Source organism: Bradyrhizobium sp. WSM3983 (genome assembly GCF_000473045.1).
Taxonomy (GTDB): Bacteria; Pseudomonadota; Alphaproteobacteria; order Rhizobiales; family Xanthobacteraceae; genus Bradyrhizobium.
This window is the reverse complement of the sequence record NZ_AXAY01000022.1, coordinates 55,485-161,904: the sequence shown is the minus strand read 5'-3', so window position 1 is coordinate 161,904 and position 106,420 is coordinate 55,485. Positions and strand designations below refer to the sequence as shown.

The 106,420-nt window shown below is 64.0% G+C and carries 89 protein-coding genes, 1 tRNA gene and 2 pseudogenes; 52 read left to right on the top strand and 40 right to left on the bottom strand.

The features are described from left to right. The 5 genes from YUA_RS0126910 to YUA_RS0126890 all read left to right on the top strand — a co-directional run. Positions 1-455, top strand: a 455-nt coding sequence (locus YUA_RS0126910; protein WP_063627818.1) for a chemotaxis protein CheW, incomplete at its 5' end; no start/stop codon positions are given. A gap of 36 nt (positions 456-491) precedes the next feature. Continuing rightward, positions 492-881 (top strand): PleD family two-component system response regulator, encoded by a 390-nt coding sequence (locus YUA_RS0126905; protein WP_027533508.1) that lies wholly within the window; start codon positions 492-494, stop codon positions 879-881. Between the two features lie 34 nt (positions 882-915). Next, positions 916-1,797 (top strand): protein-glutamate O-methyltransferase CheR, encoded by an 882-nt coding sequence (locus YUA_RS0126900; RefSeq protein WP_027533507.1) that lies wholly within the window; start codon positions 916-918, stop codon positions 1,795-1,797. Between the two features lie 2 nt (positions 1,798-1,799). Next, positions 1,800-2,117 (top strand): hypothetical protein, encoded by a 318-nt coding sequence (locus tag YUA_RS0126895; protein WP_027533506.1) that lies wholly within the window; start codon positions 1,800-1,802, stop codon positions 2,115-2,117. Between the two features lie 141 nt (positions 2,118-2,258). Next, positions 2,259-2,762: a response regulator gene (locus YUA_RS0126890; protein ID WP_027533505.1), complete on the top strand. Its 504-nt coding sequence runs from the start codon at positions 2,259-2,261 to the stop codon at positions 2,760-2,762. A 54-nt stretch (positions 2,763-2,816) separates the two neighbouring features. Here the strand turns inward: YUA_RS0126890 and YUA_RS0126885 are convergent, their stop codons facing one another. Continuing rightward, positions 2,817-3,113, bottom strand: coding sequence for a hypothetical protein (locus tag YUA_RS0126885; protein ID WP_027533504.1), 297 nt, complete (start codon positions 3,111-3,113; stop codon positions 2,817-2,819). Positions 3,114-3,304: 191 nt separating this feature from the next. Between YUA_RS0126885 and YUA_RS0126880 the strand changes: the two genes are divergently transcribed. Continuing rightward, positions 3,305-3,940 (top strand): response regulator transcription factor, encoded by a 636-nt coding sequence (locus YUA_RS0126880; RefSeq protein ID WP_027533503.1) that lies wholly within the window; start codon positions 3,305-3,307, stop codon positions 3,938-3,940. A gap of 59 nt (positions 3,941-3,999) precedes the next feature. Here YUA_RS0126880 and YUA_RS0126875 read toward each other — a convergent pair whose 3' ends face one another. From YUA_RS0126875 to YUA_RS0126865, 3 genes and pseudogenes are all read right to left on the bottom strand, one after another. After that, complete coding sequence (locus YUA_RS0126875) at positions 4,000-7,506, bottom strand: PAS domain S-box protein (protein ID WP_027533502.1); 3,507 nt, start codon at positions 7,504-7,506, stop codon at positions 4,000-4,002. A 96-nt stretch (positions 7,507-7,602) separates the two neighbouring features. After that, positions 7,603-7,716: pseudogene (locus tag YUA_RS48710) on the bottom strand (response regulator); the annotation flags it as partial. Between the two features lie 193 nt (positions 7,717-7,909). Next, entirely contained in the window at positions 7,910-8,626 is a 717-nt protein-coding gene (locus tag YUA_RS0126865; RefSeq protein WP_027533500.1) for a GntR family transcriptional regulator, read from the bottom strand. A gap of 94 nt (positions 8,627-8,720) precedes the next feature. On the opposite strand from YUA_RS0126865, the gene YUA_RS0126860 reads away from it, so the two are divergent. The 6 genes from YUA_RS0126860 (at position 8,721) to YUA_RS0126835 (ending at position 15,118) form a co-directional block, all read left to right on the top strand. Further along, positions 8,721-9,740 (top strand): ABC transporter substrate-binding protein, encoded by a 1,020-nt coding sequence (locus tag YUA_RS0126860; RefSeq protein ID WP_027533499.1) that lies wholly within the window; start codon positions 8,721-8,723, stop codon positions 9,738-9,740. Further along, complete coding sequence (locus YUA_RS0126855; RefSeq protein ID WP_027533498.1) at positions 9,740-10,501, top strand: ABC transporter ATP-binding protein; 762 nt, start codon at positions 9,740-9,742, stop codon at positions 10,499-10,501. Before YUA_RS0126860 ends, YUA_RS0126855 begins: the two co-directional genes overlap by 1 nt. A gap of 11 nt (positions 10,502-10,512) precedes the next feature. Beyond that, positions 10,513-11,376 (top strand): ABC transporter permease, encoded by an 864-nt coding sequence (locus tag YUA_RS0126850; RefSeq protein WP_027533497.1) that lies wholly within the window; start codon positions 10,513-10,515, stop codon positions 11,374-11,376. After that, on the top strand, positions 11,373-13,109 hold the full coding sequence (araD, locus tag YUA_RS0126845) for an L-arabinonate dehydratase (protein ID WP_027533496.1): 1,737 nt from the start codon (positions 11,373-11,375) through the stop codon (positions 13,107-13,109). The genes YUA_RS0126850 and araD overlap by 4 nt, the downstream gene beginning before the upstream one ends. Positions 13,110-13,231: 122 nt before the next feature. Continuing rightward, a complete protein-coding gene (locus tag YUA_RS0126840; RefSeq protein ID WP_027533495.1) occupies positions 13,232-13,951 on the top strand; it encodes a ribonuclease activity regulator RraA in 720 nt (239 codons plus the stop codon). A 75-nt stretch (positions 13,952-14,026) separates the two neighbouring features. After that, positions 14,027-15,118 (top strand): SMP-30/gluconolactonase/LRE family protein, encoded by a 1,092-nt coding sequence (locus YUA_RS0126835; RefSeq protein ID WP_027533494.1) that lies wholly within the window; start codon positions 14,027-14,029, stop codon positions 15,116-15,118. A 54-nt stretch (positions 15,119-15,172) separates the two neighbouring features. On the opposite strand, the gene YUA_RS0126830 is transcribed toward YUA_RS0126835, so the two are convergent. Next, positions 15,173-17,272 (bottom strand): S9 family peptidase, encoded by a 2,100-nt coding sequence (locus tag YUA_RS0126830; protein ID WP_027533493.1) that lies wholly within the window; start codon positions 17,270-17,272, stop codon positions 15,173-15,175. Between the two features lie 254 nt (positions 17,273-17,526). Here YUA_RS0126830 and YUA_RS0126825 point away from each other — a divergent pair, with 254 nt between their 5' ends. Next, complete coding sequence (locus YUA_RS0126825) at positions 17,527-18,963, top strand: MBOAT family protein (RefSeq protein WP_027533492.1); 1,437 nt, start codon at positions 17,527-17,529, stop codon at positions 18,961-18,963. Then, positions 18,963-20,066: a hypothetical protein gene (locus YUA_RS0126820; protein WP_027533491.1), complete on the top strand. Its 1,104-nt coding sequence runs from the start codon at positions 18,963-18,965 to the stop codon at positions 20,064-20,066. The genes YUA_RS0126825 and YUA_RS0126820 overlap by 1 nt, the downstream gene beginning before the upstream one ends. Positions 20,067-20,151: 85 nt before the next feature. Here YUA_RS0126820 and YUA_RS0126815 read toward each other — a convergent pair whose 3' ends face one another. From YUA_RS0126815 to YUA_RS0126805, 3 genes are all read right to left on the bottom strand, one after another. Next, on the bottom strand, positions 20,152-21,339 hold the full coding sequence (locus tag YUA_RS0126815) for an alanine--glyoxylate aminotransferase family protein (RefSeq protein WP_027533490.1): 1,188 nt from the start codon (positions 21,337-21,339) through the stop codon (positions 20,152-20,154). 106 nt (positions 21,340-21,445) lie between these two features. Continuing rightward, the gene (locus YUA_RS0126810; protein ID WP_027533489.1) at positions 21,446-22,186 is read right to left on the bottom strand and encodes a thermonuclease family protein; all 741 of its coding nucleotides are present in this window, start codon (positions 22,184-22,186) and stop codon (positions 21,446-21,448) included. Positions 22,187-22,481: 295 nt separating this feature from the next. Beyond that, positions 22,482-24,209 (bottom strand): hypothetical protein, encoded by a 1,728-nt coding sequence (locus tag YUA_RS0126805; protein ID WP_027533488.1) that lies wholly within the window; start codon positions 24,207-24,209, stop codon positions 22,482-22,484. 411 nt (positions 24,210-24,620) lie between these two features. Here YUA_RS0126805 and YUA_RS0126800 point away from each other — a divergent pair, with 411 nt between their 5' ends. Beyond that, entirely contained in the window at positions 24,621-25,472 is an 852-nt protein-coding gene (locus YUA_RS0126800; protein ID WP_027533487.1) for a caspase family protein, read from the top strand. Between the two features lie 56 nt (positions 25,473-25,528). Here the strand turns inward: YUA_RS0126800 and YUA_RS0126795 are convergent, their stop codons facing one another. The 3 genes from YUA_RS0126795 to YUA_RS50255 form a co-directional block, all read right to left on the bottom strand. After that, positions 25,529-26,416, bottom strand: a complete 888-nt coding sequence (locus tag YUA_RS0126795; protein WP_027533486.1) for an efflux RND transporter periplasmic adaptor subunit — start codon at positions 26,414-26,416, stop codon at positions 25,529-25,531. 335 nt (positions 26,417-26,751) lie between these two features. Beyond that, positions 26,752-27,882, bottom strand: coding sequence for a beta-propeller fold lactonase family protein (locus YUA_RS0126785; protein ID WP_027533485.1), 1,131 nt, complete (start codon positions 27,880-27,882; stop codon positions 26,752-26,754). 172 nt (positions 27,883-28,054) lie between these two features. Further along, a complete protein-coding gene (locus tag YUA_RS50255) occupies positions 28,055-28,225 on the bottom strand; it encodes a hypothetical protein (protein WP_156947240.1) in 171 nt (56 codons plus the stop codon). A 258-nt stretch (positions 28,226-28,483) separates the two neighbouring features. On the opposite strand from YUA_RS50255, the gene YUA_RS52365 reads away from it, so the two are divergent. Both YUA_RS52365 and YUA_RS0126770 read left to right on the top strand, forming a co-directional pair. Further along, positions 28,484-28,606, top strand: a complete 123-nt coding sequence (locus YUA_RS52365; RefSeq protein ID WP_256375386.1) for a hypothetical protein — start codon at positions 28,484-28,486, stop codon at positions 28,604-28,606. Between the two features lie 145 nt (positions 28,607-28,751). Beyond that, positions 28,752-30,851 carry a methyl-accepting chemotaxis protein gene (locus tag YUA_RS0126770; protein ID WP_027533484.1) on the top strand — a complete coding sequence of 700 codons (2,100 nt, stop codon included), beginning with the start codon at positions 28,752-28,754 and terminating at the stop codon, positions 30,849-30,851. Positions 30,852-31,140: 289 nt separating this feature from the next. On the opposite strand, the gene YUA_RS0126765 is transcribed toward YUA_RS0126770, so the two are convergent. Continuing rightward, positions 31,141-32,019 carry an SDR family oxidoreductase gene (locus tag YUA_RS0126765; RefSeq protein WP_027533483.1) on the bottom strand — a complete coding sequence of 293 codons (879 nt, stop codon included), beginning with the start codon at positions 32,017-32,019 and terminating at the stop codon, positions 31,141-31,143. A gap of 105 nt (positions 32,020-32,124) precedes the next feature. On the opposite strand from YUA_RS0126765, the gene YUA_RS0126760 reads away from it, so the two are divergent. Then, positions 32,125-33,015: a LysR family transcriptional regulator gene (locus YUA_RS0126760; protein ID WP_027533482.1), complete on the top strand. Its 891-nt coding sequence runs from the start codon at positions 32,125-32,127 to the stop codon at positions 33,013-33,015. A 19-nt stretch (positions 33,016-33,034) separates the two neighbouring features. Here YUA_RS0126760 and YUA_RS0126755 read toward each other — a convergent pair whose 3' ends face one another. The 3 genes from YUA_RS0126755 to YUA_RS0126745 all read right to left on the bottom strand — a co-directional run bounded on the left by YUA_RS0126755 (position 33,035) and on the right by YUA_RS0126745 (position 36,952). After that, a complete protein-coding gene (locus tag YUA_RS0126755) occupies positions 33,035-33,295 on the bottom strand; it encodes a hypothetical protein (protein WP_035971930.1) in 261 nt (86 codons plus the stop codon). Between the two features lie 145 nt (positions 33,296-33,440). Continuing rightward, a complete protein-coding gene (locus tag YUA_RS0126750) occupies positions 33,441-36,104 on the bottom strand; it encodes an EAL domain-containing protein (RefSeq protein WP_027533480.1) in 2,664 nt (887 codons plus the stop codon). 146 nt (positions 36,105-36,250) lie between these two features. Next, positions 36,251-36,952: a hypothetical protein gene (locus YUA_RS0126745; protein WP_027533479.1), complete on the bottom strand. Its 702-nt coding sequence runs from the start codon at positions 36,950-36,952 to the stop codon at positions 36,251-36,253. 151 nt (positions 36,953-37,103) lie between these two features. On the opposite strand from YUA_RS0126745, the gene YUA_RS0126740 reads away from it, so the two are divergent. The 4 genes from YUA_RS0126740 to YUA_RS50250 all read left to right on the top strand — a co-directional run bounded on the left by YUA_RS0126740 (position 37,104) and on the right by YUA_RS50250 (position 40,498). Continuing rightward, positions 37,104-38,135, top strand: coding sequence for a LysM peptidoglycan-binding domain-containing protein (locus YUA_RS0126740; protein WP_027533478.1), 1,032 nt, complete (start codon positions 37,104-37,106; stop codon positions 38,133-38,135). A 364-nt stretch (positions 38,136-38,499) separates the two neighbouring features. Continuing rightward, positions 38,500-39,771 (top strand): Spy/CpxP family protein refolding chaperone, encoded by a 1,272-nt coding sequence (locus tag YUA_RS0126735; protein ID WP_027533477.1) that lies wholly within the window; start codon positions 38,500-38,502, stop codon positions 39,769-39,771. Between the two features lie 223 nt (positions 39,772-39,994). After that, the gene (locus YUA_RS45040; RefSeq protein ID WP_035971927.1) at positions 39,995-40,192 is read left to right on the top strand and encodes a hypothetical protein; all 198 of its coding nucleotides are present in this window, start codon (positions 39,995-39,997) and stop codon (positions 40,190-40,192) included. A gap of 114 nt (positions 40,193-40,306) precedes the next feature. Next, a complete protein-coding gene (locus tag YUA_RS50250) occupies positions 40,307-40,498 on the top strand; it encodes an AbrB/MazE/SpoVT family DNA-binding domain-containing protein (RefSeq protein ID WP_156947236.1) in 192 nt (63 codons plus the stop codon). 133 nt (positions 40,499-40,631) lie between these two features. Here YUA_RS50250 and YUA_RS0126720 read toward each other — a convergent pair whose 3' ends face one another. Next, positions 40,632-43,079: an adenylate/guanylate cyclase domain-containing protein gene (locus tag YUA_RS0126720; RefSeq protein WP_027533476.1), complete on the bottom strand. Its 2,448-nt coding sequence runs from the start codon at positions 43,077-43,079 to the stop codon at positions 40,632-40,634. 257 nt (positions 43,080-43,336) lie between these two features. Further along, the gene (locus YUA_RS0126715; protein ID WP_027533475.1) at positions 43,337-45,388 is read right to left on the bottom strand and encodes an AsmA family protein; all 2,052 of its coding nucleotides are present in this window, start codon (positions 45,386-45,388) and stop codon (positions 43,337-43,339) included. Between the two features lie 235 nt (positions 45,389-45,623). Between YUA_RS0126715 and YUA_RS0126710 the strand changes: the two genes are divergently transcribed. Then, positions 45,624-46,298 (top strand): Crp/Fnr family transcriptional regulator, encoded by a 675-nt coding sequence (locus YUA_RS0126710; protein WP_027533474.1) that lies wholly within the window; start codon positions 45,624-45,626, stop codon positions 46,296-46,298. 2 nt (positions 46,299-46,300) lie between these two features. Here the strand turns inward: YUA_RS0126710 and YUA_RS0126705 are convergent, their stop codons facing one another. The 6 genes from YUA_RS0126705 to YUA_RS0126680 form a co-directional block, all read right to left on the bottom strand. After that, positions 46,301-46,666 carry a DUF5615 family PIN-like protein gene (locus YUA_RS0126705; RefSeq protein WP_027533473.1) on the bottom strand — a complete coding sequence of 122 codons (366 nt, stop codon included), beginning with the start codon at positions 46,664-46,666 and terminating at the stop codon, positions 46,301-46,303. Then, positions 46,663-46,902 (bottom strand): DUF433 domain-containing protein, encoded by a 240-nt coding sequence (locus YUA_RS0126700; RefSeq protein ID WP_027533472.1) that lies wholly within the window; start codon positions 46,900-46,902, stop codon positions 46,663-46,665. Before YUA_RS0126700 ends, YUA_RS0126705 begins: the two co-directional genes overlap by 4 nt. 64 nt (positions 46,903-46,966) lie before the next feature. Continuing rightward, entirely contained in the window at positions 46,967-50,116 is a 3,150-nt protein-coding gene (locus tag YUA_RS0126695; protein WP_027533471.1) for an efflux RND transporter permease subunit, read from the bottom strand. Beyond that, positions 50,116-51,045 carry an efflux RND transporter periplasmic adaptor subunit gene (locus tag YUA_RS0126690; protein ID WP_027533470.1) on the bottom strand — a complete coding sequence of 310 codons (930 nt, stop codon included), beginning with the start codon at positions 51,043-51,045 and terminating at the stop codon, positions 50,116-50,118. The genes YUA_RS0126695 and YUA_RS0126690 overlap by 1 nt, the downstream gene beginning before the upstream one ends. 143 nt (positions 51,046-51,188) lie before the next feature. Continuing rightward, complete coding sequence (locus YUA_RS0126685; protein ID WP_027533469.1) at positions 51,189-51,860, bottom strand: OmpA family protein; 672 nt, start codon at positions 51,858-51,860, stop codon at positions 51,189-51,191. Between the two features lie 144 nt (positions 51,861-52,004). After that, a complete protein-coding gene (locus tag YUA_RS0126680; RefSeq protein WP_027533468.1) occupies positions 52,005-53,525 on the bottom strand; it encodes a caspase family protein in 1,521 nt (506 codons plus the stop codon). A 369-nt stretch (positions 53,526-53,894) separates the two neighbouring features. On the opposite strand from YUA_RS0126680, the gene YUA_RS0126675 reads away from it, so the two are divergent. Beyond that, positions 53,895-54,701: an N-acyl homoserine lactonase family protein gene (locus YUA_RS0126675; RefSeq protein WP_027533467.1), complete on the top strand. Its 807-nt coding sequence runs from the start codon at positions 53,895-53,897 to the stop codon at positions 54,699-54,701. A 120-nt stretch (positions 54,702-54,821) separates the two neighbouring features. Here the strand turns inward: YUA_RS0126675 and YUA_RS0126670 are convergent, their stop codons facing one another. Further along, positions 54,822-55,364, bottom strand: a complete 543-nt coding sequence (locus YUA_RS0126670; protein ID WP_027533466.1) for a MarR family winged helix-turn-helix transcriptional regulator — start codon at positions 55,362-55,364, stop codon at positions 54,822-54,824. A 110-nt stretch (positions 55,365-55,474) separates the two neighbouring features. Between YUA_RS0126670 and YUA_RS0126665 the strand changes: the two genes are divergently transcribed. The 5 genes from YUA_RS0126665 (at position 55,475) to fahA (ending at position 61,157) form a co-directional block, all read left to right on the top strand. Continuing rightward, complete coding sequence (locus tag YUA_RS0126665) at positions 55,475-57,103, top strand: FAD-dependent oxidoreductase (RefSeq protein ID WP_027533465.1); 1,629 nt, start codon at positions 55,475-55,477, stop codon at positions 57,101-57,103. 8 nt (positions 57,104-57,111) lie between these two features. Then, on the top strand, positions 57,112-57,336 hold the full coding sequence (locus tag YUA_RS0126660) for a DUF2783 domain-containing protein (RefSeq protein ID WP_027533464.1): 225 nt from the start codon (positions 57,112-57,114) through the stop codon (positions 57,334-57,336). A 37-nt stretch (positions 57,337-57,373) separates the two neighbouring features. Next, positions 57,374-58,330, top strand: a complete 957-nt coding sequence (locus YUA_RS0126655) for an MBL fold metallo-hydrolase (RefSeq protein WP_027533463.1) — start codon at positions 57,374-57,376, stop codon at positions 58,328-58,330. 2 nt (positions 58,331-58,332) lie between these two features. Beyond that, positions 58,333-59,679 carry a homogentisate 1,2-dioxygenase gene (gene hmgA / locus YUA_RS0126650; protein ID WP_027533462.1) on the top strand — a complete coding sequence of 449 codons (1,347 nt, stop codon included), beginning with the start codon at positions 58,333-58,335 and terminating at the stop codon, positions 59,677-59,679. Positions 59,680-59,891: 212 nt separating this feature from the next. Then, positions 59,892-61,157 (top strand): fumarylacetoacetase, encoded by a 1,266-nt coding sequence (gene fahA, locus YUA_RS0126645; protein WP_027533461.1) that lies wholly within the window; start codon positions 59,892-59,894, stop codon positions 61,155-61,157. A gap of 36 nt (positions 61,158-61,193) precedes the next feature. On the opposite strand, the gene YUA_RS0126640 is transcribed toward fahA, so the two are convergent. Both YUA_RS0126640 and YUA_RS0126635 read right to left on the bottom strand, forming a co-directional pair. Continuing rightward, positions 61,194-61,505: a DUF1272 domain-containing protein gene (locus tag YUA_RS0126640; protein ID WP_027533460.1), complete on the bottom strand. Its 312-nt coding sequence runs from the start codon at positions 61,503-61,505 to the stop codon at positions 61,194-61,196. A gap of 74 nt (positions 61,506-61,579) precedes the next feature. After that, positions 61,580-62,059, bottom strand: coding sequence for an Lrp/AsnC family transcriptional regulator (locus YUA_RS0126635; protein ID WP_027533459.1), 480 nt, complete (start codon positions 62,057-62,059; stop codon positions 61,580-61,582). A 121-nt stretch (positions 62,060-62,180) separates the two neighbouring features. Between YUA_RS0126635 and hppD the strand changes: the two genes are divergently transcribed. After that, positions 62,181-63,299 carry a 4-hydroxyphenylpyruvate dioxygenase gene (gene hppD, locus YUA_RS0126630; protein ID WP_027533458.1) on the top strand — a complete coding sequence of 373 codons (1,119 nt, stop codon included), beginning with the start codon at positions 62,181-62,183 and terminating at the stop codon, positions 63,297-63,299. A 192-nt stretch (positions 63,300-63,491) separates the two neighbouring features. Here hppD and YUA_RS0126625 read toward each other — a convergent pair whose 3' ends face one another. From YUA_RS0126625 to YUA_RS0126610, 4 genes are all read right to left on the bottom strand, one after another. Continuing rightward, the gene (locus YUA_RS0126625) at positions 63,492-64,601 is read right to left on the bottom strand and encodes a CaiB/BaiF CoA-transferase family protein (protein ID WP_027533457.1); all 1,110 of its coding nucleotides are present in this window, start codon (positions 64,599-64,601) and stop codon (positions 63,492-63,494) included. Between the two features lie 206 nt (positions 64,602-64,807). Beyond that, the gene (locus tag YUA_RS0126620) at positions 64,808-65,608 is read right to left on the bottom strand and encodes a xanthine dehydrogenase family protein subunit M (RefSeq protein WP_027533456.1); all 801 of its coding nucleotides are present in this window, start codon (positions 65,606-65,608) and stop codon (positions 64,808-64,810) included. A 12-nt stretch (positions 65,609-65,620) separates the two neighbouring features. Continuing rightward, positions 65,621-67,963 (bottom strand): xanthine dehydrogenase family protein molybdopterin-binding subunit, encoded by a 2,343-nt coding sequence (locus YUA_RS0126615; protein ID WP_027533455.1) that lies wholly within the window; start codon positions 67,961-67,963, stop codon positions 65,621-65,623. An 84-nt stretch (positions 67,964-68,047) separates the two neighbouring features. Beyond that, positions 68,048-68,533 (bottom strand): (2Fe-2S)-binding protein, encoded by a 486-nt coding sequence (locus YUA_RS0126610; RefSeq protein ID WP_027533454.1) that lies wholly within the window; start codon positions 68,531-68,533, stop codon positions 68,048-68,050. Between the two features lie 243 nt (positions 68,534-68,776). Between YUA_RS0126610 and YUA_RS0126605 the strand changes: the two genes are divergently transcribed. Next, positions 68,777-70,816, top strand: a complete 2,040-nt coding sequence (locus tag YUA_RS0126605; protein WP_027533453.1) for a methyl-accepting chemotaxis protein — start codon at positions 68,777-68,779, stop codon at positions 70,814-70,816. A 197-nt stretch (positions 70,817-71,013) separates the two neighbouring features. Further along, the gene (locus YUA_RS0126600) at positions 71,014-73,047 is read left to right on the top strand and encodes a methyl-accepting chemotaxis protein (RefSeq protein WP_027533452.1); all 2,034 of its coding nucleotides are present in this window, start codon (positions 71,014-71,016) and stop codon (positions 73,045-73,047) included. 187 nt (positions 73,048-73,234) lie between these two features. Here YUA_RS0126600 and YUA_RS45035 read toward each other — a convergent pair whose 3' ends face one another. Beyond that, positions 73,235-73,606 (bottom strand): DUF3175 domain-containing protein, encoded by a 372-nt coding sequence (locus YUA_RS45035; RefSeq protein WP_027533451.1) that lies wholly within the window; start codon positions 73,604-73,606, stop codon positions 73,235-73,237. Between the two features lie 128 nt (positions 73,607-73,734). On the opposite strand from YUA_RS45035, the gene YUA_RS0126590 reads away from it, so the two are divergent. The 3 genes from YUA_RS0126590 to YUA_RS0126580 all read left to right on the top strand — a co-directional run bounded on the left by YUA_RS0126590 (position 73,735) and on the right by YUA_RS0126580 (position 77,747). Further along, on the top strand, positions 73,735-75,222 hold the full coding sequence (locus YUA_RS0126590; RefSeq protein WP_027533450.1) for an MFS transporter: 1,488 nt from the start codon (positions 73,735-73,737) through the stop codon (positions 75,220-75,222). Between the two features lie 3 nt (positions 75,223-75,225). Continuing rightward, positions 75,226-76,047 (top strand): trehalose-phosphatase, encoded by an 822-nt coding sequence (gene otsB / locus YUA_RS0126585; protein ID WP_027533449.1) that lies wholly within the window; start codon positions 75,226-75,228, stop codon positions 76,045-76,047. A gap of 236 nt (positions 76,048-76,283) precedes the next feature. Then, entirely contained in the window at positions 76,284-77,747 is a 1,464-nt protein-coding gene (locus YUA_RS0126580; protein WP_027533448.1) for a trehalose-6-phosphate synthase, read from the top strand. A gap of 34 nt (positions 77,748-77,781) precedes the next feature. On the opposite strand, the gene YUA_RS0126575 is transcribed toward YUA_RS0126580, so the two are convergent. Continuing rightward, the gene (locus YUA_RS0126575; RefSeq protein WP_027533447.1) at positions 77,782-78,123 is read right to left on the bottom strand and encodes a hypothetical protein; all 342 of its coding nucleotides are present in this window, start codon (positions 78,121-78,123) and stop codon (positions 77,782-77,784) included. Between the two features lie 195 nt (positions 78,124-78,318). Between YUA_RS0126575 and YUA_RS0126570 the strand changes: the two genes are divergently transcribed. From YUA_RS0126570 to YUA_RS0126560, 3 genes are all read left to right on the top strand, one after another. Then, positions 78,319-78,408 (top strand) — tRNA-Ser (locus tag YUA_RS0126570). Positions 78,409-78,956: 548 nt separating this feature from the next. After that, on the top strand, positions 78,957-80,396 hold the full coding sequence (locus YUA_RS0126565) for an FAD-binding oxidoreductase (RefSeq protein ID WP_027533446.1): 1,440 nt from the start codon (positions 78,957-78,959) through the stop codon (positions 80,394-80,396). Positions 80,397-80,442: 46 nt separating this feature from the next. Then, positions 80,443-83,778, top strand: a complete 3,336-nt coding sequence (locus tag YUA_RS0126560; protein ID WP_027533445.1) for an AAA family ATPase — start codon at positions 80,443-80,445, stop codon at positions 83,776-83,778. Positions 83,779-84,098: 320 nt separating this feature from the next. Here YUA_RS0126560 and YUA_RS0126555 read toward each other — a convergent pair whose 3' ends face one another. Both YUA_RS0126555 and YUA_RS0126550 read right to left on the bottom strand, forming a co-directional pair. Continuing rightward, positions 84,099-85,154 carry an SMI1/KNR4 family protein gene (locus YUA_RS0126555; RefSeq protein ID WP_027533444.1) on the bottom strand — a complete coding sequence of 352 codons (1,056 nt, stop codon included), beginning with the start codon at positions 85,152-85,154 and terminating at the stop codon, positions 84,099-84,101. 132 nt (positions 85,155-85,286) lie between these two features. Continuing rightward, on the bottom strand, positions 85,287-86,240 hold the full coding sequence (locus YUA_RS0126550) for a LysR family transcriptional regulator (RefSeq protein WP_027533443.1): 954 nt from the start codon (positions 86,238-86,240) through the stop codon (positions 85,287-85,289). Positions 86,241-86,338: 98 nt separating this feature from the next. Between YUA_RS0126550 and YUA_RS0126545 the strand changes: the two genes are divergently transcribed. The 7 genes from YUA_RS0126545 to recQ all read left to right on the top strand — a co-directional run bounded on the left by YUA_RS0126545 (position 86,339) and on the right by recQ (position 95,693). Beyond that, a complete protein-coding gene (locus YUA_RS0126545; RefSeq protein WP_027533442.1) occupies positions 86,339-87,520 on the top strand; it encodes an MFS transporter in 1,182 nt (393 codons plus the stop codon). Between the two features lie 11 nt (positions 87,521-87,531). Then, on the top strand, positions 87,532-88,566 hold the full coding sequence (locus tag YUA_RS0126540; RefSeq protein ID WP_027533441.1) for an aldo/keto reductase: 1,035 nt from the start codon (positions 87,532-87,534) through the stop codon (positions 88,564-88,566). A gap of 123 nt (positions 88,567-88,689) precedes the next feature. Further along, positions 88,690-90,252 carry an amidase family protein gene (locus tag YUA_RS0126535; protein WP_027533440.1) on the top strand — a complete coding sequence of 521 codons (1,563 nt, stop codon included), beginning with the start codon at positions 88,690-88,692 and terminating at the stop codon, positions 90,250-90,252. 308 nt (positions 90,253-90,560) lie between these two features. After that, on the top strand, positions 90,561-91,862 hold the full coding sequence (locus YUA_RS0126530) for an O-acetylhomoserine aminocarboxypropyltransferase/cysteine synthase family protein (protein ID WP_027533439.1): 1,302 nt from the start codon (positions 90,561-90,563) through the stop codon (positions 91,860-91,862). A gap of 11 nt (positions 91,863-91,873) precedes the next feature. Continuing rightward, the gene (locus YUA_RS0126525) at positions 91,874-92,875 is read left to right on the top strand and encodes a homoserine O-succinyltransferase (RefSeq protein ID WP_027533438.1); all 1,002 of its coding nucleotides are present in this window, start codon (positions 91,874-91,876) and stop codon (positions 92,873-92,875) included. Between the two features lie 106 nt (positions 92,876-92,981). Further along, positions 92,982-93,725, top strand: a complete 744-nt coding sequence (locus YUA_RS0126520; RefSeq protein ID WP_027533437.1) for a polysaccharide deacetylase family protein — start codon at positions 92,982-92,984, stop codon at positions 93,723-93,725. 102 nt (positions 93,726-93,827) lie between these two features. Next, positions 93,828-95,693, top strand: coding sequence for a DNA helicase RecQ (recQ, locus tag YUA_RS0126515; protein WP_027533436.1), 1,866 nt, complete (start codon positions 93,828-93,830; stop codon positions 95,691-95,693). A 68-nt stretch (positions 95,694-95,761) separates the two neighbouring features. On the opposite strand, the gene YUA_RS0126510 is transcribed toward recQ, so the two are convergent. Then, complete coding sequence (locus YUA_RS0126510) at positions 95,762-96,778, bottom strand: 1-aminocyclopropane-1-carboxylate deaminase (protein ID WP_027533435.1); 1,017 nt, start codon at positions 96,776-96,778, stop codon at positions 95,762-95,764. Positions 96,779-96,938: 160 nt separating this feature from the next. On the opposite strand from YUA_RS0126510, the gene YUA_RS0126505 reads away from it, so the two are divergent. Further along, positions 96,939-97,403 (top strand): Lrp/AsnC family transcriptional regulator, encoded by a 465-nt coding sequence (locus tag YUA_RS0126505; RefSeq protein WP_027533434.1) that lies wholly within the window; start codon positions 96,939-96,941, stop codon positions 97,401-97,403. A gap of 16 nt (positions 97,404-97,419) precedes the next feature. On the opposite strand, the gene YUA_RS0126500 is transcribed toward YUA_RS0126505, so the two are convergent. Beyond that, complete coding sequence (locus YUA_RS0126500) at positions 97,420-97,620, bottom strand: hypothetical protein (RefSeq protein WP_156947232.1); 201 nt, start codon at positions 97,618-97,620, stop codon at positions 97,420-97,422. A 162-nt stretch (positions 97,621-97,782) separates the two neighbouring features. On the opposite strand from YUA_RS0126500, the gene YUA_RS0126495 reads away from it, so the two are divergent. Further along, on the top strand, positions 97,783-98,343 hold the full coding sequence (locus tag YUA_RS0126495; protein ID WP_027533432.1) for a carboxymuconolactone decarboxylase family protein: 561 nt from the start codon (positions 97,783-97,785) through the stop codon (positions 98,341-98,343). A gap of 7 nt (positions 98,344-98,350) precedes the next feature. Here the strand turns inward: YUA_RS0126495 and YUA_RS0126490 are convergent, their stop codons facing one another. Then, complete coding sequence (locus YUA_RS0126490; RefSeq protein WP_027533431.1) at positions 98,351-99,223, bottom strand: hypothetical protein; 873 nt, start codon at positions 99,221-99,223, stop codon at positions 98,351-98,353. Positions 99,224-99,438: 215 nt separating this feature from the next. Between YUA_RS0126490 and YUA_RS52725 the strand changes: the two genes are divergently transcribed. Continuing rightward, positions 99,439-99,684 (top strand): hypothetical protein, encoded by a 246-nt coding sequence (locus YUA_RS52725; RefSeq protein ID WP_027533430.1) that lies wholly within the window; start codon positions 99,439-99,441, stop codon positions 99,682-99,684. A gap of 9 nt (positions 99,685-99,693) precedes the next feature. Here the strand turns inward: YUA_RS52725 and YUA_RS0126480 are convergent, their stop codons facing one another. Next, positions 99,694-100,629, bottom strand: a complete 936-nt coding sequence (locus YUA_RS0126480; RefSeq protein ID WP_027533429.1) for an alpha/beta hydrolase — start codon at positions 100,627-100,629, stop codon at positions 99,694-99,696. A gap of 150 nt (positions 100,630-100,779) precedes the next feature. Here YUA_RS0126480 and YUA_RS45030 point away from each other — a divergent pair. Beyond that, positions 100,780-101,428, top strand: a pseudogene (locus YUA_RS45030) (aminotransferase class IV). A gap of 163 nt (positions 101,429-101,591) precedes the next feature. On the opposite strand, the gene YUA_RS0126470 reads toward YUA_RS45030, so the two are convergent. Next, positions 101,592-102,212 (bottom strand): trans-aconitate 2-methyltransferase, encoded by a 621-nt coding sequence (locus YUA_RS0126470; protein ID WP_027533427.1) that lies wholly within the window; start codon positions 102,210-102,212, stop codon positions 101,592-101,594. A gap of 104 nt (positions 102,213-102,316) precedes the next feature. Further along, the gene (gene phaR / locus YUA_RS0126465; protein ID WP_027533426.1) at positions 102,317-102,910 is read right to left on the bottom strand and encodes a polyhydroxyalkanoate synthesis repressor PhaR; all 594 of its coding nucleotides are present in this window, start codon (positions 102,908-102,910) and stop codon (positions 102,317-102,319) included. Positions 102,911-103,212: 302 nt separating this feature from the next. Between phaR and YUA_RS0126460 the strand changes: the two genes are divergently transcribed. From YUA_RS0126460 to YUA_RS0126450, 3 genes are all read left to right on the top strand, one after another. Further along, on the top strand, positions 103,213-104,391 hold the full coding sequence (locus YUA_RS0126460; protein ID WP_027533425.1) for an acetyl-CoA C-acetyltransferase: 1,179 nt from the start codon (positions 103,213-103,215) through the stop codon (positions 104,389-104,391). Between the two features lie 241 nt (positions 104,392-104,632). After that, positions 104,633-105,358, top strand: a complete 726-nt coding sequence (gene phbB, locus YUA_RS0126455) for an acetoacetyl-CoA reductase (RefSeq protein WP_027533424.1) — start codon at positions 104,633-104,635, stop codon at positions 105,356-105,358. A gap of 115 nt (positions 105,359-105,473) precedes the next feature. Beyond that, positions 105,474-106,343, top strand: a complete 870-nt coding sequence (locus YUA_RS0126450; protein ID WP_027533423.1) for a DMT family transporter — start codon at positions 105,474-105,476, stop codon at positions 106,341-106,343. Positions 106,344-106,420 lie beyond the last annotated feature (77 nt).

The window sequence follows — 106,420 nt, the reverse complement described above, 5'->3', positions numbered from 1 at the left end:
CTGGCGAAGGCGCCATGGTCGAATACGTCACCGCGATGATCGGTGGCCAGCTGTTCGGCCTGCCGATCTCCCGCGTCCAGGACGTGTTCATGCCCGAGCGCGTCACCCGCGTTCCCTTGTCCTCGCGCGAGATCGCGGGCGTGTTGAACCTGCGCGGCCGCATNGTCACCGTGGTCGANATGCGCGCCCGTCTCGGCCTGCCCAAGCCCGAGGACGGCAAGACGGCGATGGCGGTCGGCGTCGACCTGCGCGGTGAATCCTATGGCCTCTTGATCGACCAGATCGGCGAAGTGCTGCGCCTGTCCGAGGACGGCAAGGAAGACAACCCCGTCAACCTCGACCCTCGCATGGCCAAGCTTGCCGGCGGCGTCCACCGTCTCGACGGCCAGCTCATGGTCGTCCTCGACGTCGATCGCGTCCTCGAGCTCAAGACCGAAGTGCAAATGGCTGCCTGAACTTTCACGAAAGATATTTAAAGCCGGAGAACCAAGATGAAGACCTGTTTGGTGGTTGATGATTCCAGCATCGTTCGCAAGGTCGCCCGTCGCATCGTCGAATCGCTGGGCTTCCAGGTTATTGAAGCGGAAGACGGCGTCGAAGCGCTAGTCCATTGCAAGAAGGCCATGCCGGAAGCGATCCTGCTCGACTGGAACATGCCCGTCATGGACGGCTTCCAGTTCCTGGGAACGCTGCGCCGCATGCCTGGCGGCGAAGAGCCCAGGGTGGTGTTCTGCACCACCGAGACCGGCATCGACCACATCACGAAGGCGATGGGGGGCGGTGCCAACGAGTACATCATGAAGCCGTTCGACAAGGACATCGTGATGGCGAAGTTCCAGGAAGTCGGGCTGATCGAGCGCGAAGAACAGACAGCTGCCTGAAAATACACCTGCCAGTAGCGTCAAGAGGTATCCTGTGAACTCGCCCGACTACGAGTATCTGCGTAAGTTGCTGAAAGAGCGCTCCGGTCTCGACCTGTCCTCCGACAAGCAATATCTGATCGAAAGCCGCCTGCTGCCGCTGGCGCGCAAGGCCGGCCTCTCCGGTATCCCCGAACTCGTGCAGAAGCTGCAAGGCGGCTCGAGCGCGCTGATCACCAGCGTGGTCGAAGCCATGACCACGAACGAGACCTTCTTCTTCCGCGACAAGGTCCCGTTCGACCATTTCCGCGACACCATCATGCCGGAAGTCCTCAAGGCCCGCGCCGGCCGCCGCAGCGTGCGGATCTGGTGCGCCGCAGGCTCGACCGGGCAGGAGCCCTATTCGCTTGCGATGACCCTGAAGGAGATGGGCGCGGCCCTGACCGGCTGGCGCGTCGAGATCATCGCGACCGACCTCTCGCAGGAAGTGCTCGAGAAGGCCAAGGCTGGCGTCTACAGCCAGTTCGAGGTGCAGCGCGGCCTGCCGATTCAGCATCTGGTGAAATACTTCAAGCCGAACGGTGAAACCTGGCAGATCAACCCCGAACTGCGGGCGATGATCCAGCACCGGCAGCTCAATCTGCTGCAGGACTTCTCCCATCTCGGTACGTTCGACGTCATCTTCTGCCGCAACGTGCTGATCTATTTCGACCAGGACACCAAGATCAACATCTTCAACCGCCTTGCCCGCCAGATCGAGCTCGACGGCTTCCTGGTGCTCGGCGCGGCGGAAACCGTGGTCGGACTGACCGATACGTTCAGGCCGATTGCGGATCGCCGCGGCCTCTACAAGCCGAACGATCCGCGTGCCGCGGCAGCCAAGCTGGCCGCTCAAGGTGCCGCGCCGCCGCGCATGGCAGCGATGGCAGGACAATAAGCATGGCCGAGGATGGCAAGGGCGCAGAGCGCGTCACGTTCAGTCGGGGCTATGATGTCTGCATCATGGCCATCGACGGCACGTGGCGGCGCGACTGCACGCTCAATGCGATTTCCGACACCGACGCCATCCTCACGGTGGAGGGCTCGATCCAGGGGTTGAACCTCAAGGAGTTCTTCCTGCTGCTGTCGTCCACCGGCCTTGCCTATCGCCGCTGCGAGCTGGTGCGCGTCAACGGCGCCGAGATGGACATCCAGTTCCTGCGCGGCAAGAACCGCAAGAAGCGCGGCGCGGCCAGCGGCCATGACGCGGTGGTTTGATCGCCACGCCCACGCCGCTGCCTTTTGCTGACGCGTTGCTTCACATTTTCTGAAAACATCCGAACGAATTCGCAGACCCGGCTTTACGTGGCAGAAGCGCGCGCCGTGTATCAATGACCGGTCGCAATTTCAGGGTCCTCCATGCCAAGAAGCTCTCTCTCTCCCATCCCGTCAAACCTGCCCGACGTCGCCGAGCGGCGCGCGCTTCAGCTCCTGGTGGTCGATGACGACGCCACGCAGCGCAGCCTGATCACGGTCGCCGCCAAGCAGGCCGGCCACGAAGTCGCGGTTGCGCCGTCGGTTGCGGAAGCCATCGACAAGCTGCGCGCCGCGCGGTTCGACTGCGTGACGCTCGATCTCGTGCTGGAGGACGGCGACGGCATCGACGTGCTGCGCGAGATGGCGGCGGCGAAATTCACGGGCTCCGTGATCGTGATCAGCGGCATGGACGGCAAGCGCCGCAGCGCCGCCCGCAGCTTCGCCCGCTCCGTCGGGATCGAGCTTCAGAGCCTGCCGAAGCCGCTGGATCTCGCGGCGCTGCGCATCAGCCTCGCCAATCTCGGCAAGACGGCGATGGGGCTGCCGACGATCCATACCTGGGGCGGCGTCGCGACCGACGCGATCGTGGAGCGGCACCGTGCCTGAGGCGCGGAGCTGCCATGCAATCGGCTGCGGCAAATCAGCCGCGCTGATTGCGGCTTACGTGCCAGATTCCGACAGCTCTTGAAGGGCGTGGCCGAGCTCCGCCCGGCAGGCATTGAGGGCGGCGCTCGCCGTGGCATAACGGGGCGTGACGTCGTCGAGCACGACAATCTCGGTGGAACCCAAGACGGCGCTCAAGATAGCGCTATCGTCGTCCGGCTCCATCGCAGCGTCGATCAGACGCAAGCTGATCTCGATGCGCGCGATCAGGGAGCGAAGTTCGGCCGCGATCAACTGACGGCTGTCCGTTTCAGCCATCGCGGCGAGCGGGGGTGTGCCAGCGTAATTTAGCATGGATATTCTCCGTCCCCCGCAATAAGGCACCTCAGCGCTACTTGTGCGTTAAGTTCATGTCCCGTACAAATGCGGGTGGGCTGAATCTGCGCCGAAAGCCATAACGTTAGGCGCGGACGCGAGTCCTTGAATGCCGAATGGACTTGGCGATCGACTTGGCGATCGATCGACCTGGCGAATGGACATGGCACATGGTCGAACAAACCTCCCGTGGTGAGATCTTCGTGGTCGATGACGACCCTGCTGTTCGCGACACCTTGTCGATGGTGTTGAAGGCGGCGGGTTATGAGGTGATCTGTTTTGCGGACGGCGCAGCGCTGCTCTCCGTCGCGCGAAGCCGCACGCCGGCTGCGGTCCTGCTCGACGTGCACATTCCGGGAAAATCGGGCCTCGACATCCTGAAGGAGCTGCACGGCGAGGACTATCCGGCCCCGATCTTCATGATTTCCGGCCAGGGTGACATCGCGATGGCGGTGGGCGCCATCAAGAGCGGCGCGCTCGACTTCATCGAGAAGCCGTTCCGCGGCAGCGAGATCGTCGGCCGGCTGGACGAGGCGATCGGCGCTTACGCACGCAGGCAGTCAGAGAACGCATCGCCGAAATTCGGCTCGCTGCATTTCCCCGGACGCGAGCCGCTGACCCGCCGGGAGCGCGAGGTGCTCGAGCAGTTCGCTGCAGGCGCTTCCAACAAGGAAGCCGGCCGCACCCTCGGCATCAGCCCGCGCACCATCGAGGATCACCGCGCCAACATCATGAAGAAGCTCGGCGCCCGCAATGCCGCCGATCTGATCCGTATCGTGATGACCGCGGCCCAGCGCGCGTCGTAAGGCGGCTGGCGATCCACTCTCGTGCCCCGGGCGCGGCGCGTCCGGAACAAGATTATAGGCTATGCCTGCAGCGCCTTGCGGATGATCCGCGCCAGATCGGATTTGCGATAGGGCTTCGCCAGCAGCAGCACGCCTGAATCCAGCCGGCCGTGGTGGATGATCGCGTTCTCGGTATAGCCTGATGTGTAGACCACCCTGAGGTCGGGGCGCGTCTTCAACACCTCGTCGGCGAGCTGCCGCCCGTTCATCTTGCCGGGCATGATCACGTCGGTGAACAGCAGGTCGAACGGCTTGCCGCTCGCGACGATGGTGAGCGCCTCCGCGGCATTGGCGGCCTGCAGGGTGACGTAGCCGAGTGAATGCAGCTGGGCCAGCACGTAGTCGCGCACCAGCCGGTCGTCCTCGACCACGAGGATGGTCTCGTGCCCACCCTCGATCGAGGCCGGCATCACGCCATCGGCGACGGCCGTCGGCGTCTTGCCCGGCGGCAGGTACATCTTGATCGTCGTGCCGTGGCCTTCCTCGCTGTAGATCTTGATGTGGCCCGCGGACTGCTTGATGAAGCCGTAGACCATCGAGAGCCCGAGCCCGGTTCCTTTGCCCGGACCCTTCGAGGTGAAGAAAGGATCGAACACGCGCGGCAGCATGCCGGCAGGAATGCCGGTGCCGGTGTCGCTCACGGCGATCAGCACATAGTGTCCGGGCGGGACATCGTTGGCGCTGGCATAGACCTCGTCGAGATAGGCGGCGCCGGTCTCCACGATCAGCTTGCCGCCGCCGGGCGTCGCGTCGCGCGCGTTGAGCGCGAGGTTGAGGATGGCCGTGGTGAGCTGGTTCGGATCGACAATCGCGACGCAGCTCTCGTCCTCGAACACGGATTCGATCTGGATCTGCTCGCCCAGCGTCGGTCGCAGCAGCTTTGCCGTGTCGATGACCAGCGAGTTGATGTCGATTTCGCGCGGTTGGAGCGGCTGCTTGCGTGCGAAGGCGAGCAGGTGCTGGGTCAGCTCGGCGCCGCGGCCCGCAGCCTCGTCGATCATCTTCGTGATCGCGGCAAGCCCCGGATCCTTGGCGACGGCCTCGGCGAGGATCTCGATCGTCCCGGTGATGACGGTGAGGATGTTGTTGAAATCGTGCGCCACGCCGCCGGTGAGCTGGCCCACCGCCTCCATCTTCTCGGCGTGGCGGATGCGCTCCTCGGAGGCGATCTTGTCGGTGAGGTCGCGGTAGAACACGTTGAACAGGACGCCCTCGCGGCGCCTCAGCGCCGTGACGCTCAGCTCGGCCTTGAACTCCTTGCCGTCGCGGCGGCGGACCATGAGCTCGCGGCGGCGGTTGAGGGTCTGGCCGTCCGCGGATTCGAGGAAGCGGGCAAGGCCGGCCTTGACCCTGTCGCGCTCGCTTTTCGCAACGATCAGGTCGACCGCGTTCTTGCCCAGCGCCTCGTCGCGCCGCCAGCCGAACAGCTCCTCGGCCCGCGAGCTCCAGTTCAGGATGGTGCTGCGATCGTCGGTCTGGACGAAGGCGTCGAGCGCGGTCTCGACGATGTTGCGCGCGAGCTGCTCGCTGTCCCGCAAGGATTCCGCGGCGTGCCTCGCCTCGGTCATGTCGCGCCCGACGAAGAAGAAACGCCTGGCCTGATCCGACCAGTTGCCGACCCACGAGAGCCAGACTTCGCGGCCGTCCTTGTGGAAGCAGCGGGTGTCGGCGAGCTTGGGATGCTCGCCGCGCCGAAGCTCGCGCATCTCCTCGCGGGATCGATCGAGATGGGCGGGGTGAATGAAATCGACGCCGGTGCAGCCGATCATCTCGTCCGGTCTGTAGCCAAGAATGGTCTCGGTGCTCGGGCTGATCTGCACGATCTCGCCGTGCAAGTTCATGATCATGATCAGATCCTGCGAGGTGTCAAAGAGCTGCCGCCGCTCTTCCAATTGCTGCTGGAGCGCCCGCTCGGCGCGTCGCGCTTCGGTCAAACTGCGCGCGGATCCGGAGGCGCCGATGATCTCGCCCGAGGGCCCCCTGATCGGCGACAGGCTGAGCGAGATTTCGACCGGCGTGCCGTCCTTGCGCAACCGCACCGTCTCGAAGCGTTCGATCGGCTCGCTCCGGGCGATCCTCTTCAAATAGTCCTTGCCCTGCTCGCGGCGGTCGGGCGGGACAATGATCGAGGTGGATTTCCCGATCGCTTCATTCGCCGAATAGCCATAGAGGCGTTCGGCGGCCGGATTCCAGCCCGTGATGATGGCGTCGAGGGACTGCATCACGATCGCATCGTCGGACGATTCGACGGCGGCGCTGAACAAGAGCTCGCGCGCCGCATGATGGCTTCGTGCGGCCTCGGTGCGACGATGCTCCTGGACCTCGCGTTCGAGAGCGGCTGTTTTCGCCCGCGTCTCTTCGACCATCCGGGCAAAAGCCCGCGCCAGTACGCCGGTCTCGCCGCTTGCATCGATGGGAATGTCCGCCGACCGTCCACTGCCGATGGCCTCCACCGCCGCGGTCAGGCGCCCGATCGGGCGAGTCAGTGAGCGCGCCAGCAGCACCGCGAGTGAAGCCGCGGCGAGCACGGCAAGCACGCCGACCAGCAAGGACGTTTTTTGAATGGCGGCGGGCACGCGGCCGAAGACGGCCGGGGGAATGGTCACGATGATTGCGACCCATTCCTTGCCCGCAAGCAGCGCCGGCGCCATCGCCGCGCCGCTCGGGCGGCCCGCCCCATCGGTCATCAGCTGCGTGGATACGTCCGGGGTGCCAGCCAGCGCTGAAAAAAATGGAAAATCATTGCGCCAGTTGGTGGGGTGGCCACGCCATGAGCCGAATTCTCGCGCGCGATCGGGATTGACGAGATAATCGCCCCGCGGGGTCACGACGTAAATCTCTCCTCCCGAGCTCGCAGTCGAGCGGACGCGGTCGAGTGCCGGACGCATGTCGATATTGGCGATGATGATACCGAACGGCTTGCCGTCCGGCGTGAACAGTGGCGTCGCGACCCGCAGCGTCGGAATGCGTAAGTCCTTGGCCCCGCCCTGGCCGGTCGCCAGGTCGATTGGCGAAACATAAATCTCGCCCGGCGCCAGTCGGATCGTTTCCTGGAAGTAGGTTCGTTCGCTCTCGCGCTCCAGTTCGCTGTTGGGGGCGATCCGTGCTGCTCCATTCGGGCCGGAGCGATCGACGCGGACCAACTCGCGCCGATCGTCGTCAAGGCCGATGATGCGAAACTGTCCGTAGTTGGGTTTGGCCTCGATTTCGGCCGCGAGCCGCGTCGCGATGCGATCGCGCCAGGTTTGCTCGGACACGCCGTCAAGAGTGTCAATTCCGCCACCGATGTGAGCCCGGATCAGACCATTGATGGCCGCGGCGGAGCGGTAGCCGATCAAATCGCCGCGCACTCCGGCAACGTAGGATTCAAGATTGTTGGCCAGCAGGCGTGCCTGGGCTTCGACCCGCTCCAGGACCCGCGGAATGACGGCTTGCGTGATGTTGCGATAGCTCAGCCACCCGACCGCGGAGACCGCAATCGCGACCAGCAGAATCATCGCGATGGCCAGCCGGGTTGCGAGCGTCATGTCGCCCTTCGCGTCGCGTCGAGAATGGACCCGAATGTTCTATGCGACATCGATGGTCCCGTCATCGGCTGCCGGTGCCGGCATCGAGTTGCGGCGGAGCCCCTTACGGCCGTCGCCAGCGGCCGTCACGTGATGACCGGCCCGCTCCAACAGCAGGCGGATTGTCAACTGAACGGCCGGGTCGTCATCCACGATCAGGATGTTGGCCACGTCAAAACCTCCCGGCCGGGCGCGGACGTTCCCGGCGACCCCAAATCCAAGCATCAAATGCGAAATTGTTGCGCGGATTGTGCCCGCCCTGCAAGCACTTCCGGCCGAAGCATGATCTAGCCGTCGCCGTTCAGGCGTGGTTCCCTGTATGCACACTCATGTGCACATGACGGCGTTTGTCACCGGGTCTTGCCTAGTCGGTGAGGTATTCCGGATGGTGGCTCCGGATCGTGTCCAGCTCGCTCAGTGTGCCTGACAGATGCTTGCGCAGATGCTGTTGTGCCGCGTCGGCATCGCCGGCCTCGATCGCGCGCGTGATCAGCTTGTGGTGGCGCACGATGTTTTGGGCCTTGCCCGGTGAGGGCAGATGCAGCCGGCGCAGCCGGTCGATATGCCCGCTGCGGCTGCGCACCAGCATCCAGAGGTCCTGCTTTCCGGCGGCCGCATAGAGCTGGGCATGGAAATCATTGTCGGCAGCCATGAAGGCCTCGAACCCGCCGGCCTTCGCGAATTGCTGTTGCAGCGCAATGGCGTGGTCCAGCCGAATGATCAGGGCAGGATCGGGATTGTCGGCAAGGAGCCGTACGATCTCCAACTCCAGCGCCTGGCGCAGGAAATGCGCCTGTTGCGCGCGGTCGACGTCGATCTGGCTGACCACGGTCGCATGCTGCGGAAACACATCGACCAGGCCCTCTTCCTCGAGCCGCATCAGCGCGTCGCGCACCGGCGTCGAGCTGACGCCGAATTGCCCAGCCAGCTCGGCCCGCGACAGCGGCGCGCCGGGCGGCAATTCCAGGGCGATGATCGCGTTGCGCAGCCGCTCGAACACCTGCGGCGCGGCCTGTCGCGCGCGGTCAAGCCGCGCGCCGGAGCGGGCGGCCGCGCGCGGCGCAGGATGGGCTGGTTCCATGGCGGCGGCTCCGGCGGACTTGCCTTTGATGCACTAATGCATTAGTGCATTAGCTAGGCCGCGCGTCAATGCCGGCTGGAGGAAACGAACAACAATGATCAAGCCATTCCAGCGTGGCTGTGCAGCCATCGCCCTGATCGCCGCGGCAGTCCTGTCGACTTCGCTCGCACAGGCGCAGCAGAAGTCCGAGATCTCCCTGTCGCGGCAGCCCGGCATTTTCTACATGCCGAGCCACATCATGGAGAAGCAGAAACTGATCGAGAAGCACGCGGCTGCGCTCGGTGTATCGGGCGTCACCACCAAATGGGTGACCTTTTCGGGCGGCGGCGCACAGACCGACGCACTGCTCGCAGGCGGCGTCGACATTCTCAACACCGGCACCGGCAATCTTCTGTTGCTGTGGGATCGCACTCGCGGCGGCGTGAAGGGCATCGTCGCGACCTCGGCGCAGCCGATGACGCTGATCAGTCGCGACGCCAACATCAAGTCGATCAGGGATTTTGGCCCGACCGACAAGATCGCGGTGCCGACGGTGAAAGTCTCGACGCAGGCGATCGTGCTGCAGATCGCGGCTGCTGAGGCTTTCGGCGCTGACCAATGGTCGAAGCTCGATGGCAACACCGTGCAGCTTGGTCATCCCGACGCCTATGCGGCGCTGTCCAATCCCAAGCACGAAGTGCACACCCATTTCTCGATCCCGCCTTTCACGTTCCTCGAGCTGAAGAACGTGCCGGGCGCGCATGTCGTGCTGAACTCACCTGACGTGATGGGCGGCCCGCTGAGCCAGGCGCAGTTCTTCACCACCACCAAATTCGCCGACGCCAATCCAAAAATCATCCAGGCCGTGCGCGACGCGACCAAGGAAGCGCAGGACCTGATCCGCAGCGACACAAAGCAGGCGGTCGAGATCTACAAGGAGATCACCGGCGACAAGACCTCGGTCGAGGAGCTGCTCGATCTCCTGAAGCAGCCCGGCATGATGGAATGGAATCTCGAGCCGCAGGGCACGATGAAATTTGCCGCGCATCTCTACAGGACCGGCACGCTGAAGACCCAACCCAAGGCCTGGACCGATTACTATCTCCCCGTCGCGCACGACCTGAAGGGCAACTGATGGCGCTGCTCGACGTCAGTGGGGTGACGCTGCGGTACAAGACCTCCAGCGCCGTCGTCACCGCCACCGAGAGGGTGAGTTTTACGGTCGACAAGTCCGACCGCTTCGTGCTGCTCGGACCGTCCGGCTGCGGCAAGTCGACCTTGCTCAAGGCCGTTGGCGGCTACATGTCACCGAGCGAAGGCCGCATGACCATCGGCGATCGCGAGATCCGCGGTCCCGGCGCCGACCGCATGATGATCTTCCAGGAGTTCGACCAGCTGCTGCCCTGGAAGAGCGTGCTCGCCAACGTGATGTTTCCGCTGCTGACGGCACGAAAGCTGTCGCGCAAGGATGCCGAGACACGGGCAAGAGCCTATATCGAGAAAGTCGGCCTCACCCGCGTCGTCGACGCCTATCCCCACACGCTCTCCGGCGGCATGAAGCAACGCGTCGCGATCGCGCGCGGCATGGCGATGGAGCCCGACATCCTGCTGATGGACGAGCCGTTCGCCGCGCTCGACGCGCTGACGCGCCGGACCTGCCAGGACGAGCTGCTCCAGCTCTGGAGCGAGACCAAATTCACCGTGCTGTTCGTCACCCATTCGATTGCGGAAGCGATCCGTATCGGCAACCGCATCCTGCTGCTGTCGCCGCATCCCGGCCGCGTCAAGGCCGAGGTGGTCGACGTCGACAAGGTCGGCAATGACGACGGCAGCGCCGGCCGGCTGGAAAAGGAGATCCACGATCTCCTTTTCGCCGGCGAAGCCACGGCGCATTAGGGGAGCCGCTCATGGGCGAAGCGAGAATCCTGTTGCGTGACGCGCCGGTCGCTGCTGCCAGCGGCGCCGGTGAGGTCGAACGCAAGCTGACGGTGGTCGAGCTGCTGTGGAACGACGGCTTTGTTCGCAAGACCGTCATCATCCTGTTTTTGGCGGCGATCTGGGAAGCCTACGGCCTCTACCTCGACAATCCGTTGCTGTTTCCGACGCTGCACGACACGCTCCTCACGATGTACGATCGCGTCAAGGACGGCACGATTCCGATGCGGGCCTGGACCTCGCTGAAAGTGCTGTTCATGGGCTATTCGGCCGGCATTGCTCTCGCCGCGATCTTCACCGTGCTCGCCATCTCCACCCGCATCGGCACAGACTTCCTGGAAACGGTGACGGCGATGTTCAACCCGCTGCCGGCGATCGCGTTGCTGCCGTTGGCGCTGATCTGGTTTGGCCTCGGCAATGGCAGCCTCGTCTTCGTGCTGATCCATTCGGTGCTGTGGCCGGTCGCGCTCAACACCCATTCCGGCTTCAAGAGCGTGTCCAACACGCTGCGCATGGTCGGCCGCAATTATGGCCTGCGCGGATTGCCCTACGTCGCAAAAATACTGATCCCGGCCGCCTTCGGCTCGATCCTCACCGGCCTGAAGATCGGCTGGGCCTTTGCATGGCGCACGCTGATCGCGGCCGAGCTGGTGTTCGGCGTGTCCTCAGGGCAGGGCGGGCTCGGCTGGTTCATCTTCGAGAACCGTAACCTGCTCGACATACCCGCAGTGTTCGCGGGCCTCTTGACGGTGATTATCATCGGGCTCTTTGTCGAGAACCTGATTTTCCGCGCCATCGAGCGGAACACCGTCCAGAAATGGGGCACCCAATCATGACCAAGAAGAAAACACCCGACCAGCTCCGCAGCGCGCGCTGGTTCGCGCCCGACGATCTCCGCTCGTTCGGCCACCGCTCCCGCGCCATGCAGATGGGCTACGCTCCGGAAGAGTGGGAGGATCGGCCCTGCATCGCGATCATCAACACCTGGTCGGAGGCGCAGCCCTGCCACATGCACTTCAAGTCGCGCGTCGACGACGTCAAGCGGGGCATCCTGATGGCCGGTGGCCTGCCGGTTGAACTGCCGGCACTGTCGCTGTCGGAATCGCTGCTGAAGCCGACCACGATGCTCTATCGCAATCTCCTGGCGATGGAAGCCGAGGAGCTGTTACGCAGCCACCCCGTTGACGGCGCGGTGCTGATGGGCGGGTGCGACAAGACCACGCCGGCGCTGCTGCTCGGCGCGACCTCGATGAACATCCCGGCGATCTATCTGCCGGCGGGCCCGATGCTGCGCGGCAATTGGAAGGGCAAGACGCTCGGCTCCGGCTCCGACGGCTGGAAATATTGGGACGAGCGCCGCGCCGGAAAAATCTCCGACAAGGACTGGCTCGACATCGAAGCCGGCATCGCGCGCAGCTACGGCACCTGCATGACCATGGGTACGGCCTCGACCATGACCGCGATCGCGGAAGCGATCGGTATGACGCTGCCGGGCGCCTCCTCGATTCCCGCAGCCGACGCCAACCATATCCGCATGGCCAGTGAATGCGGCCGCCGCATCGTCGAGATGGTGTGGGAGGATCTCACGCCGAAGACGATCCAGACGCGCAAGGCATTCGAGAACGCCATTGCAGTGGCGATGGCGATGGGCTGCTCGACCAACGCGATCATCCATGTGATCGCGCAGGCCCGCCGCGCCGGCCAGGACATCGGCCTCGACGATTTCGAGATCGCGAGCCGCAAGGTGCCCGTGATCGCCAATGTCCGTCCGAGCGGCGATGCCTATCTCATGGAAGACTTCTTCTATGCCGGCGGCCTGCCGGCGCTGATGGGCCAGATCAAGGATCATCTGCACCTCGACTGCATCACGGTGAGCGGCAAGACCCTCGGCGAGAACATCGACGGCGCCGAGGTTCACAATGCCGATGTCATCCGCGGCGTCGACAATCCCATCTACAAGGAGGGCGCGCTCGCCGTGCTCAAGGGCAATCTCGCGCCCGACGGCTGCGTCATCAAGCCGTCGGCCTGCGCGCCGCGCTTCCTCAAGCACACTGGACCCGCGCTGGTGTTCGACGACTATCCGTCGATGAAGAAGGCGGTCGACGATCCCGATCTGGACGTCAGCGAGGATCACATTCTCATCCTGCGTAATGCGGGCCCGCAGGGCGGTCCGGGCATGCCGGAATGGGGCATGCTGCCGATCCCGACCAAGCTCGTGAAGCAGGGCGTGCGCGACATGGTGCGCATCTCGGACGCGCGCATGAGCGGCACCAGCTACGGCGCCTGCATCCTGCACGTCTCGCCCGAATCCTACATCGGCGGCCCGCTGGCGCTGGTGCAGAATGGCGATCGCATCGCGCTCGACGTCGCCGCGCGCACCATCAATCTCGATGTCCCCGAAGCGGAGCTCGCAAAGCGCCGCGCCGCCTGGAAGCAGCCCGAGCGCCGCTTTGAGCGCGGCTACGGCTGGATGTTCACCAAGCATATCAAGCAGGCCAATGACGGCTGCGACTTCGACTTCCTCGAGACCGATTTTGGCGCGCCGATCGGCGAGCCGTCGATTTACTGATCCGTCGTTCCGGGGCGCGCGAAGCGCGAACCCGGAACCCATTTCACCACAGCGTTTGCGGCCCGATGGTTTCCGGGTTCGCGCTACGCGCGCCCCGGAATGACAAGAAAGTGAGTACACCCATGTCAAAACTCAGCGAAGCCACCCGCAACAAGCTCAAATCCGTGTCCACTGCCACCGTCGCCACCGCATTGTTCAAGCGCGGCCTGCGCATCCAGATGATCCAGGATGTGCACCCTCTCGGCGCCGATCAGCCGACCATGGTCGGCGAGGCCTTCACGCTGCGCTACATGCCGGCGCGCGAGGATCTCAATACGATCGACGTCTTTAGGGATCACAGCCATCCGCAGCGCAAGGCGGTCGAGGATTGTCCGGCAGGCAGCGTGCTGGTGATGGACAGCCGCAAGGACGCGCGCGCGGCCTCCGCGGGCGCGATCCTGGTGACGCGCTTGATGAAGCGCGGTGTCGCCGGTGTCGTCACCGACGGCGGCTTTCGCGACTCTGCCGAGATCGCAAAGCTCGGCATTCCCGCCTATCACCATCGCCCGAGCGCGCCGACCAATTTGACTCTGCATCAGGCGATCGAGATCAACGTTCCCATCGGTTGCGGCGACGCCCCGGTGTTTCCGGGCGACGTCATTCTGGGGGATGCCGACGGCGTCATCGTGATCCCCGCGCATCTCGCGGATGAGATCGCGAACGAGACCTTCGAGATGACCGCCTTCGAGGATTTCGTCACCGAGGAAGTAGGCAAAGGCCGTAGTATCTTCGGTCTCTATCCCGCGACCGATCCGCAGACGCTCACCGACTTCGCGGAATGGCGGAAGAAGAACGGCCGGTAAGGTTACGCATCACGACCACTTCAAGCAGGCCGGCCACATCAAGTGCCGGCCTTTTATCAAGCAGGGAGGACTCTTATGACTTTCACGCGACGCAATCTCTTGTCCGGCGCTGGCGCGGCGGCGGCTTCGACGCTTCTCACCCGCGTTGCCGGCGCCCAGTCGTTTCCGTTCACGCCGGCTCAGCGCTATCCGGACCCGGCCGTCCAGATCCTCGATCCGAGCTTTGCGAAATACCGGCTCTATTCCTCGACCCTCGAGCAGGTCGCAACCGGCCTGCGTTGGGCCGAAGGTCCGGTCTATTTCCCGGAAGGGAGCTATCTGCTGTTCTCCGACATCCCCAACAACCGGATCATGAGGTTCGACGAGAAGACCGGGCAGACCAGCGTGTTCCGCGCCAACGCCAATTACGCCAACGGCAATGCGCGCGACCGTCAGGGCCGCCTCGTCACCTGCGAGCACTCCGTCACGCGCCGTATCACCCGCACCGAGAAGGACGGCACGATCACCGTGCTCGCCGACAAGTTCGAGGGCAAGCGGCTGAACGCGCCGAACGACATCGTGGTGAAGTCCGACGACAGCATCTGGTTCACCGATCCCACCTTCGGCATCGGCGGCGAGTGGGAGGGCAAGAAGGAGAAGCCGGAGCAGGCCACCACCAACGTCTACCGCATCGCCAAGGACGGCAAGCTCACCGCCGTGCTCACCGACCTCGTCAATCCGAATGGCATCGCCTTCTCGCCGGACGAGAAGAAGCTCTATGTCGTCGAGTGGAAGGGCACGCCCAACCGCAGCATCTGGAGCTACAATGTCGGCGACGACGGTAGCCTGAACGGCAAGACCAAGTTGATCGATGCCGCCGACCAGGGCTCGCTCGACGGCTTTCGCGTGGACCGCGACGGCAATCTCTGGTGCGGCTGGGGCTCGAACGGCGCATTGCAGTCCGAGCCGAGCGATGTCGGCGGCCGCAAGGTCTACCAGCTCAAGGGCAAGTCGGAAGATCTCGACGGCGTCATGGTGTTCAACCCTGAAGGCAAGCCGCTCGCCTTCATCAAGCTGCCCGAACGCTGCGAAAATCTCTGCTTCGGTGGGCCGAAGAATAACCGCCTCTATATGGCGAGCTGCCATTCCATCTACGCGCTCTATGTGGAGGCGCACGGGGCGGTGTGAGTCTTTGCCTATCCCTCTCCCCGCAAGCGGCCGCAAGCGGGGAGAGGGAGAAGATCACGCCTGCGCCATCCCCGTCGCCCACAGCGCAAACGCATACACGATCGCGACTTCGTCGAGCCGGTCAAAGCGTCCCGAGGCGCCGCCGTGGCCGGCGCCCATGTTGGTGCGCAACAGCACCGGACCGCCGCCCGTCATCGTCGCGCGCAGGCGGGCGATCCATTTGGCGGGCTCCCAATAGGTGACGCGCGGATCGGTCAATCCGCCCATCGCCAGGATTGCCGGGTAGTCCTTCGCCGCGACATTGTCGTAGGGCGAGTAGGACAGGATTGTGCGAAAATCCTGATCGCTCTCGATCGGGTTGCCCCATTCCGGCCATTCCGGCGGCGTCAGCGGCAGCGTGTCGTCGAGCATGGTGTTGAGCACGTCGACGAACGGCACTTCGGCGACGATGCCGGCGAACAATTCGCCGGCACGGTTGGCGACCGCGCCCATCAGCATGCCGCCGGCCGAGCCGCCATGGCCGACGATACGCTTGCGGCTCGTGTATTCCGCATCGATCAGCGCGCGGGCGCTGGCGGCAAAATCGTCGAATGAATTCGTCTTCTTCTCGCGCTTGCCGTCGAGATACCAGCCCCAGCCTTTGTCGGCGCCGCCGCGAATATGGGCGATAGCGTAGACGAAGCCACGATCGACCAGCGACAGGCGGTTGGCGTTGAACGAAGCCGGCATCGCCATGCCGTAGGAGCCGTAACCGTAGAGCAGCAGCGGCGCCGCGCCGTCGAGTTTTAGGCCGCGGCGATAGAGGATCGAAACCGGCACCTCCGCGCCATCTTGTGTCTTCGCCATGATCCGGGTGGTGACATAATCGGCGGCGTTGTGACCGGACGGAATCTCCTGGCGCTTGCGAAGGATGCGCGTCCGCTTCGCCATGTCGTAGTCGTAGACTTCCGACGGCGTCGTCATCGACGAATAGGCGAAGCGCAAATTCGTCGTGTCGAATTCGTAGGAGCCCATCGTGTCGAGCGAATAGGCGGCTTCGTCGAAGGCGATGGCGTGCTCCTCCTTGGTCGTGATGTCGCGGATCACGATCGCCGGCAGCGCATTGGCCCGCTCAAGCCGCACCAGATGGCCGGAATAGAGATCGAGGTCGATGATGTAGATGCCGGGACGATAGGGGATCAGGTCGCGCCAGTTCTCGCGTTCGGGGTGACTCAGCGGCGCGGTGACGATCTTGAAGTCAATGGCATCACCGGCGTTGGTGAGGATGAACAGCTCGTCGCCGCGATCGGCGAGCGAATATTGCACGCCCTCTTCACGCGCTGCGACCAGGCGCGGCGGGGCTTCGGGATGGGCGAGATCGATCAGCCGCTGCTCGCTGGTCTCGTGGTCGCCGCCGGCGATCACGCAGAAGCGGCCGCTGGTACTCTCATGCAGATGGGTGAACCAGCCGGAATCCTGCTCTTCATAGACCAGCTCGTCGTCGGCCTGTTTGGTGCCGAGCATGTGCCGCCACACCTGCATCGGCCGGTGATTGTCGTCGAGCTTCACATAGAAGAAGGACTTCGCATCCTTGCTCCAGACGACGCCGCCATCGGTCTCCTCGACGACGTCGTCGAGGTCCGTGGCCGTAGCCCAGTCGCGGACGCGGATCGTGAAATATTCCGAACCCTTGGTGTCGGCGCTCCAGGCCTGCAGCTTGTGATCGTCCGAATGGCGGCTGCCGCCGAACTTGAAATATTTGTGGTCTTTCGCGAGCGCATCGCCGTCGAGCACGATCTGGACCTCGCCGCCCTCTCGCGGCATGCGGCCGAACAGCTCGTGCTGGCCGCCCGCGCGGAATTTGCGGAAATAGGCGAACGGTCCGTCCGGCGACGGCACACTGGAATCGTCCTCCTTGATGCGCCCGCGCATTTCGCGCACCAGCGTCTTCTGCAGGCTTGCTGTGTGGCCCAGCAGGCTCTCGGTGTAGCCGTTTTCCTCATCCAGATATTTGCGGATGTCGGGATCGAGCACCGCTGGCTCGCGCAGCACCTCCTGCCATTTCGCGTCCTTCAGCCAGGCATAGTCGTCGGTCACGGTGATGTCGTGATGGGTAAAGGAATGCGGCCGGCGCGGGGCGACGGGCGGTTGGGGAGGTGTTTTGTCCTGGGTCACTCGATCCTCATCATGTCTCGTTCGCGCGGTGCTCTTTCTTCACCTCGCCCCGCTTGCGACCCCAACCCTCTCAGGACGAGCGTAGCTCGTCCCGGCCCCGTAAGAACGGGGAGAGGGAGAAGAAGCAGCGCGTATTCCATCTTATATCGTCCCGACTTCGCGAATTGCCAGCGCGTCGCTGCTTCAAGTCGCCGGGTTGTTGACGGGGCCTTTGTATGCTTTAGGGGCGATAGTCCCGCCGCCGGTCCAGCCTGATGCTGTTCAATTCCTATCCGTTCATCCTGCTGTTCCTTCCTGCCGTGCTGGCCGGCTATTTTTGGCTGGGGCGGCGCAGCAACCTGACCCCGGTGATCTGGCTGGCGCTGGCCTCGATCACCTTCTACGCCATCGGCAACTGGCCGTTCGTGGCCTTGCTGTTGCTGTCGATCGCCTTCAATTATGGCGTCGGCCATCTCCTCATTGTAGCGAAGCTTGGTCCGTCGCGGCGAAAGGCGGCGCTCGCTTTTGGCGTTGCCGGCGATCTCCTCGTGCTCGGCATCTTCAAATATGCCGGCTTCGTCACCGAGAATATCAATGCGCTGGCCGGCACGCATGTCGCTGTCCACATCCTGCTGCCGGTCGGCATCTCCTTCTACACGTTCACCCAGATCGCATCCCTCGTGGATGCGTATCGTGGTCAGGTCGCGGCCTATGCGCTGCCGCATTATGCGCTGTTCGTGACTTACTTTCCGCATCTGATTGCGGGGCCGATCCTCCACCACAAGGACATGATCCCGCAATTCGCGCGGAAGGAAACCAAGCGTCCCGACACACATCTGATCCTGTGCGGTGTGATCATCTTCGCCATCGGCCTGTTCAAGAAGACGTGCCTTGCCGACGGCATCCAGCCGCTGGTCGCGCTCGCCTTCGAGGCGCGCTCGCCAAGTTTTGACCAGGCCTGGCTCGGCGCGCTCGCTTATACGTTTCAGCTCTATTTCGACTTCTCCGGCTATTCCGACATGGCGATCGGGATATCGCTGATGTTTGGCATCTTCCTGCCCGTCAATTTCAACTCGCCTTACAAGGCCACCAGCATCGTCGCGTTCTGGCGTTGCTGGCACATGACGCTGTCGCAGTTCCTGCGCGACTATCTCTACATCCCGCTCGGCGGCAATCGCCGTGGCCGCGTCCTGCGCTACGTCAATCTGATGATCACGATGCTGCTCGGTGGGCTCTGGCACGGCGCGGCCTGGACGTTTGTGGTGTGGGGCGCGCTGCACGGCGCCTATCTCTGCATCAACCACGCCTTCAACGCGCTTGTACCGAGTGTCCCGCCGGCTCTTGCGCGCCCGGTCCGCATTGCCGGAGCCGTGCTGACTTTCCTCGCCGTCGTCATCGCCTGGGTGTTCTTCCGCGCCGAAAGTGTTGCGCGGGCGCTGCGGGTTCTCTACGCCATGGCTGATCCCTCAAACATCGCCTTCGGCCGCGAGGAGATCGCGGCGCTGGTGCTGGTCGCGATCTATGCCGTACTCGTGTGGCTGGCGCCGAACACGCAAGCGATCATGGGCTATGATCACGGCGATCGCCGGGTCGGCGAGGCCTTGCGGGCGGGGCGCATGCGGCCACTGTTTCTTTATGGCGCGTCGCTGGTGCTTGCGTTTGGCATTCTGGGCATCCAGAGCCACAGCGAATTCATCTATTTCCGGTTCTGATGCGGGGCGCGTTCACACATCTGAAGCGTCTTCTGCTCGCGAGCATCGCGTGCGTGCTGGGCGCAGCAGTGCTCACCTATCTCGTCGATCCCCTGCAATTGTTTCGCCCCTCGCGTCTGGCCTTCTATTCCGACGACACGCGCGTGCAGAATGCCGGGCTGATCCGCAGCCAGTCGTTCGACACCGCCTTCATGGGCACCTCGCTTGCGATTCACTTTCGTCAGAGCGACATCGATGGCGTGCTTGGCGTGCATTCGCTCAAGCTGGCGATGACCGGATCCAATTCGCGTCAGCAAGCATTCGTGCTGGAACAGGCGATCGAGCGTGGCGCCCGGCGCGTGATCTGGGAGATGGACGATTTTATCTTTGTCGATGCGACCGGCATCGAGGCTGATCCTTATCTGTCCGTCGATCTCTATCGCAGGACGGCCAAGGGGATTGCGTCTTATCTGTTCAGTGCGGCAATGGCGAAGGAGTCGCTATTCGCGCTGCTGCGGTCCACCCCGCCGTTGCGGGAGCCGCTGACCCGGACGGCGCCTTATCTGCCCGTCAAGTTCGCACTGGCTGATGTCGACGACATCTACGCGCTGCCGCGGGATTTCGACGCCGCGCGTGATTATAACGCGAAGAAGGCGCTGGACTCATTCGCCTACATCACCGCGCCCTCGCGCAGCCGCTTCCTCGGCGAAGGCTATGGTTACGACGCCATGGTGCGGCATTTCGAGCAAGATGCGGTCGGCTTGATCACGCGCCATCCGGACGTGACGTTCGACATCTACTTCCCGCCCTATTCGATGCTGCAATTCGTCGCGATGCGCGATGCCTCGCCCGAGACGCTGAAGATCGTCACGGATCTCACAGCGCTCGTCGCGACCCGCCTGACGCAGCTACCCAATGTGCGCCTTCATGATTTCCGCGCGATCAAGGCAGTGACGCACGATCTCGGCAATTACGGCGACGTCATCCACCACTCGCGGGTGGTGGATGCGAAGGTGTTGCAGTGGCTGGCGAGTGGGGAATACCGGGTCGACCCGAGCAAGCCGCTTGCGTCGCTGGATGAGCTGAAGGCGCAGGTCGCGGCGTATCGTGTGCCGCAGCCGTAGCCAAAAGCTCCGCTGTCGTCCCGCGGTATGGGTCCCGGCCCCCGTGCGCAATTGCGCACTAGGACGGGACGACAGCGGAGTCCGTTTACGCGGCCACCTGCTCGCCGAGATACGCGACCGCCGCCTCGAGCCCGCCCTTGCCGTGCGGGATCTTCAGCGCGTTCAGCCCGATCTCAATGACGCCGAGCGTGCCGAGCAGCATCGGCGCGTTGACATGGCCCATATGGGCGATGCGGAAGGCCTGGCCCGAGAGGTCGCCGATGCCGGTGCCGAGCACCACGCCGCACTTCTCCTTGCAATAGCGCTGCAGCACCGCGGGATCGTGGCCGGCGGTCATGGTTACTGTGGTCACGGTGTTGGAGCGCTCATGGGGCTCGGCGACATTGAAGCCGAGCACCTGGCCCTCAGTCCATGCGCCGACCGCGCGCCGCGTGGCTTCGCCGAGCAGGCTGTGGCGGCGGAACGCGTTCTCCAGGCCCTCTTCGTGAATAAGGTCGATCGCCTGGCGCAGAGCGAACAGCAGATGCACCGGCGCCGTGCCGGCATATTTGCGATAGTTCTCGGTGCCCTCGCGTTCGCTCCAGCTCCAATAGGGCGTCGCCATGTTGGCGCGTCTGTGCGCGTCCTGCGCGCGTGCGCTGGCCGACACGAAGCCAAGACCGGGCGGGGTCATCAGGCCCTTCTGCGAGCCGGACATCGCGACGTCGACACCCCATTTGTCCATCTCGAACGGCATGCAGCCGAGCGAGGCCACGGTGTCGACCATGTACAGCGCGGGATGGCCGGCCGCCTTGATCGCCTTGCCGATCGCCTCGATATCGTTCTGCACGCCCGAGGCCGTATCGATCTGGACGACGACGACGGCCTTGATCTTGTGCTCGGTGTCGCGGCGCAGCCGCTCCTCGACCTCGTGCGGCCGCACCGCACGGCGCCAGTCGCCTTTGAGCACCTCGACCTCGGCGCCCATCAAAGCTGCCGCATTGCCCCAGCCGATCGCAAACCGTCCGCTCTCCAGCACCAGCACCTTGTCGCCGCGCGACAGCACGTTGCTCAGCGCGGCCTCCCAGGCGCCGTGACCGTTGGCGATGTAGATGTAGGACTTGCCCTTGGTCGCGAACAGATTCGAGATGTCGCGGAGCAGGCTTTCAGTCAGGTCGAGCATCTCGTTGGAGTAGATGTCGATCGCCGGACGATGCATCGCCTGCAGCACCGCGTCAGGCATGTTGGTGGGCCCGGGGATGGCCAGAAATTCCCGGCCCGCGCGAACGGTCATTGCTATCTTCCTTGTGTCGTGAAGACTGTCTGGTGGGTCGCTGATTTACTCTTCTACGCGGCGGGGCGGCCTGAGAAAAGCACGTAAAATGCAGCCCTGACGGCCCCTATCGTTTGGTCTCCCGGCAGCCGGCGGCCTCCGCCTCCTCGACCGAGCAGAACCAGCGGGTGCCCTTGCTGATCTTCATCTTGATCTGTGCGTACCAGCGGCTGGTCGGGGTGTGGTAGATGCACTCGCCGGCGGTGTTGACGTTGCCCTTGATGGTGCAGTCCGGCGAGGGCGCAACCGGCCCCGAGGCGGAGGCGAGCAGCACCGAATGGGCGCCTTCGGGCGGCTTGGTCGCGCCCAGGATCGTCGTCTTCTTGTTGCGCACGCGCCAGTCCCAGGGCGCGATGAAGGCGCCCTGCCACATCCCGGCCTTGGCCTCACGCGCGGCAGCCTCGTCGGAATCGAAATCGTGGGACATGCGGGTGTAGGCCAGCGCCCAGCCGTTGCGCACCAGCCATTTCTGGATGTCCTCGCCGCCGACCTCGCAGCGCGCCACGGTGCGGCCGCGCCGGTCGATCGCGCGGGCATGGCAGACCCAGCTCTTGCCTTCGGTGTATTTGGCGAGCTCATCGCGCGCGGCAGCACCGCAGGTCCAGCGCTCCAACTTGTTGTTGAGGCAGAGCTGGTCGGCTGAGGGCGCGTCGATGCCGCCGAGCCGGATCCGCGTGTTGCCGATCAGGACGGAATCGCCATCGCGGACCTTCGCGGTGCCGGTGACGTCGGCCGCTTGCGCCAGCGACGGCAAGCCGAGCAAGGGTAAGCCGAGCAGAGACAGCGCAATCAGGAATTTTCGCAACATGCCGGTCCGCGTGTGAAGAAAATCTCGATAGAGCCCGCAATTGTGGTCGGCTTTGGGCCACTCGGCCAGCATATGCCTAACGGAGAGGCTTCAACTTCCCGTCATTGAATGACGGATCTTGCTTACCCTCCCCTGGAGGGGGAGGGTCGATCGCGCGAAGCGCGAGCGGGGTGGGGTGACAGTCTCTCCGCGACGAACAGTGCCCGAGTGGAGAGATCACCCCACCCCGTCACGCAATCTCGCCTCGCTCGATCGCGTGCCGACCCTCCCCCTCCAGGGGAGGGTGAAAGACGTCCTACCCCCGCGCCATCGCCCGCTTCGCGACCGCCAGCCCCATCAACACGAACGCCGATGTCACCTCGGGTCCGCCGACCAGGATCCGCGTCGGGGTCTTCATCTTGTTCCACTCATAGGCGCGGAACGGGCCGCGGCGGCCGCCTTCGCCGATGGCATCGACGATCACGTTCAGTGCCGGCGCGAAGGCGCGCGGGTCGGCGCCGAGATGACCGAGCGCAATCAGCGCCAGCGCCGCGTCGAACACGTTCATCTCGGCCGCCATCAGCTCGCCCTTGACGTAGGAGAGCACGCGATGGCGAATGAAATCGAAATCGCCGTTGGGATCGATCGCGGCCTGCGCAGCAAGCGGCAGCGCCAGGAAGGCCGCATAGCAGCGGCCGAAATAGGCGCTGTAGAGCTCAGGCAAATAATAGATGTGCGAGCGCGGATTGGAAAATGCGCCGCTCGCCGCCAGCCGCTTCTGGAAGCCGATGATCCGATGCACGGTCGCAAGCCGCGCCGGTGTTTCCAGAACCTTCCAGCGCGTCAGATTGCGAAAACTCACCTCGAGAATGTCGAGATTGAGCGTCGGATCGAGATCGTTGCCGTAGGGCCGTTCGCTTTTGAGGTTGTCGATCCAGGTCGCAATGCCGCCTTCGTAGTCGATGTTGTCGTTGATCGGCACCGTCACGCGCGGCTCGTTGACGCCGGCATGCACCTGGTAGCCCGAATAGAAATCCAGCAGCGGCTGGTCGATGATCGCATCGATGCAGCCGGCCTGCGTCGCCGCGGAAATCGAGCACGCCGTGGTGTCGCAATCCGGCACATAGACGCCGAAGCCGAGGTCTTGCTTGATCTGCGCAAAATAGCGGGAGAAGCGCGGATGCGGCGGGGGTGCGAGCGCGGTGATGACGTTGAAGCGCTGGCCGCCGGTGCCCTCGACCTCCTCGCGGCTGATATTGACGCAGAAATCGACCATGTCGGCGATGGCGCGCTCGGCCGCTGTCTTGTCTGTCGGTGAGGCCAGCCCGGTCTCGACATAGCTGAGCAATGCCTCGATGAAGAACGCGTCGTAATAGGCCGAGCGGTGGCGGATCTGCACCGGCTCCCACATCGGCTCGGCAATCCCGCGCCAGGGCGGATTGACCACGGCTGCGGCCCTCGAGCGCGCGATGAAGACGCGGGCGAGGTTGAACAGCAGCGAGGAATTCTTGTAGCCGCGCGCATTCAGCCCGGTGAGCGCCATGATCAGCTCGCGCCCACGAAAATCGGGATCGCCGATCAGGTTGAACGCGGCATAGGTCGGCAGAAAACCGTTCTTGCGGTACGAGCCGAGCAGATGCTGCGCGCAATCGCGGATCACGCCGTCGATCTGTGCCTGCGCCGGCATGGCGCCGACGAACTTGGCCGGCGGCGGCCTGGGATGGTCGAGCGTGATGGTGTCGACGAGTTCGGCAATGGGCCGGCCGATCGCCGCCCAGTCGGGCTCGGCATCGTCGCGCGCGCGGCAGAGCGCCTCGCGCAGCCGGATCAGCTTCGCCTCGTCACGCAGCTCGCTCAGGCCGGCGCGGCGCAGCAGCACCCGCAGCGCGGGATTGCCGAGCGCGGTCTTGTAGAATTTGGCCAGATGCGGATCGCCGCTGGCTTGGCCCGACAAAACGGGATCGCAGACGTCATAAAGGGAGGGGCCGTCTTTCCGCGCCGTCAGCGCCCGGCACGCGGCACCTGCAAAATAATGAAAGCTCATGAAAAACCTGGTCGCGGGGACTTTCGCAGGGGGCCAGGTTGGGGACCCGCCCCCCGCAAGTCTTTGAAAAGGCTACCCGGATTCGCGGGAAATACAAATGTGATGGACGTCACGGAAAAAACCGGCACGAGGGCTGCACGATCGACCCCCGGACGCCTACGGGGGAGCGAAAAGAGCGCACATTTGGGTTGGGTAATTAACCAATATATTCAGCTACTTAGTTCAAATCTGGGACGATCTATTGCCGGGACGGTGATATCGGGTTAAGGGTTTGTTTGTTGCGGCGCCGCAAATTGCGCGCAATTCCGGGGCACATCCCCGGCCAATCCTCAAACCCAAAGACGCTATCGCGCTACTCAATCTGTGTGCGCGCGCTTGGCTGGTCTTTGGCAATGACAGGAATGCAGCGAGATGAATGTACGGCAGCTCGACATTTCCAGGCGCTCGATTGCGCTCGCCGCAGCCCTCATCGGCACGGTGTCGCTGGCGATCGGCGCCCATGCTGCCCTCAACATGCGCGCGCTCGACGCCGCCAAGGCCGTCTCGACCGACCAGGTCACGGGCTCGGTGGGCCAGACCTCGCGTCTCGCGCTCGTCATCGGCAATGGTCATTATCCCGACGCCAGCGCACCGCTGACGCAGTCGATCAACGACGCGCGCGCACTGTCCTCGTCGCTGCGCAAGAACGGTTTTGACGTCGACATGGTGGAAGACGCGAGCAAGGACGACATGGTCCGCGCCGTCAACCGCCTCAAGTCCCGCATCAAGGGCGACACCGTCGTCATGCTGTTCTTCGGCGGTTATGGCGTGCAGGCCGGCCGCGAGAGCTACATGCTGCCGGTCGATGCCGTGATCTGGAAGGAAAGCGACGTCCGCCGCCAGGGCGTCTCCATCGAGGGGCTGCTCAACATGATGAAGGAGCAGGGCGCCAAGGCCAAGCTCGTCGTCGTCGATGCGTCCCGCCGCAATCCCTATGAGCGCCGCTTCCGTTCTTATTCGCATGGTCTCGCGCCGATCGGCACGCCCGACAACGCGCTGATCCTCTCCTCCGCATCGCCCGGCAAGGTCGTCGACGACAGCAAGGGCGAGCACAGCACGCTGGTCACCGAGCTCCTCAACAATCTCAATGCGCAGGGTAGCAGCGCCGAAAGCGTCTTCAACAAGACCCGCGTCGCCATCTCCCGCGCCTCCGAAGGCGACCAGGTCCCGACCGTCTCCTCCTCGCTGCTCGAGGACGTGCACTTCGATCAGGCCGGCGGCTAGTTTTTCTTACCCTCCCCTGGAGGGGGAGGGTAAGACGTATCTGCAATCCGAGTTGGCTACTTCGCCGCTTCGCTCGCCATCACCGGGCGCACGGGATCGCCTTCGCGGAGCAGCGCGCCGGCGCGGGCGACGACGATATCGCCTTCGTTGAGGCCGTCGCGGACCTCGATATTGCCGCCCGACATCAAGCCGGTCTCGACGCGCTTGGTCTCGACGCGATTACGGCGGATCACCTGCACTACGGTGCCGGCGGATGAATATTGCACCGAGGTCAGCGGCACCGCGACGTTGCAGCTCTGCCCGGTCTTGATCAGCGCGCGGCCGCTCGCGTTCAGCAGCAGCCGCTTCTGCGAGGAGATACCGATATAGACCATGCCCTGCTGGATGTTCGCCTCGACGGTCGGACCGATGCGGCGCACCTTGCCGTCGATATCGCCGGCACCGGCAATCCGCACGGTGGCCGGCTGATTGACCGCGAGCTTTCTGACATCGTTGGTCGCGACCAGGCCGACGAGGTCATATTCGCTGCGCGCCACGATGGTGAACAGCGCCTCGCCCTTGGCCGATGCGGGGCTGCCGATCTGCGCGGTCGAGGTGGCGATGACGCCCGCCACGGGGGCGGTGACCTGCAGCGTGCCGCCTTCGGGCAGCGCCAGCCGCGCCAACACCTGGCCGGCCGTCGTCGTCTCGCCGGCTTCGGCCAGCACTTCCGTCACCTTCAGCCCCGGACGCTCGGGCCGCACCGAGGTTTCCTCGCGCGCGATGATCGAGCCGGTGGCCTCGACGATGTCGGAGAAGCAGGATTTCGCCGCCTTCAGCACCGTGACCGCCGGCCCCTTGGGCGCGTCGTCATCGGCAGCGCGCACGGGCTGGGCGGCGGCCAGCGCCAGTCCGGCGAGGGCAACGAAGGTCTGGGAAAAGGAACGCGCAAGCAATGAACGCATCGGTCATTCCGGTTGGCCGCAAGGCTTTAGTCGATAAGGCCTCGATGGATAGCAGAAGCGACGGCAGCGGGCCATGGGCTGACCGGATGAGCCGCAGCGCAGGCGGCGTGAGGCCGCCCGTTGAATTGGTCGCTGAAATGACGATGAGGTTCGCCGTCTCTTACCCTCCCCTGGAGGGGGAGGGTCGGCTCACATCGAGCGCAGCGATAATGTGAGACGGGGTGGGGTGACGGTCTCTCCACCTCGAACAGTGCCCGAGCGGACAGATCACCCCACCCCGCTCGCGCTTCGCGTGATCGACCCTCCCCCTCCAGGGGAGGGTAAGGAGAAAGCTCTCACTGCAGCTTCAAAAACTCCACCCAGTTCGGCTTCTTGCCGGTGGCGTAGGATTTCAGCTTGCTAAGTGCGCCGCTGGTCTGGTCGATGGCGTAGACAGTCATGCCGTTGGACAGTTCGCCGACCGCGGCGAGGTAGCGGCCGGTCGGATCGATGTTGAAGCCGCGCGGCTGTTTCTCGGTCGGCACGCTGCCGATCGTGGTCAGCTTGCCGCTGGTGGCATCGACCTTGTAGGCGGTGAGCGTGTTGGTGGTGCGCTCGGAGGCGTAGAGGAAGCGGCCGTCCGGGGTGATGTGGATGTCGGCGGCCCAAGGCTTCTTATTGGATTCCTTGCCGTTGAAGCCTTCCGGCAGCGCGGTCGTGCGCTGGATCTCGCCCCAGGCACCGCTCTTGGCTTCGTAGCTGTACGCAGCGACGTCGCCGTTCAGCTCGTGGATGAGATAGACGAACTTGCCGTTGGGATGGAACACGAAGTGCCGCGGCCCGGATTTCTCCGGCGTCTTGATCGCCGGCGGATCGCTCGGCGTCAGCGTGCCGGCGGCGGCGTCGAATGCAAAGATCAGCACCTGGTCGGAGCCGAGATTGGTCGCGAACACAAAACGATTGTCGGGCGAGGGCAGGAAGGCGTGCGCGTTCAGCCCGGTCGGGATCACCTGCTTCGGCTCGGCGATGACGCCGTTCGCTTGAAGCGGATTCAGCGCGACCTTGTTGCCACCATAGGAGGCGCTGAACAGCACCTTGCCGCCGCGGTCGGTGGCGATGTTGGCCATGCTGTCGGCGAGCGGCCCGTTGCCGATATGGCTGAGTTGGCCTGTCTTGGGGTCGATCGCAAAGCTCACCGCGAGGAACGGCTGCGAGCGGACGCCGGCGATCAGCACGCGGTGGTCCGGCGTGATCGCGAGTGGCGTCGAGGAGCCCGGCTTTTCCACGCCCGTGAAGGCGGCGGTCTGCACCGGCGTCATCTCGCCGCTCTCGGCGATCTTGAACACGCTGATGTCGTTGGAATCGGCATTGCCGACATAGGCGAAGGTTTCAGCCATGCCGGTACGGGCTCCGGAAACGAGGGCAAGACAGGTGAAGAGGGTGGTGGCAATCGCAGCGCGGGATGCGGTGCGTGTCGGTCTGATCATGGGCGTCCTCCTGCCGGTATGGCGTTGTCGTTTTGCGGCAGAGGATAGCGGCTCGTGTTCCGTTGCACCAAATTCCAATGGGGATTGATTGATACCGAAATTGTATCGGTGGCCAAAGCGTTTTCGAGCGAAGGATGCCGGTTCGCGTCAAGAAACGCGTCAAAACAAGAATCTACCTCACCGACGCCGTCAGGTCGCGCGAGGGCAGATGCGGGCCGGCCGGATGGTCGGGCGGACCAAGCACGGTCCAGACGGCGACGGCCAGCAAAGCCGAGGTCAGCATGGTCCAGGCGACGAGTTGCTTGCGCATCAGGCCAAATCCGTCCGTCGAAGGTTCAGCCATCGTGCACTGCAAACAACGACGACCCTATGAACTCGTTCACAGGGACCTTCGGTATGGCGATGTCGTGGCAAAGCGCCACACCGGTTAAACCGATCGCAAGGTCTCGCTGACAAACTCAGAAGACGTTGCTCTTCGCTTGCTCAAGCCGCAGGCACCCGGGCCGCATGATCGCGTGGGAACGGCAGCCGCGCCCTGCCGTTACCCGGCCTTCCCGGTGGAGGACACCGAAACGGAGGCTGGCAAAACGGAGGCTGGAAAGTGTTTTGGATTTATTGGGACACCGCCTGGTCACTCATCATCAGCGGCATCATGTTCACCACCATCGTCACGCATCCGGACGCCGAGTTCGTCGAGATCCAGGCCGCAAGGCGGGTAAAATGAGCCCCATGTGAGCTGAGGTATCCACCTCCGCAGGTGCAAATCGAGCCCGGCTCGCGCGTGGCCGAGCGCATGTGGTGAACCAAATCTTAGGGGCAGGCCGGTATTTTTCTGCATCTTTTTCAGATTCAGAGATCCGGTGCTCCCTATGGCATTGTTCGGTAATCCCTCCATTCGTTCGGTTCTCGGCGCCATCATCGGCGTCCTCGGCCTGTTTCTGGTCGGGCAGCTCTCGACCGGGCTGTTTGGCGCCATCGAGCGCAACAGCGCCGCGCAGAAGGTCGAGCGCTTCGCCAGCACCGACCAGCAGCTGTTTGCGACCCTGCTCGGCTTCCGGCTCGAGCGCGGAACCTTCCTGTCGGCGCTGGTCGCGGACGCCCCGGCCAATGCCAATGCCGACGACCGCATCGCCACCAACCGGGGATTGTCGGAGGCGGCCTACAAGAACGTCCTCGAGCGTCTCGCGGGCGTGAGCGATGCCCGTCTGGCCGCCGCCACCAGCAAGTTCGTCGCGATCCACGATGCGCTGGTGCCGATGCGGTCCAAGGCGGAAACCGCGATCCATCAAGCCAGGGCGCAGCGTGACGCCAAGGTCGGCGACGAGTTCCGCAAGGCTGCCCAGGATTATCTCGACACCATCCTTGCACTGACCGGCGAGCTCGAGAACGCGCTCAAGCTCACTGATCCCGTGGTCGATCATCTTCTCGGCGTGAAGCAATCGGCCTGGAACGCGCGCAATTTCGGCGGCTCGGTCGCCATCCGTCTCGAGGCCGCGGCTGCGGCCGGCAAGCCCTGGAGCGCCGCCGACATGGTCGGAGCTGCCGAGGACACCGGCCGCTCCAAACAGGCCTGGAGCCAGGTGCTGGATGTCGCCGGCCGTCCTGATGCGCCCGCAAGTCTCACCGACGTGATCGCGCGCTCGAAGCAGGGCGATGCCGCCGCCATGACCGAGCGCCAGCAGGGCTTCATCAAGGCGCTGAGCAACAACCAGACCATCGACATCAAGGTCGAGGATCTCTCCAAGCTCAACACTGCGATCCTCAACTACAGCGTCGAGGCTGGCCAGGCCGCGCTTGCCGAAATGGTCTCGCGCGCCGGCCAACAGATGATTTCGGCGAAATGGAGCCTGGCGCTCAATGGCGGGCTGATGCTGGTCGCGCTCGCCATCACATTGTTCGGCTTCATCCTGGTGAACCGCCGCGTCAGCGCGCCGATCCGCAAGCTGACGCAGGCGATGCGCTCACTGGCCGAGCGCGACTATGCGATCGAGCTTGCGGGCATCGAGCGCGGCGACGAGATCGGGGAAATGTCGCGTGCGGTGTCGGTGTTCAAGGAGAACATGATCACCGGCGATCGCCTCGCCGAGGAGCAATCCACGGAGCAGGGCCGGAAAGAGCGGCGCCAGCTTGCCGTCGATGGCCTTATCGAGCAGTTCGAGAAGACGGTGACGGAATCGCTGCACACACTGGCCTCGGCTTCCGGCGAGCTTAACGCCACCGCGCAGTCGATGTCGTCGACCGCCGAGCAGGGCTCGTCCAAGGCGGCTTCGGTGGCGAGCCTGTCCGGCGATGCCTCCTCCAACGTGCAGACGGTTGCGGCGGCGACGGAAGAGCTGTCGGCCTCGATCAGCGAGATCAGCCGTCAGGTCGCGGAATCCTCCAGCATTGCGGGTGCCGCCGCCAGCGAAGCCGATCGCACCAATGCCGAGGTGCAGGCGCTGGCCGATGCCGCCCAGCGCATCGGCGACGTCGTCGCGCTGATCACCGGCATCGCCGAGCAGACCAATCTGCTCGCGCTCAACGCCACCATCGAGGCGGCGCGCGCCGGCGAAGCCGGCCGCGGCTTTGCGGTGGTCGCATCCGAGGTGAAGAACCTCGCCACGCAGACCGCGAAGGCGACAGAAGAAATCACCGGCCAGGTCGCCGCGATCCAGGGCGCGACCAAATCGTCGGTGACTGCGATCCAGTCGATCGGCACCACCATCCAGCGCGTCAACGAGATTGCGGCTGCCATCGCCGCCGCCGTCGAGGAGCAGGGCGCCGCAACCCGCGAGATCGCGCGCAACGTGCAGCAGGCTTCCCAGGGCACCAACGAAGTCTCGCGGCACATCTCCGGCGTGTCGCAGGCCGCCGGGCAAACCGGCGCAGCCGCCGGCGAGGTGCTGGACTCAGCCAAGATGCTGGCGCGCCTGTCGGACGATCTCAAGCGCGACGTCGACCGCTTCGTCGGCGACCTCAGGGCGGCGTGATTGAAGTCGGTAGAGTGGGTTAGCCTAGCGAATTGCGCGAAGCGCAATTCGCTAGGCGTAACCCACCGCTGGCTCTATCCGCAGAAGCAGAAGTGGTGGGTTACGCCCCGCGGACTGCGCGCTGCGCGCAGCCACGGTGCTAATCCACTCTACGAAGGGTGACGAAATCCCTGCAGCATCGCGGGCTTTGATGCGGACATGCCAAGCCGCCGCCGTTCGATCCCGGACGTCGCGTGGCGGCGACGTCCGGGGGCGGTTCAAAGCGGCGTGGCTCGGACTGTCGTTGCTGTCAGACCGGCTTCGCGATCGCAGCGATTTCGGTCGCGAAGCTACGATAGGAGTGCAGCGGACGACCCAGCATCTTGGTCAGACGTCCGACGTCGCCGACCTCAGGGATCGCTCCATCGCGGACATAGCGCTCGACCATCAGGCGCATCTCGTAGGCCATCCACTTCGGCATGAAACCCGCCAGATTCTGTTCGAAGCCGGTGGGATCATCGCCGCCATAGGCGACCGGGTGACCCAGCACGTCCGACCAGATCGTGGCCAAGCCCGAGCCGGTCAGCGTGTCGGGGCCGACCAGATTGATGGTTTCGATCGGCAATCTGCCCGAAGCTTGCTCCCGCCGGATCAACTCGATCGCTGCGATCTCGGCGATGTCGCGGGTATCGACCATGGCGACACCCTTGTTGCCGATCGGCATCGGGTAGACGCCGTGGTTGAGGATGACCTCCTTGATCGTGAGATCATTGTCGATGAAGTAGGTCGGACGCAGGATCGTGGCGCTGAAGCCCATCTGTTCGATCATCCGCTCGGCGCCGAACTTCACCGCGAAGTGCGGCACGTTCACGAAGCGATCGGCGTTGATCACCGAGAGATAGACGACCCGATCGACGCCCGACTCGCGCGCGATGTTCAAGGTAATGAGCGCCTGGGTGAATTCGTCGCCCGTCACCGCATTGAGCAGGAACAGCGTGCTGACGCCGCTGAACGCGGCGCGCAGCGAGTCGATATCGAGCAGGTCGCCTTTCATGACCTCCACACCGGTCGGGACATCGGCCTTCGCGGGATTGCGGGACAGCACGCGCAAATCGGCACCGCGCTTGACGAGCTGCTGGACGACGTGGCGGCCGACACGGCCTGTGGCGCCGGTAACGAGGATGGTCATGGGGTCACTCCTGTTTGGGGGTTAAGAGACACTCTCGCAAATTAGTGATCCAAATTCGGTCCGATAGGCGGTATATCTAGACATGCCGTCTCACTGGTGGAACGAATGGACCTGCTTGCCCTCGCCGATTTCAATCGGGTCGCCCGTCACGGCGGGTTTGGACGGGCCGCCCGGGCCACCGGCCGCCCGAAAGCGACGCTATCCCGCCGGGTCTCGGAACTGGAGAGCAGCCTCGAATTGCGCCTGTTCGAGCGGGGGACGCGCATGCTGAAGCTCACCCAGGAAGGGAGGGCGCTGTATGAGCGGACAGGGACGTTGCTCGCCGAGCTCGACGAGGCCGCAGCCGCAATCGCTTCTGGCGGCGACAGGCCGCGCGGCAGGCTGCGGATCAGCGCGCCGCTCCTGTTCTCGCAAACCGCGATGGGAAAGCTGGCCGCAAACTTCGCGCTGAAATATCCGGAGGTCCAACTCGAGGTCACGACGGAAGATCGTGCCGTCGACCTGATCGAGGAAGGTTATGACCTGGTGATCCGCGTCAATCCGGATCCGGACGAAAGTCTCGTGGGACGAATCTTTCTGCGCGATCGGCTGGTGGTCGTGGCGAGCCCGGGCCTGGGTCGTCCTGCCGGCGATCGTGCCGTTTCAGGCGTGTTGCGCGAGACGGGTGATCCGACGTCCAGCTGGGATGTGGTCGCGCCGGGTGGAAACCTGCGGATCACGGCCGAACCGGTGCTTCGCCTGTCATCGCTGATCATGGTCCGCGATGCGGTCCGAGCAGGCGCCGGCGCCGCGCGGCTTCCCGTGTCGCTGGTGAGTCACGATTTGGCGGCTGGCAAGCTTGTGCACTGGGGTGATGTCGATGGACCCGAGATCGCTCTCTGGACGCTCTATCCATCCCGCCGGCTGCTGAGTGCGCGCGTATCCGCCTTCCTCGACTGTCTCAAGGAGGCGTTTCCCTCCGGAACACCCGAAGAGCTTGCGGCCTTCATCGACTGAGCCAAGGAGATCGTCACACCTATTGCAGAACCTTTGGCATGACGACGACGACATCGACCTGTCGCTTCAACACACGCGACGCGACGGCGGCGATATAGATCGAATAGCCGTCCTCGATGTCGGAGGCGATCTCCTCGTCCTTGGCGAAGGCGTAGAGCATCGTACCGTCGAGCTTGTCGAAACGGATGCCCGCAAAGAGGCGATCGAACGTCTCGGCACCGACGGCACCTGCCGTCAGTGCCTGGATCGCCTGGTCCTGGACGAGTGTGAGCTTCATCATGCCGATGAGATATGGAAACGCCGCGCGAATACAAGGTGCAGAAGTTCGAGACGAACGTAACAGCACCTGTCTGAGCGGACGCTGAACGAGCCTCCCGGAATGAGCGCGCTTGGCTGGATGTCCTGATCCCGCCTATGCGCGCGGCTTAAGCCGCTTCGGCCTGCTTCGACAGCAATTGCTTCAGCTTCGCCGCCGGCACCGCCGGGCTGAACAGCCAGCCCTGCATCTGGCTGCATCCGAGCTGCCGCAGCACCTCGCGCTGCGCTTCGGTCTCGACGCCTTCGGCCGTCGTCGCCATGTGGCGGGCGGCGGCCATGTGCACCACGGCCTGGACGATCGGCGAGGAATCCTCGGGCTCGCCGATGTCGCTGATGAAGCTGCGGTCGATCTTGATCTTGTCGAAGGGGAAGCGGTGCAGATAGCTCAGCGACGAATAGCCGGTGCCGAAATCGTCGAGCGCGATGCGCACGCCGAGCTCGCGCAGCTGCTGCAGGATGGTCAGCGCCTCCGCGTCGTCGCGGATCAGCACGGTTTCGGTGATCTCGAGCTCGAGCCGTCCCGGCGCGAGGCCTGACTCGGCCAGCGCGGCTGCGACCTTCAGCGCCAGCGTCTTGGATCGGAACTGCACCGGCGAGACGTTGACCGCGATGTGGATGTCGCCGGGCCAGGAAGCGGCCTCGGTGCAGGCCTGCTTCAGCACCCATTCGCCGATCTCGCCGATCAGGCCGGTGTCTTCGGCGACCGGAATGAAGTCCGCGGGCGAGACCATGCCGCGCTCCGGATGGCGCCACCTGAGCAGCGCTTCGCAGCCGTTGACGACATTGGCGGAAAGATCGACCAGCGGCTGGTAGTGCACCTCGAACTCGCCGCGGGCGAGCGCCTGCCGCAGATCGAGCTCGAGCTGGCGGCGCAGCCTGGCCTTGGCGTCGTATTCGGGCACAAAGATGCGGAAGGTGCCGCGGCCCTCGGTTTTCGCCGCATACATCGCGAGATCGGCGCGCTTGAGCAGGTCGTCGAGATTGTCGCCGTGGTCGGGCGCGATCGCAATGCCGATGCTGGCATCGGTCGTGATGTCCTGGCCCTTGCAATCCACCGGCAGGCGCAGCGACGTCAGGATCTGTTCGGCCAGCGTCGCCAGCTCGGCCTGGTCGCAGGTCCCGGCCTTGACGATGGCGAACTCGTCGCCGCCGAGCCGCGCCACGAGATCATTGCCGCTGACGCAGGCGCGCAGCCGATTGGCGACCTGGCGCAGCAATTCGTCGCCGACCTCGTGGCCGAGCGAGTCGTTGACGCCCTTGAACTCGTCGACGTCGATATAGAGGATCGCAAAGGGCTTGCCCTGGCTGAGCTCCGCCACGCGCCGTTCCAGATGACCGCGCATCAGGACGCGGTTGGGCAGGTCGGTCAGCGCGTCGTAATGCGCCATGTGCGCGATACGCTCGTCGGCGCGGATGCGCTCGGTGACGTCCTCATGAGTGGCGAGCCAGCCACCGTCCGCGCCGGGCTGGTTCTTGATCTCGATCAGGCGGCCGTCGGAGGTCTCGACGACGTTGCTCTGGATGCGCCCGACGCTGTTCAGGATGTCGTCGCAATAGGAATCGACGTCGCCGTCGAACGAGCCGGTGTCGGCGCGATGCTGGATCACGTCGCGGAAATAGGCGCCGGGCTTCACCACCGCGGTCGAGAGCTTGTACATGTCGATGTAGCGGCGGTTGCAGACGATGAGCCGCTCGTCCTGGTCGAACATCAGCAGGCCCTGCGTCATCGTGTTCATCGCGGTGTCGAGCCGCTGCTTCTCCAGCGAGACGCGGTGCGTCACCTGCCGGAAGATCAGGAACAGCGTGAGCACGAGCAGGCCGATCGACAGCACGGCCACAGTGACGAAGAACTTGGTTTGGGTGCGCCAGGTGGCAAGCGTTGCGTCCAGCGATTTGGTGGCGACCACGACCAGCGGCTCGCCGGTCAGCATGCGCGAGGCGACGATCCGGTCCTTGCCGTCGATCGGGCTGGCAAGCTGCGTCGTGACGAAGCTGCGCTCGAACACGGCCATCTGCTCGGGCGAGCCGGTGCGGTAGTTCTGCCCGATCATGGCGTCGGCATGCGGAACGCGCGCCAGCAACTGGCCGTTCTGGTGGTGCATCGAGATCGAGGATTCCTCACCGAGTCCGGTCGAGGCAAAGAAGGATTCGAGCTGCTCCGGTGTAATGGCCCGCGATACCAGCCCGAGGAATTCGCCATGCGGGCCCGACACACGCCGCGCGAACACGATCGCCGGACCCTTGCCGAACCGGCCCGGCACGACCTCGATCTCTTCCTGCGAAGCCGGATTGTTCTTGAGCCGGTTGAAATAGCCGCGATCGGACACCGAGATATCGGCGACGGGCCAGCGCTTCGACGAATTGATCAGCACACCGTTGGAATCGAACACGTTGGCGCCGGCAACATCGGACCAGCCGCTGGCCTTGGCGCGCAGCACCTCGTGCATGGCGAGCGTTGCCATCTCGCTCCGGAATACGTCGGGGGAATCGATGCCATGGCCTTCGAGTTCCGCGATGATGCTCTTCTGGAGTACCGCGAAATCCTCGAACTCGCGGTCGAAATGGCGGGCGAGCAGACGGACGGAGCCTTCCAGGCTGTCGCGACCGCTCTCGATCGCATTCTGGCGGAAACGGTCGACGGTGAGCCCGGTGCCGATCGCCATCGCCGCCATCAGCACGAAGCCGCCGACGATCAGCCACGTCAGCGGCGCGCCCCGCCATTGGCGAAGCAACGCGCGCAATCGCGCGGTCCATCGAATTGATGCGCCCATCCCGTCCTCCCGTGGGATGCAAGATGCAGCAAAACCGACAAGACCCCGTTACCAGTCAGGGTTAGGGAAATGTGAATCGGAACGGAATCAGGGGGTTGGCGCGAGGCCGGGAAGGCACAAGACGTGATGCGATTCCGGGGCCTGTTTCACTGCCGCTTCACTTCCCATTTGAGCGCTTCCGCATTCTCCTTGGCGAACATCGCCGGCACGTCGAATTTTCCGGTCTGGAGGTCATAGCGGCATTGCCAGCCGCCCAGACCCTTCATGGCGGTGTTCTTCGGATGCTTGTCGTATTCGCCTCCGAGCGAGATCACGAGGTAGCGGTTGTCGGGCCAGTCGACGCCAAGCCAGCGATAGCCCTCTTCCGTGCCCTTCACGAGATTGGCCGTGATGTGGAAGTCGAGCTTGGCGAAGTGCTTCGTCTCCGGCCGGTTGTAGAAATAGGCCCAGGCGAGATCGCTGAGCGATTTCTTCGTCGCATTGACGAAGGCGCCGTTCTCGAGATGGTAGAGAAACAGATCATGCTCGCCCGAGCCGGTCTTCTGCATCCGCACCAGCCATTGCGAATCGTTGGTGAAGCGGAAGCCGGCACCATAACCCTGCTCAGGCTTCAGTTCCGTCATCTGGTCGCCGCGCCGCGCCCAGACCTGCCATTTGACGCCGAAAAGATCGTCACTGTCCTTCATGTATTGCTCGAGCCTGGTGGCGCCGTCGGGCGAGGTGAAGGCGAGGTCGGCATTGTCGGTGAGGACGAACCCCGGCGGCGGGCCGGACGCAGCGATTGCGGGGGCGGTGGCAAGCGTCAGGACAAGCGCCAGCCATGGCGCAGCGCGGCAAAATGCGGTCACGGTAAAAACCCTTAAAAAAATTGCCGCAGTGCGGCCTCGCTCATTTGACGCGGAGGGGGGCGTGCGGGTTCATCCCTTTGAACATCTTGCTGCCGTAGCCAAAACGGCGCAATTTGCCGGGGTTGATTTGCGACGTAAGGTTTGAGGACTGATGATTACCGCATCCAAGGCCTTCATTGCGTTCTGTCTGCTCGCGGTGGCCGGCACTGTGCTGGTGATCGGCCCGACCGAGCTGCGCCACCTGCTGCCGGGCGGGGCGAGCACCGAGGTCGCCGTCGCCAAGCCTGAGGCCAAGGTCGAACCCAAAGTCGAAACCAAGACAGAGCCGAAGGCTGAAGAACCGAAGCTCGCTGCAGTTGCACCATCCACGCCGTCCGCTTCGCCGGCGCCGGCCGACACGCCGAAGGCAGGGGCGCTCTCCGGGACCCAGAAGCAGGCCGCGGCGCTGGACGATATCGCGCCGGCCAGGCCACAGCCGGCCGCGACCGATGCCGGTCCCCGTTTCGACGTCGCCCGCGTCGACGATCATGGCGAGGCCGCCGTGATCGCCGGCCAGGCCGCGCCGGGCGCGAAGGTCGAGCTGCTGCGCGACGGCCAGCCGCTCGACAGTGTGGTGGCCGATGCGTCGGGCCAGTTCGTGATGACCCCGCCAAAGCTTCCCGCCGGCAGCTATGAACTGACGCTGCGGGCCAAGGCGCCTGATGGCACCGTGCTGCAATCCAGCCGCACCATGCCGGTGACGATCGCCGCAGCCGCGCCGCCGCCTGCGCGCGTCACCGCGGCTGCGAAGCAGGAGGTCAAATCCGCTGAAAAGCCCGACGACAAGTCGGACGTCGTCGCGTCCCTGCCGGCGCCGCGTCTGGCCTCGACGTCCGCGGCTCGGCCGAGACTGATGGGCACGCCCAAGCCCAGGGCCATGGAGTCCAGGACCATGGCGCGGATGCCGGCGGCGGGTGCGACGGTCGCTTCGGCCTCGCCCGCGGAGGTCTTCAACACGACGCCTGCCGAGGCCGGCGGCAGCCGGGTGATCTCCCGCGGCGACAGCCTCTGGGCATTGAGCCGTCTCGCTTACGGCGACGGCAACCGCTACGCGGTGATCTTCAACGCCAACCGCGAAAAGATCCACAATCCCAATCTGATCTATCCCGGCCAGACCGTCGTGCTGCCGCAAAGGGCGCAGTGAGGCTTGCTCCGCCTCTCCCGCTTGCGGGAGAGGCCGACGCGCCCCGGGCGATGCGAAGCATCGTCCCGCGCGCGGCGAGTGAGGGCTCTCGCCACCCAGGGGCGTTCTCCGCAATCCCGACGCGGAGACACCCCCACCCCAGCCCTCCCCCGCAAGCGGGAGAGGGAGCCCAGTGCCGATGCCGCTGCATCGTGCACGCCAGATGCGATTGCCTGCCGCAAGCGGGGCGAGGTAAGTGCGCCGCTTTGACCGTCTCGCCGCGGAACATTTGGTTCCCCAGCGCGTCTTCTCCCTCAGGCGCGATGTGCGCTCGGCGCTGGAGGAGGGCCAGGAAGTGGTCGGCTCAGTGGTCGGCTCAGTGGTCATGTCGAGATCCCGCATGGGACCGGCGCTGATGGGCGCGGTCTTCGTGTTTCTGACAGTGCTGTTGCCGACTCAAGCGGAAGCGCAGTTCGGATTGCGCGGCGGGCCGCTCGGTGTTGCGCGCTTCGCCGTCGGTCACATCATCGGCCTGTCCCGTCTGCGCCATGCCCGCATGGCGGTGCGCGGCAGCAATTATCGCTCCGCTGCGTTGAGATCGCAGGACCCTCGTGGTGCCGAGCATGGCCAGCCCGCCAATCCCTACGTTTTGCGCGCGGCGCTCACGGCGCAGGCGGCACTGTCCGGCTGGCACGGCGGCCGCCGTCCGCAGGGCTGGTGGCGTCATCCCGACGGCAGCTATGGCTGGATCGGTCCCGTGTTCTGGCCGTTCGCACATGACGATCTCACCACGGCAATCATCCTCGGCGATACGACCAGCCTCTCGCTCTATGGTTATGGCGATATCTATGCGGCGATCTTCGCGCCCTATGCGGCGCCGGAGCTCGCCGCCTACACCGCGCCGCAAGGCCGCCGTGCGCGACGAGTCCCGTCGGCGGAGGCGGTTTGTGATGGCAGCGACACCGGCGGCTTGCCCGTCGACCGCATCGCCGCCGCGGTGCAGCCGAACGAGATGCAGCGCACCGCGCTCGACGAACTCGCGAGTGCCTGGACGTCGGCGCGCGAGACCATCCGCGCCTCGTGCCCGGCGCAGGCGCCAACGACGGCGGCGGAGCGCCTTGGCGTGATACAGGCTCGCCTCGATGCAATGATCAAGGCGACCGACGCGCTCGCGGAGCCGCTCGCAAAATTCGTCGACCTTCTCGATGACAGCCAGAAAGCAAAGCTCGATTCGCTGGCCAAGGAGCGCCAGGCGGCGCTTGCATCGGCCCAGCACAAGGACGCGCAGGCAGCCTCGGCCTGCGATCCGAACTACGATCCCCGCTATGACCCGCAGGCGCAGCGTCAATACGAGCAGCTCGTGCAGCAGCAATGGCCCGCTGACGAGATCGCATCCACGCTCAAGCTCGACGACACCGGCCGCGCCCGGCTCGACGTGCTCCAGGACACCACGCTGCGCACCATGGAGACGCTCAGTCCCTGCCCGACAAAGGCAGCCGCCACGCCGCAAGCCCGTCTCGCCGCCGTGAAGGCGCGGCTGCAGACCATGCAGCAGGCGGTCAAGGGCGTCGGCGATGCGCTCGATGATTTCGAGGCGGATCTAAGCGACGAGCAGAAGGCAGGGTTCGAGGCGATCGGGCCGAAGCGGGGGATGTGAGTGGCAATCAGAGTCGCTAAGCGTTCCCGCTGCTATCAAGTGGACTTCTTTTTCTTGGATCGCTTGCTTTGGGTCATGACTGGACTTGGTTCTTCCAGAAATAAGATCGTTTGCGCTTTGCCGCTCCCTTCTCGGCTTGCCACAACGCCCCTTATTGGGGCAAGCTTGTAGTCCATATCTCTGCGCTGACGAGCGATCATTCGACGCCGCATAAAGCATTTAAATGCCTATCTCAAAAGAGCGCCTGACCGAGTTGGAAGATTCCCCGGAGCACGCAATCGATACCTCCGATATACCGGAGGCAACCGAGGCGTTTTTTCGTGCCGCCCAACTACGACGGCCGAAGGCGCTAAACGGTATGCCCTTGCCCGATGTGCGTGATCGCGAGCAAAAAGAAGCATCGGTTCAGGTCAAATCGTAATCACAGCAACATTCGACGATGAAGTTGCATCTCCACTCGGAAAAGCGCGACGAGAGAACAGCATGATTGCTCGGTCGAACAAGCTGAAGCGATCTCGGCACGAGGAGCAGGTCAGTGGTAGTCGTCTTGAAAGTTTTCAAATGGAATGACGATTTGGCAGTCGAGCTACCTCAAGAGCTGATCAACCAGCTTGCTCTCAAGGAGGGGGACGAACTCGAAATTGTCGCCGCAACCGAGGCTCCGGGTGCTCGCGCCGAAGTTCTGATAAATAAAGAGCAGGATGAGCTCCGGCCCAATACCCGATGATGCCATCATGCCGGTGTTTTGCCCGACGTGTCAAACGGCGCTGATCGCCCTTGGCCTTGTCACTCGCGTAACCCATTGATCCAAAAGCCCCGTCTACTGTGCATGGGGTTGTTTTCGACTTTTGTGTTGGAGGTCACCCTCTCCGTCGCGCTGCGGACGCATCCACGACGCCCTCCTCGTCCTCGCGCCAGGACAAGATCTCCATCGCCAGCACGGGATGATTGAACCCCTTGAGCTGGAGATCGTCGAGCGCGCGCGCTTCGACGAAAGGTTCGACGATGCCGTAGACGCGGCGGCTCACCACGATCTGGTTCGGCAAGGCTTCGCCGCAGAGGCGGGAGGCGAGGTTGGTGACGCTGCCGATCGCGGCATATTCCAGCCGCTGCTCGAAGCCGACCTGGCCGAGCGTTGCATAGCCGAGCGCAATACCGATGCCGAAGCCGAGGCTGTGCCCCCGGTTGCGCCAGCGCTCGGTCAGCGGGCCGATGGTGTCGCGCATCTCCACCGCCATCTTCACGGCGCGCTCGGTGTGGTCCTCGAACTGGATCGGCGCGTTGAACAGGATCATCACGCCGTCGCCGGCATATTTGTCCAGCGTGCCCTCATATTTGAAGATCAGCTTGCCGAGTGCTGCGTGATATTCGCGCAGCACGTTCATCGCCTCTTCCGGCTCGGTCGCTTCGGTGAAGGCCGTGAAGCCGCGCAGGTCGCAGAACACCACGGTCACCTCGCGGCGCTGGCTGGTGAGCAGCCCCTCGGGGCTGTCGGAGGAGGCGATCAGCTGCGCCACCTGCGGCGCCAGGAAACGCTCGAGCTTGCGGATGCGCTCGATCTCGCCGAGCTGGGTCTCGACGCGTTCCTCCAGCGACTTGTTCCAGTTCTTCAGCTGCTCGGTCTGCTCGCGCAGCTTGTCGGCCTGGGCGCGCACGGTCTCGTTCGCCGTCTCCAGCGCGTGGCTCTTGTGGTCGACCTCGGTGAACAGGCGCGCATTGCGCATCGCCAGCACCGCCTGGTTGGCGAAGGTGCGCATCAGCCCGGTGAGGCTGCCCTCGAACGCGCCGCTTAAGCGGCGCAGCACCACCAGCGAGCCGAGGGTGCCCTGCTGGTCAACCAGCGGCACCACCAGCACCGCGTGGAAGCCGGCATTGACCGCGACGTCGCGCAGCGGCTGCTCGGCGGCGTGATCGAGATCGGCAATCGCGATCGGCTCGCCGCGAGCGGCGGCATCGCTCAGGATGTTCTCGCCTTCGTCGATCGTGACATGGGCACCTTCGACAGATTTGTCGATGCCGTCGGCTTCGACCAGGTTGAAGCGATGTTGCTCGGCATCATAGCCGTAGATCAGCACCGCATCGGCGTGGCTGATCTCCAGCGCACGGGCGGCGATCGTCGGCAGCACGGCGTTGAGGTCGAGCGAGGAGGCGACCGCGCGGCCGACCTCTTCCAGCACCTTCAGCTCGTTGATCGACTGCGCGAGGTCGCGGGTGCGTTCTTCGACTTTTGTTTCGAGGTCCGTATAGGTCTCCTGGAGCTGGCCGGCCATGCGGTTGAACTGGCCGGCGAGCTCTTCCAGCTCGTCGGAGGTGTGTACGTCGATGCGGTGGCTGAAATCGCCCTCGCCGAGCTTGTGCGCGCCGTCGCGCAGCGCCGTGATCGGGATGATCATGCGGCGCGCGAGCAGCGTGCCGGCGAGGATCGCGACCAGCAGGCCCATGCCGATCAGCAGCGCGATGCGCACGAGCTGGTCGCGGATCGGCATCAGGGCCTGCGTGGTCGGCTGCTCGAACAACACGCTCCAGCCGAGTTTCGGCACCGTGCTCGCCGCGGTCAGTACCGAATGGCCGTTGAAGTCGGTGCCTGATGTATCGGGCTCACGGCCGGGCGCGATCGCAGTCGCGACCTGCGGCAGCTTAGACAGATCCTTGCCGACATCGGGCCCCTTCGACGATGACGCCAGCACGCGGCCGTGTGCATCGACCACATAGGCGAAGGCGGCCTTGCCGACCTGCGCGTCAGACAGGAAGTCGGAGAGGAAGCTGAGATCGATCTCGGCCACGGTGACGCCGGCGTTGAAGCCGGAATGCGCCACCGAGATCGACATGTACGGGGTGCGGTCGGAGAAATAGGCCGGCGCGTAGCTGACGCCGCGGGCGACCGCGTCGGTGAAGCGGATGTCGCGGGCGAGGTCGGCATTGCTGCCGGTCGTGGTCGACTGGCGCGAGACGCGCAGCACCTCGCGGCCGTCGCCGTTGAGCTGGAACAGCTGGGAGACAACCGAGACCTGCTGCAAGAGCTGGGCGTAGTCGGCGCGACGCTTCTCGAGCGTGTCCCGGCTGGCCGTCGTCACCCAGCTGATCTGCCGCTCGAGCTCGGAGACGGATTGCTCGATGCGCCGGGCCGCAGCCTGCGCCTTGTCCTCGAGCCCGTCGGTCAGCGAGGTCTTGGTGGCGCGATAGGAGATCCAGGTTTCCATCGCGCCGTTGACGGTGAGCACGAACACGACGAGGCCGACGAGGGAGACGACATATTTGGCGAACAGGCCCTCGCGCAGAAACCAGGTCTTGTCTTTCGCTCCCGCCATCCGGATCCTCTCGCGCCACGACCGACGCCGGCGCTATGGGCCGTACAGGCCCCGTGGCCCTTCTACCACAATTTGGGCCTTTGGACGGGCAAGGGGACAGTCAAGGGGCGAGTGTGGTTACCCGCCGGGGAACGCCGAAACGGCTGGCGGGGCGGTGAATTGTCGCGGTGGGCCGCCCGTCTCCCCCGTTCGGATGAAGAACTGTGTGATGAGGCGGTGTAAGGCTGCGCGCGGAGTTCGCCGCCTTGGTCCGCCAATCACCGATTAAACAGCTGCCGCATCACGTCGTTCATCGGCTGGCTGTCCTGCTGCGCCTCGGGCGGGTCCTGGGTCGGCGGGGCGGGCGAAGCCTGAGGCGCCGGTGTGGTCGACGCACCGGGCAGACTGCGGCTTCGGCCGGTGCCGTTGTTTCCCGCGCCGCTCGAGAGCCCCTGCTGAATCAGATTGCCGATCGCCTCGCCCAGCTGGCCGCCGAGCGGATTGTTCTGCCCTTGTCCCTGCCCTGGCTGCTGCGTCTGCGGATTGGCATTGCCGGCCGCGTTGCCGCCACCGGGTGCAGCGCCGCCGCCGAGGCTGTTCAGGATATTGCCGAGCCCGGCGCCATCGGGGCCGAACAGGCCCTTGCCCATCTCACGCAGCTTGGCATAGGCGGCATCCGGATTGTCGAGCACGCCGGCCATATCAGGATAGATCCGCGGTTGCGACCATGCGCCGGTGATCATCACGGGAATGCCGAAGCCGACCGGGTCGGAGGTGCGGCCCTGGCCTTCGGTCGTCATCACCAGCTTTGGCTCGACGCGAAAACCCATCATCTTGGTGTCGAGCGCTATGGTGCCGGCGCCGGTGACGCGCACCAGCGGCCCGATCAGATTGAGATCGGTCGTCACCGCCTGGCCCTTGTCGATGCGGAAGGAGGCGGAGAGCTGCGACAGGTCGGTGCTCTGCTCCTGGCTGTTGTTCTGGTTGTCCTGCCAGCCCGACAGCGTGCCCGACGTCAGCGAGCGGATCATCTGCGCGACATTGATGCCGCGGATGGCGCCGTCCTGGAAATTGACGAAGGCCGTGCCCTGCATGTTCGCCATCAGCGCGCGCTGGCTGGTGCCGGCGCTGCGCAGCGCGAGCTTGGCTTGCAGCTTGCCGTCGATCCGGTCGAATTCGGCAAGGCCCTGCAGCAGCGGCAATGCGCGCACGCCGACGAGGTCGGAATGCATCGCAAAACTCGGCGCGCCGCTGGTCGCATCCAAAATTACCTCGCCCGAGACCTGGCCACCATAGGCGCCGAGATTTGCGGCGCCCGCCTTCAAGATGCCGCCGGCGAGTTTCGCATCGAGCGCCAGCGGCGCAAGGCGGGCGTCGCCGATGACGGCTTCGTTCGCGGAGATCCTGATTTGCGCGTCGACATAATTGAGCCCGGACACGTCGATCGGTGCATCGCTCCAGGGCTGTCCGGCCGCACCGTCAGGCGATTTCGCCAGCGGGATTGCGAGCCGCTGAAAGTCGAGATCGACTTTCACCAGCGGCTTGCTTGCGATGTCGACCGAGGCCCAGCCGTTGAAGGCGCCATCGCCGAGCGTTCCGTTGACGCCGTTGACCATCACGACCGAGCCGTTGAGCCGCATTTCGGCATGGCCGGCGAGCTGAGACTTCAGCACATCGGGCATGTCGATGGCGAAATCGATCGGGACGGTCTGCCGCTCGATCGGCGCCGGTGTGGTCGCCTTGATGTCGAACTTGGTCGGGTGCTCGCCAACGCGCGCGGTGCCGGCGATGTTAACCTTGCGGTCGCGGCCCATGACGGTGTCGGCATTGATCGCGCTGATGCGGCCGTCGATGCGATCGCGCACGCGCGAGAATGCGACTTCGCCGTTGGTGATCCTGACGCGGTCGATGCTCGCGCCGTCCATGTCGAGCACGAGCGGCTTCGGCGATGCATCGGCGTTGGGCAGGCGCTCACGCAGCAGCGGTTGGTACAGCACCGGATGGGTGACGACGATCTCGCTGATGTCAGGGCGGCCCGACCACACGCTTGCGAGCGACATGTCGACCTGCACGCTGTCGATCGTCACGCGCGTGATGCCGCTGCGGTCCTTGGGATCCTGGAGCGTGAGATCGTTGAGCGTGACGTTCAGCGTCGGCCACAGGCTGATCTTGGTGGTGCCGTCGATCGACAGGCGATAGCCGCTCGCTTGCTCGACGCGCGAGGCGATCGTCGCGGTCAGGAAGCCCGAGGGGATCCCGATCACCAGCAGGAGTGCGATCACGATGATGATTGCGGCCACCGCCGCGCCGGCGAATTTCACTGCTCTCATGTCGACTTTCCAACGACGGACGGGCGGCATCGAATCCGGCAGATTACCCGTCCTTTGCGCCTGAGTTTATCCCGGGACGGGAAGCCGCTCCAAGCGGCTAAAAATAGTTGGGAGATGCTGCAAAGTTATGTGACTTATGACACACTTCTCCGGCGCGGTTTTACGCGATTCTGACGTTGATGCTTCCAAGCGATTTGCCAAAGAAACTGGCCAAGGAATTCACAAGGACGTTGAAATGAGCAAGCAGGCCGAATTTGCGGTCATTCTGAAAATGAATGCCATGTTCGCCGATCTCGGTGCGGACGAACTCCAGCGGCTGTCCAACCTCTGCCACACCCAGCATCTTGGGAACGGCGAAGTGCTGTTCCAGAAGGGCGACGCGGGTGATGCGCTGTTCGGCGTGCGCCGCGGCCAGGTGCGCATCGAGACCGGCGCCTCCGACGGTAGCCGGCTGACGCTCAATTTCATGGGGCCGGGCGATCTGTTCGGCGAGGTTGCGGTGCTCGACGGCCAGAGCCGCACCGCGGACGCGACCGCCGGCGAAGTGAGCGAACTGTTCGTGCTGCGGCGCGAAGACTTCCTCGCCTTCCTCGAGCGCGAGCCCAAGGTCGGGATCAAGATCATCGCGCTATTGTGCCAGCGCATCCGCTGGCAGAGCGAGCGCATGGAGGAATCCATGTTGCAGCCGCTGCCGGTGCGGCTCGCGCGGCGGCTCTGCGCACTCGCGGCCGACTTCGGTTCCGAGGTGCACATCTCGCAGGAGCAGCTCGGCGTCTTCGTCGGCGCCGCCCGCGAGAGCGTCAACCGCCAGCTTCAGGCCTGGCGGAAAGAGGCGATCCTCGATCTCCAGCGTGGCCGCATCCTGCTGCGGAACATGACCAAGCTGACGGCGATCGCGCGGAACGAGTAGGATCAAGCGATCGGGAGCCTGCGTCGACGGACGCGATCTCGATCGATGGTGATGATGCTGCCCTCGATCTCGTCCTCGGTCAGGACGGATAGAACCTCTGCAAGTCGGGTTCGGACGCCCGCCTCTGTCCAGTCGCCGCCCCGAAACAGAATGAGACTTGGGCTGTCGCTTCCTGCGGTTGCAATGAGGCGAGGATAGTCGAGGTCTGCCGTGACGACCGTGCGCGCCTCCAACCTGGCGCGCTCGATGATTTCAACATCGCTCGCGGCATGAAGCCCAATCACAGAGGCATGGACCGCATCATGCCCGATCCCGGTCAGCCAGTGCGACAGCGCTGGCGAAAGGGGCATGTCGATTAGGAATTTCACTTTGCTGAAATGGCGGAGTGGAGCTCGACGGCCTCATCCTCGGCAAGGAAGGCCGCGTAGCGCAATGCTTCGTCAATGTCTTCGCGTTCGAGATATGGGTAGTCATTCAAAACGGATTCACGTGTCTCGCCCGACGCCAGCAGTCCGAGCAGTCGTGCGACCGGAAATCGTAGCCCGCGAATGCAGGGTTTGCCGGTGCAAACCGCGGGGTCGATTGTGATACGCGTGAAGGTCATCAAATTAACATAGCACCTACGGGCGCCCTTCGCCAGTGTGCCCCTGAGGCTGCTAGCGCGAATCCTACTCCGCCGCCGGATGCACGATATTCTTCCGCATCGGCGCCGTCTCCTTAGGGGCGGCGCCGTGATGCCCGCCGGTCTCGGCATCCTCGCTGTGCACGATCAGCCGACTACCGAAGCGCCAGATCAGCGCGCCGAAATCGTCCATCACCATGAACATCGCGGGCACGAACACCAGCGACAGGATGGTCGAGAAGATCAGGCCGCCGATCACCGCGAGCGCCATCGGCGAGCGGAATTCGCCGCCGGCGCCGACCGCGAGCGCGCTCGGCATCATGCCCGCGGCCATCGCGATGGTGGTCATCACGATTGGGCGGGCGCGTTTCATGCCGGCGTCGATCATCGCCTCATCGCGCGGCTTGCCGGCGCGAATTGCCTCGATCGCGAATTCCACCAGCATGATCGCATTCTTGGTGACGATACCCATCAGCATCAGGATGCCGATCCACACTGGCGTGGTGAGCTGCTTGCCGGTGACGAGCAGGGCCGCGATCGCGCCGCCGATCGAGAGCGGCAGCGAGAACAGGATGGTGATCGGCTGCAGGAAGGTTCCGAACAGCAGCACCAGCACCGCATAGACCATCATCATGCCGGCCGTGATCGCGGTGGCAAAGCCGTCGGACAGCTCGTTGAGGCTTTCCGCGTCGCCGGAGGGGGAGACCTTCACGCCCTTCGGCAGGCTCTTCATGACCGGGAGATCGTAGATCTTCCTGGTGGCATCGCCGAGCGCCGCGGAGCCGACGAGGTCGGCAGCGACGGTTGCCTGCCGCTCGCGATCGTAGCGGTTGATGCTGGTCGGTCCCTGGTCGAGCTTGACGTCGGCGATGACCGAGAGCGGTACGCCGCCTTTCTCGCCGTGCTCGCCAAGCGGCACGCGCAGCTGCTCGAGTGTCTTGAGATTGCCGCGCGCGGCATCCTCGAGCTGCACGCGGATCGGCACCAGGCGATCGCCGACGTCGAACTTGGCGAGCGCCGGACCGACGTCGCCGATGGTCGCGACACGGATGGTCTGCGAGAGGCTCTCGGTCGAGACGCCGAGCCGGGCGGCGAGGTCGGCGCGCGGCTCGATCCGCAGTTCGGGACGCTCCAGCGAGGTTTCCGAGATCACGTTGGAGATGGTCGGAATCCGCTTCATCTGCGTCGCGAGTTCGCTGGCGACGTTGTTGACGATGTTGGCATCGACACCGGTCACCACCAGCGAGATCGCACGCAGCCCGTTCTCGTCCAGGAACCAGAAGCGGATATCGGGAACGTTCTCCAGCTCCTGGCTGATCGAGAATTCGAGCTCGCGCTGGGTGATGTTGCGGTCGTTCTTGGGCGTGTAATTGATGATGAGGGCGGCGCGCCGGACTTCCTGGGTCCCCGGCGGAACGCGCCCGCCGTCGACGAAGATGCTCTTCACCTCGGGCCGCTTGCGCAGGCGTGCGACGATATCCTCGGTGACCTTTTCGGTGTAGGCGAGCTGCGTGCCCGGCGGCAGTTCGAGCGCCAGCAGCGAGCGGGCGCTGTCCTGCGCCGGCAAGAAGCCCTGCGGCAGCAGCGTGATGCTCCAGATCGAGGCAGCGAAAATGCCGATGCCGATCAGCACGGTGATGAAATAGTGCTTCACCGACCACGATACGATTCTGTGGTAGCTCCGCAGGATGCGGCCCGGCGGCGGCTCTTCGTGATTGCCGTGCTTGAGGAAGTAGGCGGCCAGCATCGGCGTCACGAAGCGTGCCGCAAGCAGCGAGAAGAACACCTGCACCGAGACCGTGATGCCGAACTGCTTGAAGAACTGTCCGGCGATGCCCGACATGAAGCTCGCGGGCGCGAAGATCGCGATGATCGTCAGCGAAATGGCGATGACGGCGAGGCCAATTTCATCGGCGGCTTCGAGTGCGGCGCGATAGGGCGATTTGCCCATGTTCATGTGCCGTACGATGTTCTCGATCTCGACGATGGCATCGTCGACCAGAATACCTGTCGACAGCGTAATGGCGAGGAAGCTGACGAGGTTGAGCGAGAAGCCGAGAATGTCCATCGCCCAGAAGGCTGGGAAGATGGACAGCGGCAGCGAGACCGCGGCAATGACGGTGGCGCGCAGGTCGCGCAGGAACAACAGCACGATGACGACGGCGAGGATGGCGCCCTCGAACAGCGTCGAGATCGCCGCTTCGTAATTGCCGTTGGTGTATTCGACGGAGGTGTCGATCAGCTTGAGGTCGACATCGGGATAGGCGGCCTTGAGCGCGTCGATGCGCTTCTGCACGGCTTCGGCGACCTTCACGTCGCTGGCGCCCTTGGAGCGCTTGATGCCGAGCGCGACCACCGGCTCGCCGTTGAAGCGGGCGAAGGTGCGGCGGTCGGCGATGGTGTCGGTCACGGTGCCGAGATCGTCAAGACGGACCTCGCCGCCGCCGAACAGGGGAACCATGGTGCCGGCGAGGTCGCTGAGCGTCTTGGCTCCGGCCAATGTCCGGATCGCCTGGTCGTTCTTGCCGATCTCGGCGCGGCCGCCGGCGACGTCGACATTGGTGCCGCGCAGGCTCTGGCTGACATTGACGGCGGTCAGCCCCATCGCCTGCAGGCGGTCGGGATCGAGCGAGACCAGGATCTCGCGCTCGACACCGCCGATGCGCTCGACCTGGGCGACGCCGCGCACGCCTTGCAGCGCGCGCTTGACCACGTCGTCGACGAAATAAGAGAGCTGCTCCGGCGTCTTGCCGGGCGAGATCGCGGCGTAGGTGACGATCGGCAGGCCGATCACGTCGACGCGCTGGATCAGCGGCTCCGTGACGTTCTGCGGCAGGTTCGAACGCACGCGCGTTACCGCGTCCTTGACGTCGTTGAGCGCGCGGTCGGTGTTGGTCTCCAGCGCGAACTGGATGGTGGTGACCGACACGCCGTCGGTGATCGAGGAGGTGATGTGCCGCACGCCCTCGACGCCGGAGACGGCGTCTTCAACCGTCTTGGTGACCTGGGATTCGAGCTCTGCGGGCGCGGCGCCGAACTGCGCCACCGCGACCGAGATCACGGGAATGTCGGCAGAGGGGAGTCGCGTGATCGCGAGCTTGTTGAAGGAGGTCCAGCCGAGGATCAAAAGGATGATCGAGAAGACCACTGACGGCAGCGGATTGCGGATCGACCATGCCGAGATATTGAGAGCCATTAGCGTACCCGCGTGCGATCGAGTTCATCGGCGAACATGGTCTTGATCTGGTCGCCGTCATGGAGCGAAGAGCCGGCGTCGGCCACGACGATCTCGCCGACGTCGACCCCTTCAAGGATTTCCGTTTGGCTGTCGGATGTCAGCCCGACGCGCACCCGACGTGTCTCGATGGTGTTGCCCTTGACCACCTGCACGGTGAGATGGTCAATCGCGGTCTTCGGAACCGCGACGCCGCAGCTTCGCTTGGCGTCGATCGAGGCGCGGGCGAACACGCCGACCTTCAGCGAAGGATTGTTGGTGACACTGATGCGGACGCGGCCAAGCTGCGTGGCGCGGTCGATCTCGGGTGCAACCAGCCGGACCCTGCCGATCAGATCGGCGGCATCATCCCGGCTGATCCGCACCGTCGCGCCGGGGCTTAGCTTCGGCATGTGCACGGCCGGGACCTGCGCATCCAGCTCGATCTCGTTGTTCACGGCAATGCGGAACATCGGTCCCGCCTGCGGCGATGCCGGCGCGCCGACGATGGTGCGCACTTCCGTGATGAGACCCGGCGCGGGTGCCTTCAGCGAGATCGGCCCCTGCGGGCCTGGCCTTTGCGGCTGGCCGGGAATCTGCGGCGGCGCCGTCAGGCGCGCCAGCTCCTGGTTGTCGGTGACGACAGCGCCTTCGGTGACGAAGAGGTCGGTAACCTTCGATCCTTCCTGGTCGGCCATGACCACGGCCTCGCGCCGCGGTACGAAGAAGCCGGTGACTCGCACCAGATCGGAGAAGCAGGCATTGGTCGACTTCGTCACGATGACGAGCGCCTCGCCCGGCGTCTCCTTCGTCTCGGGGCGATGCCGATGCTCGAACCAATAATAGCCGACGCCGAGCGCTAGGATGAACGCCACGGTTCCCGCAGGCTTGAGATATTCGGAGATGTTCATCGCCGGATCATCCTGGCCTGGCTCGGGGTTGCTGGGAACGTTTCCCTGAAACGAAGCGGCGTCCCGCAGGGCTGCGGGACGCGCGCTGGCAGCAAGACTTTACACCACATCACGACCAGTCACTTCAACGGATTACGTCGTGGTCACTTCGATGCGGTGGTCTTGTTTTCCATATTCACGACCTGCACGCGGCGGTTCACCTCCGCCATCGGCTGGCTCGGATCCTTTAGCTTGCTCTTGCCGTAGCCGACGGTGACGAGGTCGGCGGCGGCGATGCTGTACTTCTCGACGAGGTAGCGCTTGATTGAATCCGCGCGGCGTTCCGATAGCTCCTGATTGTAGCCCTCGCCGCCGGCGGCGTCGGTGTGGCCGGCGACCACGAAGGTCGAGCCTTTCAGGTCGGGGCTGGTCAGCGCGCGGCCGAGCGCCTGCACCGAAGGCAGCGACTTGGCGCTGATATCGGCTGAGTTGTAGTCGAAGGTGATTTCGAGATCGATATTCGGCTTGTCCTTGGCGGCGGAGGCGATCTCCTCGCGCTCGATCGACGAGAGCGAGCGGGTGGCGCGGCCACGGACGGACTGGATCAGCTTGGTTTCCGCCGGGTTCGGCGCCGGATCGGCCTGCGGGGTGATCGAGAGGCCACGGGTCAGGGGCTTTTTCGGCGGCGGCGCCAGCGCGCGGACGATCTCGTCCTCGGTGACGTTCTTGCTGTTGCCGTCGTCGCCGGCGAAGGCGGGCGGGAGCGTCAGCGACAGCGCGGCACTGACGGTGATGATGGACAGGACCGCGGTCAGTCCCTTTGCAGCCAATCTCATTGCCAGTCCCTCCTGCGCGAGCGCGCGCGGTTCCAAAATTCTTGCAATAGGCCCCACGGCAAGGCCGCCTGCGGCGTCCGTTCCGTTAGTCTTTGCCGGGCCGCCATGGGTTCGAGGCGCCGCCGGCCTAAAATCAAAAAAATATCAACGCACTCCGTAACTTGCGAATTCCCCAGCGATGTTCGGGTCCATCGCCTTGGCATTGGCGATGTCGAGCGCGCCCTCCTGGGCCGAGCCGTTGCGCTGCTTCGCCACGCCCCGTCCATAGAGCGAGGAGGTCAGGCGCGGATTGATCTTCAGCGCGGCGTCGAAATCGGCGATGGCATTCTTCACCGCCCCGGATTTGAGGTTCACCAGCCCGCGGCTGTCCAGCGCATCGACGAAATTCGGCCGCAGCCGCAGCGCCTCGTTGCAATCCTTCAGCGCACCCTGGAGGTCGCCGACCACGGCGCGGGTCCAGCAGCGATTGTTCAGCCCCTCGACGTCCTTCGAATTGATCCGGAGCGTGTCGTCAAAATCCCTGATGGCGAGGCTGTAGGCCCCCTTGCTGGCATAGACCTGGCCACGCCGGTACAGCGCATTCACGTCATCCGGATTGGCGGCGATCTTGGCCGTCAGGCCCTTGATGGTGGGATCCTCAGCCAGCGCGGCCGCGCTCGGCCCGCCATCTGCGTTCGGCGCCAGAGCTGGCTCGACCGGTTTAACCGGCGGTTGCGGCGGAGGCAGCGCGGCCTCAACCTGTGGCTTCGGTGCCGGCGGCGGTGACGCAGGTGCAGGCGGCGCCGGCGGATTGTTCGCAGCCACGGGTGGTGCTGGCGGGGCGGGCGGAACCGGAGGCGGGTTGTTGGCGACCGCAGGCGGCGGTGCGGGAGGCGCCGGTGGCGGTGTCGTCGCCGTCGGGCGCGATCCAGCGGCTCCCGGAATGAACGAGAAATCCTCGGCCAGCGAAGACGAGATCCAAGGCACCTGCTCGCCGCGCGAGGCGCGGGTGACGCCCATCTTGGTGCGGTTCAGCGTTTCCTCCGCCATCAGGTCGGGGACGCGGATTTCCTTGAGCAGTTCCTGGACGAACAGGCTGTGGTCGCCGCCGGCGTCCGACACCACCGAAGCCAGCGCCGCCGAATACATCACCAGCGTACCATTCGGCGCGATGACCGGGGTCAGGCCCGCCGAGAAGCTACGGAACCGCCGTTCAAACGGGTTGCGCCTGGACGCATCGATCAGCGCGATCTTGACGCCGGCGCCCCGGGTGTTGAGCTCGCCCAGGATGGCTTCGATGCTGAAACCGTCGCGACGGACGTCGGACTCGGTCCAGATCTGCGCGTCGATCGGGATCATGTAGCTCTGGCGCGCCGACTGGATGCCGAACCCGCTGTAGAAGATCAGCGCCACCGAGCCCGGCTTGATCTTGCCGTAGAGCTTGTCGAAGGCGCGGCGCATGCCGTCGCCGGTCAGGTTCTCCCCGACCTCCACCGAGAAGCCGTCGCGCTTGAGTTCGTCGGCGACATCGCGGGTATCGTTGATCGGCTCCTTCAGCGGGCTGTCCGCGTCAGGATATTTGGCATTGCCGATGACCAGCGCATAGCGGTCGCCGGCCGCATGCGATGACGCGGCCGGGATGAGCGAGACAAGCAATGGCAGAAGAAAAAGGAAGCGAATTTTCATAATCAGCGCGGTCCAGCCAAAAAGGCGCCGTTCCCAGCTTGCGCCGCGGCGACCTTAACTTACGCAAAGTGCATTATCAAACCGGCGAGTGGGGGCGTCAACCGCTTGGAGATTCGGCACTATCGCGACAATTGATCGCGACATAAGGGCGGCTGCGAGGGGAATAATTCGGTTGTCACGCCTTTACTCGACGCGTTCTCGTTCACGGTTCCGGCGGCCATGTTAGGGCCGGTACGAGCGACGAAAATGTGATTGGTCTCACATTGGGCCTCGCGTCCGCTGCAGGCTCAGACGTTTGACCTTTGCGACGGGCGATGGCTTGGTGCGCGACAGGTCCATTCAGAAAAAGCAAAAGCCGGGATCAAAGTCATGGGAAATGCCTACGAAATCTACGCGCTGCGCTATGCGACGATGTCGCCGCGCACGCCCAGCATGAATTTTTTGGCGCCCGACCCGCATGACAGCGCGGCGCAGGATCTCGACTACTTCGTTTGGCTGATCCGAGGGCAGGGCCGCGATATTCTGGTCGATACCGGCTTCAATGCCGAGGAAGCCACCTCGCGCGCGCGCAAGCTGACGCTCAATCCAGTCGATGCGCTGGAGCGTTTTGGTGTTGCCGCGTCGAGCATCCGCAACATTATCGTGACGCATCTGCATTACGATCACGCCGGCAATCTCGACCGCTTCCCGAATGCGCGCTTCCATCTCCAGGAGCGCGAGATGGCTTACGCGACGGGGCGCTGCATGTGCAACGGACTGCTGCGACATCCATTCTCGGTCGAGCACGTCACCCAGATGGTGCGCCACGTCTATGGCGAGCGCGTCCATTTCTATTCCGGCGACGGCGAGGTCGCGCCCGGTGTCACCGTGCACCGTGTCGGCGGCCATTCGGATGGCTTGCAAGTGGTCAAGGTCGAGACCGCGCGCGGTCCGGTGGTGCTGGCGTCGGACGCCGCGCATTATTACGCCAATCTGCAGCGCCGCAGCCCGTTCCCGATCGTCTACAATGTCGGCGACATGGCCGTGGGCTGGGAGACGATCGAACGTCTCGCCGGCCATCCCGATCGCTACATTCCTGGCCACGACCCGATCGTGACCGAGATCTATCCGCGCGCCAGCGACAAGGTCGACGCCTGGGCGCTGCACCTGCCGCCGACGCGGTCGTTCGCGAGGTGACATGACAGCGTCATTCCGGGGCGCCGCAATGCGGCGAACCCGGAATCCATCGCGCCACCGGTTGCCCAGATGAATGGATTCCGGGTTCGCGCTACGCGCGCCCCGGAATGACAGAGGAGACTAATACGCCTGCTTGGCGTCGGCCTCTTCGCTCGTCTGGATCAGGTCGAGGCTTTCCTCGATCTTGCCGAGCAGTGCTGAGAGCTGCTTGCGTTCCTGCGCGGAGAGGCAGGCGAGGATCTCGTCTTCCCGACGCAGCAATTGCGGGAACAACTCCTCGTAAAGCGCGCGGCCCTCCTTCGTCAGCTGCAGGCGGAATTCGCGGCGGTCGGCTTCGTTCTCGACCCGCTCGATCAGGCCGCCATGCAGCAGCGCCGTCACTGCGCGGCTGATGGTCGATTTGTGCGTGCGGGTGCATTGCGAGATGTACTGCGCGCTGCAGGCATCGTTGCGGAAGCCGAGCGTGGCAATCACGCGCCAGGCCGGAATGTCGAGGCCGTGACGTTCCTGATATTCGACTGCGAGCGCGGAACTGACCTCCGCCGCGAGCCGGTTGAGCCGGAACGGCACGAACTTGAACAGATCGAGCCGCGATTTGGGTCGCGGTGAAGCCTCATCGGCTTGCCGTGTCTTCAGCGCGATGTCGCTGGATGTCCTCGCCAAGGAGAGCGCTCCGAATTCCAGTTGACGGCCGGCCGGCGTCGGTCCAAAATAGTTGCACGTGAGACTATCTAGCAGATCAGTCTTCTCCTGACCAGAGCCGAGGTTAGTGTATGGCGGGCGCCAATACGCATCAGGCCAAAACCCAGTTCGGCTATCGCCGCCACTCCGACCAGGATCGCCCCGGCCAAAATCCGGCCGAGCACCCGGTCGTGGTCGTCGGCGCAGGGCCCGTTGGGTTGTCGCTGGCGATCGATCTCGCCCAGCGCGGCCAGCCCGTCGTTCTTCTGGATGACGCTGATCGTATCGGCGAGGGCTCACGTGCGATCTGCTTCTCGAAACGTTCGCTGGAATATTGGGACCGACTCGGCGTCGCCGACCGCATGGTCGACAAGGGCGTGGTGTGGAGCGTCGGCCGCATCTTTCACGGCGAGTCCCAGCTCTACCAGTTCAATCTGCTGCCCGAGGATGGCCACAAGCGGCCGGCCTTCATCAATCTCCAGCAATATTACGCCGAGGCCTATCTGGTCGATCGCATTAGCGATCTGCCCGCGATCGACTTGCGCTGGCGGAACAAGGTGACGGCGGTCGAGCAGCGCAACGATTCCGTTGTGCTGACGATCGAGACGCCCGAAGGCGCCTATCGCCTGCACGCGCAATATGTCGTCGCCTGCGATGGCGCCCGTTCTTCGTTGCGGCAGATGGTCGGTGCCGAGTTTGCGGGACAGGTGTTCGAGGACCAGTTCCTGATCGCCGACGTCAAGATGACCGCGGAATTCCCGACCGAGCGGTGGTTCTGGTTCGATCCGCCGTTTCATGCCGGCCGCTCGGCGCTGCTACACCGGCAGCCCGATGACGTCTGGCGTATCGATCTCCAGCTCAATCGCTATGCCGATCCCACAGTCGAGAAGAAGCCTGAGAATGTGCGACCGCGCGTCGCGCGCATGCTCGGGCACGACAAATTCGAGTTCGAGTGGATTTCGCTCTACAAATTCCAGTGCCGGCGCATGGAGCGCTTCCTCCATGGCCGCGTGATTTTTGCGGGCGATTCCGCGCATCAGGTCTCGCCCTTCGGTGCGCGCGGCGCCAATTCCGGGCTCGAGGATGCAGAAAATATTTCGTGGAAGCTCGACCGCGTGCTGCGCGGCACCTCGCCCGTAAGCCTGCTCGAAAGCTACCATGTTGAGCGTAGCGGGGCTGCCGACGAGAATATCCGCGAATCCACCCGCTCGACCGATTTCATGGCGCCGAACTCGCATCAGGAAGCCCGGCTGCGCCAGGCGGTGCTGTCGCTCGCCAAGGAAACCGAGTTCGGCAAGCGCATGGTCAATGGCGGAAGGCTGTCGGTGCCGTGCAGCTATGATTCGCCGCTGTCCTCGCCCGATGCCGATGCGTGGCGCAGTGGACCATCGCCGGGCTGCTCCATGGTCGATGCGCCGGTTGCGACGCGCGCGGGCGAGCAGGCCTATCTGACAGATGCCTTCCGCAAGGGTGGAACAGATTTTACCCTGCTGTCGTTCAGCAATGGCGCGGCGGCCGATGCGCCCGATGGCGTGAAGAATATTCGTATCGGCGGCGATGGCGAACTTGCCGATTCGCAGGGCCTCATCGCCAAGCGCTATGACGCCGAGCCGGGCTCCGCCTATCTGCTCAGGCCTGACGGCTACGTCGCGGCGCGTTTCCGCCATCCGACGCGTGAGGCGATCGCGGCCGCACTGTCGCGGGCTCAAGGCTTGAATTGAGGTTTCGTATGCCGCTTTCCACCAGTTCCAACTTTGCGCGGCCCGACGATGCCTTTCGCGCCATCGTCGAGGCGCATCGCGGCCTCACCGACGAGCAGAGCGCCGATTTCGACGCGGCGCTGGTGCTGATCCTCGCCAATCATATCGGCGACATCGACGTGTTGCGGGAAGCGCTCGTGCTGGCGAAACGCCGCATGGTCGACGGCCAGCAGCAACAGCAGCAACAACAATAACCCAAAGACTTGAAGCAAAAAACTTAAGGATGAACTGATGGCGAAGAATTTCGCATCCACCGGCGATCTCTCCGAGAAGAAGATCACCTTCTCGGAGATCGGCACCGATCTCTACGCTTTCACCGCCGAGGGCGATCCGAACACCGCGATCATCGTCGGCGACGACGGCTGCCTCGTGTTCGACGCGCAGGCGACGCCGGCGATGGCAAACAAGGTGATCGAGCGTGTGCGCACCGTCACCGACAAGCCGATCAAATATGTCGTGCTGTCGCATTATCACGCCGTGCGTGTGCTCGGCGCCTCCGCCTACAAGGCGCAAGGCATCGTCGCCTCGCAGGAGACCTATCGTCTCATCGAGGAACGCGGCCAGCAGGATTGGGATTCCGAGTATGGCCGTTTTCCCCGCCTGTTTCAGGATGCCCAAAGCATTCCCGGCCTGACCTGGCCGACGCTGACCTTTGAAGGCGAGATGTCGATCTATCTGGGAAAGCGCGAGGTGCGGCTGATGCAGTTGGGAGCCGGCCACACCTCCGGCGACATCGTCGCCTGGGTGCCGGATGCCGAAGTCATGTTCTCCGGGGACCTCATCGAATATCACTCGGCCTGCTATTGCGGCGATGCGCATTTGCGCGAGTGGCCGCTGACGCTGAACGAGATCCGCAATTTCAATCCCAAGGCGATCGCGCCGGGCCGCGGCGATGCGCTCAAGGGCACGGCCACGGTGCGCGAAGCCATCGCGATGACGCGCGACTTCGTCACGTCGCTCTATGGCGCCGCCGAAATCTCGGTCGCCAGGGGCCGCACGCTGAAGGAATCGATGGCGGCGACGCGCGAGGTGATGGATCCGAAATTCCACAGTTTTGCCATCTACGAGCATTGCCTGCCGTTCAACGTCTCGCGCGCGTATGACGAAGCATCGGGGATCGACGATCCCGTGATCTGGACCGACAAGCGCGACCAGGAAATGTGGGCGGCCCTGCAAGGAGGAGGATAGTCATGAACATCAATGCCTCGCCTGATCAGATCATCCGCAGCTCAGCGCAGGTCACGCCGGGCTACATGTCCGGCTTCGGCAACAGCTTCGAGACCGAAGCGCTGCCGGGCGCGCTGCCTCTGGGGCGCAACTCGCCGCAGCGCTGCGCTTACGGGCTTTATGCCGAGCAGCTCTCGGGCTCGCCCTTCACCGCGCCGCGCGGCACCAATGAGCGCTCCTGGCTCTATCGCATCCGCCCGTCGGTGAAGCATTCCGGCCGCTTCGAGAAGGTCGATGCCGGCCTGTGGCGCTCGGCGCCGTGCCATGAACATGATCTTCCGATCGCGCAGCTGCGCTGGGACCCGACGCCGCTGCCAAAGGAGGACGTCACCTTCCTGCAGGGCGTGCAGACCATGACGACCGCGGGCGACGTCAACACGCAAGGAGGCATGGCCGCGCATGTCTATCTCATCACCAAGTCGATGGTGGACCAGCACTTCTACAATGCCGACGGCGAGCTGATGTTCGTGCTTCAGCAGGGCAATCTTCGAATCGTCACAGAATTCGGCCGCATCGACGCCGAGCCCGGCGAGATCGTGGTGATCCCGCGCGGCGTCAAATTCCGTGTCGAGATCCCGAACGGTCCGGCGCGCGGCTATCTCTGCGAGAACTATGGCGGCGCCTTCACGCTGCCGGAGCGCGGGCCGATCGGCGCCAACTGTCTTGCGAACGCGCGGGACTTCCTGACGCCCGTTGCTTACTACGAGGACAAGGACACGCCGACCGAGTTGTTCGTGAAATGGGGCGGGTCATTGTTCAAGACACAGCTCGCCCATTCGCCGATCGACGTCGTCGCCTGGCACGGCAATTATGCGCCATACAAATACGATCTGCGCACCTTCTCGCCGGTCGGCGCGATCGCCTTCGACCATCCCGATCCCTCGATCTTCACGGTGCTGACCTCGCCCTCGGAGACCGCGGGCACCGCGAATATCGACTTCGTCATCTTCCCCGAGCGCTGGATGGTGGCGGACAACACTTTCCGGCCGCCCTGGTATCACATGAACATCATGAGCGAGTTCATGGGCCTGATCTACGGCGTCTACGACGCCAAGCCGCAAGGCTTTGTGCCGGGCGGCATCAGCCTGCACAATTGCATGCTGCCGCACGGCCCCGACCGCGATGCCTTCGAGCACGCCAGCAACGGCGAGCTGAAGCCGGTGAAGCTCACGGGCACCATGGCCTTCATGTTCGAAACCCGCTACCCGCAGCGCGTGACAGCGCATGCCGCGAATGCATCCACACTGCAGGACGATTACGCGGATTGCTGGAAGGGACTGGAGAAGCGGTTCGATCCGAACCGGCCGTAGTTTTTCTTACCCTCCCCTGGAGGGGGAGGGTCGCTACGCATGCAGCGTAGCGCAATGCGTAGCGGGGTGGGGTGAAGGCCTTTCCGCATCGGACACTGCCCGTGTTGAGAGATCACCCCACCCCGTCTCATATTTTCGCTGCGCTCAATATGAGCCGACCCTCCCCCTCCAGGGGAGGGTGACACCGTCACCGCTGCGCCCATGGGAAACCAATGCCCCACCCCAACGATCCCGGCCTCCGCTCCTTCATCGACGTCGATCCCGCCTCCGACTTCCCGATCCAGAACCTGCCCTATGGCGTGTTCTCGACGGTTAAGCTGAGTCCACGGCTCGGAGTCGCCATTGGCGATTTCGTACTTGATCTCTGGGAATTGGAGCAGGAAGGGCTGATCAGCGTTGGTGATCCCGGCGTCTTTGCCGTCGGACTCAACGCGTTGATGCACAAGGGTCCACAGGTCTGGTCTCGGACGCGTGCGCGGATCTCCGAGTTGCTCCGCCATGACAACCCGGAGCTTCGCGACAGCCAGCAACTGCGCGACCGTGCGCTGATCCCACGAGCGAACGTGACGATGCATCTGCCCTTCACCGTCTCCGGCTACACCGATTTCTATTCGTCGAAAGAGCACGCCACCAATGTCGGCGTCATGTTCCGCGGCAAGGACAATGCGCTGCAGCCGAACTGGCTGCACATGCCGATCGCCTACAATGGCCGTGCGTCCACCGTCGTGGTCTCGGGCACGAAAGTGAAGCGGCCACGTGGGCAGTTGAAGCCGCCGAATGTGGATGTGCCGAACTTCGGCCCGTGCAAGCGGCTCGATTTCGAGCTGGAGATGGGCGTCGTGGTCGGCCAGCCCTCGCCGATCGGCGGCATGCTGACGGAGAGCCAGGCCGAAGAGATGATCTTCGGCTTCGTCCTGCTCAACGACTGGAGCGCGCGCGACATCCAGCAATGGGAATATGTGCCGCTCGGCCCGTTCCTGGCCAAAGCCTTTGCGACCTCGATCAGCCCTTGGGTGGTGACGCGCGAGGCGCTGGAGCCGTTCCGGCTGAAGGGGCCGGAGCAGGAGCCGGTGCCGCTGGATTATCTCAAGCAGGCGAGGCCGCAGAACTACGATCTCGAGCTCGATGTCTCCTTGCGCGCCGCCGGCGCCAACGCGCCCGCCGGCATCAGCCGGACCAATTTCAAGTACATGTACTGGTCCTCGGTGCAGCAGCTGATGCACCACGCCTCCTCCGGCTGCGCGATGAATGTCGGCGATCTCTTGGGGAGTGGCACGATCTCCGGCCCCGAGAAGAACCAGCGCGGTAGCCTGCTCGAGATCAGCTGGAACGGCACAGAGCCTGTGGAGTTGCCTGATGGCACCAAGCGGTCGTTCCTTGAGGACGGCGACAGCCTCGTCATGCGCGGCTGGTGCCAGGGCAACGGTTATCGCGTGGGATTTGGTGACGTCGAGGGGACGATTTTGGCGGCGGAGTAACCTCCTCCGGCACAGCTGTGACGGTGCCAAGAGAGCCTACCGCTTCTCAGGCGGCACCTCCCTGACCCTCGCGCAATGCGCCGCGACATCGTCCAGGCCGTACTTTAAATGCACCCGCTTGTCGGACGGCGCCTGCTTGCTCGTGCACACGCCCGGTCGCCATTCCTGCGCCGGCCTGATCGGGCGCGGCGCAAAGCCGCCGCCGCAGTTCGGGCAGACGTTGGAGAGTTTTGTCTCGACGCAATCCGCGCAAAACGTGCATTCATAGGAGCAAATCCGCGCATCCGTTGCATCAGGCGGCAGGTCGCGGTCGCAATATTCGCAGTTCGGTCGAAGCTGGAGGGCCATGGTTGAATCTCCGAAGGCTGGCCGGGATCATCGCAGATCGCACGCGCAGCGCGAATGGCGTAGTTCCCTCGATTTCAGCCAGCCATCAAATCCCTGAGCGGCAGCCGTGAGCTTTCCTTCAGCCTATCCAGCACGATCGAGGAACGCACATGCGCGACGCTCTGGTGCGGCATCAGCACGTCGTTGACGAGATTGGAGAGCCCCTTGAGATCGCGCAGCACAGCCTTCAGCACGTAATCGGCGTCGCCGGTCAGTGAATAGGCCTCCTGGATTTCGTCGATCCGGTTCACCAATGCGCGAAAGCGTTTGGAATTGTCCGGCGAGTGGGTCGCGAGCCCCACCTGGATGAAGGCGATCACGCCGAAGCCGAGCGCTTCGCTGGAGAGGTCGGCATGGTAGCCGGCAATCACCTTCTCCTCCTCGAGCCGCATCCGGCGCCGCGAGCATTGCGAGGCTGACAGCCCCGCAAGATCGGCGAGCTCCTGGTTGGTGAGGCGGCCGTCGTCCTGGAGCGCGCCCAGGATCTTGAGGTCAAACGTGTCTACCGAAATCATGCGTCATTCGTCCAATTCATGCACAATTCGTGCATAAGATAGCGAAATTTCGTCCCGTTTGCACGCTCCTTGCGCGCGCAATGAAGGATAGTTCATTGCAGCAGCAATTTGGGAGAGCACCATGGGTCCGTTTCCGCACGATGCACCGCCGGCCACCATCACCGCCGACAATCCGATGGGCACCGACGGGTTCGAGTTCGTCGAATATGCGCATCCCAATCCGCCAGAGCTGCACACCCTGTTCAAGCTGACGGGTTATGCGCCCGTCGCGCGCCATAGAACTAAGAAGATCACGGTCTATCGTCAGGGCGACATCAATTATCTCGTCAATGAGGAGCCCGGCACCCACGGTTACGACTTCGTCGCCGCACACGGTCCCTGCGCGCCGTCGATGGCCTTTCGCGTGGTCGATGCGAAGGCGGCCTATGACCGCGCGCTCGCGCTCGGCGCCGAGCCTGCCGACGTGTCGTCGGCGCAGAAGACGATCGACGTGCCCGCGATCAAGGGCATCGGTGGCAGCCTGCTCTATTTCGTCGATCGCTACGGTGCCAAGGGCTCGGTCTATGATACCGAATTCGCGTGGCTCGGTGCGCGCGATCCGCGGCCCGCTGGTGCCGGCCTGTTCTATCTCGATCACCTCACCCACAACGTTCATCGTGGCCGCATGGACGTGTGGACGGGTTTCTACGAGAAGCTGTTCAACTTCCGCCAGATCCGCTTCTTCGACATCGAGGGCCGTGCGTCGGGCTTGTTCTCGCGCGCGCTGACCAGCCCGGACGGCAAGATCCGGATTCCGATCAACGAGGACGCCGGCGATTCCGGCCAGATCGAGGAATATCTGAACATCTATCGCGGCGAGGGCATTCAGCACATCGCCTGCGGCTGCCGCGACATCCACTGCACCATCGAGGGCCTGCGCGAAGCCGGCCTGCCCTTCATGCCGCCGCCGCCGAACACCTATTTCGAGCGGATCGACGCGCGCCTGCCCATGCACGGCGAGGACGTTGCGCGCTTGCAGAAGAACGGCATTCTGATCGACGGCGAGGGCGTGGTCGATGGCGGCCAGACCAAGGTGCTGCTGCAGATCTTCTCGGCCAACGCGATCGGCCCGATCTTCTTCGAGTTCATCCAGCGCAAGGGCGATGACGGCTTTGGCGAGGGCAATTTCAAGGCCCTGTTCGAGTCGATCGAGGAAGACCAGATCCGGCGCGGAGTGTTGAAGGTGGATGCGGCGGCGTAAGCCGTCCGTCGTGCTGCCGTAGGGTGGGCAAAGCGAAGCGTGCCCACCACTCTGATGCAATCGCGTAAAGACGGTGGGCACGGCGCAAGAGCGCCTTTGCCCACCCTACGAATTTTGCGCTCTTGGGCACACTATTGCGTCAAACAACGCTCCCGCCGAGACGACGGCGGAGTGTGACGCTGCAGCGGAGAATTACTTCGCGGCCCATTCCTTCATCACCGCGGAAATCTCCGTCGCCTCCGGCTCGCGAACCGCCGATGGCGTACGCGAGTAGCGCGGCGCGGGCGCGGGCTGTTTCACACCGTGGCGCTCGATGAAGACATCGCGGGCGATCATGTGCGGATGCTCGGTCGCTTCCGACATGGTCAGCACCGGCGCGAAGCAGATGTCGCTGCCTTCCATGATCTTGCACCAATCCTTGCGCGTCTTGCTCTTGAACACGGCCTTGAGCTTCTCCTTCAGCGCGGGCCAGGCCTTAGGGTCCATCTGCGCGTCGAAACCGGCGTCGGTCAGGCCTGCGTGCTCGCGCAGCAGCGCGTAGAACTGCGGCTCGATCGAGCCGATCGAAACGAAATGGCCGCAGGCGCATTCATAGACGCCGTAGAAGTGAGCGCCGCCGTCGAGGAAGTTCCGGTTGCGGCCCTCGGTCCAGCGCCCCAGCGTTTTCATGTCGAAGAAGAACGACATCAGCGATGCCGCGCCGTCGCACATCGCGGCGTCGACCACCTGGCCCTTGCCGGACCTCGAGGCTTCCAGCAGTGCGGCGAGCACGCCGACGACGAGATAGAGCGCGCCGCCGCCGAAATCGCCGACCAGATTGAGCGGCGGCACCGGCGCTTCGTTGGTGCCGATCGCGGCCAGCGCGCCGGTGATGGAGATGTAGTTGATGTCGTGGCCGGCCGCATTGGCAAGCGGGCCTTCCTGGCCCCAGCCGGTCATGCGGCCATAGACGAGCTTTGGATTGCGGGCGAGTGCGACATCGGGACCGAGGCCGAGGCGCTCCATCACGCCGGGACGGAATCCTTCGACCAGCGCGTCGGCGCTCGCGAGCAGGTCGAGCACTTGCGCGATCGCCGCCTTGTCCTTGAGGTCGAGCTCGATCACCTTGCGGCCGCGGCCCGCCACCGACTTCATGCTCTTCTTCGCGCCAACGCGGTCGAGCGTGACGACATCGGCGCCCATGTCGGCCAGCATCATGCAGGCGAACGGACCGGGGCCGATGCCGGCGAATTCGACGACGCGGAAGCCCGAGAGCGGGCCGGAAGTGCGGACGGACGAGTTCTGAGCTGGCTTGTCGAGCACGTGTTGTTTCCTCGGGTCGTAGGCAGATGCCGATGGGTTCGGCAAGCGCCTCAGACATTCCTCTTTGGGGCGAGTTAATCGGCTGACTAACTTCTCTCGCCTTCGCGCCAGCGAGGCAAGCGCTTTTCACGCATGGGCGCATCAAAAAAGCGGCGCGCATTGCTGCGCGCCGCGGAAGATTTGTGTTGAGTCGCTAAGACGAGATATCAGCCCGCAGCAGTCACCGCGCGCTGCGCCATCACCTTGACGAGGTTGGCGCGGTACTCCGCCGTGCCGTGGATGTCGGCCAGCAAACCGCTTGCGGGAATGCTGACATTGTCCAGCGCCGACGGCGACCAGTTCGCCTTCAGCGCGGCCTCGATGGCAGGAATCCGCATCACACCGCTCTGCGAAGCGCCGGTCGCGGCGACGCGGATCTCGCCCGACTTCGTCTGCGCGACGAAGACGGCGGTCAGCGCGAAGCGCGAGGCCGGATGCCGCATCTTGGCGTAGCCCGCCTTCGCCGGAACCGGGAACGACACCGCGGTGATGATCTCGCCGTCTTCAAGCGCCGTTGTGAACAAGCCCTGGAAGAAATCCTCCGCCGCAATCGACCGCTTGCTGGTCTTCACCGTGGCGCCGAGCGCGAGCAATGCGGCCGGATAATCCGCGGCGGGATCGTTGTTCGCGATTGAGCCGCCGATCGTGCCGCGATAGCGCACGGCGGGGTCACCGATCAGCGACGCCAGATAAGCGAGCGCGGGGATCGTCTTCTTGGCGGCCTCACTGGTCGCCACGTCGTAATGCGGCGTAGCGGCCTTGACGGTCAGCATGTCGCCGGAGGCTTCGACGCCGATCAGCTCCTTGATCTTGCCGAGGTCGATCACGTCGGAGGGGCTCGCAAGCCGCTGCTTCATGACCGGCAGCAGCGTCTGTCCGCCGGCGAGGAACTTTGCTTCGCTGCCCTTCGCGAAGAGAGAGGCAGCCTCATCGACTGACGAGGCGCGATGATAAGTGGTCTGATACATCTTTCTCTCCTCTCAAGCCGCGTGGATCGTGCGCCACACCCGGTCCGGGGTTGCGGGCATTTCCAGGTTGTTGTTGCCGATCGCGTCCGTGATCGCGTTGATCACGGCCGCGGAGGCGCCGATTGCACCGGCCTCACCGCAACCCTTGATGCCCAGCGGATTGCCCGGGCACAGCGTCGTGGTGTGGGAGAGATTGAACGAGGGCAGATCGTCGGCACGTGGCATGGAATAATCCATGAACGAGGCCGTGACCGGCTGGCCGTTGGCATCGTAGATCGCGTGCTCGAGGAGAGCCTGCCCGATGCCCTGGGCAAGGCCGCCATGGACCTGGCCTTCGACGATCATCGGATTGATCAGCCGGCCGAAATCATCGGCCGCAACGAAGTTGACGAAGGAGGTCTTGCCGGTGCCAGGATCGACCTCGAGTTCGCAGATGTAAGCGCCGGCCGGGAAGGTGAAGTTGGTCGGGTCGTAGAAGGCGCTTTCCTTCAGGCCCGGCTCCATCCCGTCAGGCAGATTGTGCGCGGTGTAGGCCGCGAGCGCGACCATCGGCAAGGCGATCGCCTTGTCGGTACCGGTCACCTTGAACTCGCCGTTCTCGATGACGATATCGGCCTCTGAGGCTTCCAGCGCGTGCGCGGCGATCTTCTTGGCCTTGGATTCCATCTTCTCCATGGCCTTCAGGATCGCGGTGAGACCGACCGCCGCCGAGCGCGAGCCGTAGGTGCCCATTCCGAACTGCACCTTGTCGGTGTCGCCATGGACGATCGAGACCTGGCTGATGGGGATCCCTAAGCGCTCAGCGACGAGCTGGCAGAACGTAGTTTCGTGGCCCTGGCCGTGGCTGTGCGAGCCCGTGAGGATCTCGATGGTTCCGACCGGGTTGACGCGCACCTCGGCCGATTCCCACAGACCGACGCCGGCCCCTAAGCTGCCGACCGCCTTCGACGGCGCGATGCCGCAGGCCTCGATGTAGCAGGACACGCCGATGCCGCGCAGCTTGCCCTGCGACTTCGCTTGCGCCTTGCGAGCTGCGAAGCCGGCATAGTCGATCGCCTTCATCGCGGCATCGAGCGAGGCATTAAAGTCGCCGGTGTCATAGGCCATGATCACGGGCGTCTGGTGCGGGAACTGGGTGATGAAGTTGGTCCGGCGCAGCTGGGCTGGATCGACCTTGAGCTGTCGCGCCGCCGTCTCCATCAACCGTTCGATCAGGTAGCTCGCCTCGGGGCGGCCCGCGCCGCGATAGGCATCGACCGGCGTGGTGTTGGTGTAGACCCCGACCACCTCGGCGTGGATCGCCGGGATGTTGTACTGGCCCGACAGCAGTGTGGCGTAGAGGTAGGTCGGCACCGACGACGAGAACAGCGACATATAGGCGCCGAAATTGGCGTAGGTCTTCACCTTCAACCCGGTGATCTTGTTGTTGGCGTCGAATGCCATCTCGGCATGGGTGACATGGTCACGGCCATGCGCGTCGGTGAGGAAGGCCTCAGTCCGGTCGCCGGTCCATTTCACGGGACGGCCGACCTTCTTCGAGGCCCATAACGCCACCATCTCTTCCGGATAGATGAAGATTTTCGAGCCGAAGCCGCCGCCGACGTCGGGGGCGATCACGCGCAGCTTGTGCTCGGGGGCGATGTTGTAGAACGCCGAGAGAACGAGGCGGGCGACGTGCGGGTTCTGCGAGGTCGTATAGAGCGTGAAGTGCTCCTCCGCCGCATCGTAATCGGCGATCGCCGCGCGCGGCTCCATCGCGTTAGGGGCAAGGCGGTTGTTGGTGACGTCGAGCTTGACGACATTGGCGGCCTTGGCGAAGGCGGCATCCGTTGCACCCTCGTCGCCGATCACCCAGTCATAGACCTGGTTGCCGGGCGCCTCGGGGTGAAGCTGCGGCGCGCCGGACTTGATCGCGGTCTGGACGTCGGCGACGGCCGGCAGCTCCTCATAATCCACGAGCACGGCTTCCGCCGCGTCGCGCGCGAGATTCTTGCTGTCGGCGATCACGACCGCGACGGCCTGGCCGACGAAGCGTACCGTCTCCGGCGCCATCGCCGGCCATGCGCCCATCTTCATCGGGCTGCCGTCCTTGGAGGTGATAGCCCAGCCGCAGATGAGGTTACCGACCTTGTCGTCGACCAGCTCTTGTCCGGTAAGCACCGCGACCACGCCCGGCATCTTCAGCGCGGCGGAAGAGTCGATCTTCTTCACCTTGGCGTGTGCATGTGGGCTGCGGATGAAATGGGCATGGGTCATGCCCAGCAATTTGATGTCGTCAACGTACCGGCCTTTGCCGGTAATGAAACGCTTGTCTTCCTTGCGCACGACGCGCGCGCCGATGCCTTCAACACCCATGTCTGGTCCTCCCGACCGGAATTGTTTTGACCGCGCTTTCCCTCGAAAGCTGCGGCGGTGGTTCATTATTCGAGGCGCGCCGCTTTACTCGGCCGCCTGCGAGACCTTCATGCGTCCGGCTGCATCCAGCACGGCTTTGACGATGTTGTGGTAGCCGGTGCAGCGGCAGATATTGCCTTCGAGCTCTTGGCGGACCGTGGTCTCGTCGAGCTGGCCGCCGTAGCGGTGCACGATGTCGATCGCCGACATGATCATGCCCGGGGTGCAATAGCCGCACTGCAGGCCGTGATTGTCGCGGAAGGCGGCCTGCATCGGGTGCAGTTCGTCACCCTTGGCGATGCCTTCGATGGTGGTGACGTTGGCGCCGTCGGCCTGGCCCGCCAGCATGGTGCAGGACTTCACCGCCTTGCCGTCCATATGGACGACGCAGGCGCCGCATTGGCTGGTATCGCAGCCGACATGGGTTCCGGTGAGGTTGAGGTGGTCGCGCAAGAGATGGACCAGCAGCGTGCGGTCCTCGACGTCGACAGCAACGGCCTTGCCGTTCACCGTCAGTTTGACTGTAGACACGGTTGTAGTCCTCCCGGGATGATTTTGATTGTTTCTAATTAGAGACCGCGCCCCCCGGACTTTGCAACTACGATTTTGGTCGCTCCGGTCCCGTGCGGTCGGCCTCTGGCCGACAAAACCGGGTTTTGTCCCCGGCGTGCCGAATTTACCGCCCTTTATTCATTGTGCCCTAGTTTTGCGCATCCGGGTCTGGGGGCGGGGCGCCTCCGGATTGCGGCCGAATAGAATAAATGGGGGTTGGGAATGTCCGGGCGTACCGCGTCGCCGTCCAAGCGCAGCATAATTCCGACCCTCCGGTTCCGCGCCAAGATCATCCTCGGCTTCGCCGCCGTGCTGGCGATCTCCGCCGGCAGCATGGCGTTCGCCTATTTCGGCTTCGAGCGGGTCTCATCCGGCGTCGGGTCCTACCGCAGCAGCGTCTCGGAGGCCGACCTTGCCCGCAACATCGACCGCGAGCTGCTGGCCTATCGCTCGGCCGTCAAATATTTCGTCGTCACCGGCAAGGAGGATGACGCCAAGGCGGCGCTGGACACTGAAGCCAGCCTGAAGAACGCCATCGACCAGGCCGTCAAGAGCGCCAAGGCGCCGGCGCGGCAGAGCAGCCTCGACAAGCTCGCCAAGGAGTTTTCGAATTTCTCCGCGACCTTCGCCAAGGTCCTCCAGGCCAAGCGCGACAGCACGCTGCTGGTGCAGAACCAGCTCTCGCGCAACGCCAACCTCCTGAAATACAAGCTCGACGATATCGGCAACAACGCCTCCGATTCCGAGGCGCAGTCGATCGAGTTCGGCACCAAGCAGGTCAATGCCCAGTTCCAGACCGCAAGCGCGGCGGCGACCAATTTCGTGCTGACGTCCGACCAGGCGATCGCGATCAGCGCGCTGGCACGGCTGAAATTCGTCGAGAATTCGCTCGGCGCGGTCTATTCCATGGACGACAAGATCGTCGCCGGCCTGAAGGACGCCAAGACCATCCTCGTGGCCTATCGCGAATCGCTGGAAAAGCTGATCGCCAACGCCAAATTGATCGACGAACTCGTCACCGAGATGAGCGGCTCGGCCGGCGCGATCCTTCAAGGCGCCACCGCCATGAAGGCGGATCTGGTCGCCGAACAGCAGCGGCTGGATTCCGAATCGGAAGCTATCATCGGGAAGACCGAGCAACTGGTGCTGATGCTTGCCGTCGGCGGCACGCTGCTCGGCGCGATCCTCGCCTTCCTGCTCGGCACCGGCATCTCGCGGCCGATGATTGCGATGTGCAAGGCGATGCGCGAGCTGGCTTCGGGCAACTTCGACGTCGTGTTGCCGGGCTTGGGGCGCAAGGACGAGATCGGCGAGATGGCCGGTGCGGTCGAGGAATTCAAGGTTCAGGCGGTCGTCAAGGCCGAGCGGGATGCCGCCGCCAGCGAAGCCCAGAGTAGGGAGCAGGCCGCAAGCCGCCGCGGCGAGCTGATCCGCTTCGCCGATGATTTCGAGAGCGCCGTCGGTGCCATCGTGTCCAACGTCTCGGCCTCGGCTGTCCAGCTCGAATCGTCGGCGTCCACCCTGACCCGCACCGCCGAGACCACGCAGACCCTGTCAAGCCAGGTCGCCGGCGTCTCCGAGCAGGCCTCCAGCAACATGCAGTCGGTCGCAACCGCGACCGAGGAATTGTCGGCGTCCGTCGAAGAGATCGGTCGCCAGGTCCGTGACTCCAGCCGCATTGCTGAAGCCGCCGTCACGCAGGCCAAGGAAACCGACAGCCGCATCGGCAAACTGTCGCTCGCGGCCCAGCAGATCGGCGAGGTCGTCAAGCTGATCACGGCGATTGCCGAGCAGACCAACCTTCTGGCGCTCAACGCCACCATCGAGGCAGCCCGTGCTGGTGAAGCCGGCCGCGGCTTTGCCGTGGTCGCGAGCGAAGTGAAGTCGCTGGCGAGCCAGACCGCGAAGGCCACCGACGAGATTTCCTCCCACATCACAGGTATGCAGGGCGCGACCGCCGAGTCGGTCGCTGCGATCAAGGAGATCGGCGCGACCATCGGCCAGATCTCATCGATCTCGACCTCGATTGCGAGCGCCGTCGAGCAGCAGGGCGCCGCGACGCAGGAGATCGCCCGCAGCGTCCAGACCGTCGCCCAGGGCACCCAGACGGCCGCCACCGACATCGGCCAGGTCAACCGCGGCGCTGCGGAAACCGGCTCGGCCTCGGAAGAGGTGCTGAATTCCGCGAAGACCCTCTCCAGCGAAAGCACCCGCCTGCGCGCCGAGCTCGACCGCTTCATGGCGAATATCCGGGCGGCGTAGAGCCTGGGTCGCTTCCACTTGCTCCAATGTCGTCCGGTTTTCACCGGCACGACGGCCGTCCCCGCGTCACCTAACCGCAAGTTGCGACGCGTAAATTTACCGCAGCTTATCCTTTGCCATTTACCGTGCATTTGAGTCGGGGAGCGGGCTGTTCCCGGGCTGCGCCTGGTTTTCCGCGAATGGAATGGGGTGGGGGAATGTCCGTGAAGTCGAAGCCGAGCTCATCGAAGCTCTTCACCTTGCGTTTTCGTGCAAAAATCATCCTCGGCTTCGTGGCGGTGCTGGCCATCCTCGCCGTCAGCATGGCATTTGCCTATTTCGGCTTCGAGCGAATCGCGGGCGCTGTCGCCTCTTACCGGGCCAGCGTGGCGGAAGCCGACCTGGCGCGGACCGTCGATCGCGAATTGATCAGCTATCAAGGGCTGACCCGGGCCTACACCCTGACCGGCGCGGCGGATGACGAAACGGCGGCCAAGGCGGCCGAACAGAATCTCAAGGCGGCGATCGCGAAGACGATGTCTGCCACAACAGGCGCGGCTCGCCGTGAGCAGGTCGGCAAGCTCGACGCCGAGTTCCAGCGCTTTACCAAAGTGTTCGGCGAGATCATCACGCTGACGCGTGAGAACAGCAAGATCGCGACCGATGAGCTGAATAGCGTCGGCAACAAGATCCGCTTCAAGTTCGACGACCTCGCCGACACTGCTGCGCTGGCGGGCCTGAACTCGGTCCAGACCACGGCAAAGGACATCACCTCGCAATATCTTGCTGTCTCCACCTCGGTCAGTGCGTTCGTCGCCAAGCCGGAGCCGAAGACCGCCGACGGCGTGATCGCCCGTATCAAGTTCCTGGAGACGCTGCTGGTCTCGATCTACGCCAACGACCAGAAGATCACCGACCGCGTCACCGAGATCGGCAATTTGCTGAAGCAGTACCGCACGTCCTTTGCAAAGCTGTCGGAGAACGTGAAGATCATCGTCAAGTCCAACGGCGAGATGACCAAGACGGCCGCATCCATTCTCAAGCTCTCGGGCGAGTTGCGGTCGGATCTCTCGGCCGATCAGCAGCGCATCGAGACGAGCGCCAACGCGACCATTGGCGAAACTGAGCGGCTGATGCTGATGCTCGCGCTAGGCGGTCTTGCCGTCGGCGCCGTGCTGGCCCTGATGCTGGGTAACGGCATCTCGCGGCCGATGATCGCGATGTGCAAGGCGATGCGCGAGCTTGCCTCGGGCAATTTCGACGTCGTGCTGCCGGGCTTGGGGCGCAAGGACGAGATCGGCGAGATGGCCGGCGCGGTCGAGGAATTCAAGGTTCAGGCGGTCGTCAAGGCCGAGCGGGATGCCGCCGCCAGCGAAGCCCAGAGTAGGGAGCAGGCCGCAAGCCGCCGCGGCGAGCTGATCCGCTTCGCCGATGATTTCGAGAGCGCCGTCGGTGCCATCGTGTCCAACGTCTCGGCNTCNGCNGTCCAGCTCGAATCGTCGGCGTCCACCCTGACCCGCACCGCCGAGACCACGCAGACCCTGTCAAGCCAGGTCGCCGGCGTCTCCGAACAGGCCTCCAGCAACATGCAGTCGGTCGCAACCGCGACTGAGGAATTGTCGGCGTCCGTCGAAGAGATCGGTCGCCAGGTCCGTGACTCCAGCCGTATTGCCGAGGCCGCCGTCACGCAGGCCAAGGAAACCGACAGCCGCATCGGCAAGCTCTCGCTCGCAGCCCAGCAGATCGGCGAGGTCGTCAAGCTGATCACGGCAATCGCCGAGCAGACCAACCTTCTGGCGCTCAACGCCACCATCGAGGCAGCCCGTGCTGGTGAAGCCGGCCGCGGCTTTGCCGTGGTCGCGAGCGAAGTGAAGTCGCTGGCGAGCCAGACCGCGAAGGCCACCGACGAGATTTCCTCCCACATCACAGGTATGCAGGGCGCGACCGCGGAGTCGGTCGCCGCGATCAAGGAGATCGGCGCGACCATCGGCCAGATCTCGTCGATCTCGACTTCGATTGCGAGCGCCGTCGAGCAGCAGGGCGCCGCGACGCAGGAGATCGCCCGCAGCGTCCAGACCGTCGCCCAGGGCACCCAGACGGCCGCCACCGACATCGGCCAGGTCAACCGCGGCGCTGCGGAAACCGGCTCGGCCTCGGAAGAGGTGCTGAATTCCGCGAAGACCCTCTCCAGCGAAAGCACCCGCCTGCGCGCCGAGCTCGATCGGTTCATGGCGAACATCCGGGCGGCGTAGGCTTCGTCGCGCGTAGACGCTCCGCGCCGGCCTCACTCTCCACTGTCGTCCCGGCGAAGGCCGGGACCCATAACCCCAGGACGTGGTTTGGCGAAGATCGATTGTTCGGTACGCCTACCTTCCGCCATTGATAGATCACGCGGTATGGGTCCCGGCCTTCGCCGGGACGACGAAGGATGAGTCCGAATCACTCCCTCCCGAACGCCCGCTTCAGCTCCGCCTTCGCTTTCTCCAACCGTTCGCGCTGCGCCTTTGGCAAGGTCTTGCCGGCGCGGTTGATATAGAACGTCAGCATCGATAGTGCCGAGCGATAAGCGCCGGTCTTGCGGCGCGTGCTGTGCTCGGCGGAGCGCTTCAGTGAGGCCGCGATCCGTTTCGGGCTCGTAAGCGTGAACACGCCGCGCTTGAGGTCGAGCGCGTCGCTCTCCTTTGTCACGCGCTGCGACCAGCGTTTTGGCGTGGCGCGCTTTGGGCTCTTGCGTGCGGTGCTGCGCCTTGCGCTGGTCTTCTTGCCTGATGCGGTTTTGCGCGAATGTGTCGTCTTTCTGACATGAGCCATGCGTCAACTCCTTGCGGCTCCAGCGGAAACGGCCAGCATTCGGCGCCGTTCCTAACGGAACCTGCCCTTGCCGCGGACGTTGTCGCAGGTGGCAGGCGGAATGCCGCACCCCATGACCCAGCAATGCGATGGAATTGCAGCAAAGCCCGGCGCTGAATGATGGACCTGCAGTCGCGATGGCGGCCGCGACCGATCGCATCGTCGAGACCAGCATTCCCGCGCGGCTCGACGCGCTGCGCTGGAGCGGCTTTCACACCCGCGTCGTGCTGGCGCTCGGGATCACGTGGATTCTCGATGGACTTGAGGTGACGTTGGCCGGCGCGCTGTCGGGCGCTCTGAAACAGAGCCCGACGCTGCACTTCTCCAACCTCGATCTCGGTATCGCGAACTCCGCCTACCTTGCAGGCGCCGTGCTTGGCGCGCTCGGCTTTGGCTGGCTGACCGATCGCATCGGCCGCAAAAAACTATTCTTCATCACGCTCGCGCTCTACCTCTCCGCGACGGCCGCGACCGCACTGTCCTGGGATATCGCAAGCTATGCGTTGTTCCGCTTCCTGACCGGCGCCGGCATCGGCGGCGAATACACCGCGATCAACTCGACCATCCAGGAGCTGGTGCCGGCGCGCTACCGCGGCTGGACTGATTTGGTCATCAACGGCAGTTTCTGGATCGGCGCGGCGATGGGCGCGGTCGCAGCCATCGTGCTGCTTGACCCCGCGGTGATCGGCCCCGACCTCGGCTGGCGTCTCGCCTATCTCATCGGCGCGACCATCGGTCTCGTCGTGCTGTTGATGCGGATGTGGATCCCGGAAAGTCCGCGCTGGCTGATGATCCATGGCCGCCCGGAACAGGCCCACGCGATCGTCGACGACATCGAGCGTTCGGTGATTGGGCATGGTCAAGATGCGAGCGATGGACGCTTCGCCAAGATGCGCCTGAAGATGCGCGATCACACCCCGATCCGAGAGGTCGTGCATACGCTGTTCTTCACCTATCGTCAGCGCGCGCTGGTCGGCCTCGTGCTGATGGCCGCGCAAGCCTTCTTCTACAACGCGATCTTCTTCACCTTCGCGCTGGTGCTGACCGATTTCTACGGCATCAGCGCCGATCATGTCGGCTGGTACCTGCTGCCGTTCGCGGCCGGAAACTTCCTCGGACCGCTGCTGCTCGGCCGCCTGTTCGACACGCTCGGCCGCCGCACCATGATCATGTTCACCTATGGCGCCTCGGGCCTGCTGCTGGCTGTCTCAGGTTATCTGTTCTCGATCGGCGCGCTGAGCGCGCAGGGGCAGACCATTGCGTGGATGGTGATCTTCTTCTTTGCCTCGCCTGCGGCGAGCGCCGCCTATCTCACTGTGAGCGAAAATTTCCCCCTCGAAATTCGCGCGCTGGCGATCGCAGTGTTCTATGCGGTGGGCACCGGCATCGGCGGCGTCGTTGGCCCGGCGCTGTTCGGCGCCCTGATCGACACGGGATCACGCAACAGCGTGTTCGCCGGCTATTTGCTGGGAGCCTTTCTGATGATCGCGGCCGCGATCGTGGCGTGGCGCTACGCTATCTCCGCGGAGCGAAAATCGCTCGAGCAAGTCGCACGGCCGCTCGCCTTTATGGAGTAGACTATGAAATCGGAACTTGCTGAACTGGACCAGAAACGCGCCATGTCCGTCGATGAAACGCCCGACGCTGTGCCGGTGCCGCATGCACTCGTGCCGCATCTCGACGAGACCGCGATCCTGCTCGACATCGACGGCACGCTGCTCGACCTGATGCCGACGCCGCGCGAGGTGTGGGTGCCGCCGGGCCTGTCGGAAACGCTCAAGCGCCTGACGGAGCGCACCTCGGGCGCGCTGGCCATGGTCAGCGGCCGCTCGCTCAACGACATCGACTTGATCTTCGCGCCCGATGTCTTTCGTGCCGTCGCCGGTCACGGCGCGGAGATGCGCCTGTCGATTGGCAGTGAAGCTGACGACGTGCACGCGCCGCCGATGGACAAGGAGCTGAAACGGCGACTGGCCGCGATCGCCAAGCTCAGCCCCGGCATTCTGCTTGAGGACAAGGGCTATTCGCTGGCGCTGCATTACCGCCTCGCGCCGCATGCGGAGAAGGCAATCTACGAAGCCGTCTCGTTGATCCGCGCCGATATCCCCAATGCACCGATCGAGGTATTGCCCGGCAAGTTCGTTTGCGAGATCAAGCACTCCGGCTTCACCAAGGCGACCGGCGTGCGCGAATTGATGAAGCACGAGCCGTTCAGGGGGCGTCGTCCGATCTTCATCGGCGATGACGTTACCGACGAGACCGTGTTCGCAATCATGCCCGACATGAACGGTCTTTCTTTCTCGGTCGGCCGCCGTGCCATCGGTGTCAACGGTCACTTCGATGCGCCGAACGATGTGCGCGCGTTCCTTGCGCGTCTGCTCGACGATACAAGGTTGGAATAAGGCATCGTCATCGCAGAGCCATATTGTTGCGCGCGCAGTTCCATTGCGCGCGTAACGCAGGCTGCATGATTTTCACGCCAAAACTCTCTTTTCCAAGTGAAAACGGCGGGTTCCATCAGAGAAAACTGGTTCCAACGCGCGCGCCTGACTTTGGTTTCATTTCGTAGAAATGATGACAGGAACCATATTGATGAACGGCAGTTAAACGGGCTGGAATGAACAGGAGGGGACGACCTGTGAACTTAGTCGTCATTTCGAATCGAGTTGCGCGCGGTAAACCCAGCGAGCCCATGACGGGCGGCCTGGCTGCGGCATTGCTCCCCGTCGTGGAGCATTCGGGTGCCATCTGGGTGGGTTCCTCCGGCCGCGTGCGTGACGGCCATCAGAAGGAACCTTTTGCCGAGATTGAGGCACTGGGGTCGGGTGCGATTGCGACGCTGGATCTGCCGGCGGCGCATTACGGCGGCTATTATGAAGGCTTCGCCAATTCGGCGCTATGGCCAGCGCTGCATTCGCGCAGCGATTTGATCCGCGTCTCGCGCGACGACTACGTCAGCTATCGCGAGGTCAACGCGTTCATGGCGCGTGCCTTGATGCGCTTCCGCAAGCCGCAGACTGCGTTCTGGGTGCAGGATTACCATTTCCTCGCGCTCGGCGCGGAGCTGCGCGATCTTGGCGTCGATGATCCGATCGGCTTCTTCTTGCACACGCCGTGGCCAGTCGCCGCGGTGATGCAGGGCGTGCCCAATCATCGCGAGCTGATCACGGCGATGCTGGCTTATGATCTGCTCGGTTTCCAAACCGAGGAGGATTGTCAGAATTTCGTCGACTACGCCGGCGGCGAGCTCGGCCTCATCGTCGAGGACGGCGTCGTGCTCTCGCAGCACGGTCGCACGCGTTGCGAGGTGTTTCCGATCGGCATCGACGCGGAGAAGTTCGCAGCCTATGCCACGAAATCGGCTTCGCATCCGGATGTCTCGCGTCTGCGCCGCAGCCTCAACGGCGAGCGGCTCGCGATCGGTGTCGACCGGCTCGATTATTCCAAGGGCCTCGTCAACCGCATCAGCGCGTTCGACCGGCTCTGGACGGAACAGCCGCAACTTGCGCGCAGCATCTCGCTGCTCCAGATCGCCAATCCCTCGCGCGGCGGGATCGAAGCCTACGGCAATCTCCAGAACGAGGTCGCGCGCCTGGTCACCGATGTCAACGGCCGTCATGGTGAGGTCGACTGGACGCCGATCCGTTATCTCAACAAGGGTTTTAGCCAGACCGTGCTCGCGGGGCTTTATCGTACCGCGCAGGTCGGCGTGGTGACGCCGCTGCATGACGGCATGAACCTCGTCGCCAAGGAATATGTCGCCGCGCAAAACCCGGCCGATCCCGGCGTGCTGGTGCTGTCGAAGTTCGCCGGTGCCGCCAACGAGCTCGAGACCGCCCTGCTGGTCAATCCGCACGACATCGACGGCATGGCCCGCGCCATTGCGGTCGCCGCCGCGATGCCGCTCGCCGAGCGCAAGATGCGCTGGGACGCGATGATGAAGACGCTGCGCGGCCACACCATTCAGCAATGGTCGTCGGATTTCGTCGCCGAACTGGAGAAGTGCCGCACCGAGAAGGTCGCGGCCGCCCCGCTCGCAGCGCAGCCGCCGCAAGCGCTTCGCTGGCTGAAGTCGGCGATCTCGGGCGTGCGGTTGATCTAATCCCTCTCGCCTTTCTTGCGGGGAGAGGCGAGCCTTAATAGCAATACGACACGCCTTCCAGAATCGCGCACTGCTGCTTGTTCGCCGCGTTCGGATCGTCCATTGGCACCATGCCCTTGCCTTGGCCGACGAACACGCCGGGCCCGACATGCACCGAGCTTTTGTTGCCGATGATCACGCTCTGATGCGGTGTCGAGCTGGAGCGCGTCCCATCCGGCCAGAGGATGGCATCGCCCGAAAGCACCCCGCGCCGCCCATCGTCGCAGGTCACATCGATGCCCTGCCGGGTACAGGCCTGTGCGTTGGCCGACGCACTAAAGGCGGCGCCAAGGGCCAAAATCAGGTTCAGCGCGGCAATGGTTTTGCGGATGGTCATGGTGTCCCCGGTCGTGTTGGATGTCCTTGAGTGAATCGTCGCGCCAAACCCGCGACTGGTTCAGCCTAGGTAGGCTCCGGGCGGCCGCGTGAGGCTAGATATTCTGTTGCAAATACAATACGTTGCGGAAAATTCACCCGATTTACCCGCGATCCCTTGCAAAATCACCGGCGCCCCTTCAAGAGAAGGCGCTCCGGAGAGATGGCCGAGTGGCTTAAGGCGCACGCTTGGAAAGCGTGTGTGCGGGAAACCGTACCGTGGGTTCGAATCCCACTCTCTCCGCCAGCGCGCAGGATTTCGCTACACCAAGCTGCCTTTCGCTGAACGGCCGCGCGACACTCATGTGGTAATGAAATGTCTGTGGCGCAGTCCCTTTCCTGGCGGCGCGACCTGAACTCCATGAGCGCCCTCCACGCTCGATCGCTGGTTGAATCAACCGGATGTTTTTTGCCTTCAAAGCAAAGTCCGTGACGTGGGAAAGCCCTCGCGTCAGCGCTGGCTGCGGCCTTTGGTTCAGCCCCCCGGCGCGGTAAGCGAGCGCTGAAAGCGATGCCAAAGCTCACGCGCCAATATCGACGCGATAGACCGCGAGCGGAACAATCAAAGTTCCCTGGTCGCAGGGCCGCAGCCCAGTGAGAAATTTGTCCGTGAACCTTTTTTTCGCTGAGCGGACTCACGTTTGGCAGAATGCGCCGTATGCCGCGCAGTCGGAATACATAGCTGCCGGCCGTGAACGCGGCCGCCGGCGATGATCGTCATTTTGACGGATATTGTCCGATTGAAGTGAGCCGGCGCTTGCCGAATCTCACCGCCAAACATCTGGAGGAAGTTCCATGACCGAGCTCCGGCTGACCTCGCTGCAGGGCGGGGCGATTGCGCTTACAGGCGATAGTCTTGATGCTCTGCGGCAGACACTGCGAGGCAATGTTTGTCTACCCGAGGAGGCGGGCTACGATGAGGCCCGCACAATCTGGAATGCGATGATCGACCGTCACCCCGGCGCGGTGGTCCGCTGCAGAGGTGCCGGGGACATCATGCGTGCCATTACCTTCGCGCGTGAGCACGGTATTCTGCTTGCCGTGCGTGCGGGCGGCCACAACATTGCGGGTAATGCCGTGTGCGAAGGAGGTCTTTTGCTTGACCTCTCGCTGATGCGCGGCGTTCGGGTCGATCCCGTTAGCCGCACTGCGCGAGTCGAACCTGGGGCTACCCTGGGCGACTTCGACAGGGAGGCGCAGGCCTTTGGACTGGCCACGCCGCTCGGCATCAATTCGACGACTGGCGTGGCCGGGCTCACGCTCGGCGGTGGATTCGGATGGCTGAGCCGCAGGTTCGGGCTTACTGTCGACAATCTCATCTCAGCCGACGTGGTGACGGCTGATGGCAAGCTCATGCAGGCGAGCGCAACCGAGAACCCCGATCTGTTCTGGGCACTGCGCGGAGGTGGCGGCAATTTCGGCGTCGTGACCTCGTTCGAATTTCGCCTGCACCCGGTCGGTCCAATGGTCTTGTCCGGCCTGATTGTCCATCCCTTTGCCCAGGCAAGAGAGCTTCTCGCCGGCTACCGCCAGGTCGCAGCCAAAGCACCTGACGAACTCACGCAATGGGTGGTCCTCAGAAAGGCCCCGCCGCTCCCCTTCCTGCCGGCTGACGTTCATGGCAAGGAGATCCTCGTCTTTGCGGTCTGCTACGTAGGCGATGAGCGCGACGGCAACCGCGCATTGGAACCGCTGCGCACGCTCGGAGAGCCGATCGCTGATGTGGTCGCCATGCAGCCATTCACGGCATGGCAGAGCGCGTTCGACCCATTGCTGACTCCGGGTGCCTACAATTACTGGAAGTCGCACAATTTCGTTGAACTGAGCGACGGCCTCCTGGACGTCCTCGTAAGCCAAGTCGCGAGGCTCCCGACCGAGGAGTGCGAAATCTTCATCGGACAGCTCGGCGGGGCGGCCAGCCGTGTGACGCCGGACGAGATGGCCTATCCTCATCGGAGCGCGAATTTTGCGATGAATGTCCATACACGGTGGCGCGAACCCGCCGACAGGCAGAACTCGATCGACTGGGCGCGGAAGCTGTTTGCTGAAGCCGCGCCTCACGCGACAGGCGGCGTCTACGTCAATTTCATGCCTGAAGACGAAACCGATCGCGTGTCCAGCGCATACGGCGCGAACTACGCGCGTCTCGCGGCGCTGAAGGCCAAGTACGATCCCGGCAACTTGTTCCGGTTGAACCAGAACATCCAGCCCTCCGCACAACGATCGGCGGCCTGACGAGACAGAGGAGGAAACTGCAGCTGAGCAGTCTACGGAGACGAAGTTGGACATCGGAGAATGGCTGCGCGGCCTGGGCTTGCAGTCCTATGAGCTGACGTTCCGTGACAATGCTATCGACCTTGAGGTGCTGCCTCGTCTGACAGCCGATGATCTTAAGGAGATTGGAGTCCGGGCTGTCGGCCATCGGCGGAAGATTCTTGATGCAATCGGCTCCTTGCCGGCGGCTACGGGCGCCATTCGGGCGCCCGTATCGGCCGAACGCCGACAGCTCACACTGATGTTCGTGGATCTCACCGGCTCGACGGATCTCAGCCGACGGGTCGATCCCGAAGAGCTGCGCGAGATCATGCGCTCCTACCAGAATGCGGTGGCAGGAGAAATCGCAAGGCTCGAAGGGCACGTCGCGAAGTTTCTGGGGGATGGCATTCTCGCTTATTTCGGGTGGCCTCGAGCGAGCGAAGACGCGGCAGAGCGAGCTGTCCGAGCGGGACTCGCTGTCGCCATTGCGGTCGGCAGCATGTCGGACGGCGCAGGAAATTCTCTGGCAGCGCGTATCGGCATCGCCACCGGGCTAGTGGTGGTGGGCGATCTGCTCGGTGAGGGGGCCGCGAAAGAAGAGGCCGTGACTGGGGAAACACCAAATCTAGCTGCCCGTCTGCAGCAGGTAGCAGAGCCCGGCACCATCGTCATTGCCGACAGCACGCGCCGCCTGGTCGGCGACTTGTTCGAACTGGCCGGGCTCGGCTCTCTTTGTCTCAAGGGTTTTGCCGAACCGGTCCCGGCGTGGCGGGTCATCGGCGAAGGCCGGGCTGAGAGCAGGTTCGAGGCCTTGCACGGAGCGCATGTCACGCCACTGGTCGGGCGCGGCGAGGAGCTCCATCTCATGCTGTCGCGGTGGCAGCTAGCAGAAGGGCGAGCCGGGCAGGTTGTCCTCATTTCGGGCGAGCCAGGGATTGGAAAATCACGACTGGTGGTCGCGCTACGCGAGAGGCTGAAGGCCGCGCCTATCACGCTCATTAGCTACGCCTGCTCGCCGCATCATACAAACAGCGCCCTCTTCCCGTTCGTTTCCCAGCTCGGGCGGACGGCTCGCTTTGCAGCTGACGATAGCTGGGAAAAGCGCCTGAAGCGTCTTGAATCACTCCTTTCTGAAGAAGGCGAGGAATCGCTCGGCGATTTACTACCGCTGTTCGCAGATCTGCTGGGCATTCCTAACCCGATGTCTGGCGCGATGGCGGCCTTGCCGCCACAGCAAAGGAAAATACTTCTCTTCCGGGCGTTCATGTCCCGGATTGATCGAGTCGCCGCGCGCGGCCCCGTCTTGATGGTGCTAGAGGATGCGCACTGGCTGGATCCAACCTCGCACGAGCTTTTTGATCAGATCGTCAACAGGCTTCAGGATCTGCCCGTGCTGCTCGTCGCGACGTTTCGCCCCGAGTTCCCGGCTCCATGGATCGGCTTTCCGCATGTCACGCTGCTCACACTGAACCGCCTTCCACGAACCCAGATGATTGCGCTCGTCGACCGGATCACAGACGGCAAGGCGCTACCGGAGGAGGTTCTACGGCAAATACTGGCGCGCACCGAGGGTGTGCCGCTCTTTACCGAAGAACTCACGAAAGCCGTGTTGGAAGCCGGCATTCTCCGTGATGCCGGGGACCGGTACGCGCTTGCCGGACCATTTCCGTCCGTGGCGATCCCGGCGACGCTGCACGATTCGCTGATGGCTCGCCTCGATCGTCTCGGGCCGGTGAAGGAAGTCGCGCAGATCGGAGCCTGTATCGGCCGCGAGTTCGATCATGAGCTGCTTGCAGCGGCCGTTTCGATGCCAGAAACGGAACTCGCCGTGGCGCTTGACCGATTGCTCTCGGCGGAGCTCATCTTTCGGCGAGGGCTTCTGCCGGCTGCTACCTACACCTTCAAGCACGCTCTGGTGCGCGACGCCGCCTACGAAAGCCTGCTGAAGCGACGCCGCCAAGAGCTGCACGCGCGCATTGGCACCTCAATCGAGGCGCTGTTTCCACAGCTAGTTGAAGGCCAGCCGGAGCTGGTCGCCGGTCATTTCAGCGAGGCGGGGCTCGCGGAGAGGGCTATTCCATACTGGTTGCGGGCGGGTCGCCTAGCAGCCAGTCGATCTGCGAACATGGAGGCCATTGCTCATTTGAGATTTGGACTCGAGTGCACCCAAGCACTTTCTCCTGGCGAATCGCGCTCACGTTGCGAGCTCTCCTTGCAGCTTGCACTCGGCGGCCCGCTCATCGCCACCAAGGGATTCGCCTCGCGCGAAGCAGAAGCAGCATACCAGCGGGCACAAGAGCTCAGTCGAGAGCTGCGAAGCGAGCATGATCTGTTACTGGCACTAAGAGGGCTCGGCTACGTTTACCATGTGCGTGCCAACCTACGCGGTGCAACAAGCCTTATGGAGGAGGCAGCCAGCCTGGCGAAGCGAAGCGCTGACCCTGCCCTTCTGGTCGAGACTGACCATTTCGCAGGCGTGGTATCTTTTCACCTCGGCGAATTCCAATTCGCACGAGATTTGCTTGAGAGAAGCGCAAACGCAGGCGAATTCCGCGGCCGCTACCACTCCGAAGTCTACGGAATCAACATGGGCGTTTTCTGCAATGCCTATATCAGCCATTGCGACTGGCATCTCGGCTATCCCGCTCGTGCCCTTAAGATGGCCCGGGCGGGTTTAACCGTCGCGCGCGAGATTTCACATCCATTCAGCATTGTGCTCGCGCTCAACTATCTGGCAATGTTGCATCAATTCCGGCGGGACCCCGTAGCCGCGCTCGAATCCGCCACAGAAGCACGGGGCCTCTGCGCTGAGCACGGCTTCGACTATTATGGTGCCTGGAGTAGCCTTGTCCGCGCCTGGGCGATCGCCGAGTCCGGCCAGCTCGATGAAGGTCTCTCAGCATACGACGCGGCGCTTGACGACTTCCGGCGTACCAACGCCGGTCTTCGCATCCCGCACCATCTCAGGCTATTGTCTACCCTCCATAAAAAAGGCGGAAAAGTCACTGAGGCGCTTCGCTTCATTGATCAAGCGACCTCGATTGCCAACTCGACGGGCGAGAGCTGGTGCGACGCCGAGCTTCACCGCGAGCGCGGCGAGCTGCTGTTGTGCGCAGCCAGCGCGGCGGCCCAGCACCGCGCGGACGCCGAGTTCCGCGTTGCGATCGAAACAGCGGCTGCTCAAGAAGCGAAGCTACCTGAGCTTCGCGCGAGCATTGCAAGGGCCAGACTCCAGGCGTCCTGCGGCCGGCTGCAACTAGCGCGCGATATACTTGCGCCGATCTACGATTGGTTCAGCGAAGATTTGGAAGAGCCGGATCTCGTCGAAGCCCGTACACTGCTGACCGATTTTGCAGTCTGAATGAACTATGAAGGCGGCCGCATCTTCGGCTGTCAATCCTCGTGGACAGTCAACCCAGCCTCTGGGGCGCACCTGCAGGCACCTGAAGCCGCGGTGGAATAGTGTCTGAACGAGCGCAGCAAATGCCGTAGCCAGGACCGTAGTTTATGAACGTCGCAGCGAAAAAGTCGCACAACTTCAGCCAGGTTGACAGCCTACTCTCTCGCCATTGGCGCGATTTCGAAACGTTGTTTGATCGTCTGGCCTGATTGGGCCGCAAAATATGTGAGCCGCCGGCGCGCGCAAAGGAAGCTCCGAGACTGGATCGCATCAATCTCAAATCATCGCGCTGGCTTATTGAGTTGGGGGCCTGCAATCGTCGCTAAGCGCCCAAGCAGGGTCGCCTCGGCCTTGGGAGTGAGACAGTAGCCTTCCGCCATCTCGACGATTTCGCCGCTGGCGACGCATGCGTCCCACCAGTCTCTCACGAAGCCCTCGGCGTACCCGCGCGTGTTGAAGTCGTAAGGGTCGGCGACAAGGTCGAAAGCGATCATCAGCTCGTAACAAATCGAGTCGTCGTAGGAGGCACCGGTCGCGGGACGGTCCACGAAAGCTTCGAAGGACCTGGCGGTACAAAGGCTCGAATAGAGCCAGAACATCAGTCCATACATCAGGTGCGAGCGCTCGTCGTCGTGCAAGGCGAAGAAGCCCTTCTCGTCCACGATCTGCCGGGCCAGGGCTCGCAATATTCGCTCGCCGTTCGGTAGACGGTCGCCGACGGCGGCCAAGGCCCGCACCACGATTGGTGATAACGTTCCCCGCTCGACGGTTGCAATCGCCGCAGCCCGATCCTCCTCGGCGGTGTCGTACTCGGACTCCTCGACCAAGCCTCGAATGAAGGTCTCGAAATCGGGCGCAACGACAGTGATGCTGTAGTCATCCTCCTGGTCGACATACACGACCTGCGGCTCGCCTTGTTTTCCACAGGCCCGGTAGTCGAGCATAATCAGTTCGTGGCCCGCGGTCGGTGTATCGGCGATGGCGACTCCGATCGGTGGATAGCGCCATTCCTCGATCATGAACTTGGCGCCCAATTGCCCGGCGAGCGAATATTTGGACGTGCGGCCGATGGCGTAGAGCCCCTCGATAGCCACGTGATCCTCCGCCCAGCCTGTACGCTCCTTCATTGGGTGGCAGTTGCGCTTGACCATTCCCCCATTGTGGCGCCGTGCGAGGTCGACATAGGTCGCCGGCAGCCGATACCCACCCAATTCCTGCTCAATGGAGGCGATCAGCTCGTCGCTCGGCGGAGGCTCGACATAGTTCTCCAGGGAATACGGACAGTCGTCCCAGAAGCCTTCGAAATCGAACCCGTCAAAGGGCCTTTTCGCCGTCATCCTCGTCACCCTATCGTGTTATGAGGCGTGTCTAAGCGCCCGGCAGCCAGGACCGTTGGTTGCCACCGTTTGGAATGAAAAGCAGCTTATACTTCAATCAGGATTGACTGACACTCTCTCCGCCAATCAACCTCATCTGACCAATTTCCATCGCCCATTCTCCGCGCGCTTCAGCGCCGGATCGCTCACGCGTACGTGCTCGGCGAGAAAATCGATGAACGCACGCACGCGCGCGGGCAGGGGTGCTGTGTGGCCGACATAGACGGCGTGGATGTCTTCGCGGTCACCGGGGTTATAGCCTTGCAGCACCGGCACGAGGCGGCCGGATTCAATGTCGGAGCCGATGTGGAAGATGGCGAGGCGGGCGAGGCCGACGCCGCCGAGCGCGAGGCGGCGAGCAGCTTCGCCGTCGCTGACGCGGGCGACCGGCGGCGGCACGGCTTCCTCGGTGCGGTCGCCGCGCTTGAACGGCCAGCCGCCGCGGATGCGTGGAAAGGTCCAACTGATGCCGCGGTGCTCAGCGAGATTCGCCGGCGTCTTCGGTGTGCCTGCGCGCGCCAAATAATCCGGCGCGCCGACGACAACCATGCGACTGGTACCGAGCTTTCGCGCAATAAGGCGTGAAGCGCGCAAGGGACCGACACGGATGGCGACATCGGCGCGCTCCTGCATCAGGTCGATCAGCGTGTCGGTCAGGACCAGATCGAGCGTGATTTCGGGATGCCACGCGAGGAAGCGCGGGATCAGTGGCATCAGATGTAACATGCCGAAGGGAATGTTGCTGTTGACAGTGAGGCGGCCGCGCGGCGTGGCGCCGGATGCCGCTTCGCGTTCGGCCTCTTCCATCTCGCCGAGGATGCGTACGGCGCGCTGGTAAAAGGCCTGGCCCTCCTCCGTCAGGATCAGCTTGCGCGTGGTGCGGTTGATCAGGCGGGAGCCGAGCCGTTCCTCCAGCCGCGAGATCAGCTTGCTGACGCCTGATGGTGTCAGGCGCAGTTTTCGCGCTGCCTGGGTGAATCCGCCGAAGTCGACGACGCGGACGAAAACCTCCATCTCGGCGGAGCGGTTGGTGTCGAAGCGGGCCATGTTGAATTCACGTCACAAATGATTGGATTGCGGACATTCTAATGGTTTTGCGTGAGCGCGGCTATCTGCGTGGCTCGTCTCATCCATTGGAGCCACGCATGCCTCCCGCCGTCCTCGCGCTTACCGCCGGTGCCTTCGGCATCGGCACCACCGAATTCATCATCATGGGCCTGCTGCTCCAGGTCGCCGCCGACATGCACGTTTCCGTGCCGGTCGCGGGGCTGCTTATCTCCGGCTATGCGCTCGGCGTGTTCGTCGGCGCGCCCGTGCTGACCCTGGCGACCCGCCGGCTGCCGCGAAAGACCGTGCTGCTGGCGCTGATGGCGATCTTTACGTTCGGCAACGCGGCCTGCGCGCTGGCGCCGAACTACGAATTGCTGATGGCCGCACGGGTACTGACCTCGCTCGCCCATGGCACGTTCTTCGGTGTTGGTTCGGTGGTGGCGACCAGCCTGGTCGCCGAGGACAAGCGCGCCTCCGCCATCGCCACGATGTTCATCGGCCTCACGGTCGCGACGCTGCTCGGCGTACCCTTCGGTGCCTGGTTCGGCCTGATGCTCGGCTGGCGCGCGGCGTTCTGGGCGGTGACGGTGATCGGCGTGATCGCCTTTGCGGTGGTGGCGGCGCTCGTGCCCGGCCATGTCGGCAACGGCGACAAGCCGATCTCGCTCGCCGAGGAGATTGCCGTGCTCGGGCGCGGGCAGGTGTTGCTTGGCCTCGCCATGACCGTGTTCGGCTTTGCCGGCCTGTTCGTCGTCTTCACCTATATCCAGCCGATCCTGACCCGTTTCACCGGCTTTTCGGAAGCCGCCGTCTCGCCGATTCTGCTGGTGTTCGGTCTCGGGCTTGCGATCGGCAACGTCGCCGGCGGCAAGCTCGCCGACCGTGGCCTCGCCCGCGCGCTGACCGGTACGCTGGCCGCGCTTGCCATCGTGCTGCTCGGTCTCGCCGCCGTGCTGTCGGTCAAGATTCCCACCATTGCGCTGATCCTGCTGCTTGGCATCGCGGCGTTTTCAACGGTCGCGCCGCTCCAGCTTCGCGTGTTGGAGGCGGCCGGCCCGAGCGGCCGCACGCTTGCGTCAAGCCTCAACATTGCCGCGTTCAATCTCGGCAATGCGCTCGGTGCCTGGGCCGGCGGCGTCACCATCGATCGCGGGCTCGGACTGTCCGCGCTGCCACTGGTTGCGGCCGGCATCACCGCAATCGGACTCGTGCTGGCGCTGTGGAGTCTCCAGCTCGACCGCAGGCAGGCCGCAGTCGCGGCGTGCCCGGCGGAATAGGGGAGACGCACATGGAATACCGCAATCTCGGCGCTTCCGGACTAAAGGTGCCCGTTCTCAGCTTTGGCACCGGCACGTTTGGCGGGCAAGGCCCGCTATTTTCGGCCTGGGGCCGCAGCGGTGCCGAGGAGGCGCGCCGGCTGGTCGACATTTGCCTCGAGGTCGGCGTCAATCTGTTCGACAGCGCCGACGTCTATTCCAACGGCGCCTCCGAGGAGATTCTCGGCGCCGCCATCAAGGGCCGGCGCGACAAGGTGCTGATCTCGACCAAGATGAGCCTGCCGACAGGTGATGGTCCGCTGGATTCCGGCTCGTCGCGGCATCGGCTGCTCACCTCGGTGGAATCGGCGCTGCGGCGGCTTGGCACCGACTATATCGATCTGCTCCAGCTCCACGCCTTCGACGCGTTCACGCCGATCGAGGAGGTATTGTCTACACTCGATACGCTCGTGCGGGCCGGTAAGCTGCGCTATACCGGCGTCTCCAATTTCTCTGGCTGGCAATTGATGAAGTCGCTCGCCGTCGCCGATCGCCACAGCTGGCCGCGTCATGTCGCGCACCAGGTCTATTACTCGCTGCTCGGCCGCGACTATGAGTGGGAGCTGATGCCGCTTGCGCGCGACCAGGGCGTTGGCGCGCTGGTCTGGAGCCCACTCGGCTGGGGCCGGCTCACCGGCAAGATCCGGCGCGATCAGCCCTTGCCACAAACCAGCCGCCTGCATGCGACGGCGCAGTTCGGTCCGCCCGTGGACGAGCAGCGGCTCTACGCGATCGTCGATGTGCTCGATGCGATTGCGGACGAGACCGGCCGTACGGTGCCGCAGGTCGCCATCGCCTGGCTGCTGTCACGCCCCACCGTCTCCTCGGTGATCATTGGCGCCCGCGACGAGGCGCAGTTGCGCGACAATCTCGGTGCGGTCGGCTGGTCGCTGAGCGCGGATCAGCTCAAGCGCCTCGACGAGGTCAGCGTGGTGATGCCGCCCTATCCCTATTATCCCTATCGCATCCAGGACGGATTTGCGCGACTGAACCCGCCGCCGGTATGAGCGGTGGTCATCGCTGACATTTGGTCGCATTGGCTGCTCCCGCCAATACGCCATGCAGAAACGCGGCTGTACAGGCCTTATTGCCATCCGTAACCTCCGCGCCACAATTTCAGGAGATGCGACGTGGCGAAGAAGGCGGCGACCAAGAAGAAAAGTGCTGCAAAGAACGCAGCGAAGACCTCGAGCAAGAAGGCGGTCGCCCTCAAGGGTGCGGCCGCGAAGACGGCCACGAAGGCTGCGCCGCGCAAATCGGCCGCCGCACGCAGTCCCAAGGGGCCGGCCTGGCAATGGTCGGCAGTGGAGACCGTGGCTGCGATCCGCTCCGGCGCAATCTCCGCGGTGGAAACCGTCGAGGCGCATCTGGAGCGGATGCATGCGGTCAATCCCCGGCTCAATGCGGTCGTCGTCGATCTTGGCGAGGACGCGCTGAAGGCCGCGCATGCGGCCGACAAGCAGCGCGCCAAGGGCGGCGAGCTCGGCCTCCTGCACGGCGTGCCCGTCACCATCAAGGAAAACGTCGACTACGAAGGCCGGCCCAATTTCAACGGCGTCCCCGCCAACAAGGACCTCGTTGCGCCGTCGGATTCGCCGGTGGTGCGTAACCTGAAGAAGGCTGGGGCGATCGTCATCGGCCTCACCAACACGCCGGAATTCTCGTTCCGCGGCTTCACCGATAATCCGCTGCACGGATTGACGCTCAATCCCTGGGACCCAAACATCACCTGCGGCGGCTCCTCGGGCGGCGCGGGATCGGCGGTCGCTGCCGGCATCGGCACCATCGCGCATGGCAACGACATCGGCGGCTCGCTGCGCTGGCCGGCGCATTGCAATGGCGTCGCCACCATCAAGCCGACGCAGGGCCGTATTCCTGCCTTCAACGCAAGCGCGACGGCCGAGCGGCCGATGCTGGCGCATCTCATGTCGGCGCAGGGGCCGCTTGCCCGCCACGTCGGCGACGTCCGTCTTGCGCTGGAAGTGATGAGCCAGCGCGATCCGCGCGATCCCTGGTGGGTGCCGGCGTCGCTGACCGGGCCGAAGCCGAAGGGTCCGATCAAGGTTGCGCTGGCAAAAATCCCGGAAGACATGCACGTCGATCCGGCGGTCAGCGCGGCGCTGCGTCAGGCCGCGGATCATCTGGAGCGCTCCGGCTATCGCGTCAGCGAGGTCGACGTGCCGGACATCAACGGCGTCTGGCAGACCTGGTGCGACATCATCACCAACGAGACGGTGGTGATGCAGGAGGCCGGCATGCTGAAAGTCACGTCGGAAGATTTCCACAAGGCGTGGGGCGGCATGAAGACCAAGGCGAGCACGCTCGATCTCAAGGCGTGGATGCAGGCGACAGCCGCGCGCAACGGCCATATCCGTGCCTGGCAGCTGTTCTTCGAGGAGTATCCGGTGGTGCTGGCGCCGACCACGGTGAAGCCGACGCCGGGTCCGCGCGACGACACCGTCAGTGCCGAACGCGTGCAGGAAATCTTCTGGGGCGAGATCCGCTTCATCTCGGCGATCAACGTGCTGGGGCTGCCCGGCGCCGTGGTGCCGGTGGCCTTGCACGATGGCAAGCCGATCGGCGTGCAGCTCATCGCGGGCCGCTACCGCGAGGATCTCGCGCTGGACGCTGCCGCCGCGATCGAGAAGCGCGCCGGCGTGCTGACCCACCGGCTCTGGGAGACGATGGCCTGATCTTGCTCTCGGGGCTTTCGCGCAACATGCGCGAAGCCCCGATGAGCCGGCGGGATCCGGTCGTCAGGTGTGAGGCAAGCGTCGTCCACTTTTCGCGCGCAGGCTTTTTGGTCGCCCGCGGATTGAGTTCATTAATCCAAATTGACTCAAATTTTAGCCAATTCACCAACAATCATTAGGGTTACTTCCTCGATCTCTAAGCGATTTATTGTCCGCTTTACCACCCGCCTCTAACAGAGGGGCGGCGGACAACGCACATGCCTCATACAGGCCAATAAGTGCGGCCCGCGCCACGCGGAGGTGGTACGATGCGCAACGAGACGATCGCTATTCATGCCGGCTACGAGCCCGAAGCCACCACGCACGCGGTTGCCGTGCCGATCTACCAGACCGCGGCCTACGCCTTCGACAGCGCCGATCATGGCGCAGCCCTCTTCAATCTCGAGGCCGAAGGTTTTCGTTACAGCCGCATCGCCAATCCGACCAGCGCCGTGCTGGAGAAGCGCATCGCCGAGCTCGAAGGCGGCGTCGGCGCGCTCGCGGTCGCGACCGGGCAGGCTGCACTGCATTTCGCCTTCGTCAACGTCGCCGACCACGGCGGCAACATCGTGTCCGTGCCGCAGCTCTACGGCACTACGCACACGCTGCTTTCTCACATCCTGCCGCGACAGGGCATCACCGGCCGCTTCGCCGAGAGCGACAAGCCCGAGGCGGTTGAGAGATTGATCGACGAAAACACCCGTGCCGTGTTTGCCGAGACCATCGGCAATCCCGCCGGCAATGTCTGCGACATTGAGGCGCTGGCCAAGATCGCGCATGCCCATGGCGTGCCGCTGATCGTCGATAACACGGTCGCCACGCCCATCCTGCTCAAGCCGTTCGACTACGGTGCCGATATCGCCGTGCATTCGCTGACCAAGTTTCTGGGCGGCCACGGCACCACGCTCGGCGGCGCCATCGTCGATTCCGGAAACTTCCCGTGGGCCAAGCACGCCGACCGCTTCCCGGCCTACAACAAGCCGGACGCCTCCTATCACGGCCTCATCTATGCCGAGCGCTTCGGCAGGACCGCCTATATCGAGCGCGCGCGCAGCGTCTATCAGCGCACCATGGGTTCGGTGCTGTCGCCGTTCAACGCCTTCCTTCTGCTCCAGGGCATCGAGACGGTGGCGCTGCGCATGGAGCGCCATTGCGAGAACGCCCGCAAGGTCGCCGAATTCCTGCGCAACGATCCGCGCGTCGCCTGGGTCAACTACACCGGCTTCCCGGACAGCCCCTATTATCCGCTGGTTCAGAAGTATCTCGACGGCAACGCGTCCTCGCTGTTCACCTTCGGCATCAAGGGCGGCATGGAAGCCGGCAAGAATTTCTACGACGCGCTGAAGCTGATCACGCGGCTCGTCAATATCGGCGATGCCAAGTCGCTGGCCTGCCATCCGGCCTCGACCACGCACCGGCAGATGTCGCCGGAGCAGCAGCGCACAGCTGGTGTGCTGCCAGAGACGATCCGCCTCTCGATCGGCATCGAGCATGTCGCCGATATCATCGAGGACATCGACCAGGCGCTGGAAAAGGCGTGTCCTGCCGCGCGTCTTCAGGCCGCGGAGTAGGCAATCGGCCGATGAGCGTCTTGATCGACAGGGATCAAGGTGTCGCAAGCCCGGCGCTGGTGCCGGCCGAGGGCGACCTCGCGCGCGATCATGCCGGCGCCGAGCTCACCATCGGCCTGATCAACAATATGCCGGATACGGCACTGAAGGCGACCGAGCGCCAGTTCATGAAGCTGCTTCAGGCCGCCGCAGGGCCGCGCCGCATCCGCTTTCATTGCTTCTCGCTGCCGTCGGTGAAGCGCTCGCCGGAAGCGAAGTGGCATGTCGAGAGCGAATATTCCGATCTCTCCGATCTCAAGCGCCAGAAGTTCGACGGGCTGATCGTGACCGGCGCCGAACCGGTCGCGCCCGAGCTCGACCAGGAGCCGTACTGGCGCGATCTCACCGAGCTGATCGACTGGGCCAGGACCAATACCCGCTCGACGATCTGGTCATGCCTTGCCGCACATGCGGCGGTGCTGCATCTCGACCGCATCGAGCGACAGCGCCTGCCGTCCAAATGTCATGGCATCTTCGACTGCGAATCCGTAACCGGCGACCCGCTGACGCGCGATGCGCCGGCGCCGCTCAAGGTCTCGCATTCGCGTCTCAACGAAGTGACCGAGGGGGATCTCACGCAGGCCGGCTATCAGGTGCTGACCCGGTCTGCCCAGGCTGGCGTCGACGTCTTCGTGCGGCAGTATGACAGCCGCTTCGTGTTCTTCCAGGGTCATCCCGAATATGACGCGCTGTCGCTCCAGCGCGAATATCTGCGCGACATCGGCCGCTTCCTCGCGCGCGAGCGGGAGGCCTATCCGGCGCTCCCCATGAGTTATTTTGACGCAGCGACGGAGGAGAAGCTGGTTCGATTCGAAAAGCGGGCGAGGCATCAGCGCCATCCGGCACTTACCAATGAATTGCCGGCGCTGACTTTGCGCACCGATATTGCGGCCGGCAGCGCCGCGACCGCACTTTTCCGCAATTGGCTGCAATATCTCGGCGCGGACGCTAAAGCTCCGCTGCTGGCGCGTTAACCCAGGGGTTGTTGGTTGCGCGTTAGGATTACCCTGGCGTTAAGCTTGCCTAAGGCCGCGCGCAAATGTTTCAGTCGAGACATATGGAATCACAGGGAATGCACCCGTGCTGTCGGCCCTCAACGGACGCTTGAGCAATCGGCTGGCCCGCCATTTCCGCGCGGCGCCGCACCGCTTGCCGGCGCACGCGCCGATGGTGAGCTTCACCTTCGATGACGCGCCCGACAGCGCCGCAGGCGAGGGCGCCTCGCTGCTGGAAGCGCATGGCGGGCGCGGTACGTTCTACCTCGCCGGCAGCCTGGTCGATCAGCCCAGGGATCATTGGCACGGCCTGTCGAACGATGCGATCGTTCGGCTGCATCGCGGCGGCCACGAGATCGGCTGCCACACTTTCTCGCATTTGCGCGCGGTCGATCTCGACGAGAGCGCGATGGCGCGCGAGATCGAGCGGAACCGCAGTCATTTTTTCGGCATCGATCCCTCGATCCGGCTTGAGAATTTTGCCTATCCCTACGGCCTCGCCTCGGTCTGGCGCAAACCGCAGCTCGCCCAAAACTTCCGCTCCGCGCGAGGGATCCTTCCGGGCGTCAACAGCGATGTCATCGATCTTCAGTTCCTGCGCGCTTCGCCGTTGGTCACTTGCGAGATCGATACGGATGGCGTGGACCGTTACTTCGACGAGGCCGTCGCTAGCGGCGGCTGGCTGATCTTCTACGGCCACGATGTCGTCGATGCGCCGAGCCCCTATGGCTGCACGCCCGACCTGCTGCGCCACGCGTTGAAGGCCGCCGGAGCGCGCAACATGCCGATCGTGACGGTCGCCGAAGCCTTGCGCAGGATCGGGGCGTAGCTTTTCGTCCGTCCCCCGCTCGTTGGGAGAAGATGGACTTGCAACGCCAGCTCCGTCATGCGACTGGCCTTGTGACGAATCTCGCAAACCCCCGACACGCCCATGTCCGCCCCTTCCACCGCTTCGCTGCCAGCGCCGGCCGATGGCCGCGATGCGCTGTCGGTGCTGCATTCGGTGTTCGGCCTGCCGGGGTTCCGAGGCGCGCAAGGCGAAATCATCCGGCACGTCACCGACGGCGGCAATTGCCTGGTGCTGATGCCGACCGGCGGCGGCAAGTCGTTGTGCTATCAATTGCCGTCGCTGTTGCGCGAAGGCTGCGGCATCGTTGTCTCGCCGCTGATCGCGCTGATGCGTGACCAGGTCGCGGGCCTGATCGAGGCCGGCGTCAACGCGGCGGCGCTGAACTCCTCGCTGACATTGCAGGAGGCCTCCGACATCGAGCGGCGCCTGATCGCGGGCGATCTCGACCTGCTTTATGTCGCACCGGAACGGCTGGTGACGCCACGCTGCCTGTCGATGCTGGCGCAGGCCAAGGTGGCGCTGTTCGCGATCGACGAGGCGCACTGCGTCTCGCAATGGGGTCATGACTTCCGGCCCGAATATGTCGGCCTCTCCATCATCGCCGAGCGTTTTCCCGACGTGCCGCGCATCGCGCTGACCGCGACCGCCGACGATTTGACGCGGAAGGAGATCGTCCAGCGGCTCCAGCTGACAGATAGCCCGCAATTCGTCTCGAGCTTCGACCGGCCCAACATCCGCTATGAGATCGTCGACAAGCGCAATGCGGTGTCGCAGCTGAAGGAGTTCATCCGGGAGCGCCATGCCGGAGACGCCGGCGTGGTCTATTGCCTGTCACGCAATCGTGTCGAGGAGGTTGCCGCGGCGCTCGCCGAAGCCGGCATTGCGGCGCTGCCCTATCACGCCGGCCTCGACAGCAGCGTGCGCTCCCGCAACCAGGATCGCTTCCTCAACGAGGACGGCATCGTCATTGTCGCGACCATCGCCTTCGGCATGGGCATCGACAAGCCCGACGTACGCTTCGTCGCCCACCTCGACCTGCCCAAGAGCATCGAGGCTTATTACCAGGAAACCGGGCGCGCGGGGCGCGACGGCAAGCCGTCGGCGGCCTGGATGACCTACGGGCTCTCCGACATCGTGCAGCAGCGCCGCATGATCGACGAGTCCAGCGGTTCCGACGATTTCAAGCGCGTGTCGATCGGCAAGCTCGACGCACTGGTCGGGCTCGCCGAGACCGCGCAGTGCCGCCGAAAGCGGTTGCTCGGCTATTTCGGCGAGACCTTGCATGGAGAGAGCTGCGGAAATTGCGACAACTGCCTGACGCCGCCCAAAATGCGAGAGGGCAAGGTGCTGGCGCAGAAGCTCTTGTCCTGCGCCTATCGCACCGGACAACGTTTCGGCGCGATGCATCTGATCGATGTGCTGATCGGACGCCTGACCGAGAAGGTGACGCAGTTCGGCCATGACAAGCTATCGGTGTTCGGCATCGGGCGCGAGCTCAATGAGAAGCAATGGCGCACCGTGCTGCGTCAGTTGGTCGCGATGGGGCATTTGCAGAGCGACAGCGAAGCCTTTGGCGCGCTGAAGCTGACGGAGACCGCGCGTGGCGTGCTGCGCGGGGAGACTGAGGTGTGGCTGCGCGAGGAGGCGCCAACGACTCGCGTTCGTGCCAGCCGCACAAAGTCCCGCCGCGGCGATCTCGCACCGGCGGCCGGCGCACCGCAGGGCGATGTCGATCCCGAACTGCGCGCGCGGCTACGCTCCTGGCGCTCGGATATCGCGCGCGAGCGTGGCGTGCCGGCCTATGTCGTGCTGCACGACGCCACCATCGACGGCATCGTCCGGGCCTGGCCGACCACGCTGGACGAATTGCGCAACGTCCCCGGCATCGGCGACAAGAAGCTCGAGCATTACGGCGACGAGCTGCTGCAGATCGTCAAGACGCGGTAGATCTCGTAGCCCGGATTGCGCTTCGCGAAATCCGGGCTACAGACTCATCTCATTTGGTGTGCGTCGCCTCAGCCGTTCCGGAAGGCGTACGCATATCCATTCAGTGCCGGCGCGCCGCCGAGATGGGCGTACAGGATCTTCGCGCCCTTCTCGAAATAGCCCTTCTGCGCGAGGTCGATCAGGCCCTGCATCGACTTGCCCTCGTAGACGGGGTCGGTGATCATGCCCTCGAGGCGCGCACTGAGGCGGATCGCTTCCTTGGTTTCTTCCGACGGCACGCCATAGGCGGGATAGGCGTAGTCCTCGATCAGCACGACGTCGTCGGCCACGAGCTCCTTGCCGAGCTCGACGAGTTTTGCGGTGTTCTGCGCGATCTCGAGCACTTGCGATTTCGTCTGCGCCGGCGTGAAGGATGCATCGATGCCGATCACCTTCCGCTCACGGCCGTCGGCGGCGAAGCCGACCAGCATGCCGGCATGGGTCGAGCCGGTCACGGTGCAGACGATGATGTGGTCAAACTTGAAGCCGAGTTCAGCTTCCTGCTTGCGCACTTCCTCGGCGAAGCCGACATAGCCGAGGCCGCCAAATTTGTGCACGGAGGCGCCGGCCGGGATTGCGTAGGGCTTGCCGCCGGCGGCCTTTACCTCGTCGATCGCCTGCTCCCAGCTCTTGCGAATGCCGATGTCGAAACCATCGTCGACCAGGCGCACGTCGGCGCCCATGATGCGCGAGAGCATGATGTTGCCGACGCGGTCATAGACGGCGTCCTCGTGCGGCACCCAGGCTTCCTGCACCAGGCGGCACTTCATGCCGATTTTGGCGGCGACGGCGGCGATCATGCGGGTGTGATTCGACTGCACGCCGCCGATCGAGACCAGCGTGTCGGCGTTCGAGGCGATCGCATCGGGAATGATGTATTCGAGCTTGCGCAGCTTGTTGCCGCCATAGGCGAGGCCGGAATTGCAGTCCTCACGCTTGGCGTAGATTTCAACATTGCCGCCGAGATGCTTCGACAGCCGTTCCAGCTTCTCGATGGGCGTCGGGCCGAAGGTCAGCGGATAGCGCACGAATTTGTCCAGTCTCATTGGATCATCCCGATTGGCGTTGGTGTCTGGGATGTGGCTAGCATTGCGCCGCAAAAAGGTGCTTTCGAATATTGCGTCCATATTGCGCTTAATCTTGCGAGTATCGCGCCATAGACTAATATTCCTTCCGCAATAGCGCGAATTTACGGAACCTTCTTCCATGTCCGCTCGTCTCGATCGCATCGACCTCAAGATGTTGAGATTGCTGCAGAATAACGGCCGGCTCAGCAATGCCGAGCTGGCCGAAACCGTCGCGATCAGCCCCGCCACCTGCCATCGCCGCACCCAGCGGCTGTTCGAGGACGGCTTTATTGCCGGGGTCCGCGCCATGGTGGCGCCGAAGAAGGTGGCCAAGGGCACGCTGGTGATGGTCGGCGTCGTGCTCGACCGCTCGACCCCGGAGAGCTTTGCGACCTTCGAGCAGGCGATCGCCAGGCTGAAATTCGTGCTCGACTGCCACCTCGTGGCCGGCGACTTCGACTACTTCCTGAAAATCCGCGTCGGCGACATGGAGGATTTCAACCGCATTCACGGCGAGCAGCTCATCGCGCTCCCCGGCGTTCGCCAGACCCGCACCTTCTTCGTGATGAAGGAGGTCGTCGACAACGCGCCGCTGGAGTTTTGAGCGACCGTTCAATGCATCAGTCTTCTGAGGTGCGAATATTGAGTGCGGGTGCGAGGATATCTACCCAAAGCAACCATGCACCTGCGGATGCCAATATGATTCCGCCGATTACAAATCTAACGAAGATGATGGGGCTGAAGAGTAATTGGTTGGCCGTAAGATAAAGCCCGCCGCTCAGCATGGCGCTTGCAAGAACAAATACCGCAAGCTTCCGCATATTGATCCTCCATTTCACGATTCGCCAACTGCGGCGAACGCAACTCGATTGCGCCGACGCCTCCATGCCTCTTGCCAAATCGCACGGTCGTCACGGCAACTTCACTTGCCTTGCGCGCTTGTGCGGGCGAGCCTTCCGGTTTCGCAACGAGGAGATCTTGCCATGCGCCTTCCCATTCTCGATCCGAAGGATCTGACCGAGGAACAGAAGCCGCTCTATGCCGACATGCAAGCGGGCATCAAGGACCACTTCAAGGGCTTTGTGAACATGCGCGACGACGGCGCGCTGCTGGGGCCCTGGAATCCCTGGATCCGCGAGCCACGCTTCGGCGGGCCGGTGTGGGAGCTGGTCAAGGCGATCGCATCGAACCCGCTGCTGCCGGCGCCGGTGCGCGAGGTGGCGATCCTTGTCACCGGCTCGCATTTCCGCTCCGGTTACGAGCTCTATGCCCATGTGCTGGTGGCCGAGCAGCGCGGTCTCTCCGACGAGAAGCTCGCGACCATCGTCGCCGGACAGCGGCCGGTGGATCTCACCAAGCAGGAAGCGGTCGCCTACGATATGGCGTCTGCGCTCGTGAGCGGCGGCGTGCTGCCCGAGCTGACCTATCGGGCTGCAGTGAAGGAATTCGGCGAGCACGGCGCGGCCGAGCTGTCCTATCTCGTCGGCGTCTATTGCATGGTCTCGGTCACGCTCAACACTTTCGACGTGCCGGTGCCGGAGTAGCCGGCGGCTAGTTGCGCACGGCGTAAAGCGGCGTGCGCAACGTCACCTGGTAGGACGGTTTCGGCATCCACGCGATCTGTGCGGTGATGCCAAACAGACGGTTGTCGTTGTCATCCATGCGGTCGAGGTCGAGGCGCAGGATCGGCTGGGTGAACGGCTCCGCCAGCGTCCGGCCCGCGAGTTGTCCACCGCCGAATGACTGCACGCCAAGGCGCCCGGTGAATTTCCAGTTGCTCGGCCATTGGTAATAGCCGCCGGCGTAGAGGATCGTGTTCGGCCTGATCCGGGCAATCAGGCTGGCGACGTCGGTGCGGGTATATTGCACGCCGGCAATCCAGCCGCGCGTTTCGTCTTCATCCAGGGCGTAGTCGAACTCCAGGACGTGGTTGAACGAATTCGTCATGCCCTGTTCGTTCGGCACCGATTGGGTCAGCGTGGATTGCAGCGTGATCGTCGGGATCCTGCCGCCGTTCTGCTGGTGGAGGTCGGCCTGTACGCCGATGTTCCAGCTGGTGATGTCGAATGTCGACCAGCCGCCGCCGATATCCGTCGTCGAGCCTGATACACCGCCATAGAGCGACACGCGATCGCTGACGTCCACGGTCAGCGGCAGATCGACGGCTATCGATTTCGCGGCAGGCAAGCCGTTCTGCAACATCGCGCCGCGTTGTGCCGCCAGTGCTTCAAACGCGGCCGAGAGTGAGGTGTTGCCGAAGCCGAGCCCGAGCGTGCCCGCGGGGATCGTGGCATAGGTCGTGCGGAGATCGAGGTAGATGTTCGGGACGACGGGCTTTGCCGGTGTGTCCTCCTCATCATCGGTGGCGTGGGCGGCGCCCGCCGGAATCGTCAGACAAAGCAGTCCGATCGCGACAGCGCGCAAGACCGAGGCGGACGTTGGGCTGCGGTGGGACACGTGACAATCCGACGCGTGGCGCTCTAATGATGGAACCGCTCGCTAGATGGAACGTGATCGTTCGTGTGGTCAAGGTCTATCCGCGGGCAATGGACGATGCGGATGTCCGCGGTTACCCTGCCGTGATCGCACTGACACACTCGCCGGCCACAGTGCAGGCCGGACAATGGAGGACGACAGCCATGAACACGTCACGCCGCATCCTGCTCGCTGGAATGGCGGGGCTCGCCGTGGCTCCGACCGCCGTGGCCGCTGCACCGGCGCCCGCCGTTGGGGATGCGACAGTTGCCGAAGAACGTTTCGCGCGCATGATTGCCGCCGCGCACGCACCCGACGTGACTTGCGCACGGCAGGCCGAGTGCTATGCGGATGCGCATTGGCCCGACTATATCGTGGCGGCCAGGGCCGTGCTTGACGCGCGCGTGTGATTCGCGCCTTTATTTCTCCACCGCGCGCCTGACCTGCTCGCCGATCTGCGACAGCACGAGCTGCGCCTGCGGCAGGATCGCGCCCATGGCGTGAAAATTGTGAACCATGCCGTCGTGGCAGACGTGCTCGACCGCGACGCCAGCGGCGAGCAGCTTGCGCGCATAGGCATTGCCCTCGTCGCGCATCGGGTCGAATTCGGCGGTATGGATGATCGCGGTCGGCAGGCCTGAGAGCCGCGTCGCGCGCAGCGGCGAGATGCGGGGATCGGCGGCATCCAGGCCCTCGGGCAGGTAATCGGACAGATCGGCCTCGATGGTGGCGCAATCGATCAGATGACCCTCGGCGAAGGCCGCGCGCGAGGGCGAGGTCTCCTCGAAATCCAGCACCGGGCAGATCAGGCATTGTGCGACGATGGAGAGGCCTGCGCTCCGCGCCGCCTCCTGGCATACGATCGCAGCCAGCGTCGCCCCGGCGGAATCGCCGCCGACAACCAGCCGCTCGGCGTCGATGCCGAGTGAGGATGCTTCGCGCGCGACCCATTCAGTCGCCGCGATCGCATCGTCGACAGCAGCAGGAAATTTGTTCTCGGGCGCGAGGCGGTAGTCGACCGAAACGAGACGGCAGCCGGTCGCATGCGCGAGCGCAGCCGCGATGCGGTCGTGCGTCGCAATGCTGCCGGCCACGAGCCCGCCGCCATGAAAGAACACGAAGCCCGGCGCGCGCTCGCCGGCAGACGCGGGCGAATAGAGCCGATAGGGCAGATCGCCACCGGGGCCGGGCAGCGTGCCGTCGGACGCCGTTACATCCGGCGCCTCGACACGCGCGAACTGCATCAGCTTCGCCAGCGATTGCCGCCGCGCTTCCACGCTCGGCCGGCTCCGCGCCTGCGGCGCAGCCGCGGCCATCATGGTCAACAAGCGCTTTGCGAGCGGATCGAGCGGCATGGGGAACTCCGTGACGTGCCCCACACTATAGCCGGTTTGGTCGCGATGTTGTCTAAACCTCCCTGGAGGGGAGAGTTGGTGCTTCGCCTCAGCAAATCGTTTAGAAATTGGGACAATAGTGCCCGGATATTTTTCGAGGGGAGGCCGGTCATGGCCGAGATCAAGAAGCCGATCGAATATTCGCCGAGCTGGACCTTCTTCGAAGGCAAATGGCATGACGGCAATGTGCCGATTATGGGGCCGCGCACGCATGCGGCCTGGCTCGGCTCGGTGGTGTTCGACGGTGCGCGCGCATTCGAAGGCGTCGCGCCCGATCTCGACCGACACGTCGCCCGGGCCAATCAGTCCGCGATCAATTTTGGCCTGAAGCCGGTGGTCGATGCCGGCACCTGGCTGGCGCTCGCGAACGAGGGCATCGCGCGCTTCGCGGCGAATGCCGAGCTCTATGTTCGTCCGATGTACTGGGCGCAGAACGGCTCGGGCGGGGGCGTGCTGTTCGATCCTGAAACCACCAATTGGTGCCTGTGCATCTACGAGGCGCCGATGCGGCACCTTCCTCAACGGCATCACGCGCCAGCGCGTCATCAGCCTGCTCCGTGCCGACGGCGTCACCGTGGTCGAGAAGACGCTGCGCTATGCCGATTTCCTCGCCGCCGACGAGATCTTCTCCACCGGCAATTTCGCCAAAGTCGCGCCGGTGATTCGCATCGACGCGCGCGAGCTGAAGCCGGGCCCGCTCTATACCAAGGCGCGCAAGCTCTATTGGGACTTTGCCCATGCGGTGAAGCTGGCGGCTTAGGGGGCTGATGTCGTCCTGGCGAAAGCGGACCCATTACCCCAGGGAGATGTTTGGCGAAGACTTGTTGTCCGGTACTGTCACCGAGCACTACGGGTGGATCACGCGGTATGGTCCTGGCTTCCGCCAGGACGACACCGAGAATGTGGCATGCGCACGCCGTCTCCTATGAGCCCCGTCGCCGAAACCGGCTGAATTGAAATGCCTGCGTCGAATGCCACGGCGTGTGGTGAGTCTCGTTGCGTGTCTCGACCAGCTCGAACTCCGGCCCGAGCTCCGCCGAAAGGCTGGCGCTGTCGTGCCGCTGCACCGGCAGGCCGCTGCATCTCTCCGGGCCATCGGGCGCGAATGTCGCGATGATCACCTGCCCGCCCGGCATAACCGCCGACCGCAAGCGTTCGACGTAGGCCGCCCTGTCGAGCGGATCGGTCAGGAAGTGAAACGCGGCGCGATCGTGCCAGACGCCCCAGGTCTTTGCCGGCCGCCATGTGGTGGCGTCGGCGACGATCCAGTCGACCGTCGAGGCGGCCGCGCCGATTCGTCTCTTCGCCGCGTCGAGCGCGTTAGCGGAAAGGTCCAGCACGGCGAGATTGCGGTATCCGTCTTGAAGTAGTGCATCGACCAATCGCGACGCGCCGCCGCCGATATCGATGATGGCCGCAGCACGACCCGGCCTGGCCGCACGAATCATCTCCAATGAGATCGCCGGACTATCCTGAAACCAACTGACCTCGGTCTCGCCCTTGGTGGCGTAGACGTTCTGCCAGTGCGTGGTTCGGTCAGACATGGCGGCTCCGGCCTTGACCGGGATGGCGGCGACGTGGCGATGCTGCGATCAATTGGTCGTTTGCGCGCCCGCGGCAGGCGGACGCGCCGGTGCGGACGAGAGACTTACTCGTCCTTCTTCGACATCTTTTCGAGGCGTTCCTGCATCTCCTTCATCTGCTGGCGCAGATCGTCGATGTTGGTGTCCTTGGCCGGCTCGGCACCGGCATCGGCCTCCGGCTCGGCTGTTGCCGGGCGACCCGTCGGCGGAACGAACGGCTTGAACATCGAGAAGGTCTGCTGGAACAGCTCCATGTTGCGGCGGACCTGTTCTTCCAGCGGAGCAAAGGGCGTACCGGAGAGCGTGTTGGCGATCTGCTTGCGAAACTTCTCCTGCTCCTGGGTCAGCGTCGCGATCGACTGCTCCAGATATTTCGGCACCACCATCTGCATGCTGTCGCCGTAGAAGCGGATGAGCTGGCGCAGGAAGGTGGTCGGCAGCAGGTTCTGGCCGGCCTTGTTCTCCTGCTCGAAGATGATCTGGGCGAGCACGGAGCGGGTGATGTCGTCGCCGGACTTGGCGTCGTAGACCAGGAAATCTTCGCCGTCCTTGACCATGGCAGCGAGGTCTTCCAGCGTCACGTAGGTGCTCGTTCCGGTGTTATAGAGCCGGCGGTTCGCGTATTTCTTGATGGTGGTGGGTTGGTCTGATTTCGCCATGGGCTCTCACTTGCAAACGCTGAGAACGGGAACCTGCGGCAATACCGCAGGGCGGGAAGAGTACGCAACGCAACAAAATAAGCATTTTCAAAGGGGTCACGCTACCGTTTTGTGCGGCACGGTTAATTGCACAGCAAAAACCTGCTTGCGAAATCGCCAAGAACGCTATTTTGAATGCGCTGCGGCATGAATTCGGTCACCCGCCGATTGACATGCCTCAACGACGTTAACAGGATGCTGTTCGAGACTGGCGAGCCGTTTCCCCAGCCCCGCCTGCCCCCATTCAACACCAGGAGATGCCCATGTCAGACGATGTCGTCATCGTCAGCGCCGCCCGCACCCCGGTCGGAAGCTTCAACGGAGCGTTCGCGACCCTTCCCGCCCACGATCTCGGCGCCATCGCCATCAAGGCCGCGCTGGAACGTGGTGGCATCGAGCCCGGCCGGGTCTCGGAGGTCATCATGGGTCAGATCCTGACCGCGGCTCAGGGCCAGAACCCGGCCCGCCAAGCCTCGATCATGGCCGGCATTCCCGTGGAGAGCCCGGCCTGGGGCGTGAACCAGCTCTGCGGTTCGGGCCTGCGCACGGTCGCGCTCGGCTATCAGGCGCTGCTCAACGGCGATTCCGAGATCGTGGTCGCCGGTGGCCAGGAATCCATGAGCATGGCTCCGCACGCCCAGTACCTGCGCGGCGGCGTCAAGATGGGCCCAGTCGAATTCGTCGACACCATGATCAAGGACGGCCTGTGGGATGCCTTCAACGGCTACCACATGGGTAACACCGCCGAGAACGTCGCACGGCAGTGGCAGATCACCCGTGCCCAGCAGGACGAATTCGCGGTCGCTTCGCAGCAGAAGGCCGAGGCGGCTCAGAAGGCAGGCAAGTTCAAGGACGAGATCGTCCCTGTCACCATCAAGACGCGCAAGGGCGACATCGTCGTCAGCGATGACGAATATCCGCGTCACGGCGCAACGCTCGACGCGATGGCGAAGCTTCGTCCCGCCTTCGAAAAGGATGGCACGGTCACTGCAGGTTCGGCCTCCGGCATCAATGACGGCGCTGCCGCCGTGGTGTTGATGACCGCCAAGCAGGCCGCCAAGGAAGGCAAGACGCCGATCGCGCGCATCGTGTCCTGGGCCCAGGCCGGCGTCGATCCGAAGATCATGGGCTCTGGCCCGATCCCGGCCTCGCGCGCCGCACTGAAGAAGGCCGGCTGGAGCGTCGGCGATCTCGACCTGATCGAGGCCAACGAAGCCTTTGCGGCGCAGGCCTGCGCCGTCAACAAGGACCTCGGCTGGGACACCTCCAAGGTCAACGTCAACGGTGGTGCGATCGCGATCGGCCATCCGGTCGGCGCCTCCGGCGCGCGCGTGCTGGTGACGCTGCTGCACGAAATGCAAAAGCGTGATTCGAAGAAGGGCCTCGCCACGCTGTGCATCGGTGGCGGCATGGGTATCGCGATGTGTCTGGCGCGCGACTGAAGATAGCCGACGCGTGTCACTTGCGCGTGCGCTGCACACTTGAATGAGTGCGTTGCACGCGACTAAAAAGGCAGCGGTTGCAAATCAAATATTCTTCGCAACCGCGCGAGCCTCGACTAAATACAAACGCCCGGCTCAACGCCGGGCGTTTTGTTCTTGATGTCCGTCAAACCAACCGCATAATCCACCACTAAAACGATCACGCAGAAACGTCCGAAGAGTCCAAGGGAAGGAATGCGAAATGGCACGAGTGGCATTGGTGACGGGTGGTACGCGGGGCATCGGCGCTGCCATCAGCAAGGCGCTGAAAGCGGCAGGCTATAACGTCGCGGCGAGCTATGCCGGCAATGATGCGGCGGCGGAGAAGTTCAAGGCCGAGACCGGCATCGCCGTCTACAAATGGGACGTCAGCAGCTTCGATGCCTGCGCCGAAGGCGTGAAGAAGGTCGAGGCCGAACTCGGGCCGATCGAGGTGCTCGTCAACAATGCCGGCATCACCCGCGACACCGCCTTCCACAAGATGACGCTCGAGCAGTGGAATGCCGTGATCAACACCAATCTCGGTTCGCTGTTCAACATGACGCGCCAGGTCATCGAAGGCATGCGCGCACGCAAGTTCGGCCGCATCATCTCGATCTCGTCGATCAACGGCCAGAAGGGCCAGTTCGGCCAGGTCAACTATTCCGCGGCGAAAGCCGGTGACATCGGCTTCACCAAGGCGCTCGCGCTCGAGAATGCCAAGGGCGGCATCACCGTCAATGCGATCTGCCCCGGTTACATCAACACCGAAATGGTGCAGGCGGTGCCGAAGGACGTTCTGGAGAAGAACGTGATCCCGCAGATCCCGGTCAACAGGCTCGGCGAGCCAGAGGAGATTGCGCGCGCGGTCGTGTTCCTCGCGGCCGACGAGGCCGGCTTCATCACGGGATCGACGATGACCATCAATGGTGGTCAGTACCAGGTCTGACGGGGCAGCAGCCCTTGAGCCAAAAGCCTGTAGCTTCGGGCGCGACAAGGCGATAGTGAAGACGCAAATGCCCGGCCTCGTGCCGGGCATCATCGTCCTCAGAGCCTTTTGATCCATGACCCCGCGCACAGCCACACTGATCGGACTGACCGCGATCCTGATGTGGTCATTGCTGTCGGTGATGACGGTGGTGACCGGAAAGATCCCGGCGTTCCAGCTCGCTGCGATGACCTTTGCGATCGGCGGTCTCGTCGGCCTGCTCACCTGGATCGGCCGGGGCGACGTGGCGAAGAGCCTGCGTCAGCCGCTCGTCGTGTGGCTCGTCGGCGTCGGTGGCCTGTTCGGCTATCACGCGCTCTATTTCCTCGCGCTGCGCTTCGCGCCGCCGGCCGAAGCCGGCCTTCTGAATTACATGTGGCCGCTACTGATCGTGCTGTTCTCGTCGTTCCTGCCGGGCGAGCGGCTCGCCGTGCACCATATCATCGGCGCCGTGCTCGGCCTCGTCGGCACCGTGCTGTTGTTTGCCGGCAATACCTCTGGCTTCGCACCGGGCGCGGTGCCCGGATTGATCGCAGCCTTCATCGCCGCCTTCGTCTGGGCGACCTATTCGGTGCTATCGCGGCGATTGAAGGCGGTGCCGACCGATGCGGTCGCGGGCTTCTGCCTCGCCACATCAGTGCTTGCCGCGCTGATGCATGGTCTGCTTGAAACCACGGTGTGGCCCGAGACGACGTTACAATGGCTCGCCGTGCTCGGGCTCGGCATCGGCCCTGTCGGCGCTGCCTTCTATGCCTGGGACATCGGCATGAAGCGCGGCGATATCCGCGTGCTCGGCGCCGCCTCCTATGCGACGCCGCTCTTGTCGACCGGTTTTCTCATCGCCGCCGGTTTTGCCAAAGCCAGCGCCAACATCGCGATTGCCGCGATCCTGATCGCCGGCGGCGGCCTGATCGCGGCAAAGGACATGGTGCTCCGGAAGCGGTGACTGTCGTCCCGGGCGCGTGGAGCGCGAATCCGGAATCCATTTATCCGCGTCAACGGTGATGAGAAAGATTCTTGGCC

Coding starts and splice junctions, on each gene's coding strand:
- YUA_RS0126815 (WP_027533490.1), bottom strand. CDS start 21,339: ATGACCGTTCGCGCGGGCCGGGAATTTCTGGCCATCCCCGGGCCCACC.
- YUA_RS0126720 (WP_027533476.1), bottom strand. CDS start 43,079: ATGGCGGGAGCGAAAGACAAGACCTGGTTTCTGCGCGAGGGCCTGTTC.
- YUA_RS0126605 (WP_027533453.1), top strand. CDS start 68,777: ATGTCCGGGCGTACCGCGTCGCCGTCCAAGCGCAGCATAATTCCGACC.
- YUA_RS0126765 (WP_027533483.1), bottom strand. CDS start 32,019: ATGACCATCCTCGTTACCGGCGCCACAGGCCGTGTCGGCCGCCACGTC.
- recQ (WP_027533436.1), top strand. CDS start 93,828: ATGTCCGCCCCTTCCACCGCTTCGCTGCCAGCGCCGGCCGATGGCCGC.
- YUA_RS0126505 (WP_027533434.1), top strand. CDS start 96,939: ATGTCCGCTCGTCTCGATCGCATCGACCTCAAGATGTTGAGATTGCTG.
- YUA_RS0126700 (WP_027533472.1), bottom strand. CDS start 46,902: ATGACCTTCACGCGTATCACAATCGACCCCGCGGTTTGCACCGGCAAA.
- YUA_RS0126665 (WP_027533465.1), top strand. CDS start 55,475: ATGGCGGGCGCCAATACGCATCAGGCCAAAACCCAGTTCGGCTATCGC.
- YUA_RS0126685 (WP_027533469.1), bottom strand. CDS start 51,860: ATGAGATTGGCTGCAAAGGGACTGACCGCGGTCCTGTCCATCATCACC.
- YUA_RS0126590 (WP_027533450.1), top strand. CDS start 73,735: ATGGAATTGCAGCAAAGCCCGGCGCTGAATGATGGACCTGCAGTCGCG.
- YUA_RS0126895 (WP_027533506.1), top strand. CDS start 1,800: ATGGCCGAGGATGGCAAGGGCGCAGAGCGCGTCACGTTCAGTCGGGGC.
- YUA_RS0126545 (WP_027533442.1), top strand. CDS start 86,339: ATGCCTCCCGCCGTCCTCGCGCTTACCGCCGGTGCCTTCGGCATCGGC.
- YUA_RS0126865 (WP_027533500.1), bottom strand. CDS start 8,626: ATGGAACCAGCCCATCCTGCGCCGCGCGCGGCCGCCCGCTCCGGCGCG.
- phaR (WP_027533426.1), bottom strand. CDS start 102,910: ATGGCGAAATCAGACCAACCCACCACCATCAAGAAATACGCGAACCGC.
- YUA_RS0126695 (WP_027533471.1), bottom strand. CDS start 50,116: ATGGCTCTCAATATCTCGGCATGGTCGATCCGCAATCCGCTGCCGTCA.
- YUA_RS0126660 (WP_027533464.1), top strand. CDS start 57,112: ATGCCGCTTTCCACCAGTTCCAACTTTGCGCGGCCCGACGATGCCTTT.
- YUA_RS0126655 (WP_027533463.1), top strand. CDS start 57,374: ATGGCGAAGAATTTCGCATCCACCGGCGATCTCTCCGAGAAGAAGATC.
- YUA_RS0126675 (WP_027533467.1), top strand. CDS start 53,895: ATGGGAAATGCCTACGAAATCTACGCGCTGCGCTATGCGACGATGTCG.
- YUA_RS0126500 (WP_156947232.1), bottom strand. CDS start 97,620: ATGCGGAAGCTTGCGGTATTTGTTCTTGCAAGCGCCATGCTGAGCGGC.
- YUA_RS0126750 (WP_027533480.1), bottom strand. CDS start 36,104: ATGGGCGCATCAATTCGATGGACCGCGCGATTGCGCGCGTTGCTTCGC.
- YUA_RS0126770 (WP_027533484.1), top strand. CDS start 28,752: ATGGCATTGTTCGGTAATCCCTCCATTCGTTCGGTTCTCGGCGCCATC.
- YUA_RS0126890 (WP_027533505.1), top strand. CDS start 2,259: ATGCCAAGAAGCTCTCTCTCTCCCATCCCGTCAAACCTGCCCGACGTC.
- YUA_RS0126635 (WP_027533459.1), bottom strand. CDS start 62,059: ATGATTTCGGTAGACACGTTTGACCTCAAGATCCTGGGCGCGCTCCAG.
- YUA_RS0126760 (WP_027533482.1), top strand. CDS start 32,125: ATGGACCTGCTTGCCCTCGCCGATTTCAATCGGGTCGCCCGTCACGGC.
- YUA_RS0126615 (WP_027533455.1), bottom strand. CDS start 67,963: ATGGGTGTTGAAGGCATCGGCGCGCGCGTCGTGCGCAAGGAAGACAAG.
- YUA_RS50255 (WP_156947240.1), bottom strand. CDS start 28,225: ATGGCTGAACCTTCGACGGACGGATTTGGCCTGATGCGCAAGCAACTC.
- YUA_RS0126735 (WP_027533477.1), top strand. CDS start 38,500: ATGTCGAGATCCCGCATGGGACCGGCGCTGATGGGCGCGGTCTTCGTG.
- araD (WP_027533496.1), top strand. CDS start 11,373: ATGACCAAGAAGAAAACACCCGACCAGCTCCGCAGCGCGCGCTGGTTC.
- YUA_RS45040 (WP_035971927.1), top strand. CDS start 39,995: ATGCCTATCTCAAAAGAGCGCCTGACCGAGTTGGAAGATTCCCCGGAG.
- YUA_RS0126905 (WP_027533508.1), top strand. CDS start 492: ATGAAGACCTGTTTGGTGGTTGATGATTCCAGCATCGTTCGCAAGGTC.
- YUA_RS0126810 (WP_027533489.1), bottom strand. CDS start 22,186: ATGTTGCGAAAATTCCTGATTGCGCTGTCTCTGCTCGGCTTACCCTTG.
- YUA_RS0126540 (WP_027533441.1), top strand. CDS start 87,532: ATGGAATACCGCAATCTCGGCGCTTCCGGACTAAAGGTGCCCGTTCTC.
- YUA_RS0126550 (WP_027533443.1), bottom strand. CDS start 86,240: ATGGCCCGCTTCGACACCAACCGCTCCGCCGAGATGGAGGTTTTCGTC.
- YUA_RS0126875 (WP_027533502.1), bottom strand. CDS start 7,506: ATGACGCTCGCAACCCGGCTGGCCATCGCGATGATTCTGCTGGTCGCG.
- otsB (WP_027533449.1), top strand. CDS start 75,226: ATGAAATCGGAACTTGCTGAACTGGACCAGAAACGCGCCATGTCCGTC.
- YUA_RS0126855 (WP_027533498.1), top strand. CDS start 9,740: ATGGCGCTGCTCGACGTCAGTGGGGTGACGCTGCGGTACAAGACCTCC.
- YUA_RS0126530 (WP_027533439.1), top strand. CDS start 90,561: ATGCGCAACGAGACGATCGCTATTCATGCCGGCTACGAGCCCGAAGCC.
- fahA (WP_027533461.1), top strand. CDS start 59,892: ATGCCCCACCCCAACGATCCCGGCCTCCGCTCCTTCATCGACGTCGAT.
- YUA_RS0126460 (WP_027533425.1), top strand. CDS start 103,213: ATGTCAGACGATGTCGTCATCGTCAGCGCCGCCCGCACCCCGGTCGGA.
- YUA_RS0126565 (WP_027533446.1), top strand. CDS start 78,957: ATGACCGAGCTCCGGCTGACCTCGCTGCAGGGCGGGGCGATTGCGCTT.
- YUA_RS0126795 (WP_027533486.1), bottom strand. CDS start 26,416: ATGCGTTCATTGCTTGCGCGTTCCTTTTCCCAGACCTTCGTTGCCCTC.
- YUA_RS0126690 (WP_027533470.1), bottom strand. CDS start 51,045: ATGAACATCTCCGAATATCTCAAGCCTGCGGGAACCGTGGCGTTCATC.
- YUA_RS0126525 (WP_027533438.1), top strand. CDS start 91,874: ATGAGCGTCTTGATCGACAGGGATCAAGGTGTCGCAAGCCCGGCGCTG.
- YUA_RS0126680 (WP_027533468.1), bottom strand. CDS start 53,525: ATGAAAATTCGCTTCCTTTTTCTTCTGCCATTGCTTGTCTCGCTCATC.
- YUA_RS0126860 (WP_027533499.1), top strand. CDS start 8,721: ATGATCAAGCCATTCCAGCGTGGCTGTGCAGCCATCGCCCTGATCGCC.
- phbB (WP_027533424.1), top strand. CDS start 104,633: ATGGCACGAGTGGCATTGGTGACGGGTGGTACGCGGGGCATCGGCGCT.
- YUA_RS0126480 (WP_027533429.1), bottom strand. CDS start 100,629: ATGCCGCTCGATCCGCTCGCAAAGCGCTTGTTGACCATGATGGCCGCG.
- YUA_RS0126495 (WP_027533432.1), top strand. CDS start 97,783: ATGCGCCTTCCCATTCTCGATCCGAAGGATCTGACCGAGGAACAGAAG.
- YUA_RS0126710 (WP_027533474.1), top strand. CDS start 45,624: ATGAGCAAGCAGGCCGAATTTGCGGTCATTCTGAAAATGAATGCCATG.
- YUA_RS0126800 (WP_027533487.1), top strand. CDS start 24,621: ATGAATGTACGGCAGCTCGACATTTCCAGGCGCTCGATTGCGCTCGCC.
- YUA_RS0126885 (WP_027533504.1), bottom strand. CDS start 3,113: ATGCTAAATTACGCTGGCACACCCCCGCTCGCCGCGATGGCTGAAACG.
- YUA_RS0126740 (WP_027533478.1), top strand. CDS start 37,104: ATGATTACCGCATCCAAGGCCTTCATTGCGTTCTGTCTGCTCGCGGTG.
- YUA_RS0126825 (WP_027533492.1), top strand. CDS start 17,527: ATGCTGTTCAATTCCTATCCGTTCATCCTGCTGTTCCTTCCTGCCGTG.
- YUA_RS0126640 (WP_027533460.1), bottom strand. CDS start 61,505: ATGGCCCTCCAGCTTCGACCGAACTGCGAATATTGCGACCGCGACCTG.
- YUA_RS0126805 (WP_027533488.1), bottom strand. CDS start 24,209: ATGAGCTTTCATTATTTTGCAGGTGCCGCGTGCCGGGCGCTGACGGCG.
- YUA_RS0126835 (WP_027533494.1), top strand. CDS start 14,027: ATGACTTTCACGCGACGCAATCTCTTGTCCGGCGCTGGCGCGGCGGCG.
- YUA_RS0126820 (WP_027533491.1), top strand. CDS start 18,963: ATGCGGGGCGCGTTCACACATCTGAAGCGTCTTCTGCTCGCGAGCATC.
- YUA_RS0126620 (WP_027533456.1), bottom strand. CDS start 65,608: ATGTATCAGACCACTTATCATCGCGCCTCGTCAGTCGATGAGGCTGCC.
- YUA_RS0126880 (WP_027533503.1), top strand. CDS start 3,305: ATGGTCGAACAAACCTCCCGTGGTGAGATCTTCGTGGTCGATGACGAC.
- YUA_RS45035 (WP_027533451.1), bottom strand. CDS start 73,606: ATGGCTCATGTCAGAAAGACGACACATTCGCGCAAAACCGCATCAGGC.
- YUA_RS0126785 (WP_027533485.1), bottom strand. CDS start 27,882: ATGATCAGACCGACACGCACCGCATCCCGCGCTGCGATTGCCACCACC.
- YUA_RS0126510 (WP_027533435.1), bottom strand. CDS start 96,778: ATGAGACTGGACAAATTCGTGCGCTATCCGCTGACCTTCGGCCCGACG.
- YUA_RS0126470 (WP_027533427.1), bottom strand. CDS start 102,212: ATGTCTGACCGAACCACGCACTGGCAGAACGTCTACGCCACCAAGGGC.
- YUA_RS0126755 (WP_035971930.1), bottom strand. CDS start 33,295: ATGATGAAGCTCACACTCGTCCAGGACCAGGCGATCCAGGCACTGACG.
- hppD (WP_027533458.1), top strand. CDS start 62,181: ATGGGTCCGTTTCCGCACGATGCACCGCCGGCCACCATCACCGCCGAC.
- YUA_RS0126715 (WP_027533475.1), bottom strand. CDS start 45,388: ATGAGAGCAGTGAAATTCGCCGGCGCGGCGGTGGCCGCAATCATCATC.
- YUA_RS0126840 (WP_027533495.1), top strand. CDS start 13,232: ATGTCAAAACTCAGCGAAGCCACCCGCAACAAGCTCAAATCCGTGTCC.
- YUA_RS52725 (WP_027533430.1), top strand. CDS start 99,439: ATGAACACGTCACGCCGCATCCTGCTCGCTGGAATGGCGGGGCTCGCC.
- hmgA (WP_027533462.1), top strand. CDS start 58,333: ATGAACATCAATGCCTCGCCTGATCAGATCATCCGCAGCTCAGCGCAG.
- YUA_RS0126555 (WP_027533444.1), bottom strand. CDS start 85,154: ATGACGGCGAAAAGGCCCTTTGACGGGTTCGATTTCGAAGGCTTCTGG.
- YUA_RS0126450 (WP_027533423.1), top strand. CDS start 105,474: ATGACCCCGCGCACAGCCACACTGATCGGACTGACCGCGATCCTGATG.
- YUA_RS0126575 (WP_027533447.1), bottom strand. CDS start 78,123: ATGACCATCCGCAAAACCATTGCCGCGCTGAACCTGATTTTGGCCCTT.
- YUA_RS0126850 (WP_027533497.1), top strand. CDS start 10,513: ATGGGCGAAGCGAGAATCCTGTTGCGTGACGCGCCGGTCGCTGCTGCC.